Below are 115343 nucleotides of genomic sequence, written 5' to 3' on the forward strand. Positions count from 1 at the left end.
AGTCCTGAAGGAACGTTGAAGACGACGACGTTGATAGGCCGGGTGTGTAAGCGCAGCGATGCGTTGAGCTAACCGGTACTAATGAACCGTGAGGCTTAACCTTACAACGCCGAAGATGTTTTGGCGGTTGAGAGAAACAGACAATATTCAGTTTGATACAGATTAGCGGAAACGAAAGATTTTACGCTGAGGCAAGGCGGCAAGTGAAGCGACGGAAGGAGCATACAAAAGTATGTGACTGACGTTCGCAAGCGCGGCCAACGCAGCATCAGTGGAAAAGATTCGTTTTAAGAGCACAAAGAATTTGCCTGGCGGCCGTAGCGCGGTGGTCCCACCTGACCCCATGCCGAACTCAGAAGTGAAACGCCGTAGCGCCGATGGTAGTGTGGGGTCTCCCCATGCGAGAGTAGGGAACTGCCAGGCATCAAACAAGTGAAAAGCCCATTCTGACGGATGGGCTTTTTGCGTTTCTGGCGCTGGCCTACAACATCCAACGCGATCTGATCTATCGATATACTAAATTCAACAACGGGTACGGTTTTCCCAGATCGTCCACTTCTGAACGGCCCGTTACTGTAAACCCCATTTTTTTATAGAATCCCACTGCCTGCGCATTCTGTTCGTTAACATTGGTTGTGAGCTCCGGGGCCAGTGTAAGTGCATGTTCAATCAATAATTTTCCAATTCCACATCCGCGAACGTCTGGATCCACAAACAGCGCATCCATATGTTCACCGGTCAGCAGCATAAAGGCCACAGGGACATCCTTTTCATCGACGGCCACCCATAACGGCGCTTCTGGCAGAAATGATTTCACCAGTTCCTCAAGCTCGGCTCGATACGCTTTTGACAGAAAATCATGCGTGGTATCGACTGAACGACACCAGATTTTGACCAACTTATCCCCATCATCATGTCGCGATCGGCGAATGTTAATAACCATACTTTCTCCTTTTCTTCATGCTTATAGTCTAACGCACTTACCGACGTGAAACTTTCTCACCTTCAACATGCAGGCTCGACATTTTGCCGATTTCTCGGTATCTTCGGCTATCTGGATGTCTAAACGTATAAACGTATGTTGTGAGGTTATCAGGTTATGCCGATTCGCGTGCAGGACGAGCTACCCGCCGTCAATTTCTTGCGTGAGGAAAACGTCTTTGTGATGACGTCTTCCCGCGCGTCAGGTCAGGAAATTCGTCCGCTGAAGGTACTTATCCTCAACCTGATGCCGAAGAAAATCGAAACTGAAAATCAGTTCCTGCGCCTGCTTTCCAATTCGCCGCTGCAGGTGGATATCCAGTTGCTCAGGATCGACGCGCGTGAGTCGCGCAACACGCCAGCAGAGCATCTGAATAACTTTTATTGCAACTTTGAAGATATCTGCGATCACAACTTCGATGGACTGATTGTCACTGGCGCACCGCTGGGGCTGGTTGAGTTTAACGATGTCGCTTACTGGCCGCAGATCAAACAGGTTCTGGAATGGGCGAAAGATCATGTGACCTCGACACTGTTTGTCTGTTGGGCGGTACAGGCTGCGCTTAACATCCTTTACGGTATTCCCAAGCAAACTCGCGCCGATAAACTGTCTGGCGTCTATGAACATCATATCTTGCATCCCCATGCCTTGCTGACGCGCGGTTTTGATGATTCCTTCCTTGCGCCGCACTCGCGCTATGCTGACTTTCCGGCGGCGCTGATTCGTGACTATACCGATCTCGAGATCCTTGCAGAAACAGAGGATGGAGACGCCTATCTTTTTGCCAGCAAAGATAAACGCATTGCCTTTGTGACCGGCCATCCGGAATACGATGCGCACACGCTTGCCAGCGAATATTTTCGTGATGTCGAAGCCGGGCTGAATCCGGACGTACCGTATAATTACTTCCCTAAAAACGATCCGCAAAACAAACCGCGCGCCACCTGGCGAAGCCATGGAAATTTACTGTTTACCAACTGGCTCAACTATTACGTCTATCAGATTACCCCGTACGATCTGCGTCACATGAATCCAACACTGGATTAATCTTCTGCCGCTGACGATCCTAAAGCGTTTCAGCAGCTTGCATCAGGCACCTTCGGGTGCCTTTTTTATTTCCGAAATTCACTTCATCTTGTAATTAAACTTTATTATTAATGTTATCAATAAGTTAATTGATAATTAAATTAAAAATGGAAATTGTTTTTGATTTTGAAATTTAATTGAGTAGTCTTAGTTGTGCTGAACGAAAAGCGCACAACGATCCTTCGTTCGCATTGGGGATGTAATGTGATCCATGACGAGGAGCTTAAGAATGAATCAACAGGCGACGACCACCGATGAACTGACCTTCACCAAGCCGTATGGCGAGCCGGAGAAGCAAATCCTCACCGAAGAAGCAGTGGCTTTTCTGACTGAACTGGTGACGCGTTTCACGCCCAAACGCAACAAGCTGCTCGCGGCGCGCATCCAGCAACAGCAGGATATTGACAACGGTAATCTGCCGGATTTTATTTCGGAAACAACTTCCATTCGTGAGGGTAACTGGACGATTCGCGGCATCCCGGCGGATTTACAGGATCGACGCGTTGAGATCACCGGACCGGTTGAGCGCAAGATGGTTATTAATGCCCTGAATGCCAACGTGAAGGTGTTTATGGCCGATTTTGAGGATTCACTGGCGCCGGAATGGAGCAAAGTGATCGACGGACATATTAACCTGCGCGACGCGGTCAATGGCACCATCAGCTACACCAACGAAGCCGGTAAAATTTACCAACTCAAGCCCGATCCGGCGTTACTCATCTGCCGCGTTCGCGGTCTGCATTTGCCGGAAAAACACGTTACCTGGCGCGGCGAGGCGATCCCGGGCAGCCTGTTCGACTTTGCGCTCTATTTCTTCCACAACTATCAGGCGCTGCTGGCCAAAGGCAGCGGCCCCTACTTTTATTTGCCGAAAACGCAGGCCTGGCAAGAAGCGGCATGGTGGAGTGAAGTCTTTAGCTACGCAGAAGATCGCTTCAATCTGCCACGCGGCACCATTAAAGCGACTCTGCTCATAGAAACGCTGCCTGCTGTTTTTCAAATGGATGAAATCCTCCACGCGCTGCGTGATCACATTGTTGGTCTGAATTGTGGCCGCTGGGATTATATCTTCAGCTATATCAAAACGTTGAAAAATCATCCGGATCGCGTCCTGCCGGACCGCCAGGTGGTGACAATGGATAAACCCTTCCTCAGCGCCTACTCACGCCTGCTGATAAAAACTTGCCACAAGCGCGGCGCGTTCGCGATGGGCGGCATGGCGGCGTTTATTCCGAGCAAAGATGCCGAGCGTAATAATCAGGTGCTCGAAAAGGTAAAAGCGGATAAAGCGCTGGAGGCGAAAAACGGCCACGACGGCACCTGGATTGCACATCCGGGGCTGGCGGATACCGCAATGGCAGTGTTTAACGAGGTGCTGGGTGAAAACAAAAACCAGCTTTTCGTCACCCGTGAGGAGGATGCGCCAATCACTGCCGAACAGCTTCTGGCGCCGTGTGAAGGAGAGCGTACTGAAGAAGGGATGCGCGCCAACATTCGCGTGGCAGTGCAGTATATCGAGGCGTGGATCTCCGGTAACGGCTGCGTACCGATTTACGGCCTGATGGAAGATGCGGCGACGGCGGAAATTTCCCGCACCTCCATCTGGCAGTGGATCCACCACGAAAAAACCCTCAGCAACGGCAAGCCGGTAACCAAAGCGCTGTTCCGCCAGATGCTGGCCGAAGAGATGCGGGTGATCCAGGACGAGCTGGGCGAGCACCGTTACAGCAGCGGGCGTTTTGACGACGCTGCGCGCCTGATGGAGCAAATCACCACATCAGATGAGTTAATCGATTTCCTGACCCTGCCGGGATACCGCTTCCTGGCGTAATTCACCACATAACAATATGGAGCATCTGCACATGAAAACCCGTACCCAACAAATTGAAGAATTACAAAAAGAATGGACACAACCGCGCTGGGAAGGCATTCGTCGCCCTTATAGCGCGGAGGAAGTGGTGAAATTACGCGGCTCGGTCAATCCGGAATGCACGCTGGCACAGCTTGGCGCGGCGAAAATGTGGCGCTTGCTGCATGGTGAGGCGAAAAAAGGTTACATCAACAGCCTTGGCGCGCTGACCGGTGGCCAGGCGCTGCAGCAGGCGAAAGCCGGTATTGAGGCGGTCTATCTGTCAGGTTGGCAGGTGGCGGCGGATGCTAACCTGGCCTCCAGCATGTACCCGGATCAATCGCTGTATCCGGCGAACTCGGTACCGGCGGTGGTGGATCGGATCAACAATACGTTTCGTCGTGCGGATCAGATCCAGTGGTCCAGCGGGATTGAACCAAACGATCCGCGCTATGTGGACTACTTCCTGCCGATCGTGGCGGATGCGGAAGCCGGTTTTGGCGGTGTGTTAAACGCGTTTGAGCTGATGAAATCGATGATTGAAGCCGGTGCAGCGGCCGTTCACTTTGAAGATCAGCTGGCTTCCGTCAAGAAATGCGGTCACATGGGCGGCAAGGTGCTGGTGCCAACGCAGGAAGCGATCCAGAAACTGGTTGCCGCGCGTCTGGCGGCGGATGTGATGGGCGTGCCTACGCTGCTGATTGCCCGTACTGACGCCGACGCGGCGGATCTGATTACCTCCGACTGCGATCCGTACGATAGCGAATTTATTACCGGCGAGCGCACCAGCGAAGGGTTTTTCCGCACCCGCGCTGGGATCGAGCAGGCAATCAGTCGTGGTCTGGCCTACGCCCCGTATGCCGATCTGGTATGGTGTGAAACCTCCACGCCGGATCTGGCGCTGGCGAAACGCTTTGCCGAGGCCATCCACGCCAAATATCCAGGCAAACTGCTGGCCTACAACTGCTCGCCGTCATTTAACTGGCAGAAGAATCTGGATGATACGACCATCGCCAGCTTCCAGCAGCAACTGTCGGATATGGGCTACAAATATCAGTTCATCACTTTAGCCGGGATCCACAGCATGTGGTTCAACATGTTCGATCTGGCACATGCTTATGCGCAGGGCGAAGGCATGAAGCACTACGTGGAGAAAGTGCAGCAGCCGGAATTCGCCGCCGGTAAAGAGGGCTATACCTTTGTTTCTCATCAGCAGGAAGTGGGTACCGGTTATTTCGATAAAGTCACCACCATCATTCAGGGCGGCGCGTCATCGGTTACCGCATTAACCGGGTCGACAGAAGAGTCGCAGTTCTGATGGCCTGATGTCCGGTGGCGCGCGCTTACCGGGTCTACGATAACCTGTAGGCCGGATAAGCGAATGCGCCATCTGGCATGATCATGTGCAGGATGAGGAGAAGCGATGACGCGTGGCCTGGAATTACTGATTGCACAAACCATTCTGCAAGGCTTTGACGCCCAGTATGGTCGGTTTCTGGAAGTGACTTCCGGGGCGCAGCAGCGCTTCGAACAGGCTGACTGGCACGCGGCTCAGCAGGCCATGAAACAGCGTATCCATCTTTACGATCACCATGTTGGTCTGGTAGTGGAACAGTTGCGCTGCATCACCGACGGCAAAAGTACCGATGCGGATTTTTTGCTGCGGGTAAAAGAACACTACACCCGGCTGTTACCAGACTATCCACGCTTCGAGATAGCGGAGAGCTTTTTTAACTCCGTCTACTGCCGGTTATTCGATCACCGTTCGCTGACCCCCGAGCGGCTGTTTATCTTCAGCTCCCAGCCGGAGCGGCGCTTTCGTACCATTCCTCGCCCGCTGGCGAAAGATTTCTTTCCCGATCGCGGCTGGGAACCGCTATTAACGCGCGTGCTCAGCGATCTCCCTCTGCGTCTGCCGTGGCAAAATAAAAGCCGTGATATTCGCTATATCACCCTGCATCTGACGGAAACCTTTGGCGCGGATGTGTTATCCCGTAGCCATTTGCAGGTGGCGAACGAACTGTTTTATCGCAACAAGGCGGCCTGGCTGGTGGGTAAGCTGGTCATGCCCGAGGGCACTTTGCCGTTCCTGCTGCCGATTCATCGCACTGATGAAGGCGAGCTGTTTGTCGACGCCTGCCTGACCACTACGGCGGAAGCCAGCATCGTGTTTGGCTTCGCCCGCTCCTATTTTATGGTGTACGCGCCGCTGCCCGCCGCGCTGGTGGAGTGGTTACGCGAGATCCTGCCGGGGAAAACCACCGCCGAACTGTATATGGCGATCGGCTGCCAGAAGCATGCCAAGACCGAAATTTATCGCGAGTATTTACTGTACTTGCGCAGTTGCGACGAACAGTTTATTGAAGCGCCGGGCATCCGTGGGATGGTGATGCTGGTGTTTACCCTGCCGGGATTCGACCGGGTCTTCAAAATCATCAAAGATAAATTTGCCCCGCAAAAAGAGATGTCTGCCGCCCATGTTCGCGCCTGCTATCAACTGGTGAAAGAGCACGATCGCGTCGGGCGTATGGCAGATACCCAGGAGTTTGAAAACTTCGTGCTGGAGAAACGGCAAATCGACCCGGCGTTATTGTCGCTATTGCGTGAAGAAGCGCCGGAGAAAATCACCGACCTTGGCGATCACATTATCATTCGTCATTTGTATATTGAACGGCGAATGGTACCGCTGAATATCTGGCTTGAGCAGGTTGATGGCCAGCAGTTGCGTGACGCCATTGAGGAGTACGGCAACGCCATTCGCCAGCTTGCGGCCGCCAATATTTTTCCCGGCGACATGCTGTTTAAAAACTTTGGCGTTACCCGTCATGGCCGCGTGGTGTTTTACGACTACGATGAGATTTGCTACATGACAGAGGTCAATTTCCGCGATATCCCGCAAGCGCGGTATCCGGAAGATGAGTTGAGCGCCGAACCCTGGTACAGCGTATCGCCGGGCGATGTGTTTCCGGAAGAATTTCGCCACTGGCTGTGCGCCGATCCGCGCATCGGACCGTTGTTTGAAGAGATGCATGCCGACCTGTTTCGCGCCGACTACTGGCGGGCGTTACAGACGCGTATACGGGAAGGGCATGTAGAGGATGTCTATGCTTACCGGCGTAAGCAGCGGTTTTGCGTGCGGTACGCCGGTTCTGCGGAGCCGGCGTAGGCCGGAAAGGGCGCGTCGCCACCCGGTAAACCGGGCTTAACGAATTCCACCGTATGCCAGCGTCACTTCCTTCGCCGCCTTGATCACCATCGCGCCAAACTCAGTCACGCGGTCATCGGTGATGCGCGAAATCGGGCCGGAAATCGAAATGGCGGCGAACGGCTCGCGATGCTCATCATAAATGCACGATGCCACGCAGCGCAGGCCCAGCGCGTGTTCTTCATCATCAAACGAATAGCCGCGCTTACGGGTCTGGGCGAGATCGTCCATCAGATGGACAGGCGACACCAGCGTAGCATGGGTATAGGCATGCAGTCCTTTACGGTGCAGCAGACTGGTGACCTGCTCCTCGCTGAGTTGGGAAAGGAACGCTTTGCCCGCGCCGGAGGCGTGCATCGGCAGCTTGCCGCCGATAGGCGCTGACATGCGCATCAGTTGAGTACACTGCACCTGGTCGATAATAATCGCCTGATGGTCGCTTTGATCCAGCACCGCCAGATTCACCGTCTCGCCGGAATCTTCCATCAGACGTCGCAGGATTGGGTGGACAATCGCCAGCAGATTGCGGCTTTGCAGAAAGCTGCTGCCGACAATGAACGCATGCGCGCCGACCGCCCAGTGACCGAGATCGCCAACCTGACGGACGAAACCCTGCTGCTGCATGGTGGTCAGCAGGCGGTGGGTCGTGGAATTGGGTAAACCTGCCTGCTGCGCCAGCTCGGTCAATGCCACGCTGCCGTTGGACTCCGCGATCCATTCCAGCAGCTTCAGGCCACGGGTGAGCGACTGAACCTGTCCGGCGGCGGGGGCTGTCGTCGCGGCGGGTTTTCTACCGCGTTTCGCGGGAACGGTGGCAACCATGGCTGACTCCTTTTTCTGTATCGTGGAAATCATTTTCGTTTTATTCAATTATAATGCAAGCAGACTTAAACTGATCGGATGAGTGAAGCTGAACATGTCTCATGTTGTCTGTTGTTCTCTTTTCCACCTCTTCCGTTTGTGCCAGTATGACCTGTTGAGATTTTTTTGGTCTGGTTGAGCGTTGTCGGGAGCAAGTGTGAGCAGCAAAGTTGAACAACTGCGTGCGCAGTTAAATGAACGTATTCTGGTACTGGACGGCGGTATGGGCACGATGATCCAGAGCTACCGTCTGAGCGAAGCCGATTTTCGCGGTGACCGTTTTGCCAACTGGCCTTGCGACCTGAAAGGGAATAACGATCTGCTGGTGCTCAGCAAACCGGACGTTATCCGAGCTATCCATGACGCTTATTTTGACGCAGGCGCGGATATCATCGAAACCAACACGTTTAACTCCACGACCATCGCGATGGCGGATTATCAGATGGAGTCGCTGTCGGCGGAAATTAACTTTGCTGCCGCGAAGCTGGCGCGAGCCTGCGCCGATGAGTGGACGGCGCGCACGCCGGAAAAACCGCGCTATGTGGCAGGCGTCCTCGGCCCCACTAACCGCACGGCCTCCATCTCGCCCGATGTGAACGACCCGGCGTTCCGTAATATCTCTTTCGATCAACTGGTGGCGGCCTACCGTGAATCCACGCGGGCGCTGGTGGAAGGCGGTGCAGACCTCATTCTGATCGAAACGGTTTTCGATACGCTGAATGCGAAAGCGGCGATATTCGCCGTGAAAGAAGAATTTGAGGCGCTGGGCGTGGAATTGCCGATTATGATTTCCGGCACTATCACCGACGCCTCCGGACGCACGCTTTCCGGCCAGACAACCGAAGCGTTTTACAACTCGTTGCGCCACGCCGAAGCGCTCACTTTTGGCCTGAACTGCGCACTGGGACCGGATGAGCTGCGCCAGTACGTGCAGGAACTGTCGCGTATCGCCGAATGCTACGTCACTGCCCACCCGAACGCCGGACTGCCTAACGCCTTCGGCGAGTACGATCTTGATGCCGATACCATGGCGAAGCAAATCCGCGAATGGGCGCAAGCGGGCTTCCTGAATATCGTCGGCGGCTGCTGTGGTACCACGCCGGAACATATTGCCGCCATGAGCCGCGCGGTAGAAGGCTTACCGCCGCGTAAACTGCCGGACATTGCTATCGCCTGCCGGCTGTCGGGGCTTGAACCGCTTAATATTGGCGACGACAGTCTGTTTGTGAACGTCGGCGAGCGCACCAACGTTACGGGTTCAGCGAAGTTCAAGCGCCTGATCAAAGAAGAAAAATACAGCGAGGCGCTGGATGTCGCCCGTCAGCAGGTGGAGAGCGGCGCGCAGATCATCGATATCAACATGGACGAGGGGATGCTCGACGCCGAGGCGGCGATGGTACGTTTTCTCAACCTGATCGCCGGCGAGCCAGACATCGCCCGCGTGCCGATCATGATCGACTCCTCTAAATGGGAGGTGATCGAAAAAGGGCTGAAGTGCATTCAGGGTAAAGGCATCGTCAACTCCATCTCGATGAAAGAGGGGGTTGAAACCTTCATCCATCATGCGAAGCTGCTGCGCCGCTACGGTGCGGCGGTGGTAGTCATGGCGTTTGATGAGCAGGGCCAGGCGGATACCCGCGCGCGTAAAATCGAGATTTGTCGCCGCGCGTACAAAATTTTGACCGAAGAGGTGGGCTTCCCGCCGGAAGACATTATCTTCGACCCGAACATTTTCGCTGTCGCCACCGGAATCGAGGAGCACAACAACTACGCGCAGGATTTTATTGGCGCGTGTGAAGACATTAAACGCGAATTGCCGCACGCGCTGATCTCCGGCGGCGTTTCTAACGTCTCGTTCTCGTTTCGCGGCAACGACCCGGTACGCGAGGCGATTCATGCGGTATTCCTCTACTACGCCATTCGCAACGGTATGGATATGGGGATCGTCAACGCCGGACAACTGGCGATTTACGACGATTTGCCGACGGAACTGCGCGATGCGGTAGAGGATGTGATCCTCAACCGTCGCGATGATGGCACTGAACGACTGCTGGAACTGGCGGAAAAATATCGCGGCAGCAAGGCTGATGATTCCGCCAACGCCCAGCAGGCGGAGTGGCGAAGCTGGGATGTGAAAAAGCGCCTCGAATACTCGCTGGTGAAAGGCATCACCGAATTTATCGAACAGGATACCGAAGAAGCCCGTCAGCAGGCTGCCCGCCCGATTGAAGTGATTGAAGGACCGCTGATGGACGGCATGAACGTGGTCGGCGATCTGTTTGGCGAAGGGAAGATGTTTCTGCCGCAGGTGGTCAAATCCGCCCGCGTGATGAAGCAGGCGGTGGCGTATCTGGAGCCGTTTATTGAAGCCAGTAAAGAGCAGGGCTCGAGCAATGGCAAGATGGTCATCGCCACGGTGAAAGGCGACGTTCATGACATTGGCAAAAACATTGTCGGCGTCGTTTTACAGTGTAATAACTACGAAATTGTCGATCTCGGCGTGATGGTTCCGGCGGAGAAAATCCTCAAAACCGCGAAAGAGGTGAATGCCGATCTGATCGGCCTTTCCGGCCTGATCACCCCGTCGCTGGATGAAATGGTGAATGTGGCGAAAGAGATGGAGCGTCAGGGCTTTACCATTCCGCTGTTGATTGGCGGCGCGACCACCTCAAAAGCGCACACGGCGGTGAAGATCGAGCAGAACTACAGCGGCCCGACGGTTTACGTGCAGAATGCCTCGCGCACGGTGGGCGTGGTGGCAGCGCTCCTGTCGGACACTCAACGCGATGAGTTTGTCGCCCGTACCCGTAAAGAGTACGAAACCGTACGTATTCAGCACGGGCGTAAAAAACCGCGCACGCCGCCTGTCTCGCTGGCTGCCGCGCGGGATAACGATCTGGCTTTCGACTGGGCCAGCTACACGCCGCCGGTGGCGCACCGTCTGGGCGTACAGGAAGTAGAGGCGAGCATCGAAACGCTGCGTAATTACATCGACTGGACGCCATTCTTCATGACCTGGTCGCTGGCCGGGAAATATCCGCGCATTCTTGAAGATGAAGTGGTGGGCGAGGAGGCAAAACGCCTGTTTAAAGACGCCAACGACATGCTGGATAAACTCAGCGCTGAGAAAACGCTCAACCCGCGCGGTGTGGTCGGCCTGTTCCCGGCGAACCGTATCGGTGACGATATCGAGATCTACCGCGATGAAACCCGCACCCATGTGCTTGCGGTCAGCCATCATCTGCGACAGCAAACCGAAAAAGTGGGTTTTGCCAACTACTGCCTGGCCGATTTCGTCGCGCCGAAGCTGTCCGGCAAAGCCGACTATATTGGCGCCTTCGCGGTGACCGGCGGGCTTGAAGAGGACGCGCTGGCGGACGCGTTCGAGGCCCAGCACGATGACTACAACAAAATCATGGTAAAAGCGATTGCCGACCGCCTGGCGGAAGCGTTCGCCGAGTACCTGCATGAACGTGTGCGCAAGGTGCACTGGGGCTATGCGGCAAATGAAAACCTCAGCAATGAGGATCTCATCCGCGAAAATTACCAGGGGATCCGTCCGGCGCCGGGGTATCCTGCCTGCCCGGAACATACCGAGAAGGGCACCATCTGGCAGTTGCTGGACGTTGAACAGCATACCGGCATGAAGCTCACCGAGTCCTTTGCCATGTGGCCTGGCGCGTCGGTATCAGGCTGGTACTTCAGCCATCCGGACAGCAAGTACTTCGCGGTGGCGCAGATTCAGCGCGATCAGGTGGAAGATTACGCGTTCCGCAAAGGAATGAGCGTAACGGAAGTGGAGCGCTGGCTGGCGCCTAATCTGGGCTATGATGCGGACTGACCCGTCAGACTGAAGTCACGTTTCCTTACAACTCCCGGGGCGCTCATTGAGCGCCCTGTCTCTTTCTTACAATTAAACCCTTATACTCAAGGCAGGCGCTGCGCAAAATTTATCGCTAATGAGCCTCAGGAAAACATATAAATATAAGGAGTACCTGATTCCGTGTTAACGCTGTTACACCTGCTTTCTGCTGTCGCCCTGCTGGTGTGGGGCACCCATATTGTGCGTACCGGCGTGATGCGCGTATTTGGCGCGCGCTTGCGTACCGTCCTCAGCCGTAGTGTAGAAAAGAAACCACTCGCCTTCTGTGCGGGGATTGGCGTCACTGCGCTGGTGCAAAGCAGTAATGCCACGACGATGCTGGTCACCTCATTTGTCGCTCAGGATCTGGTCGCCCTGACGCCTGCGCTGGTGATTGTGCTCGGCGCGGATGTGGGGACCGCGCTAATGGCGCGTATTCTGACCTTCGATTTATCGTGGTTGTCGCCACTGCTGATTTTTATCGGCGTGATCTTCTTCCTCGGGCGCAAACAGTCCCGCGCCGGGCAACTGGGACGTGTTGGTATTGGTCTGGGACTGATTCTGTTGGCGCTGGAGCTGATTGTCCAGGCGGTCACGCCGATCACCCAGGCTAACGGCGTGCAGGTGATTTTCGCCTCGCTGACCGGCGACATCATGCTTGATGCGCTGATCGGCGCGATGTTTGCCATCATCAGTTACTCCAGCCTCGCGGCGGTGCTGCTGACCGCGACCTTGACGGCGGCGGGCATTATCTCGTTCCCGGTGGCGCTGTGTCTGGTGATTGGCGCTAACCTCGGCTCCGGTCTGCTGGCGATGCTCAACAACAGCGCCGCCAATGCCGCTGCCCGTCGCGTGGCGCTGGGTAGCCTGCTGTTCAAGCTGGTGGGCAGCCTGATTATTCTGCCGTTCGTGCATCCGCTGGCGGACCTGATGGATGAATTGCCGCTGCCGAAGTCCGAACTGGTGATCTACTTCCACGTCTTTTACAACCTGGTGCGTTGTCTGGCGATGATCCCGTTCGCTGAACCGATGGCGCGGCTTTGCCAGCGATTGATCCGTGACCAGCCGGAGCTGGAGGCGCACCTGAAACCGAAGCATCTGGACGTTAGCGCGCTGGATACCCCGACGCTGGCGCTGGCCAATGCCGCTCGGGAAGCGTTGCGGATCGGCGACGCGATGGAACAGATGATGGTTGGACTGAAAAAGGTGATGCACGGCGAGCCGCGTGAAGAGAAAGAGCTGCGCAAAATAGCGGATGACATCAACGTGCTGTATACCGCTATCAAGCTCTATCTGGCGCGGATGCCGAAAGAAGAGCTGGCGGAAGAGGAGTCTACGCGCTGGGCGGAGATCATCGAAATGTCGCTTAACCTTGAGCAGGCATCGGATATCGTCGAGCGCATGGGCAGTGAAATTGCCGATAAATCGCTGGCGGCACGTCGCGCATTTTCTGTCGAAGGGTTAAAAGAGCTGGATGCGCTGCACGATCAACTGCTCAGTAACCTACAGCTGGCGATGTCGGTATTCTTCTCTGGCGACGTCACCAGCGCCCGACGACTGCGCCGCAGCAAGCACCGTTTTCGTATACTGAACCGCCGCTATTCCCACGCGCACGTCGACCGTCTGCATCAGCAGAACGTGCAAAGCATCGAAACCAGTTCTCTGCATTTGGGGCTGCTGGGTGACATGCAGCGTCTGAACTCGCTGTTCTGCTCCGTTGCCTACAGCGTGCTTGAGCAGCCGGACCAGGACGACGAGAGGGATGAATATTAATCAAACTGACTGCCGGACGGGCGCAGCGCCATCCGGCATCAAGGGCTAAACCGATTAAAAGCGGTGTCCCGCCTCCAGCGCTACTGCGTCCTCACCGGCTTTAAACACGTAGGTGGTGTTCGGGCCGCCGAGCACCGCCTGACCGTTACTCACCTTAATCCAGTTACCTTCCGGCAGGCCGATGACCGTCAGTTCCGGCGCAACCACCAGTAGTTCGCGAATACGCTGCTCGCGGGTTTCGCCCTTATGCCCCTCCGGCAGCGCGTTGGTGAAGTGCGGGTTAATCTGGAGTGGGAACAGGCCCAGCGCGTCAAAGCCCTGCGGATCGACAATCGGCATATCGTTGGTGGTGCGAATGGTCGGGCAGGCGAGATTGGAACCTGCGCTCCAGCCGATATACAGCGCGCCGCGTTTCACCACGTCAACAATCGGGGCCAGCAGCCCGCGCTCACGGCTCTCTTTCAGCAACTGGAAGGTATTGCCGCCGCCGACAATCACCACCTCGGCGTTGGCAATAGCGGCAACCGGATCGGCTACCGTATGGATACCCGTTACGTTAACGCCCATCGGCGCGAAGATGGCTGCCGTTTTCTCCGTGTACTCGTCCCAGGTTTGCGTCACGCCTGCGAACGGAATAAACACTGCCGAACGGCGTCCATTTAATTGCTCAGCAATCAGCGGCAACGCGTGCTCCATCCAGCCCTTACCCGGCAGCGTCGAGTTACTCAATAAAAGCAGTTCCATCATTTCTCCCTGTAATCACAAAATTAACCGGAGCATATGCTAACACTGCACATTTATCCGCTTACTGACGTGGCTCACGGAGTGAAAAGGACCATGCTGTATTTTGGCCTGAATCGCGGCTAGTGCTTCACCCACACAAGTTGATCGACCCGGAAGCCCAGACTGCGCGCGGTGGCGAGATAATCCTGCTTCACCGCGTCCGGGATAGTGGGCGTGCGCGACAGGATCCACAGATAGCTGCGGTCCGGGCCGCTGACCAGCGCGTGCTGGTAATTATCATCCAGTTTGATCACGTTATAGCCGCCATAGAACGGCCCGAAGAACGAGACTTTCAGCGCGGCCGTGGTTGGCTCACCCGTGAAATAGGCTTTCCCTTCGCTCTCATTCCACGTATTTTTCACCGGGTCGTAACCGCGGTTAAGCACACTAATACCGCCGTCGCTGCGCTTGCCGTAGGTGGCGGTCACCTGCTCAAGCCCCCGCTCAAAGCGGTTTTCCAGGCGGGCGACTTCGTACCATTTGCCCAGATAGCGACTGGCGTCAAAATTCGTAATGGGCTGAACGCCTTTCGGCGGCGTGGGGGATTTACAGGCAACCAGCGTCAACGCAATCGCGACACCGGTTACGACAGGCCATAGCTTCATGAGAACTCCTTTCATCTACGCAGTTGGAAGTAAAGTGTAGTGCAAACGGTTCGCGCTTCATTCAAACCGGCGTGATTGGTAGAAGATTGGGAGTAATCTTTATCCACTGTTATGCGCCTGTTACATAAGAGTATGCCCAGCAGCTAAAATATCATTACGCCTTATGATTCACAGTCAGGAGAAGAGCATGAACGTGCAACCCGTTATTGGTATCAGCGGCTGTTTAACCGGATCGAACGTTCGTTTTGACGGCGGCCACAAGCGTATGGGCTTTGTCATGGATGAACTGGCGCAGTGGGTCACGTTCAAACCGATATGCCCGGAGATGGCGATTGGCCTGCCCGTTCCGCGCCCGGCGCTGCGCCTGGTGCAGACGGCGGCAGGGGACATCCGGATGCGCTTTAGCCATGCGCCGCATGAGGATGTGACGGACAACATGGCGACGTTTACCGACAGCCATCTCTCGCATCTGGGCGATCTGGCCGGCTTTATCGTCTGTGCAAAATCACCCAGTTGTGGCATGGAGCGGGTACGGCTGTACGATGAAAAAGGCAATCGCGGGCGTAAAGAGGGCGTCGGTCTGTTCACCGGCGCCTTAATGGCGAGCTATCCCTGGCTGCCCGTTGAAGAAGATGGCCGTCTGCACGATCCGGTGCTGCGGGAAAATTTCGTTGAGCGGGTATTTGCCCTGCACGAACTCAACGCGTTGCGTGAAACGGGCCTGACGCGACGTGCGCTACTGGACTTCCACAGTCGCTACAAACTCCAGTTGCTGGCGCACCATCAGGCGGGGTATCGCGAGATCGGGCCGTTTGTCGCCTCATTACATGAATGGGACGATCTGGAGGCGTTTTTCGTGGTGTACCGCGAAAAGCTGATGACGATCCTGAAAAAACCGGCCTCGCGGAAAAACCACACCAATGTGCTGATGCATATCCAGGGGTACTTCCGTAACCAACTCAATAGCCGCCAGCGTGGGGAGCTGCGCGACGTCATTCTTAACTATCGCGCCGGTGTGTTGCCGATCCTCGCCCCGTTAACGCTGCTGAAGCACTATCTGGCCGAATACCCGGATCGCTACCTGCTGACGCAAAACTATTTTGATCCCTACCCGCAGGATCTTGCCCTGCGTCTGACGGTAAACTGAGTGAGTGGTGCGCGTGATGGCGGGGCGTAGCAACGTGGTTCTTTTTTATCGCCCCAAAGGTAAGGTATATTTCGCTTTTAATACACACCGGCATCCAGGCTGTATCAAGGCGGCAAGGGAGTAACACCCTGGAGAATGCAGTGTCTACAGGAGAAACTATGCTGCCCGACTCATCCATCCGACTCAATAAATACATCAGCGAAAGCGGGATCTGCTCGCGTCGTGAAGCCGACCGCTTTATCGAACAAGGAAATGTCTTCATTAACGGAAAGCGCGCCACCATCGGCGATCAGGTGATGCCGGGCGACGTGGTGAAGGTCAACGGTCGGCTGATTGAGCCGCGTGAAGCGGAAGATTTGGTGTTTATCGCCCTGAACAAGCCGGTGGGGATCGTCAGCACCACTGAAGACAGCGAGCGTGACAATATCGTTGATTTCGTTAACCACAGTAAACGCGTGTTCCCGATTGGCCGACTGGATAAAGACTCGCAGGGATTGATTTTCCTGACCAACCACGGCGATCTGGTGAACAAAATCCTGCGTGCCGGAAACGATCATGAAAAAGAGTACCTGGTGACGGTCGATAAGCCGATCACCGACGAGTTTATTCGTGGTATGGGCGCGGGCGTGCCGATCCTTGGTACGGTCACCAAAAAGTGTAAGGTAAAAAAAGAAGCGCCATTTGTGTTCCGCATTACCCTGATTCAGGGGCTGAACCGCCAGATCCGCCGGATGTGCGAATACTTCGGTTACGAAGTCACGAAGCTTGAACGTACGCGCATCATGAACGTGGGCCTTGCCGGGCTGCCGCTCGGCGAATGGCGCGACCTGACGGATGACGAACTGATTACGTTGTTTAAGCTGATCGAAAACTCATCGTCTGAAGCGAAACCGAAGGCAAAATCGAAGCCGAAAACCGCGGGGATAAAGCGCCCGGTGGTGAAGATCGAAAAACCGAAAGAAAAAGAGAAAGCGCGCCCGGCGGCAAACGGTAAGCGTTTCACCTCGCCGGGGCGTAAAAAGAAAGGTCGTTAACGTCGGCCGCGCGTTGGCGTATTCGCCGACCAGGAGAACGACGCCGCTGAATCCGGTTTGTAAGCCTGCTTTTTCTTCAACTGGCGGGCTTTTTTAGCTTCTGCTTCGCGCAGGGCCATCAGTTTATCGATGTACTCCTTCTTCACGCTGTTGGTTTCGCTGTTCGTCAGCGGACGACCATGTGCAATGCGCGCGCGATCCAGCAGCGTTTTCAGCTCGCGCTGCTCGCGTTCCGTCATCTCTTTTTGGGTAATGCGGGGGAGTGCCATGCGGGTGTCCTCAATCGGATAGTGCAACCAGTGTACGGCAAAGAGACGATGCTTTGTAGGCCAGATAAAGCGAAGCCGCCAACTGGCCTGTATAACCCAATGGCGCGTAGCTTATCAGGCCTCTGTTTCCGTTAATTATTGATGCTTGTTTTTCCCAATAGGCTTACCGGACCAGTAACCGGCCAGCAGTGAGCCGGAAAGGTTGTGCCAGACCGAGAACAGCGCGCCGGGCAGGGCGGCGAGCGGGCCAAAGTAGATTTTCCCCAGCGCCGCGGCGAGGCCGGAGTTTTGCATGCCCACTTCAATCGCCAGCGTCCGGCAGGTGGATTCATCAAACCCGAACAGGCGTCCGCCCCAGTAGCCGCCGAGCAAACCGAGGGTGTTATGCAGGATCACCGCTATAATCACCACAAAGCCGACCGAGGCAATATGCGAGGCGGAACCGGCCACCACGGCGCTAATGATCGCCAGAATGCAGACCATCGAAAACGCGGGCAAATAGGGCTCTACCGCTTTTACCACGCGGGGAAACAGATGGTGCACCACCAGACCCAGAGCGATCGGGATCACCACTATCTGCAAAATGCTGAGCAGCATGCCCATCACATCCACCTGAATGTGCGCATCAACGTACAGCCGCGTCAGCAACGGCGTCGCCACCACCCCGACCAGCGTCGAGACGGACGAGATGGTGACGGAGAGCGCCACATCACCCTTCGCCAGATAAATCATCACGTTTGAGGCCGTTCCGCTGGCGACGCTGCCCACCAGCACCATACCTGCGGACAGTTCCGGCGGCATCCTGAACGCCAGCGCCAGCACCCAGGCCGCGAGCGGCATCAGCAGATAATGCAGGAAAATCCCGGCAGCCACCGGCGCAGGCCGGGAAAGCACGCGTTTGAAATCGTCAACTTTAAGGTGAACGCCCATGCCGAACATAATCAGCATCAGTAGGGTGGCGATCCACGGACCGACCGGCGTAAAAGTGGTGGGGGTGTAATACGCAATAACAGAGAGCAGCAGCGCCCATAATGGGAACAACCGCGTGAGAGTGGCCAGCATGTTTCATTCCTTGCGATAAGTGTGTTGTGTCGTTATAAACAGGCCGGGATCGAGCCTGGCCATGCTTATTGTTTATCGCGGAAGCGTTTAATATTCAAACAATTTATGTTTGTCGGAAGCATTGTGCGGACGGTAATGAAATAAAAAGGCCCGATGACGCTTGCGCGCATCGGGCCTTCCGGTATAAAAATTCAATCACTCAAACAAATTATGGTGCAGCTTCTGCACAACCTGTTCAGCTTCTGCGCCCGGCACCAGGAAGCACAGGTTATGGCTGGATGCCCCGTAGCAGATCATACGGATGTTAAACGGTTCCAGCACGCCAAACACCTCTTTGCCGACGCCGCAGGCTTTCGACAGATCGTTGCCAATCAGGGCCACCAGCGCCAGACCTTCTTCGACTTCCACCCGACACAGCGCGGACAGTTCCATCAACAGTGATTGCGTCAGCAGCGTATCGCCGGTCGAGGTTGAACCGGTAGTGTCGAGGGTCAGCGCCACGCTGACTTCCGACGTGGTAATCAGATCGACCGAGATATTATGACGCGCGAGAATACCGAACACTTCGGCCAGGAAGCCACGCGAATGCAGCATATTCAGGCTGTGCAGGGTGAGCAGCGTCTGCTTGCGGCGCAGCGCCAACGCGCGGAACAGTGGCGGGTTTTGGGTTTTGTTGCACACCAGCGTACCGCCCGCTCTTGGGTCTTTGCTCGATCCGACAAAAACCGGGATGTCACTGCGTACCGCCGGCAGTAGGGTCGCGGGATGGAGAACTTTTGCGCCAAAGGTGGCCATTTCCGCGGCTTCTTCGAAGGCGATTTCGTCAATGCGTTTTGCCGCCGGCACGACGCGGGGATCGGTGGTGTAAATGCCCGGAACGTCCGTCCAGATATCCACTCGCGTCGCGTTCAGCGCTTCGGCCAGCAGCGCTGCCGTGTAGTCACTACCGCCGCGACCCAGCGTCGTGGTGCGGCCTTTGCTTTCGCTGCCAATAAAGCCCTGGGTGATGATCAGCCCTTCGCTCAGGCGCGGCGCCAGCTGCAACGATGCCAGTTCCGCCAGCGCGGCAACGTCCGGCTCGGCACGACCAAAGCGATCGTTCGTCCGCATGATTTTCCGTACGTCGAACCACTGCGCCTGCACGTTGCGTTCGCGCAGGATCTCAACAAACAGCAGGGTCGACATCAGTTCGCCGTGGCTGACCAGCTCGTCTGTCAGCGCTGCCGAGGTGGCTAATGAGGCGGCTTCCGCCAGCGTGGTGATATTTTCCAGCAGGCGTTCGATCTCTTCACGGATCACGTTCGGGTAACGCAGGCGTTCAAGAATATCGAACTGAATTTGCCGAATGGCGTCGAGTTTTTCAAAACGCGCAGGCGGTTCCAGTCCCTCCGCCAGCGCAACCAACAGATTGGTGATACCCGCCGAAGCGGAAAGCACCACCACGCGCACGTTGGTGTCGGAAAGCACCACGTCGGCGCTACGGTTCATGGCATCAAAATCGGCTACGCTGGTACCGCCAAATTTGGAGACGACTAGCTCTGTCATAACAACCTCGTGTCAGGGAATGAGAAAGCGACCATGGCACAAGGGCAAAACAGAAACCGGTGCAGGCGCAAATGCAAATTTAACTCGCGTATTTATAAATAAAATGAGTGGCCTGGACTGTCAACGCCGGGATTATGCGGATTTTTTATGCTGCGTTTAGGCTCAGTAAAGGTGCTAATAACGTCTATACTTTTGGCTTCTTTTCATTTCGTTTGACCATGGCCAGGGCAACGGCATTAAAACAATCACACTTTTCGGTGACTGGCGTTACAATCGATCCCAGTCACAATTCTCAAATCAGAAGAGTATTGCTCATGAAAAACATCAACCCGACGCAGACTTCTGCCTGGCAGGCACTCCAGAAACACTTTAACGAGATGAAGGACGTTACCATCGCGGATCTGTTCGCGAAGGATAGCGATCGCTTCAGCAAATTCTCCGCAACGTTTGACGATCTGATGCTGGTGGATTTCTCCAAAAACCGCATCACGGAAGAAACGCTGAGCAAACTGCAGGATCTGGCGAAAGAGACCGATCTGGCGGGCGCCATCAAGTCCATGTTCTCCGGCGAGAAAATCAACCGTACTGAAGACCGCGCCGTGTTGCACGTGGCGCTGCGTAACCGTAGCAATACCCCCATTATCGTTGACGGCAAAGATGTGATGCCGGAAGTCAACGCGGTACTCGAGAAGATGAAAACCTTCTCTGAAGCGATCATTTCCGGTCGCTGGAAGGGTTACACCGGCAAAGCGATTACCGACGTGGTGAATATCGGTATTGGCGGCTCCGACCTTGGTCCGTTCATGGTTACCGAAGCGTTGCGTCCGTACAAAAATCACCTGAACATGCACTTCGTTTCCAACGTCGATGGCACCCACATCGCTGAAGTGCTGAAGACAGTGAATCCGGAAACCACTCTGTTCCTGGTCGCCTCCAAAACCTTCACCACTCAGGAGACCATGACCAACGCCCACAGCGCGCGCGACTGGTTCCTGAATACCGCCGGTGACGAAAAGCACGTGGCGAAGCACTTCGCGGCGCTGTCCACCAACGCGAAAGCGGTCGGCGAGTTCGGTATTGATACCGCCAACATGTTTGAATTCTGGGACTGGGTGGGCGGCCGTTACTCTCTGTGGTCAGCGATTGGTCTGTCGATTATCCTCTCTGTGGGCTACGACAATTTTGTTGAGTTGCTCTCCGGCGCGCATGCAATGGACAAGCACTTCTCCACCACCGCGCCAGAGAAAAACCTGCCGGTGCTGCTGGCGCTGATCGGTATCTGGTACAACAACTTCTTTGGCGCAGAAACCGAAGCGATTCTGCCGTACGACCAGTATATGCACCGCTTTGCGGCCTACTTCCAACAGGGCAACATGGAATCCAACGGCAAATACGTTGACCGTAACGGCAATCCGGTGGATTACCAGACGGGTCCCATCATCTGGGGCGAGCCGGGCACTAACGGCCAGCACGCGTTCTACCAGTTGATCCACCAGGGGACTAAGATGGTGCCTTGCGACTTTATCGCCCCGGCGATTACGCACAACCCGCTGTCCGACCACCATCCGAAGCTGCTGTCTAACTTCTTCGCCCAGACCGAAGCGCTGGCGTTTGGTAAATCCCGCGAGGTGGTTGAGCAGGAATACCGCGACCAGGGTAAAGATCCGGCGACGCTTGAGCACGTTGTGCCGTTCAAAGTGTTCGAAGGCAACCGCCCGACCAACTCCATCCTGCTGCGCGAAATCACGCCGTTTAGCCTGGGCGCGCTGATCGCGCTGTATGAGCATAAAATCTTCACTCAGGGCGTGATTCTTAACATCTTCACTTTTGACCAGTGGGGCGTAGAGCTGGGCAAACAGCTGGCTAACCGTATTCTGCCGGAGCTGAATGATGATAAAGAGATCAGCAGCCATGACAGTTCAACCAACGGGTTAATCAACCGCTATAAAGCCTGGCGCTAATCGGCTTTGAAACGCAGCCGTAGCGGCTGCGTTCATGCTGTCATTCCAATGAATTTATCGAACTCATTTTAAGCCGATATTCATATCGGCTTTTTTATAAGATAATTCTGTTTGTCCGTGCTGATGCGCAAATAATGATATTGAGCTTAATCCTAAAATAATGAATACCCCTAAAATCACCCTGAGTTATTTTAGGAAAATACGGAGGGTAAAGGCATACGTATGAAATTTCAACACATTGATTATAAAGCGTAATCATATTTACATTAAAATCAATTGCTCACCAAAAGTCCAATTATCCTAAAACGACTTCGCTATTTAGACCCGCCGCAATCCGCATGCTTTAGTTGTGTATACTCGATCCCGCCCGAAACACTTTTGGGTAAATCTCCATTCATTCAATGAAGGGAAATTGTTATGAAAAAAGTTCTGTATGGCATTTTTGCCATATCTGCGCTTGCGGCGAGCTCTGTCTACGCAGCCCCCGTTCAGGTGGGTGAAGCGGCAGGTTCGGCGGCGACGTCGGTGTCAGCGGGCAGTTCCTCCGCGACCAGCGCCAGCACCGTAAGCTCAGCGGTGGGTGTCGCTCTGGCGGCAACCGGCGGCGGTGACGGTTCTAATACCGGGACCACCACCACCACGACCACCAGTACCCAGTAACACCGGTACGTTTAACCATAACCACACTTCGGTGTGGTTATTTTAGATTTCCGAAAGCCTGTGGGCCTGAAGGCCAGGGTTACGCACCCCTGGCAACCATGCGGAGAAGAGTCGTGAAGCGACCTGGAATCATCTTTATTTGCCTGCTGTTACAGGCATGCTCAGCCACCACCAAAGAACTGGGCAACTCACTGTGGGACAGCATGTTCGGTACGCCTGGCGTCCAACTGACGGACGACGATATCCAGAATATGCCCTATGCCAGTCAGTATATGCAGCTTAACGGCGGACCGCAGCTGTTCGTGGTGCTCGCCTTCGCGGAGAACGGGCAGCAGAAATGGGTGACCCAGGATCAGGCGACTCTCGTGACCCAGCATGGTCGGTTGGTGAAAACGCTGCTCGGCGGCGACAACCTTATTGAGGTCAATAACCTCGCTGAAGACCCGCTAAGAAAGCCCAACCAGATCGTCGACGGCGCCACCTGGATCCGCACGATGGGCTGGACCGAATTCAGGCAGGTTCGCTACGCCACCGCGCGCTCGGTCTTTACGTGGGACGGCAGCGATACGGTGAAGGTAGGCAGTGATGAAACGCCGGTACGTGTGCTGGACGAGGCGGTGACCACCGACCAGGCACGCTGGCATAACCGCTACTGGGTAGACAGCGAAGGGCAGATTCGCCAGTCAGAGCAGTATCTGGGGGCGGACTTCTTCCCGGTGAAAACCACGCTGATCAAGGCGGCAAAATCATGATGAGACGAACGCTTACCGCACTGCTCTTGAGCCTGAGCGCGTCATCGGTTATTGCCGCGGGCACCGTCAAGGTCTTTATGGCAGGGGGCGAGGAAGCCAAAACGCTGACCGGCGCGGAACACCTGATCGATCTGGTCGGCCAGCCGAGGCTGGCGAACAGCTGGTGGCCGGGGGCGGTCATTAGCGAAGAACAGGCTACCGCCACGGCACTGCGTCAACAGCAGGCACTGGTCGCGCGACTGGCGGCGCTGAGCGCGGAAGAGAGCGGTGACGATGCCGCCGCTATCAACACCCTGCGCCAGCAAATTCAGGCGCTGAAGATCACCGGCAGGCAACATATCACGCTCGACCCGGACGTGGTGCGCGTTAGCGAACGCGGTAATCCGCCGCTCCAGGGAAACTACACGCTGTGGGTAGGCGCGCAGCCCACGGAGGTCACTCTGTTCGGCCTGCTGAGCCGTCCCGGAAAACAACCGTTTATGCCCGGACGCGATGTCACCCATTATCTTGACGGACAAAACTTGCTCAGTGGCGCGGATCGCAGCTACGCGTGGGTTGTTTATCCTGATGGACGCAGTCAGAAAGTGCCGGTCGCTTACTGGAATAAACGTCACGTTGAACCGATGCCGGGCAGTATCATTTTTGTAGGGCTTGACGATTCTGTCTGGAGCAGCGAACCGGACGCGCTGAACGCCGACATTCTCCATACCCTGACGCAGCGGATACCCGAATAATGAAAAAAACACATCTGCTCAGCTTACTGGCGCTGGGCATCAGCGCGGCCTGCAACGCCGAAACGTACCCGGCGCCCATTGGCCCCTCTCAGTCTGACTTTGGCGGCGTAGGATTATTACAAACCCCGACCGCGCGCATGGCGCGTGAGGGTGAGCTGAGTCTCAACTATCGTGATAACGATCAGTACCGTTACTACTCGGCTTCCGTACAGCCTTTCCCCTGGCTGGAAACCACACTGCGTTATACCGACGTGCGAACCCGACAATACAGTAGCGTAGAGTCTTTTTCCGGCGATCAAACCTATAAAGATAAAGCCTTTGATCTGAAGCTGCGACTTTGGGAAGAAAGCTACTGGATGCCGCAGGTGGCGGTGGGCGCGCGGGATATCGGGGGGACCGGCCTGTTTGACGCCGAATACATCGTGGCGAGCAAGGCCTGGGGTCCGTTTGATTTTTCACTTGGGCTCGGCTGGGGTTATCTGGGGACCAGCGGCAACGTCACAAACCCGCTGTGTTCCTACAGCGACAAATATTGTTACCGCGATAATAGTTATAAGCAGGCGGGATCCATTGACGGTAGCCAGATGTTCCACGGCCCGGCCTCGCTGTTTGGCGGCGTTGAATACCAGACACCCTGGCAGCCGCTACGTCTGAAGCTGGAATATGAAGGGAATAATTACCAGCAGGACTTCGCGGGCAAGCTGGAACAGAAAAGCAAGTTTAACGTCGGCGCCATTTATCGCGTCACCGATTGGGCCGACGTTAACCTCAGCTATGAGCGCGGCAACACCTTTATGTTTGGCGTCACGCTGCGTACAAACTTCAACGATTTGCGTCCCTCTTACAGCGATAACGCCCGACCGAAATACCAACCGCAGCCCCAGGACGCGATCCTGCAACACTCGGTGGTAGCGAACCAGCTTACGCTGCTGAAATACAATGCCGGACTGGCGGATCCGAAGATTCAGGTGAAGGGGGATACCTTGTATGTCACCGGCGAGCAGGTGAAATACCGCGACTCGCGTGAAGGGATCGAACGTGCGAACCGGATCGTGATGAACGATCTGCCAGAGGGGATCCGCACGATCCGCGTAACCGAAAACCGGCTTAACCTGCCGCAGGTGACCACCGAGACGGACGTCTCCAGCCTGAAACGTCATCTTGAAGGGGAACCGCTGGGACACGAAACGCCGCTGGCGCAAAAACGCCTTGAGCCTGTGGTTCCCGAAAGTACCGAGCAGGGCTGGTATATCGACAAGTCGCGCTTTGCTTTCCACATCGATCCGGTGCTGAACCAGTCCGTGGGCGGGCCGGAAAACTTCTACATGTACCAGTTGGGCGTCATGGCGACGGCCGATCTATGGGTCACCGACCATCTGTTGACCACCGGTAGCCTGTTTGGCAACCTTGCCAACAACTATGACAAGTTTAACTACACTAATCCGCCAAATGACTCGAAGCTGCCGCGTGTGCGTACCCGGGTGCGTGAATATGTGCAGAACGACGCTTACGTCAATAACCTACAGGCCAATTACTTCCAGTATTTCGGCAACGGCTTCTACGGCCAGGTCTATGGTGGTTATCTGGAAACCATGTACGGCGGCGCGGGGGCAGAGGTTCTTTACCGTCCGGTAGACAGCAACTGGGCCTTTGGTCTCGACGCGAATTACGTGAAACAGCGTGACTGGCGCAGCGCGAAAGAGATGATGAAATTCACCGACTACAGCGTTAAGACCGGGCATTTGACCGCCTACTGGACGCCGTCATTTGCGCAGGATGTGCTGGTGAAAGCGAGTGTCGGTCAGTATCTGGCGGGCGATAAGGGCGGAACGCTGGATATTTCCAAACGCTTCGACAGCGGCGTGGTGGTGGGCGGTTACGCCACCATCACAAACGTGTCGCCGGACGAATACGGCGAAGGGGACTTCACCAAAGGGGTGTATGTCTCGATTCCGCTGGATCTCTTCTCCGCCGGCCCGACCCGCAGCCGGGCGGCGGTTGGCTGGACGCCGCTGACGCGTGACGGTGGCCAGCAACTGGGACGTAAATTCCAGCTGTACGACATGACCAGCGACCGGAGCGTGAATTTCCGTTAATGCTGTTAGCCGGGCGGCACAGCGCTTGCCCGGCTAACGTTTTTGTCGCTCCGCTAACCGCAGCGCTATCGGATGAATAAGCAAACATAAACAAAAAATATAGATCACCGTCACATTTTTGCGTTATACAGGAACCTCGCCACTGAGAAAGAGGTGCCGTTATGACGTCATTATCTCGTCCACGCGCGGAGTTTATCTCCACCGTGCTTCAGACTGTTCTGAACCTGGGCCTGCTGAGTCTGGGGCTGATCCTCGTTGTCTTCCTCGGAAAAGAGACGCTGCATCTCGCGGATGTCTTGTTTGCGCCTGAGCAAACCAGCAAATATGAGCTGGTGGAAGGGCTGGTGGTCTATTTTCTCTATTTCGAATTTATCGCTCTGATTGTTAAGTACTTTCAGTCCGGCTTTCACTTTCCACTACGTTATTTTGTGTATATCGGGATCACTGCGATAGTGCGGCTGATCATCGTCGATCATACCTCTCCACTGGATGTGCTGATCTACTCGGCGGCGATCCTGCTGTTGGTGATCACGCTATGGTTATGTAATTCGAAACGGCTTAAGCGGGAATGACGCTTCAGGCAGTGTTTAAAATGTGATCTATATAGATTTAATTTAAAACTATATAGTTTTAAATGCTTTTCCATGAAACCTGAGGGCGGTGAGGGATCTCACCAGAGGTGGATGTCGTCATTCACATTTCATGGAGAGTGCATATGTTTAGCGAAACAGGCTATGAAGAGACCGTGATGGGCCTGATTGTTAATGCCGGGCAGTGTAAAAGCTGCGCATTTAAGGCGTTACAGGAGGCCCGAAAAGGCAATTTTTCTGAATCAGCGAAGCAAATGGCCGCGTCTGAACAAGCCGCGAAAGAAGCCCACGCCTTACAAACCCGACTAATTGAATATGATGAAGGAGAAGGGAAAGTACCGGTTCATTTAATTATGGTCCATGCACAGGACCATTTAATGACGGCCATGCTCGCCCGGGAACTTATTCAGGAAATGATCGCGCTGAATTTCCCCGCTCCGCGTTAATCCTCTTTTCGACAGGGATACGGTATGTTTCAATCCTCAATACTGGGGCGGATTACTGACGCCTCGCAGAAGATGGCCGCCGAGGTTCATTTACGGAGCTTACGCGATAGTTTTATTATTGCGGTTCCCTTCCTCGTGCTGGCGGGTTTATTTATTATGCTCAATTATGTCATTCTTGATACCAATGGCCTATTGAGCAACTTTTTATCTGCCGAAGCCTTATTACGTCTGCGTAATATTGGTGAGCGAATTCTTAATGGCACGATGAATATATTATCGCTGATGCTGGTAATATTAGTGGCGTATCACGTCGCCAGTAAGAAAAAACACCCGACGCCGGTTATACCCGCGATGGTCGCGCTGGCGGTATTCTATGTATTGATGCCGCTCGAAACAACGCAAACCCTGGCAGATGGTCAGAAGATTACACTGTCGGGTATCGTGCCTTACGCTTGTACCAATGCCGGGGGCGTCTTTCTGGCGATACTCACGGCGATACTCTCAACCAATCTCTTCTTGTGGGTGTCAAAATGTCAGGCGCTACAGATTCGCCTTGGTGACGACGTCCCACCAATGGTGGTGCAATCCTTTCAGGCCATGTTTTCGATAATGCTGACGATAGCCAGTTTCGCGCTGGCGGCGTTTGCGGTAAGCACGCTGGCGCACACAGAAGTTCAGGCCCTGATACAGCGGCTTATACAGGCGCCATTAGTGCATTTAACCACCAATCTTCCTGGCTTTCTGGTGCTGACGACGCTTACCAATATCCTGTTTGCATTAGGGATTCATCCCGGCGGTATTATCAATCCTGTCCTGGAGCCGCCGTTACTGGTGGCGATGCAGGAAAATATGGCGGCTTTTGCCAGCGGGCAAGTTCCGCCGCATATCATCGTGCTACCGTTTCGCGATCTTTACGGTCATATGGGCGGGACAGGGAGCACGCTGGCGCTGCTGCTGGCCGTATTTATTCGTAGTAAATTATCCAGCCATCGTAAATTTTCCCGAACGGTCATTGCGCCGGGCCTCTTCAATATCAACGAACCGGTAATATTTGGTTTCCCGGTGCTTTATAATCCGTTAATGATGATTCCATTCATCGTTTACCCACAAATTAATTTTATTATCGCTTATTTTTCGACGTCCTGGGGATGGGTGTCGAAAATAGTCGCGTATGTCCCGTGGTCTGTTCCGCCATTTATTTCCGGATGGCTGGGTTCCGGTGGTGATTACCGCAATGTGATTTTGCAGGCGGTTTTGCTGGCGCTGGGGGTGATTATCTATATGCCATTTTTGAAAGCCTACGAAAGCGCCATGATCAAGAACCGCAATGAAAAGGTCATCGACGAAATCGTTGCGGAGCAAAACGCTGAGACCCATGGCGATGACGCAGAAGGTATTCATCTGCTGGACGGTAAAACCATTATTCTGGCCTGCAATGAAGGCATGTCCACCTCATTGATGGCATCGAAAATGCGTAAATATACCGAGAGCCAGAGTTGCACGCTGACTGTTTATGCGGTTAACGCCGGAAAACTGGCGCAAGAGTATGAAAAGGCGCAGCTGATTTTGCTCGGGCCGCAGCTCGCTTATCTTCAGGAAACGATCGCGCAGGAGATTAACCATCACTGCCCTGTTGTCCCGATAGATCCTCAGCATTTTAGCAAACTCGACGGACCCGCTGCGGTTCACGCGGCCTTATCTTTTTTTATTAAGGAATAATCATGATTAATTGTGCTTATATCGGTTTTGGTAAAAGCGCCACCCGTTATCATTTGCCGTATGTTCTGTATCGCAAAGATAAATTCAACGTTAAGCGTATTTATGATATTCAGCGTAAGCCGGAAATTGAAGCCAGCGAACGCTATCAGCACATTACTTTCACGTCGAATCCTGACGATATTCTGAACGACAGCGAAATCCAACTGGTGGTGATCTGTACCCACCCTGACAGCCATTACCAATACGCAAAATTATGCCTTGAAAAAGGTAAAAACGTGCTGGTGGAGAAACCGTTTACCACCACGCTGGAGGAAGCCAAAACGCTGTTTGCGCTGGCGCGCGAAAAAGGACTTACCGTCACACCCTTTCAGAACAGACGGTTCGATAGCTGCTTTCTGACCATGAAACAGGCTATTGAGAGCGGCAAACTGGGCGATATTGTCGACATCGAAAGCCACTTCGACTATTTTCGCCCCGATGCCGAAACCTGTCCGGGCAGCGATTTCACCGGCGCGTTTTATGGCCTGGGCGTGCACACCGTTGATCAAATCCTCTCGCTATTGGGTCGTCCGCAGCAGGTTGGATACCATCTCCGCAAGCTGAGAAATCCGCATAATCCTGACGATACCTTTGAAGTACATCTCTATTACGGCACCACCACCGCGATTGTTAAAACCAGTCATCTGGTCAAAATAGCCGGGCCGCGGTTTATCGTTCATGGTACCCGGGGGACGTTTATTCGCTATGGTATCGATCAACAAGAGACCAGCCTGAAAGCCGGTATTATGCCAGGAGACGCCGCATTTGGCGTGGATCAAGAAATGGCTGTGCTGGAATATGTGAATGCTGACGGGGATTCCGTCCGCGAGACGTTTGCGGCGGTTCCGGGTGATTATGGTCGCGTTTACGATTCGCTGTATGCGACCCTGACCTGCGGAGAGGCGAATTACATCAATGAAAGCGAGGCGCTGACCAACCTCGAAATCCTTGAAACGGCATTTCGCCAACCGTCTCCTGCCATTGTCACCCTCGGCGGGGAGGTTGCATGATGAAACGGATCCTCAACTGTCGGGCCAGCGACTTTTCTCTTCCCGTCATGGGCGATGAGTTGCGCGAAGCCATTATGGTCAGCGAAGGGCGAGTCATTATGGCCGAGATCGCCGTACAGTCACCGCCGTTGTTTGCAGAAGTGACCAACGCGGAACTGATTAGCGCCTTCGGCGCAGATTTGCTGTTGCTGAAGGGCGTTAACTGCCTGCAACCTGAGATCAACGGCGGCGACGGCCGGTTTGGCAACGATCCTGTCACCCAGGTGAAACGGTTAACCGGGCGCTTAACTGGCGTCAGTTTTGAAATCAGCGGAGAAGGCGATGCCTCAACGCCCAATGCTTTTTCGCCCGCGCATTTCCATGCGATGGCACATGCAGATTTCTTCTGCCTCACCGGCTATGACAAACCCGGCGTCACGCCTGAACGTCTGCGCCAGGCGATTAGCCAGCTCCGTGCGCAAACAGATAAACTGATTCTGGTCGCGAAATTCTTGACGACAGGGCTGGGGCAGCCGGAAGAGTATGCCAGCTATATCCGGGCTGGCGCGCATGGCGTAATCTTTCCGGCGCCTGCGGGCTGTCGCGGCGCGTCGGAAGTCCGTGTAGCGGAAATTGTGCAGGCGGTGCACGACTGCGGCGGTCTTGCCGTCACCACCCTGAGCAGTAGTCAGGAAGGGGCGGATTGTGCTACGGTGCGCGAAATTGGCCTTGCCAGTAAGCGTTGCGGCAGCGACATGCATAATTTTGGCGACGCCGGCGTGGCGGGTATGGCCGATCCGCAGGCGCTCAATGCCTTATCGATTGCGATTCGTGGGCGACGACATACCTGGGTGCGGATGGCGGCCTCACTATCCCGATAACAAGAACCGGCCCCGTAAGGGGCCGTTTGCGGAGGAACTATGCCGAAATATATGGACATATACCACAAGGTGCGACATCGCATTGTGGCGGGCATTTATGCTCCGGACAAAAAACTTCCCGAAGGCGCGAAACTGGCGGCTGAATTTGCCTGTAGCGAATTAACGGTGGCGAAGGCGCTGGATCTGCTGGTCAGAGAAGGTCTGGTGTTACGTAAACGCGGGCTGGGGTCTTTTGTAAAGCGTCAGGTTTCTGCCGCCAGCAATTCTCATCTCATAGGCACCGCGCAGCGGTGTGCCAGCTACGGTAAAACGTTGTCGACACGCGTCCAGCAGTATGCCGCTGTGCCTGCGAAGCAGGACATTGCGCAAAAATTGCAAATCCCGGAAGGCGAACTGGTCCATGAGATTCAGCGGGTGCGTATTATTGACGCGATCCCATCGATTGTTGAGTACACCTGGATGCCGGTGGCGCTTTTCCCTCATCTCAACCTCCGTCATATTCAGCACTCCATTTACGCTTACATTACCCGTGAACTGGGGCAGATTATTCACAGTGCGCATATGACGGTAACCGGGCGGAACGCCAGTGACCAGGAGCGGCAGTGGCTGGACTTAAGCGAGCCGACTATCCTGATTCAGGTGGAACAAACGGCCTTTCTCGACAATGGTCGCCTTTTCGAGTACTCCTGCGCGCGTCATCTCTGGCATACCTTTAATTTCGAAACCGACTTTGTACGTGTCTAGCGTTTCGCTAAACAGCAAAAGGCGGCCCGCAGGCCGCCGTTGAAGGTAAGAGCAATCACTGTGCGGGGGCTTCGCGGGATTTTTTCTCCGCAGGTGCCCACAGATCTTCCAGTTCTTCCAGCGTCTTGCCTTTGGTCTCCGGCACGAACTTCCACATAAACAGCGCTGCCAGCACGCCCATACAACCGTAAATCCAGTAGGAGAAACCGTTGTGGAAATGTGCGACCAGCCACGAATTTTTGTCCATCATTGGGAAAGTCCAGGAGACAAAATAGTTTGCCAGCCACTGAGCGGCGACGGCGATAGCCAGCGCTTTGCCACGAATCGCGTTCGGGAAGATTTCCGCCAACAGAACCCAGCATACCGGCCCCCACGACATGGCAAACGCGGCGACGTAGAACAGCATCGACAGCAGGGCGACGATTCCCGGCGCCTGGGTGTAAAACGCGGTGCCGAGGCTAAACATCCCGATAGCCATACCGAGCGCGCCGATGATTTGCAGCGGCTTACGGCCAAATTTATCTACCGTCATAATGGCCAGCACGGTAAAGCTCAGGTTGATCACGCCAACGATAATGGTTTGTAACAGCGCCACGTCGGTGCTGGCGCCCAGCGTCTTAAACACTTCCGGCGCGTAATAAAGGACCACGTTGATGCCGACAAACTGTTGGAACACTGAGAGCATAACGCCAATCACAATGACTCCCACACCAAACATCAGCAGGCGTCCGCCGGTTTTGCGGCCGTGCTCCAGCGACTGGTGAATCTCCTGTACGGCCTGCGTGGCGAGCGAGGATCCCATAATTTTGCGCAGAATGCCTTCGGCCTGTTCCTGTTTGCCGTGCGCCATCAGCCAGCGCGGGCTTTCCGGAACGGTATACAGCAGCAGTAAAAAGAGCAGGGCAGGAATACATTCCGAGGCGAACATATAACGCCAGCCGTTGATATTCAGCCAGGTCGCGTCGCCGGATTTGGCAATAAAATAGTTGACGCAGTACACCAGGAGTTGGCCGAAAATAATCGCGAACTGGTTAAACGAAACCAGTTTCCCGCGGATTGGCGCTGGCGCCATTTCAGCGATATACATTGGCGACAGCATGGATGCTAACCCGACGCCAATACCGCCAATGATACGATAAATAACAAATTCAGGAACGTATCCGGCCAGATAAACGGGGACGGTATTATCCGGATTGATGGTGGTAAAGCCTAATTCCGGCCAGGCGGAACCGACACCGGAAATAAAGAACAACAGTGCGGCAATTTTAAGCGAATCGCGACGACCGAAGCGGTTGCTGCAATAGCCGCCGATCGCGCCGCCAATGATGCAGCCGATCAAGGCGCTGGCGACACAGAAGCCGAGCAACGAGTTGGCGGCGGATTCACTGAGATGTTGTGGGGCAACAAAGACGGTATTCAATGACTCAACGGTACCGGATATTACCGCAGTATCGTAGCCAAATAATAACCCTCCTAATGTTGCGACTAAGGTAATCGAAAAAATATATCGGGAATTATATGGGGTGTTCATTCAGACCTGCCTTGCGGATACAGTTCTTTTTATCAGTGTCGATGATGGTGGGTTTAACAGGCAGGTAAAACAATTATCATTTTTTACATTGCGGTTACGTAATGTCTTTTCTGTGATCTTAATTCTGTTTGTTGCGCCGGGTGATAAAAGGAAAATAGAAAAGCAGTGACCGTGAGCACGAAAGATAATAATCATAACGGCATTATCAAATAACATAAAAAAAGGCGCTCCGGGGAGCGCCGAATTACAGTCACAAGTTGGATAAATACACGTTGAGGGTGCAGTGGCATTGCCCGTTTCCGGGCGGGTACAGCGTAAAACTTATCCTTTCACACCGCCTGCCGTCAGGCCGTTAACCAGCCAGCGCTGGGCCAGCAGGAACACCAGGGTGATCGGAATGGCAGAAAGCACAGCCGCCGCGGCAAAATCGCCCCACAGATAGTTTTGTGGGTTGAGATATTGCTGCATACCCACGGCCAGGGTATAGCTGTTGACATCACGCAGTAACAGAGAAGCAACCGGCACTTCGGTGATGGCGGCGATAAACGACAGGATAAACACCACCGCCAGAATCGGTACCGACAGCGGCAACAACACCAGGCGGAAAGCCTGCCACGGCGTGGCGCCATCCAGCGCTGCCGCTTCTTCCAGCGAGCCGTCGATGGTTTCGAAATAGCCTTTAATGGTCCAGACGTGCAGCGCGATACCGCCAAGATAGGCGAAGATCACCCCGCCGTGCGTGTTCAGGCCGATAAACGGAATGTACTGACCGAGACGGTCAAACAAGGCATACAATGCCACCAGCGACAGGACCGCCGGGAACATCTGGAAAATCAACATCCCTTTAAGCAGCGTGGCTTTACCCGGAAAGCGCATGCGGGCAAAGGCGTAAGCGCAAGTGGTCGAGAGCGCCACGATTCCGATGGCGGTGATCCCGGCAATCTTCACCGAGTTCCACAGCCACAACAGTACCGGGAAGGGTGGCGGCGTGACCCGGCCATCAGCATGCTCGACGCTGAAGCCCAGCGCCAGCCGCCAGTGCTCCCAGGAGATTTTTTCCGGGATCAGACTGCCGGTGGCAAAGTTCCCTTCACGTAGTGAGATCGCGATAACCATCAGCAGGGGGAACATGATCGCCGCGATAAAAATCAGCAGCCCTAAGTGCGTCACGAGGAGGCGCAGCTTTTGAGATTTGGGTTGAACCATAGCCATGATCGATGCCCTCCTTAGTCAAATTTCATTCGTGTGGCTTTCAGGTTAACGATAGCCAGCGCGCCCACCAGCAGGAAGATCAGCGTGGCGATTGCCGCCGCCAGACCAAAGTCCTGCCCGCCGCCGCCTTCAAAGGCGATGCGGTAGGTATAGCTGACGAGCAGGTCGGTATACCCGGCTGGCGTGGTGGTGCCGAGACGATCCGGGCCACCGTTGGTCAGCAGTTGAATCAGCACGAAGTTGTTAAAGTTAAAGGCGAAGCTGGCGATCATTAGCGGCGTCAACGGTTTAATCAGCAGCGGCAGCGTAATTTTGAAGAAGTTCTGGAACGGGCCTGCGCCGTCCATCGCCGACGCTTCGTACAGGTCGTCCGGGATGGCCTTCAGCAGCCCCATGCACAGGATCATCATGTACGGATAACCCAGCCAGGTATTCACGATGATAATCATCGAGCGGGCGGTCAGCGGGTCGCTGAACCAGGCCGGTTTGATACCGAACAGCGCGCTCAGCATCATGTTGATTTCACCAAAACTCTGGTTAAACAGCCCTTTGAAAATCAGAATCGAGATAAACGATGGAACGGCATACGGCAGAATCAGCAGTACACGATAAATCGCTTTGCCTTTCAGCGACTCCCACTGCACGAGGCAGGCCAGCACCATACCGACTGCGACGGTAAGGATGACGGTCAGCACCGAGAACACGACGGTCCAGACGAAGATGGCGAAGAACGGCTTCTGAATGCCTTCGTCGGTGAAGACGCGGGTGAAGTTATCCCAGCCGATAGTGACCGTGTAGCCCGGACTCAGTTTTTCATCGCCCCAGTTGCCATCGGCGTTAATGGACTGATAAAAACCGATGTTGTTGTTCGGACGGTACTGTACGCCGTTCTGGTTATTGGTGAGCGTGCCGTCGTCGGCCAGCGTGTACAGCGGTCTGGTGCCGGAGAACTGGCGCAGCGAGCTCATGATGACTTTGCTTTCATCCGGCAGCACGGCGGTGATCTGGTTCAGCGCCTGGCGATTCTGGGTAATGACGCGTAGGTTGGCGCGCTCGCCGGAAGGCAGGGCGTCCGCTGCTTTTAACTCGAGTTTCTGCTCGCCGCCAAATGTGAAGGCGTCAGAAACGTAATATTTACCGGTTTCCCCGTCGGTCAGCGCCAACTGCCAGTCGTCGCCCGCCGGGTATAATCCAAAGTTATAGGCTTTACCCGCCTGATAAGAGCGGTCCAGCAGAACCTGTTGCGCGCGCTCTTGCGCCAGTTGGTTGGTGCTGCTGTAGTTAGTAAACGCAATGGCAATAGTGCAGATCAGCGGAAACAGGACGAACAGCCCCATCCCGGCGAGACCCGGATAAACATAGCGCCAGGCGTATGCTTTACGGTTAGCGAAAATGTACAGGCCAACAGAGCTTAAAATCAGCGTCATGATGGCGAACAGATACTCCCCTTGTGCGTACATTAAAACTACAAGGTAACCCACCAGCAGGCCAAGCAGACCGATCGCCGACCACTTCAGCGCGTCGCTTTGCCACCAATGTTTCTTTTTAATGACATCCATGGGGATCTTCCTCAACAACATTGAAATCCTGCAGGTCAGTGTGTCTGATGGCGCTGCGCTTATCCGGCCTGCAGCGTTATGCAGACCGGATAAAGCGCGGATGCCGCCATCCGGCACCTTACCTGTACATTACTTGGTGATACGGCCCTGCGCGTCCTTCAGCGCGGCGTCAACAGTCTGGCGACCGCTGGCGGCGTTGATTACCGCTGTGCGTACCGCATACCAGAAGGCGGACATTTGCGGAATGTTCGGCATGATTTCGCCTTTCTGGGCGTTATCCATGGTGGCGGCAATACGTGGGTCTTTGGCTAACTGATCCTGATAGGATTTCAGCGCCACGGCGCCCAACGGTTTGTCCTTGTTCACATCCGCCAGGCCTTCGTCGGTCAGCAGGTAGTTTTCAAGGAACTCTTTCGCCAGCTCTTTGTTCGGGCTGGCGGCGTTAATACCGGCGCTCAGCACGCCCACGAACGGTTTTGACGGCTTGCCTTTGAAGGTCGGCAGCAGGGTAACGCCGTAGTTCACTTTGCTCTTGTCGATGTTTGACCACGCCCACGGACCGTTAATGGTCATTGCCGTTTCGCCTTTGTTAAAGGCCGCTTCGGCGATGGAGTAATCGGTATCCGCGTTCATGTGTTTGTTCTTGATGAGGTCAACCAGGAAGGTCAGACCGGCCTTCGCGCCCGCGCTGTCCACGCCGACATCTTTCACGTCGTACTTGCCGTTTTCAAACTTGAACGCGTAACCGCCATCAGCGGCGATCAGCGGCCAGGTGAAGTACGGCTCCTGCAGGTTGAACATCAGCGCGCTCTTACCTTTCGCTTTCAGGTCTTTATCCAGCGCCGGAATTTCTTCCCAGGTCTTCGGTGGGTTTGGTACCAGGTCTTTGTTATAAATCAGAGACAGCGCTTCGACCGCGATAGGGTAGGCGATCAGCTTGCCGTTATAACGCACCGCATCCCAGGTAAACGGATACAGTTTGTCCTGGAACGCTTTGTCCGGGGTGATCTCAGCCAGCAGGCCAGACTGCGCGTAGCCGCCAAAGCGGTCATGCGCCCAGAAGATAATGTCCGGGCCGTCACCGGTGGCCGCGACCTGCGGGAATTTTTCTTCCAGCTTGTCCGGATGCTCAACGGTCACTTTAATGCCGGTGTCTTTCTCGAATTTTTTGCCCACTTCGGCCAGGCCGTTATAGCCCTTGTCGCCGTTAATCCAGATAACCAGCTTGCCTTCTTCAATTTTGGCGAGCGCAGGTGCGGAAATCATCATTGCTGCGAGGGCGGACAATGCGAAAACGCGTGCGCCAGTCTTAATCTTCATATCTGCCATCCTTTTGGTGATGTGCTCGTGGTACGACTTCAGTGGTTCAACGTGCCCCAGTCTCCTTAATTGACATCCTCTTTCCATCATCCTTCCCCCTACGCCCCACCTCCGCTTTATGTGATCTGTGTTACATAAATGTGAGTAATGCGTACTGGCGCACATAAAAACAGTCCCATTTTTGCAAGCGACATCACGAAATTCCCTGCTGCTGCCTGGCGTCGGTCTCAGTGCTCCTTCTCTCATCCTCCCGACTCCTCCCCCATAAAAAAGCCGGGGGGTGGAGGATTTACGCAATCAATGAATCACGCATAGTCAGGCCATCATGAATGTTGCTGTCGATGACAGGTTGTAACGAAGGGAGAAGGGCATGGCGAGCGTACAGCTGCGAAATGTAACGAAAGCCTGGGGTGACGTGGTGGTATCGAAAGATATCAACCTCGACATTCACGAAGGGGAATTCGTGGTGTTTGTCGGACCGTCAGGCTGCGGAAAATCCACACTGCTGCGTATGATTGCCGGGCTGGAAACCATCACCAGCGGGGATCTTTTCATCGGTGACACCCGAATGAACGATATCCCGCCCGCAGAACGCGGCGTTGGCATGGTCTTTCAGTCTTATGCGCTCTATCCCCATTTAACCGTTGCGGAAAATATGTCGTTTGGCCTCAAGCTGGCGGGCGCCAAAAAAGAGGTGATGAACCAGCGCGTCAATCAGGTGGCGGAAGTACTCCAACTGGCGCACCTGCTGGAGCGTAAGCCGAAGGCGCTTTCCGGCGGTCAGCGCCAGCGCGTGGCGATTGGCCGTACGCTGGTGGCGGAACCGCGCGTGTTCCTGCTCGATGAACCGTTGTCCAACCTTGACGCCGCGCTGCGTGTCCAGATGCGTATTGAAATCTCCCGCCTGCATAAACGCCTGGGCCGCACGATGATTTACGTCACCCACGATCAGGTCGAAGCGATGACGCTGGCGGACAAAATTGTGGTGCTCGACGCCGGACGCGTGGCGCAGGTCGGCAAGCCGCTGGAGCTGTACCACTATCCGGCTGACCGCTTTGTCGCGGGCTTTATCGGCTCGCCGAAGATGAACTTCCTGCCGGTAAAAGTCACCGCCACCGCCATCGACCAGGTGCAGGTTGAGCTGCCTAACCGCCAGCACGTCTGGCTGCCTGTCGACAGCGCGAATGTCCAGGTGGGGGCAAACATGTCCTTAGGGATTCGTCCTGAACACCTGTTGCCGAGCGACATCGCCGACGTCACCCTGGAAGGTGAAGTGCAGGTTGTCGAACAACTCGGTCACGAAACGCAAATTCATATCCAGATCCCCGCCATCCGTCAGAACCTGGTTTACCGCCAGAACGACGTGGTGTTGGTAGAAGAGGGCGCCACATTCGCTATCGGCCTGCCGCCAGAGCGTTGCCATCTGTTCCGTGAGGATGGCACCGCATGTCGTCGGTTGCACAAGGAACCGGGCGTTTAAGGCTCCCCATTAAAAAAACAAAACGTAAAACCCGACGTGGCGGCATCAAGCCAACAAAGCGGCAGCCCGACCGGTGACGCGTTTAAAGAAAAGCAATGATCTCAGGAGATAGAATGATGATTACTCTGCGCAAACTCCCCCTGGCGGTTGCCGTAGCAGCAGGCATGATGTCTGTTCAGGCAATGGCCGTGGATTTCCATGGTTATGCTCGTTCCGGTATTGGCTGGACGGGCAGTGGCGGCGAACAACAGTGCTTCCAGGCAACCGGCGCTCAAAGTAAGTACCGTCTCGGTAACGAATGTGAAACCTACGCGGAACTGAAACTGGGTCAGGAAGTGTGGAAAGAGGGCGATAAGAGTTTTTACTTCGATACTAACGTCGCTTACTCCGTCGCGCAGCAGAACGACTGGGAAGCCACCGATCCGGCGTTCCGTGAAGCCAACGTACAGGGTAAAAACCTGATCGACTGGCTGCCGGGCTCCACTATCTGGGCCGGTAAGCGCTTCTATCAGCGTCATGACGTCCACATGATCGACTTCTACTACTGGGATATTTCCGGTCCTGGCGCCGGTATTGAAAACATCGATCTGGGCTTCGGTAAACTGTCTCTGGCCGCGACCCGTTCTCAGGAAGCGGGCGGTTCTTATATTTTCTCCAGCAACGATATCTATCGTGACTATAAAGACACAGCGAACGACGTGTTCGACGTGCGTTTAGCAGGACTGGAAACCAACCCGGACGGCGTACTGGAGCTGGGCGTTGACTATGGTCGCGCTAACAAAACCGACGGCTACAGTTACGCCGACGGCGCAACCAAAGACGGCTGGATGTTCACCGCTGAACACACCCAGAGCATGCTGAAGGGCTACAACAAGTTTGTAGTTCAGTACGCTACCGACGCAATGACGACGCAGGGTAAAGGGGTTCCGCAAGGCTCCTACACCGGCAATAACTACGACGGCGATAATGAGATTGGTTACATTAACAACCAAATCAATAACAACGGTTCGCTGGTACGTATCCTTGACCACGGCGCCATCTCGCTGGGGGATCGCTGGGATCTGATGTACGTCGGTATGTATCAGGATATCGACCGTGACGACAAAAACGGTACGCGCTGGTGGACCGTGGGTGTGCGCCCAATGTTCAAATGGACGCCGATCATGAGCACCCTGATGGAAGTGGGTTACGACAACGTGAAATCTCAGCGTACCGACGACACCAACAACCAGTACAAAATCACCCTGGCGCAACAGTGGCAGGCGGGCGACAGCATCTGGTCTCGTCCGGCTATCCGTGTCTTCGCAACTTACGCGAAGTGGGATGAAAAATGGGGTTATGACAACGGCATCGCCTATAGCGATACCAGCGCCCGTACCTTCAGCCGTGGCGACAACGATGAGTGGTCCTTCGGCGCCCAGATGGAAATCTGGTGGTAATCCGGCATTAACCTGACGTAACGAGGGGCGTAAGCCCCTCTGTTTTCTCGCGGTTTAGCGCGCTATTGCCTGGCCACCGCTGAACCCATGCTTTCTGAGGTGATAACAATGAAAATGAAGAAAAGTCTCGTCGCCCTTTGTTTATCCGCAGGGTTACTCGCCAGCGCGCCGGGCATCAGCCTGGCTGAGGTCAACTATGTGCCGCAAAACACCAGCGCCGCGCCGACTATTCCGACCGCTGCGCTCCAGCAATTAACCTGGACGCCGGCCGATCAATCTAAAACGCAATCTGTCCAGCTTTCAACCGGCGGCCAGCGTCTCGACGTGGCGGGCATTACCGGCCCCGTCGCGGCCTGGAGCGTCCCGGCGAATATCGGCGAATTGAACATTACGCTTTCCAGCGAAGTGAATAAACAAACCAGCGTTTTTGCGCCGAACGTGCTGATTCTTGATCAGAACATGACGCCATCCGCGTTTTTCCCCAGCAGTTATTTCACCTACCAGGCACCGGGCGTAATGAGCGCGGATCGTCTGGAAGGGGTGATGCGTCTGACGCCAGCGCTGGGCCAGCAGAAGCTCTACGTGCTGGTTTTTACCACCGAGAAAGATCTCCAGCAGACCACTACGCTGCTTGATCCGGCCAAAGCCTATGCCAAAGGTGTCGGTAACGCCGTACCGGATATTCCGGACCCCGTAGCCCGTCACACCACCGACGGCCTGCTGACACTGAAAGTGAAAACCAGCAGCAGCTCCAGCGTGCTGGTAGGGCCGCTGTTTGGATCGTCCGGCCCGGGTCCGGTGACGGTCGGTAATACCGCCGCGCCTGCGCCTGCCTATGCCGCACCCGCTGCCGCGCCGACACCTGCGCCGGTTAAGAAAAGCGAGCCGATGCTGAACGACACTGAAAGCTACTTTAACAAGGCGATTAAAGACGCCGTCGCCAAAGGTGACGTGGATAAAGCGCTGAAACTGCTTGATGAAGCTGAACGCCTGGGGTCGACATCTGCTCGTTCCACCTTTATCAGCAGTGTAAAAGGCAAGGGGTAAGGTTCTCCCCACATTGCTGATTTGCAACAACTGGTGCGTCTTGTGGCGCACCTTTTTTTCGCCCTCGTTTTAGCATTCGATGCGAATTGTTACGTTTCTGTTGCGTAACAGATCACTTAACTGCGTTTCTTCCTTCTGTAATCGCTTTTCTGCGATACAATGACTTTCAGTTATGAAACGGAGAGTCAGCATGTCACACCCCGCGTTAACGCAACTGCGTGCGCTGCGCTATTTTGAAGCGATCCCTGCGCTGGATGCAGAACAGCTCGACTGGCTGTTACTGGAAGATTCCATGACAAAACGTTTTGAGCAGCAGGGAAAACGGGTCACGGTGACGCTGATAAGAGAAGGCTTTGTCGGGCAACAAGAGGTAGCGGACGAACTGGCGTTGCTGCCGCAAGAGTCCCGCTACTGGCTGCGTGAAATCCTGTTATGCGCCGATGACGAACCCTGGCTTGCCGGACGCACAGTGGTGCCTGAATCCACCCTCAGCGGCCCGGAAATAGCCCTACAAAAATTGGGCAAAATCCCGTTAGGGCGCTATCTTTTTACATCATCGACATTAACCCGAGATTTTATTGAGATTGGTTGTGATGCCGGGCTTTGGGGGCGGCGTTCGCGCCTGCGGCTGAGCGGTAAGCCGCTGTTGCTGACCGAGCTGTTTTTACCGGCATCACCGTTGTACTAAGAGGAAAATAAAATGGAGTGGAGTCTGACGCAGAACAAGCTTCTGGCGTTTCATCGCTTAATGCGGACGGATAAGCCCATTGGCGCCTTACTGCTGCTCTGGCCGACGCTATGGGCGTTATGGGTCGCGACCCCTGGCGTGCCTCCATTGTGGATTCTGGCGGTCTTCGTTGCAGGCGTCTGGCTGATGCGCGCCGCCGGGTGCGTGGTAAACGACTATGCCGATCGCAAATTTGACGGCCACGTGAAGCGCACGGCGAACCGTCCGTTACCCAGCGGCGCAGTGACTGAAAAAGAGGCGCGGACGCTGTTTGTCGTGCTGGTGATGCTCGCCTTCCTGCTGGTGTTGACGCTCAACACGATGACTATTTTACTTTCCGTTGCCGCGCTGGCGCTGGCCTGGGTGTACCCGTTTATGAAGCGCTACACCCATTTGCCGCAGGTGGTGTTGGGCGCGGCGTTTGGCTGGTCGATTCCGATGGCCTTTGCCGCAGTGAGCGAATCGGTGCCGCTGAGCTGCTGGTTAATGTTCCTGGCTAACATACTTTGGGCGGTGGCCTACGACACACAGTATGCGATGGTTGACCGTGACGATGACCTGAAGATCGGTATTAAGTCGACCGCTATTCTGTTTGGTAAAAACGACAAGCTGATCATCGGTATTTTGCAGGTCGCGGTGCTGGTATTGATGGCGCTGATTGGCTGGCTGAACGGACTGGGGATAGGATTTTACGGGGCGATTGTGGTCGCTGGCGCGCTGTTCGCGTATCAGCAGAAGCTGATTGCTAACCGCGAACGTGAAGCCTGCTTCAAAGCGTTTATGAACAATAACTATGTCGGACTGGCGCTGTTTATCGGGCTGGCGATGAGCTACTGGCATTTATAAACAATAAACCGGTCATTCGACCGGTTTTTTTATACGTTACTCGCTTTGCGTCGCGCTCTCGATAGTGAGGCGCACATCCGAGGTAATCAACTCCGCCAGCATCTGGTACACCTTCATGGTTTCGCCAGGTTCTGCATCGCCGGTATCGCTGATATAGCCTTCGTCACGTAAAGTAAGCACTAACGAACTGAACACAGCCTTGTCGAAAAACTCCGGCGCGTTGATGCCGTGCAGAACCGACAAACGCTGCGCCACGGTCCGGCTCTCTTTTTCCAGCGTACCGCGGTTGATTGATGGGTTCGCGCTCAGAAGCCAGAAGGTAATGGCGTAACGTTGCAACGTTTCGCGTGCGCCTGCCGCCAGCAGTTGCAGCGTGCGGGAACGCGCAGGATGAATATGCAGCTCGTCGTTTTGTACGGTAATCAGCCCCTGACGCTGCATTTCTGTCGCCAGCGCGTCAATGACTCCAGCCAGTTCATCGCGCTCCCAGCGCAGGAACAGCTCGGCTTTCAGCATTGGGTAAAGGACATCCACGTGCTGCAGCAACGCGTCGCGGGAGATACGGCGGTGCTGGGTAATGATCGCCGCCATCAGCGACGGCAGAACCAGCATATGGGCAATGTTGTTGCGATAATAGGTCATCAGTACCGCCTGCTCGCGCGGCAGAATGATGATATCGCCAATGGTATCCTTTTCGACTTCAAACTTATTCATCTGCAACGCGTGATCGATCAGTTCACTGGCGCTGGCCGACGGGACCGTTGAGTCAGAGGAGTACGGCACATTGCGCATCAGATCCAGATAACAGTTGAGCTGCTCGGTCAACTGCTCGCGAGTGAGCGAACGCTGACGTGACGCCAACAGCGCGGTGCAGCACAGGTTCATGGCGTTCGCCGCCCCTGCGTTGTTAATGCGCACCATCAGTTCAGAAGCAATACCGTTAACCGTCGGCGTCAGCCAGGCCGGACGCACCGCTTCAATAGGGTCGATAGACTCGCGCCAGTCGGGAACGTGGTGGTTGAGGTACGTCATCAGCGGCATCGGTTCGCCGAAGTTAACGTAGCCCTGACCGAGATTACGCAGTTTGCTCAGGCCACGCAGCATCTGCGGCAGGCTCTCTTTCTCTTTCGTCGCCCCGCGCAGCTCTTTGGCGTAAGTGCCCACTTCCATAACGTGCTCGTAGCCGATGTAAATCGGGACTAACGTAATCGGACGGGTACCGCCGCGCAGCATCGCCTGGATGGTCATCGACAGGGTGCCGGTTTTCGGATCCAGTAAACGGCCAGTACGGGAACGCCCGCCTTCGACAAAGTATTCAACGGAATAGCCGCGGCTGAACAGTTCGCCGAGATACTCGCGGAACACCGTCGAATAGAGCTTATTGCCTTTAAAAGTGCGGCGGATAAAGAACGCGCCCAGGCGACGGAAAATCGGTCCCGCAGGCCAGAAGTTCAGGTTGATACCGGCAGCGATATGCGGCGGCACCAGCCCCTGATGGTAAAGAACATACGAGAGCAGCAGATAGTCCATATGGCTGCGGTGGCACGGCACATAGACGATTTCGTGCCCGTCGTGGGCCAACTGGCGCACGCGCTCGGCGTTATGGACGTTGATCCCCTGATACAGCCGGTTCCAGGTAAAGCCCAGAATGCGGTCGGTCAGGCGAATCATCTCGTAAGAAAAGTTCGCAGCGATCTCTTCCATCAGCGCAATGGCGTTTTGCTGCGCTTTTTCGTGGGAGATCTTCTTGCTACGCGCCTCGTCTTCTACCGCGCGGGCAATGGCTTTCGAGGCCAACAGTTTGTTAAACAGATCCTGTCGCGCCGGCAGACGCGGACCGACCGCCGCCAGACGCTGACGGGCGAAGTGCATACGCGCCACGCGCGCCAGTTTCTGCGCGATGGTTTTGTCGGTGCCGTGTTCGTCGGCCATGCGGCGCAGCGACACGGACGGCGAGAAACGCACAAAGCTGTCGCGCCCCAGCCAGGAGACGGCAAAGAATTTCTGAATGCCGTTAAGCATACGTAGCGGCGGATTCACTTCGCCTTTTTCACGTCCAGGCGAGCGGCCAAACATCACCGAGACCGGCACCATTTGCACATCCAGGTCTGGATTACTGCGATGCAGATCGAGATAGTTATGGAACAGCTTGATAGATTCTTCTTTCGGCGTGTAATACGTAAAGACACGCGGTCCGCCATGAATAAAGACATAGCGCGGCAGCAGCGTGCCGTCGATCTCCAGCGGCTCTAACGGGTCGGGAAGATCGTGCGCCAGACACTGCGCGCGCAGTGTGAGTAAGTCCGCTTTGGAGTTATACGGCAAAACGTACATAATTGGGCGAGAGGTATCGAGTCCCAGTTCCGGGGCAGGATCCGCCGGAATAGACTTGCTTTTTACCAGTACGCTTAATGGTAAATTCAGTAATTTATAGTAAATTCGTGGCCAGCCGGACATAAACGATGTAAAGCCTCTGGTTAATAATGCAAATGCGCTGCAAGGATATCAGAAAGTCATGTGAATTTCTGTTGTATACGGTCATACTTCGCGCCGCGTTGCCCGCACTCAGATTATACGCGCTAACAAAGCATTGTCATTGACGCCAATAATGCAAAAAGGTTCTTTTAATGGCTAACAATACCACTGGATTCACCCGAATTATTAAAGCAGCCGGTTACTCCTGGAAGGGGTTTCGCGCAGCATGGGTCAACGAGGCGGCGTTCCGTCAGGAAAGCATTGCGGTGCTGGCAGGCGTGGCCATCGCCTGTTGGCTGGATGTCGATGCTATTACCCGCGTTCTGCTGATTGGCTCGGTGCTGCTGGTCATGATTGTTGAAATTTTAAACAGTGCAATTGAAGCCGTCGTCGACCGTATTGGATCCGAATATCACGAGCTGTCAGGACGGGCGAAGGACATGGGATCGGCGGCAGTGCTGCTTTCCATTATTGTCGCGCTGATCACCTGGGGCATTCTGCTGTGGGCCCATTTTCGCTAACAACATACGCGCTCCGTTCCATAACCGCATAAAACTGCGGATCATTGTGCAGTTTGTGGTTCCAAAATCACCTTTAGCTGTATATACTCACAGCATAACTGTATATACACCCAGGGGGCGGAATGAAAGCGTTAACGGCCAGGCAGCAAGAGGTGTTTGATCTTATTCGGGATCACATCAGCCAGACAGGTATGCCGCCGACGCGTGCGGAAATCGCGCAGCGTTTGGGGTTCCGTTCCCCAAACGCCGCTGAAGAACACCTGAAAGCGCTGGCGCGCAAAGGGGTGATTGAAATCGTTTCCGGCGCGTCCCGCGGCATTCGACTGCTGCAGGAAGAAGAGGATGGCTTACCGCTGGTCGGTCGCGTTGCGGCAGGCGAGCCGCTGCTGGCGCAGCAGCACATTGAAGGCCATTACCAGGTCGATCCGTCACTGTTTAAACCGAATGCCGACTTCCTGCTGCGCGTCAGTGGTATGTCGATGAAAGACATCGGCATTATGGACGGCGATCTGCTGGCGGTACACAAAACGCAGGATGTACGTAACGGTCAGGTGGTCGTGGCGCGCATTGATGACGAAGTAACGGTAAAACGCCTGAAAAAACAGGGCAACAAAGTCGAGCTTCTGCCAGAAAACAGCGAATTTACACCGATCGTCGTGGATCTGCGTGAACAAAGCTTCACGATTGAAGGGCTGGCCGTCGGCGTCATCCGCAACGGTGAATGGCTGTAATTTCATTTAGCCGGATATAAGAGCGTACGCGCTGTTATCCGGCGCCAGGCCTGGCAGCGCTGTGCTTATCAGGCCTGTATAATTTTAAATCTACGATAACTGCTCCTCAGGCTTCTTCTCATGCCGTTCTTTGCATCTGCTGATAAAGCGCTCTGGCGTCTTGCCTTACCCATGATTTTCTCCAACATCACTGTGCCGCTGCTTGGACTGGTGGATACCGCGGTGATAGGCCACCTTGACAGTCCTGTTTACCTCGGCGGGGTGGCGGTTGGGGCGACGGCTACCAGTTTTCTGTTCATGCTGCTGCTCTTTTTACGAATGAGCACTACCGGGCTTACGGCGCAGGCGTTTGGAGCGAAGAACCCACAGGCGCTGGCGCGCGCGTTAGTACAGCCATTGTTGCTGGCGCTGGGCGCTGGCCTGCTCATTGCGCTCTGCCGAACGCCGCTGATCGATCTGGCGCTGCATATCGTCGGCGGTAGCGAAGCGGTGCTGGCGCAGGCAAGACGCTTCCTGGAAATCCGCTGGCTTAGCGCGCCTGCCTCGCTGGCCAATCTGGTCCTGCTGGGCTGGCTGCTCGGTGTGCAGTATGCGCGGGCGCCGGTGATTCTGCTGATTGTCGGTAACATCCTCAACATTATCCTCGACCTGTGGCTAGTGATGGGTCTGCATATGAACGTGCAGGGCGCTGCGCTGGCCACGGTGATAGCTGAATACGCCACGCTATTGCTGGGAATGCTGATGGTGCGCAAGGTGCTGCATCTGCGCGGCGTCTCGATGGCGATGTTAAAGCAGGCCTGGCGCGGGAATATTCGTCGCCTGCTGGCGCTTAATCGCGACATTATGCTGCGTTCGCTGCTGCTCCAGCTCTGCTTTGGCGCCATTACTGTTCTTGGCGCAAGGCTCGGCGGCGACATCATTGCCGTGAACGCAGTGCTCATGACGCTGCTTACTTTTACCGCCTATGCGTTGGACGGCTTTGCCTACGCTGTTGAGGCGCATTCCGGCCAGGCGTATGGCGCGCGGGACGGCAGTCAATTGCTGGAGGTCTGGCGGGCGGCGTGTCGTCAGTCAGGCATCGTAGCACTGCTGTTTTCTTTGACCTACCTGTTGGTGGGGGAGCAGATAATCGCGCTGCTGACCTCACTGCCGCAGTTGCAACAGTTAGCCGATCGTTATCTGTTCTGGCAGGTGATCCTGCCGTTGGTCGGCGTCTGGTGCTACTTGCTGGATGGCATGTTTATTGGCGCGACCCGCGCTGCGGAAATGCGTAACAGTATGGCGGTGGCGGCGACGGGTTTTGCGTTAACGCTGCTGGCGCTACCGGCATTGGGGAATCACGGTTTGTGGTTGGCGCTGGCGGTTTTCCTGGCGCTGCGCGGACTTTCGTTAGCATGGATTTGGCGGCGGCACTGGCGTAACGGTACCTGGTTTTCGGCAACGTGACGGTTAAATATTCTGAATACTCAACCGAACCCAGAATCCCTGACTACACTTAATATCACGTCCAGCAAGAAACGTAGCAACGTTGGATGACGTAGACTCGCTATTCACAGCCTAACGAAGAGGACTTTATGATGAATAAAGACGAAGCCGGTGGTAACTGGAAACAATTCAAAGGTAAGGTGAAAGAGCAATGGGGCAAATTAACCGACGATGACATGACGGTTATCGAAGGTAAGCGCGATCAGCTGGTAGGTAAAATCCAGGAACGTTATGGCTACCAGAAAGATCAGGCGGAAAAAGAGGTAGGTGACTGGGAAACCCGCAACGACTACCGCTGGTAAACCCTCCTGCCCAAAAGTACAAGGACGTACTGCCCTTTATTTGCTTACAGTGAGCGGCGCGCCTTGCCGCTCGCGCCATTAACGGGGTTTTTTCTTGACCTGAATAGAATGGTCATGTTGGCAATCGCCGGGATGACGACAGGCTTCAACCTCCACGCACGCTGAACATAACCCATGCGCTTCAATCACGTTATGACGCAGGGCAAAACCCATTTTTGCCGCCAGCGTATGCATAATATCTTCCACCCCTTCCGCACACTCTTCCTTCACCGCGCCGCAGCGATCGCAGATAAACATGGCTGAGGTATGCGTCGGCTGATCGAAAAGATAACAAAGTACGTAGCTGTTTGTGGATTCCACCTTATGCACGAACCCTTGCTCTAGCAGAAAATCCAGCGCCCGGTAAACCGTCGGCGGTTTGGCCTGTGGCTCTGATTCCCGCAGCAGATCGAGCAGATCGTAAGCGCTAATCGCCCCGTCCTGCAGGCTCATCAGGCGTAACACTTCGAGGCGCTGCGGGGTCAGTCGCACATTGCGTTGCGCGCACAATTTTTCAGCTTGCGCCAGCAGCTCTTGCGTTGTGGTCTTTTCCATTGGGCACCTCGGTTAGCGTGGGGCGATAAACCCTCACTTTATCATGTTCTGCAGGAAACGCCGAGATCCTGCCAGTGACGATATATCGTCTGCGAATCTTTCCGCGCTTAATAAAGTCTTCTATACATATTGAGGCATATCACAAAAAGAGAACGCTTCAGCCCCATTCTGCATGAAGCGAATAGCACCATTTTTATTCATTTTTTCACAGCAATAGTTCTCCTCTGCTGCGTTGATACTGGCAGAGGCGTTATTTCACCTGCTAATAAAAATGGGTTTACTGTGAATAAAAATTTTAACTTTTCGGTGGTGGCGATCGCGGTTTCGTTTTGGGTATCACACCAGGCGAACGCGGCAAATACCTGGGCGGAAGCGCGTAACGATGCAATGGGCGGGACGGGCGTGGCTTCGGCACATTATGGCAGTGGGGTTCTCATCAACCCGGCTTTGCTGGCGAAGGCTAAACCTGAGGACAGCATTACCGTCATCCTTCCTGCGGTTGGGGCGCAAATTACCGACGAGGATAACTTGCAGGATGAGATTGATGAAATCAGCGACAAAATCGACTACTACGATGACGTCGTCGATAACCTGACGCCAGCCGAGGTTCTGCTGAACCCTCGCGGCGTGTTAAACCAGTTTCAGGGGGCGGCGCGCGATCTTGCCGATGAGCTGGAGTACCTTAAAGGGAAGACGGCGCATGCTAACGCCGGGGCCGGACTGGCGGTCAGTATTCCCAACGAGGTGTTATCCGTTGCGTTTGTGGCGAAAGGCTATGCGCATGGCCGTGTAAGCGCGTCAATCGATCAAGGCGATATTGATTATCTGCGCAGAATCGAGGGTAGCGATGCCTATGCGTTAGTTGAAGCGGGCAGGGCGGCGCTGCAGGGCTCTGATGAAATCACCAAACACCTTAACTCCACGGCATCCGGCCGGGCGGCGATCGTCTCCGATTACGGTATCGCGGTGGCGCGTCAGTTTGCCTTAGGCGACGTGCCGCTTTCTATTGGCGTCACGCCGAAACTGCAAAAAACCTGGCTCTATAATTACACGACCTCGATTTATAACTACGACAGCAGCGACTGGAACAGCAGCCGATACCGCAACGATGACACCGGCTTTAACGTCGATGCCGGGATTGCGGCGGACTTTGGCGAAAACTGGACGCTGGGCGTCAGCGGGCAAAACCTTATCTCGCGCGATATCGACACCAAATCGATTTACATTACCAACGGCCTGACCGGCGAAACGCGTAATTATCAGGATACCTATCAGATTCGCCCGCTGGTCACCGCGGGTGTTGCCTGGCATAACGACGTAGTGACGCTGACAGCGGATGGCGATCTAACCGAAACGAAAGGTTTTAAGAGCGAAGATGATTCCCAGTATGTAGGCGTCGGCGCAGAGGTTCGTCCGCTGAACTGGCTGGCCGTTCGGGCAGGCTACCGTGCTGATGTGAAGGCGAACGACAGCAATGTCTTTACCGGCGGCGTTGGGTTTTCTCCGTTCAACCGCGTTCATGTGGATCTGATGGGTCTGTATGGTGAAGACGAAACCTGGGGGGCAGGCGCGCAGCTCAGCATGACGTTCTGAGGCAGCACCGGAGACGTTACGTCTCCGGTTTACCTTTGTGCTATAGTAGCGCCCCTTGTTCACCAGACGCTCAAAAAATCGCCATGTCATCAGAATTACACGCTGCCTTTCCCGCTCACCGTTTCTCCATCGCACCGATGCTCGACTGGACGGACAGACATTGCCGCTATTTCTTGCGCCTGCTGTCTCGCCAGACGTTGCTCTATACCGAGATGGTCACAACAGGCGCCATTATTCATGGCAAAGGCGATTACCTGGCGTACAGCGATGAGGAGCATCCGGTGGCACTGCAACTGGGGGGAAGCGATCCGGCTCAGCTTGCGCAGTGTGCAAAACTTGCGGAGGCTCGCGGCTATGACGAGATCAACCTTAACGTCGGCTGTCCATCGGATCGCGTGCAGAACGGTATGTTTGGCGCATGCCTGATGGGGAACGCGCAGCTGGTAGCCGATTGCGTGAAGGCGATGCGTGACGTGGTGTCGATACCGGTGACGGTAAAAACGCGCATCGGTATTGATGACCAGGACAGCTATGAATTTCTCTGTGACTTCATGAATACCGTTTCAGGCAACGGTGAATGCGACATGTTCATCATTCATGCCCGAAAAGCCTGGCTTTCCGGATTAAGCCCGAAAGAGAACCGCGAAATTCCGCCGCTGGATTACCCACGGGTTTATCAGCTCAAACGGGATTTTCCGCATCTCACCCTGTCGATTAACGGCGGTATTACGTCACTGGAACAGGCGAAAGCGCACCTTGCCCATATGGATGGCGTTATGGTCGGGCGCGAAGCGTACCAGAATCCGGGAATTCTGACCTCGGTTGACCGGGAGATTTTCGGCGTTGACACGGCGGATGCCGATCCGGTGGCCGTGGTACGGGCGATGTATCCGTATATTGAGCGGGAACTGCGCCAGGGGACCTATTTAGGCCATATCACCCGCCATATGCTCGGCCTGTTCCAGGGCATTCCGGGCGCGCGTCAGTGGCGTCGTTACCTGAGCGAAAATGCCCATAAAGCCGGTGCGGATATCAACGTGCTTGAGCATGCGCTAAAACTGGTTGCTGATAAGCGTTAAAATTTCACCATTAGTTAGTCAATTTCACCACGCCCTGCGCACTGCCGCGGGGCGTTTTGTTTATATATCAACGAATTAATGTTGGCACGCATTTTGTAAAGCATTGAGCAGAATTTCATTATGGGAGAGCGTCATGCTGGAACTACTTTTTGTGCTTGGCTTTTTTATCATGCTGATGGTCACTGGCGTTTCGCTGTTGGGCATCCTGGCTGCGCTGGTGGTGGCAACCGCGGTGATGTTCCTGGGCGGAATGTTTGCTTTGATGATCAAACTGTTGCCGTGGCTGCTGTTGGCGGTTGCTGTGGTATGGGTTATCAAGGCGATCAAATCGCCGAAAGTGCCGCAATATCGTCGCAATAACCGCTGGCGTTACTAGGGTATTGTGGGGTTCGTCACAACCTGCAATTTTGCCTTTAGAACCAAATAGGAATTGATAATCAAATCTGTCACTATTGCGCATCTAACGGATTCATCGTGCTGTACCCTACATACAGCCGAACTAAAAAAAGAAAGGGCTTCCCAGGTGGAAGCCCTAATTCTTTCAGCGGCTCCCGGCTTACGGAATCAGCAAGCTGGACCCTTGCGTGGCCCTGCTTTCCAGCATTTCATGCGCGCGTTGCGCATCCTGAAGGGCAAACTTCTGGCTATCCGCCACATCGACTTTGATCACGCCGCTGGCGATTAGCGAGAACAGTTCATTGCTGGCTTCAGTCAGCTCATCGCGATTGGTGACGTAGCCCTGCAGAGAAGGGCGCGTGACGTACAGGGACCCCTTCTGATTCAGGATCCCCAGGTTCACGCCGGTCACCGGGCCGGACGCGTTACCGAAGCTGACCATCAGGCCGCGACGCTGCAGACAGTCCAGCGAGGACTCCCAGGTGTCTTTCCCCACCGAGTCGTACACTACGCAGACCTTTTTCCCGCCGGTGATCTCTTTGACCCGCTCTACGAGATTTTCTTCGCGATAGTTAATCACCTGCCACGCGCCTGCATCCCGCGCCCGCTGCGCTTTTTGCGCGCTGCTCACGGTACCGATAAGTTTTGCGCCCAGCGCTTTCGCCCACTGGCAGGCAATCAAACCCACGCCGCCTGCCGCCGCATGGAACAGGAACGGTTCATCGGGTTTGATTTCATAGGTTTTACGCAACAGGTAAAAGACAGTCAGCCCTTTCAAGAACGAGGCAGCGGCCTGCTCGAAAGAGATCGCGTCGGGTAAAATCGCCGCCTTATCGGCCACGACGTTATGCACTGAACTGTAGGCGCCGAGCGCAGATTGCGCATACACGACGCGATCGCCCGCTTTGATGTGCGTTACGCCGCTGCCCACTTTGCTCACTACGCCCGCTGCTTCGGTACCCAGCCCGCTGGGCAGCGCTGGCGGCGGATAAAGCCCGCTGCGGATGTAGGTATCGATGTAGTTAATGCCAATCGCTTTGTTTTCGACCTGGATTTCGTTCTCCGCCGGATCTGCCGGGGTGAACGCCACGGCCTGAAGCACTTCAGGGCCACCATGCTTGTGAAATTCAATACGTGTTGCCATGCTTCCTCCAAAAGAAATGTGGTAATCTTTCGACCCAATCATTATTTCGGTAACTCCATTCACTATGGCAGGAAATAAACCCTTCAACAAACAACAGACTGATGTCCGGGAGCGCGACCCGCAGGTTGCCGGGCTGAAAGTGCCGCCGCACTCGATTGAAGCGGAACAGTCGGTGTTGGGCGGTTTAATGCTGGATAACGAGCGCTGGGACGACGTTGCCGAACGTGTGGTAGCGGATGATTTCTACACCCGTCCGCACCGTCACATCTTTACTGAAATGGGTCGCCTGCAGGAAGGCGGTAGCCCTATCGACCTGATAACGCTCGCGGAATCGCTGGAGCGCCAGGGACAGCTGGACAGCGTTGGCGGATTCGCCTATCTGGCGGAACTGTCAAAAAATACGCCAAGCGCGGCGAATATCAGCGCTTATGCCGACATTGTCCGCGAACGGGCCGTTGTCCGTGAAATGATTTCGGTGGCAAATGAAATCGCCGAAGCCGGGTTTGATCCGCAGGGGCGCACCAGCGAAGACCTGCTCGATCTCGCCGAATCCCGCGTGTTCAAAATCGCCGAAAGCCGCGCCAATAAAGACGAAGGTCCGAAAAATATTGCCGATGTGCTCGACGCTACCGTCGCGCGTATCGAACAGCTATTCCAGCAGCCGCACGATGGTGTGACCGGCGTGAACACCGGCTATGACGACCTCAATAAAAAGACCGCCGGTTTACAGCCCTCCGATCTGATTATCGTCGCCGCGCGTCCGTCGATGGGGAAAACGACCTTTGCGATGAACCTCGTTGAAAACGCGGCGATGTTGCAGGACAAGCCGGTGCTTATCTTCAGTCTGGAAATGCCCTCGGAACAGATCATGATGCGTTCTCTGGCGTCGCTGTCCCGCGTCGATCAAACCCGCATCCGTACCGGTCAGCTCGACGACGAGGATTGGGCGCGTATTTCCGGTACGATGGGCATTCTGCTGGAAAAACGCAATATCTATATTGATGATTCATCCGGCCTGACGCCGACGGAAGTGCGCTCCCGCGCGCGCCGTATTGCCCGCGAACATGGCGGCATCGGGCTTATTATGATCGACTATCTTCAACTGATGCGCGTACCGTCGCTTTCCGACAACCGTACCCTGGAGATCGCCGAAATCTCCCGCTCGCTGAAAGCGCTGGCGAAAGAACTGCATGTGCCGGTAGTGGCGCTGTCGCAGCTTAACCGCTCCCTGGAACAACGTGCCGACAAGCGTCCGGTCAACTCCGACCTGCGTGAGTCCGGCTCTATCGAGCAGGACGCCGACCTGATTATGTTTATCTACCGTGATGAGGTTTATCACGAGAACAGTGACCTGAAAGGCATCGCGGAAATCATTATTGGTAAGCAGCGTAACGGCCCCATCGGCACGGTGCGTCTGACATTCAACGGGCAATGGTCGCGCTTTGATAATTATGCCGGGCCACAATACGACGACGAATAAATAATTTGGCTATTTTATTTGCGATTTTGGGATTGGGCAGTGCTCGCCATCCTCACGTACTTCAGTACGCTCCGGTGGCTGCGCGCTGGCCGCACCCAAACTCGCTGCAACAATAACGCCAAATTTGAGACATATAATTTAAGGAACTCAAATGCAAGCGGCAACCGTCATGATTAATCGCCGCGCTCTGCGACACAATCTGCAACGTCTGCGTCAACTGGCGCCTGCCAGCAAGCTGGTTGCGGTGGTGAAAGCGAACGCCTACGGACACGGCCTGTTAGAGACCGCGCGAACGCTCCCCGATGCTGACGCTTTTGGCGTCGCGCGACTCGAAGAGGCGTTGCGCCTGCGCGCGGGAGGGATCACCCAGCCTATCCTGCTGCTGGAAGGCTTTTTTGAGGCGTCTGATCTACCCACTATCTCCGTACAGCATCTGCATACGGCGGTACATAACGAAGAACAACTGGCTGCGCTGGAAGCGGCGGAACTGGATGCGCCAGTAAGCGTGTGGATGAAGCTCGACACCGGTATGCACCGTCTGGGCGTGCTGCCGGAGCAGGCAGACGCGTTTTATCAGCGTCTGTCCCGATGCAAAAATGTGCGTCAGCCGGTCAATATCGTCAGCCATTTCGCCCGTGCCGATGAACCGGAATGTGGTGCGACGGAAAAGCAGCTCGCGATTTTCAACACCTTCTGCGCGGGAAAGCCTGGGCAGCGCTCCATTGCCGCGTCCGGCGGGATCCTGCTATGGCCACAGTCGCATTTTGACTGGGTGCGTCCGGGGATCATCCTTTATGGCGTTTCGCCGTTGGAAAACCAGTCTACCGGCGCGGACTTCGGCTGCCAGCCGGTGATGTCCCTGACTTCCAGCCTGATAGCGGTGCGCGAGCACAAAGCCGGGGAACCGGTAGGCTACGGAGGAACGTGGCGAAGCGAGCGAGACACGCGGCTTGGCGTTGTCGCGATGGGCTATGGCGACGGCTATCCGCGCGCGGCGCCGACCGGCACCCCGGTGCTGGTGAACGGTCGTGAAGTGCCGATTGTGGGACGCGTGGCGATGGACATGATCTGCGTAGATCTCGGCCCGCAGGCGCAGGACAATGCAGGCGATCCGGTGATTCTTTGGGGCGAAGGGCTGCCCGTCGAACGCATCGCTGAAATAACGAAAGTAAGTGCTTACGAACTTATCACGCGCCTGACATCACGGGTGGCGATGAAGTATATCGATTAAGCGTACGGCTCTCCGGCTTGGGTTGATCTCACTGCAGGCCGGAGTCGTTGTCGCCATCCGGCAAAGCGCGGCATATTCTCTGCAACATCCTCTCGATCTTCACGGTTATCCGGTTTATTGTGTCTTAACCCCTGCCTGTAAACCTGGAGAACCATCGCGTGTTTCAAAAAGTTGACGCCTATGCTGGCGACCCGATTCTTTCGCTCATGGAGCGGTTTAAAGACGACCCGCGCAGCGACAAAGTGAACCTGAGTATCGGCCTGTATTACAACGAAGACGGGATCATTCCACAGCTCAACGCGGTAGCCGAAGCGGAAGCACGCCTGAATGCGCAACCGCATGGCGCCTCGCTTTATCTGCCAATGGAAGGTCTGAACAGCTATCGCCACGCCATTGCGCCACTGCTGTTTGGCGTCGATCATCCGGTTCTCCAGCAGCAGCGTGTCGCCACGATCCAGACGCTGGGCGGCTCCGGGGCGCTGAAGGTTGGCGCGGATTTTCTCAAGCGCTATTTCCCGGATTCCGGCGTGTGGGTCAGCGACCCGACCTGGGAAAATCATATCGCCATATTTGAAGGGGCTGGATTCGAAGTAAGTACTTACCCCTGGTATGACGACGCCACTAACGGCGTGCGTTTTGACGACCTGTTGGCTACCCTGAAAACGCTGCCCGCACGTAGCATCGTGCTGTTGCATCCTTGCTGTCATAACCCCACCGGGGCGGATTTAAGCCATGCCCAGTGGGACGAAGTCACCGAAATCCTGAAAGCGCGCGATCTGATCCCGTTCCTCGACATCGCCTACCAGGGGTTTGGCGCAGGGATGGACGATGACGCCTGGGCGATTCGCGCTATTGCCAGCGCCGGATTGCCCGCGCTGGTCAGCAACTCTTTTTCTAAAATTTTCTCCCTCTACGGCGAGCGCGTCGGCGGCCTTTCCGTGATCTGCGACGATGCAGAATCCGCCGGGCGCGTACTGGGACAGCTTAAAGCCACCGTACGGCGTAACTACTCCAGCCCGCCAAACTTTGGCGCGCAACTGGTTGCGACAGTGCTGGGCGATGAGACGCTGAAAGCGAACTGGCTGGCGGAAGTGGAAACGATGCGCACCCGGATTCTGGCGATGCGTCAGGAACTGGTGAACGTGCTGACGGCGACCATTCCAGGGCGAAACTTTGACTATCTGCTAAAACAGCGCGGCATGTTCAGCTATACCGGCCTGAGCGCCGCCCAGGTGGATCGCCTGCGCGACGAGTTCGGCGTTTACCTTATCGCCAGCGGACGTATGTGCGTCGCCGGGCTAAACACCGGCAACGTTCAGCGCGTGGCAAAAGCCTTTGCCGCTGTTATGTAACATTTTTACGCCAGCAGGCCGGATGGCACGTTGTTCATCCGGCTTATGGGCTTACTTTCTTCAGCTGTGATCATTCTCTTTTTCTATGACAAAACCGTAGAAATTTCTTCCCTTCATTTGTCGTCGGGGTTAAGGTCAGAGCGTTTTGAATAGTCGTACTAAAAATCATAACTAAATGACTTTGAAGGGAAAAATATGCGTAAGATCACACTGGCCTTCAGCGCCCTCTGTCTGCTTTTCACGTTAAATCACTCCGCCAGCGCGCTGGCATCCCCGCCGTCTCCGCTTAATCCGGGCACTAACGTTGCAAAACTCGCTGAACAAGCGCCGGTCCACTGGGTGTCGGTCGCACAGATCGAAAACAGCCTCACCGGGCGTCCGCCGATGGCGGTCGGGTTTGATATCGACGATACCGTATTATTTTCCAGCCCGGGCTTCTGGCGCGGAAAGAAAATGTACTCGCCGGACAGCGAAGCGTATCTGACGAATCCTGCATTCTGGGAAAAGATGAATAACGGCTGGGATGAGTTCAGCATTCCCAAAGAGGTGGCGCGTCAGCTGATCGCCTTGCATGTGCGTCGTGGCGACGACATTTACTTTGTCACCGGACGAAGCCAGACCAAAACCGAAACGGTATCGAAAACGCTGGCCGATGACTTTCATATTCCGGCGGCAAATATGAATCCGGTGATCTTCGCGGGCGATAAGCCGGGACAGAACACCAAAACCCAGTGGCTACAGGCGAAAAATATTCGCATCTTCTACGGCGATTCGGATAACGATATCAGCGCTGCGCGCGATATGGGTATTCGCGGCATCCGCATTTTGCGCGCGTCCAACTCGACCTATAAACCCTTGCCGCAGGCAGGAGCGTATGGCGAAGAGGTGATCGTCAATTCGGAATATTAAGAAACGCCCGGCGATTCGCTGTTTTTTTAAACAAAAATGAGCGCGTAGCTTTTACCTTTCGCTGACTTGCTGCAAACTGAATAAAGACGTTTCAACAAGGAGCAGCCTATGTGGTATCAGCAAACCCTGACTTTACACGCGAAGCCGCGCGGGTTTCATCTCGTCACGGATGAGATCCTCGGGCTTCTGGCGGATATGCCGCGCGTAGAGACCGGGCTGCTGCACCTTTTGCTGCAACATACCTCCGCTTCTCTGACGCTTAACGAGAATTGTGATCCCACCGTTCGGCACGATATGGAACGCTTCTTTCTGCAAGCCGTTCCCGATCATGGCAACTACGAACATGACTACGAAGGGCCAGACGATATGCCAGCGCATATCAAATCGTCCCTGCTTGGCGTATCGCTACTGCTGCCGGTTCATAAAGGGCGAATAAAGCTGGGTACCTGGCAGGGCATCTGGCTCGGTGAGCATCGCATCCACGGCGGTTCGCGCCAGATAATCGCGACACTACAAGGGGAATAAAGATGACTAACTCAGAGTTACTGCAATACTGCATGGCAAAACCTGGCGCAGAACAGAGCGTGCACAGCGACTGGAAAGCCACCCAGATTAAAGTTGAAGATGTGCTGTTTGCCATGGTGAAAGAGGTGGAAGAACGCCCGGCGGTATCTCTGAAAACCAGCCCCGAACTGGCGGAATTATTGCGCCAGCAGCACAGCGATGTGCGCCCGAGCCGGCATCTCAACAAAGCGCACTGGAGCACCGTATACCTTGACGGTTCGCTGCCGGACTCGCAGATTTACTATCTGGTGGATGCGTCGTATCAGCAGGCGGTGAACACGCTGCCGGAAGAAAAACGTAAGCTGCTGGTACAGTCATAAATAAAAACGCCGTTCTTCTGACAATGAACGGCGTTTTTCGTTTTACAACATCGGCTTGAGGAAGCGGGCGGTGTGGGACGCTTGACATTCCGCCACCGTTTCCGGCGTACCGGAGACGAGGATTTCCCCGCCGCCGCTCCCGCCTTCAGGACCGAGATCAACAATCCAGTCCGCGGTTTTGATCACGTCGAGGTTATGCTCAATCACCACAATGGTGTTGCCCTGATCGCGTAACTGGTGCAGTACGTCCAGCAGTTGCTGGATATCGGCAAAGTGCAGACCGGTGGTCGGCTCATCCAGAATATACAGCGTCTGGCCAGTGCCGCGCTTCGACAGTTCGCGCGCCAGCTTCACGCGCTGGGCCTCGCCGCCGGAGAGGGTGGTCGCCGACTGGCCGAGACGGATGTAGGTCAACCCCACGTCCATCAGGGTTTGCAGCTTACGCGCCAGCGCCGGTACGGCATCAAAGAACTCGCGCGCTTCTTCAATGGTCATGTCCAACACTTCATGGATGGTTTTGCCCTTGTACTTTATCTCCAGCGTCTCGCGGTTATAGCGCTTGCCTTTGCACTGGTCGCACGGGACATAAATATCCGGCAGAAAGTGCATCTCAACCTTAATGACGCCGTCGCCCTGACAGGCTTCGCAGCGCCCGCCGCGAACGTTGAAGCTAAAACGTCCCGGCGTATAGCCGCGCGAACGCGCTTCCGGCACACCAGCAAACAGTTCGCGAACCGGCGTAAACACGCCAGTATAGGTCGCCGGGTTAGAACGCGGCGTGCGTCCGATCGGGCTTTGGTCGATGTCGATTACTTTGTCGAAATGCTCCAGCCCCTGAACGTCGCGATAGGGCGCAGGTTCGGCGATCGTCGCGCCGTTCAGCGCACGCTGGGCGATCGGGAACAGGGTATCGTTGATCAGGGTCGACTTACCGGAGCCGGACACCCCGGTAATGCAGGTGAACAGGCCCACCGGCAACGTCAACGTCACGTCTTTCAGGTTGTTACCGCGCGCGCCGGTCAGCTTCAGCACTTTTTCCGGATTCGCCGGAACGCGCTGTTTCGGCACGTCGATTTTCCGTTTTCCGCTCATGTACTGCCCGGTCAGCGATTCCGGCACCGCCATAATCGCTTCCAGCGGACCTTCGGCAACCACTTCACCGCCGTGGACGCCCGCGCCCGGACCGATGTCGATCACGTGGTCGGCGGCGCGAATCGCGTCTTCGTCGTGCTCCACCACAATGACGGTATTCCCGAGATTACGCAGATGAATCAGTGTGCCCAGCAGACGCTCGTTATCGCGCTGATGAAGACCGATGGATGGCTCATCTAGGACATACATGACGCCGACCAGCCCCGCGCCAATCTGGCTTGCCAGACGGATGCGCTGCGCTTCGCCGCCGGAAAGCGTTTCGGCTGAGCGGGAAAGCGTGAGGTAGTTCAGACCGACGTTCACCAGGAATTTGAGGCGATCGCCAATCTCTTTCAGCACTTTCTCGGCGATTTTCGCTCGCTGGCCGGACAGTTTGAGATTATTAAAGAAGTCCATCGCATGACCGATGCTCATATCGGAAATGGTCGGCAGCGGCGTATTTTCAACAAAGACGTGGCGCGCTTCGCGACGCAGACGCGTCCCTTCGCAGCTGGCGCACGGACGGTTGCTGATAAACTTGGCTAACTCTTCGCGTACCGCGCTGGATTCCGTCTCTTTATAACGCCGCTCCATATTGTGCAGCACGCCTTCGAACGGATGGCGACGCACCGAGGTGTCGCCGCGATCGTTCATGTATTTAAATTCAATGTTCTCTTTGCCGGAACCGTACAGCACCACTTTGTGCACGCTGGCGTCGAGACTTCCCCACGGCGCGTCTACGTCGAACTTGTAGTGCTCCGCCAGCGATTTCAACATCTGAAAGTAGTAGAAGTTACGGCGATCCCAGCCGCGGATTGCGCCGCCAGCCAGCGACAGGTCCGGATTCTGGATCACGCGGTCCGGGTCGAAATATTGCTGTACGCCGAGGCCGTCACAGGTCGGACACGCGCCCGCCGGGTTGTTGAACGAAAACAGGCGCGGCTCCAGCTCGCGCATGCTGTAGCCGCAGACCGGGCAGGCGAAGTTCGCCGAGAAAAGCAGCTCTTCCGCTTTCGGATCGTCCATATCGGCAACCACTGCCGTACCGCCGGAAAGTTCCAGCGCGGTTTCAAACGACTCCGCCAGACGGGTGCTGAGATCGTCACGCACTTTGAAGCGATCAATCACCACCTCAATGGTGTGTTTCTTTTGCAGTTCCAGCTTCGGCGGATCGGAGAGATCGCACACTTCACCGTCGATACGGGCACGGATATACCCCTGACTTGCCAGGTTTTCCAGCGTTTTGGTGTGCTCGCCTTTACGCTCTTTAATCACCGGCGCCAGTAGCATCAGGCGCTTGCCTTCCGGCTGTGAGAGCACGTTGTCGACCATCTGACTCACCGTCTGCGCCGCCAGCGGCACGTCGTGATCCGGACAGCGCGGTTCGCCGACGCGGGCGAACAGCAGACGCAGGTAGTCGTGGATCTCAGTAATGGTGCCGACCGTGGAACGCGGGTTATGTGACGTCGATTTTTGTTCAATTGAGATAGCCGGAGACAGCCCCTCAATGTGATCGACATCCGGCTTTTCCATTAGCGACAGAAACTGACGCGCATAGGCGGAAAGGGATTCTACGTAACGACGCTGCCCTTCGGCATACAGCGTGTCGAAAGCAAGCGAGGATTTGCCAGACCCCGAAAGCCCGGTCACGACAATCAGTTTGTCGCGAGGGATAACGAGGTTGATGTTTTTGAGATTATGGGTGCGGGCGCCCCGAACTTCGATCTTATCCATTCACCTTTCCCGGATTAAACGCTTTTTGCCCGGCTGCATGCATGGTGCGACCGGCGATCACAAACGGTTAATTATGACACAATATAACCTGAATGGATATACAGTATTGGAATGCAAAACGCAGTGTAGTGTGTAACAATGTCCGGCTAAGGTTGTTTCGCGGAATCAGCGTCACAACGTGGTAAAACCGCCATTGGTAATGCTACAATCGCGCGTTTACACTTATTAAGAAACGTTTTTCAGGAGACTCGATCATGGCCAGCAGAGGCGTAAATAAGGTTATTCTCGTGGGTAATCTGGGCCAGGACCCGGAAGTACGCTACATGCCGAATGGTGGCGCAGTTGCCAACATTACGCTGGCTACTTCCGAATCCTGGCGTGATAAGCAGACCGGTGAAATGAAAGAGCAGACTGAATGGCACCGTGTTGTGCTGTTCGGTAAGTTGGCGGAAGTGGCCAGCGAATATCTGCGTAAAGGCTCTCAGGTATACATCGAAGGTCAACTGCGTACCCGTAAATGGACCGATCAGTCCGGTCAGGACAAATACACCACGGAAGTTGTGGTTAACGTGGGCGGCACCATGCAGATGCTGGGTGGCCGTCAGGGCGGCGGCGCGCCGGCAGGCGGTCAGCAGCAGCAGGGCGGTTGGGGACAGCCGCAGCAGCCTCAGGGCGGCAACCAGTTCAGCGGCGGCGCGCAGTCTCGTCCGCAGCAGCAGTCTGCACCGGCACCGTCTAACGAACCGCCAATGGACTTTGACGACGATATTCCGTTCTAAGTGCGCCATCAGGCATTCCAGTGTAAAGGCCTCCGAAAATGGAGGCCTTTACGTTACTCTGATTACGCCGTCCGGCGGAATTTGCGGGTCAGCGGTTTCTCGATTTCAACAATCAGGAACAGCGCGACGCCAATGGCCAACGTGATACCCCAGTAGCGCAGCGGCAGTGCTTCGGTACCAAACATCATTTGCAGGAAAGGCACATAGATAATGGCCAGCTGTAGCAGAAGCAGAATGCCGCTCACCAGCCAGATGCCTTTGTTCATCAGCAACCCACGCCCCAGCGAGAAACCGTCCGATACGCGGCAGTTCAGCATATAGACCCACTGCGCCGTGACCAGCGTCTGCAGCAGTACGGTTCGAATAAACTCCGGGCTATGGCCGCGCGGCTGAAGCCAGGCTTCCAGCATAAAGGCGCTGGCGGCAATCAGCGTGCCGACAAAACCGACGCGCCAGATAGCAAAACCATCCATCACGTTTTCGTGGGGCCGGCGTGGCGGGCGGCGCATAATATTGCGCTCTCCGGCTTCGAACGCCAGGCCGAACGACAGCGTAGCGGACGTCGCCATGTTCATCCACAGAATCAGTACCGGCGTCAGGGGCATCAGGTTTCCGGCCAGCAGCGCGACAATAATCAACAATCCCTGCGCGAGGTTGGTTGGCATAATAAACAGGATCGTTTTCTTCAGATTGTCGTAGACGCGGCGCCCCTCCTGCACCGCGCTGGCAATGGTGGCGAAATTGTCGTCCGTCAGCACCATGTCAGCGGCCTCTTTGGTCACTTCGGTGCCTTTGATTCCCATCGCGATGCCAACGTCAGCCTGCTTAAGGGCTGGGGCATCGTTCACGCCATCGCCCGTCATGCCAACAATTTCGCCTTTATTTTGCAGCGCTTTCACCAGGCGCAGCTTATGTTCCGGACTGGTGCGGGCAAAAATATCGTACGTCACAGCGGCTTCAGCGAGCGCGGTGTCGTCCATCTGCTCCAGCTCATAGCCAGTCACCGCGTGGGCGCTGTTATGAATCCCGAGCATACCGCCAATGCTCATGGCCGTTTGCGGATGATCGCCGGTGATCATCTTGACGCGGATCCCAGCCTGCTGGCAGGCGCCGATCGCATCAATCGCTTCCGGGCGCGGTGGATCCATCATTCCGGCAATGCCGAGGAAGATCAGCCCATCGCTCAGGCAGTCATGCGTTAGCGTACCGGCATCGGCACGCGTGGGTTTCCAGGCGGCGGCGACCATGCGCAGCCCCTCTTTGGCATAGCGGGCGATTTCTGCTTCCCAGTGTGCCTGAGTAAAAGCTTCTGTTCCGGTGGCGGTTTGCTGCTGCTGACAGAGTTTAAACAGAACGTCCGGCGCGCCGGTTACCAGCACGCGCTCGTCCTGGCCGATACGGAAATGGGTCGCCATATATTTGTACTGCGAGTCGAACGGAATCTTGCTGCGCAGTTCTGTATCGATGGCGGGCAGGTTCGCTTTTGCGGCCAACACTTTTAGCGCGCCCTCGGTTGGCCCGCCGGTAATGCCCCAGTGCCCCTGCTCGTTCCGCATCAGTTGGCTGTCATTACACAGATCGATCGTGCGCAGGTAGGTTTCCAGCACACTCCCCGGACGCATTTCCGCTGTCGTGGCGTCGTTCTCAACGAGGATCTCGCCCGTGGGTTCGTAGCTGTTACCCTGCACGCGATAGTTTTTATCTGCCGTAATGATGGCTTTCACCGTCATCTCGTTCATCGTTAGGGTGCCCGTTTTATCGGAACAAATTACCGACATGGCGCCCAGCGTTTCGACCGTTGGCAGCTTACGGATAATGGCGCGTTTGCGAGCCATCGTCTGGATGCCGAGCGACAGGATGATAGAAATAATGGCGGGCAGGCCTTCCGGAACCGCCGCGACAGCAAGGCTAATGAGCGACAGCAGCAGTTCGCCCATTGGCATATCGCGCAGCAGCAGGCTGAAAATAAACAGCCCAACCATCATGGCAAGAATCAGAGAGAAGATCGCTTTGCCGAGCTTATCCATCTGTACCAGCAGCGGCGTACGATGCTTCTCGATGGCGGTCATCATCTGGTTGATGTGGCCCAGCTCTGTGGCTTCGCCGGTGGCAATGACCACGCCAAGTCCGGCGCCTGCGCTGAGGGTGGTGCCGGAAAACAGCAGGTTTTTACGATCGCCGAGCGGCAGCTCCCCTTCCAGCGCTTCCGCCGTCTTATCGACCACGGTGGATTCGCCGGTCAGGATGGCTTCTTCCACCCGCAGATTATGCGCTTCCATGACACGCAGGTCGGCGGGGATACGATCCCCCGCGCGTAACACCACAATATCGCCGACGACCAGTTCGGTGGTCGGCGCCGTTTCATGCTGACCGTTGCGAATCACCACGGCGGCGCTGGAAAGCATATTGCGAATGCCTTTTAGCGATTTCTCGGCGTTGTTTTCCTGAACGTGCCCAATTAGGGCGTTGATGACCGCCACGCCAAGAATGACGGCGGTATCGACCCAATGACCCATAATGGCCGTCAGGGCCGCAGCGGCTATCAGCACGTAAATTAATACATCATGAAAATGGGTCAGAAAGCGCAGCCAGGCGGGTTTACCGGCTTTTTCCGGCAGGGCGTTAGCGCCGTCTCTGGCGAGACGGGCGCTGGCTTCGTTTTGAGTCAGCCCACTTGACTGGCTCCGCAGGTTTTTTAAGACCTCATCCACAGAAAGCTGGTACGGTTTTTTTCCAGCGCATGGCGCAGAATGGAGACGATTGCTGTTCGGCATTCTGGTCAATGTAAAATTCCTCGAAGTATAAAAATTATAATATTTAAAAAGCCAGAGCATGCTATTGGAATAATGCGTTCCGGTTTTTGATATTAATCAATAGCGTTTCGCTAAATATTATTTTATCGTTGCCATTGGTAGCGAATTATTCATGTCGCTCAGTGTCTTAATGGCTTTTGTAAATTTTAGAAAGGAGGGTGTATGTTTGGCATTTATAATGGCAAGAGATTGATTGTACTGATTATTTTTGCGATAGTAGTTGCGGTTGTCAGCGGTATTTCAACCTATGCTTTCGTAAAATATCTGGGTTAAAAGGAATAAAAATAGTCTTCCTTACATAACTTTTAAAACCTGAATAATAATGACATTAGGCAGATTCTTATGCAGTTTTAATAATTATCCTATACGCGGTCTGGTAATTAATCAGACCACGTGTCGTTAACGGAAAATACACAGTGGTTTTCCAAAAACAGGTTCAGGAGGTATTTCAGTATGAATATTACATATTTGCTATAAAACACGAGGTTGCATTACGTGGGCGGCGTCTCCTTGCGCCACCGTTTTTCCCGCTTGCCTGAATGTCCATCAATACTACCTGCTCATTGAGTCGAGGCGGGTTGTGGGTTCATCCCACAGAACAATCGACGTAACCTGCCATCTCGTTGGTGTCAAAGGCCAACCGCACTTTGCGCGCCCGCCCGGACGTTAACCCGTCGTGGTGCTCAGGCGCATAAGGTGCGCAATGAACAGGAGTAGACTTAGCCAATCGTTTCGACAGTTAATTTTTCCTGGCGCCCATTAATATGAGAATAGTTCTCACTTCAAATTTGTGGACGATTTTTTTTCACACCGGGAGGTTGTGCTTTTTTTCCCTTTTTTGAGTAAGTGTTAGGAAAACAATTATTTCGTGAATAATGAGTTAAAGAGAAAGTAAAAATATTTGGGAATGCTTCTTATTATTATAAAAAGTCTTCAAAAACACCATGGCTATTTATTTCGGTTGATAAAAATCAAATACCCAAAATGAATTACCCCTGATGATACGCTTTTTGAGGGGATGAAATGCAAGATCACGAAATAAGAGAGGATACGCCCTCTCTGAATGTCTCCCGGCGGGGCATGTTAAAAGCGAGCGCAGCGTTAGTCACGCTGCCTTTTATTTTGTCGGAACAGGCAAAAGCCGCAGAGACCGGACACGCCGACGCGTCGGTAGATACCCCGGCAGAGCGTGTAGTACCTACCTGTAGCACCTTCGACTGTGGCGGAAAGTGCGATATCCGCGCCCACGTTAGCGATGGCGTGGTGACGCAAATCACCACCCGTCCCGATAATGAATTAGATCCGGATATGCCCATTATGCGCGCCTGCGTGCGCGGACGGGGTTATCGTAAATTTGTTTATCATCCCGACCGTCTGAAATACCCAATGAAACGCGTGGGAAAACGCGGTGAAGGAAAGTTTGAACGTATTTCCTGGGCGGAAGCCGTCACACTTATTGCGGATAATTTACAACGTATTACCGAAAAATATGGCTCGGCTTCTCGCTTTGTTCATAATAACACCGCGACCAGCGGCGGAACTTTTTCCGGCGATAAAATGATTCGTCGCTTGTTAAATCAAACCGGCGGCTATCTGGAATATTACCATTCGGTGAGTCTTGGCAATACGGTTGCCGCCACCCCCTATACCTACGGCGTCGCCGCCAGCGGCAACTCGCTGGATACGCTGGAAAATACACCGCTGGTAATACTGTGGGGGCATAACCCGACAGAAACCATTTTTGGTCATACCAACCACTATTTCCAGCGGATGAAGCAGAACGGCACACGTTTTATTGTCGTGGATCCGCGTTATTCCGACACCGTTTCATCGCTGGCCGATCAATGGGTTCCCCTGCTTCCAACCACCGATAACGCGCTGATGGACGCGATGATGTACGTCATCATCAGCGAAAACCTGCATGATAAAGCGTTTATTGAACGCTATACGCTCGGCTTTGATGAAGCGTCCATGCCGGAAGGCGTTCCGGCGAACGAGTCGCTGGTCGCTTACCTGATGGGCGATAAAGACGGCGTACCTAAAACGCCGGAGTGGGCGGAAAAAATCACCCATGTGCCTGCGCAGACCATCCGCCAGCTGGCGCGCGACTATGCCACCACCAAACCGGCGGCGCTGATTCAGGGCTGGGGCCCACAGCGTCATATCTGCGGCGAACGTACCGCGCGCGGTTCCACTCTGCTGGCGACCATTACCGGCAACGTTGGCGTTAAAGGTGGCTGGGCGGCGGGCTACGGCGGTTGCGGCAATCGCCTGTTCACCACCGGTCCGGAAATGCCGGAAAACCCGGTGAAAGAGAAAATCTCGATCATGAACTGGGTGCAGGCGGCGGACGATGCCAGCAAGGTGACCCCGGAACAAGGGCTGAAGGATGCAGAGCAGCTTAAGAGCAACATCCGCATTCTCTTTTCGCTGGCGGGCAACTATCTGGTGAACCAGAACCCGGACGTTAATCAGGCGGCAAAGATCCTCGCCGACGAGTCGAAAATCGAGTTCATCGTGGTCAGCGATTTGTATATGACGCCGAGCGCGAAATATGCCGACGTTCTGCTGCCGGAAACCAGCTTTATGGAGCGCTGGAACATTGGCGAAACCTGGGGAACGGCAAACTACCTGGTGCTGTCGGAAAAACTGGTGGAACCCGACTTTGAGCGTCGCTCCGACTATGACTGGATCCGCGAAGTGGCGGCGAAGCTCGGCGTGGAACCCGCGTTCAGCGAGGGCCGCAGTGAGAAAGAGTGGATTGAGCACATCTGGGAACAGACGCGGCTGTCAATGCCGGAACAGCAGTTGCCGGACTTTGCTGAATTACAGGTGAAGCGTCGCCATCTGTTCAAGAGCAAGCCGTATGTGGCTTTTGAGGACAACATTCGCGATCCGCAAAACCATCCGTTCCCAACGCCGTCGGGTAAAATTGAGATCTTCTCGAAGCGTCTCTACGACATGCAGCATCCGGAAATTCCGGCGCTTTCGCACTACGTGCCCGCACACGAAGGGCCACAGGACGCGCTAACGAAATCCTTCCCGTTACAGATGATCACCTGGAAAGGCAAAAACCGCGCGAACTCTACCCAGTACGCGAACCCGTGGCTGCAGGAAGTGCAGGAACAGAAGCTGTGGATTAACCCGGTCGATGCACAAAAACGCGGCATTGCCCACGGCGACACCGTGCGCATCCACAACAACCGTGGTATTTGCCAGGTGCCCGCTGAGGTCACGCCGCGCATTATTCCCGGCGTGGTGGCGATGCAGGCCGGCGCGTGGTGGCAACCTGACGCAGAGGGCGTCGATCATGGCGGTTGTCCGAACGTGCTGAGCTCAACGCGTATTACGCCTCTTGCAAAAGGGAATTCACATCAAACCATGCTGGTGGAGGTCGTTAAAGCATGAGTCAATTTAAAGAGTATCCGCCCGTTAGCGACAAACAGCTTGGTTTCTTCATCGATACGTCGCGCTGCTCCGGCTGTAAGGCGTGTCAGGTGGCATGCAAAGATCGCCATAATCTGGAAGTGGGACGCCGTTTTCGTCGGGTGTATGAAGTCAATGGCGGAGGGTTTATCGCCACCGGACAGGGCGGCGTGGCGAACAACGTTTACGCGTACACGATGTCGATCTCGTGCAACCACTGTGACGACCCGATTTGCACTAAGAACTGCCCGACCACGGCGATGCACAAACGTCCAGGCGACGGCATTGTGCGGGTCAATACCGATAAATGCGTCGGCTGCGGCTATTGCGCCTGGTCATGTCCCTACGGCGCGCCGCAGATGGACACCGAGGCCGGACAGATGTCGAAATGCGATATGTGCATCGACCTGCTGGTAAAAGGCGAGCAGCCGGTGTGCGTGGCGACCTGTCCTCTGGAGGCGATTAAGTTCGGTCCGATTGACGAACTGCGCGCTAAATACGGCGATGTTTGCGATGTGCAGGGGCTGCCAGACTCCTCCATTACCCATCCGAATTTAGTGATCAAACCGCACCAGGGCGCAGAGAAGGGAGGTAAACGCCATGCATGAGTTACCGTTGCTGATTTTCACCCTGCTGGTGCAGGGCTCCGTAGGGCTGACGCTGTTTATTGCCCTGGCGACGGGCGAGAAGCGGTCGCTGCTGCCGGCGATGCTGGTTTCCTGCGTGATGGGCGGACTGGGGCTGATCGCCTCGACGCTGCACCTCGGTTACCCGCTGAATGCGTTTAATGCGCTGCGCCATGTGGAAAGTTCATGGCTGAGCCGGGAGATCGTCTTTGCCAGCCTCTATCTGGCGATTCTGGGCCTGGCAACGCTGCTGGTGATGTTGAAAAAACAGCCTTCACGCCTCCTGCTGGCGCTGGCGACCCTGGCCGGACTGGTGGATATCTACTGCATGGGCGCAATTTATGTCCATTCGTCGGTCGTGACCTGGCAGCATATCAATACCTGGGTCATGTTCTTTGGCGCGGCGGGCATTCTGGGTGCGGCGATCGGCAACGGCCTGCTGCCGGGTATCACACGGCTTCTGCGTATGGCCGCTGTGCTGGTGGTGGCGATCACCGCCATTCGTCTGCTGGTGCAGCCGGACTATGTCAACTTTCTGGCATCCGCAAGCCTGAACGAGGTGGTCACGCTGCCGCATCAGCCGCTGGTCGCGTTTCACCAACTGACAGGGCTAAGAAACGTTGCCTGGGGACTTTCCGTACTGGGTTCCTTGCTGTTCGCCATTGGCGCATGGCGCTCGTGTCGCACGGCGATGCTGCTGGGCGGGCTGGGGCTGGTTGTGGCTGAGGCGCTGCTGCGCTTTATGTTCTTCAGCATTCTTTAATGGCCCTTTTTACCCTGATGAAAACGCCCACACCGCCGGGTGTGGGCGCCTCCTGCGTACGTAAGCGTTTTCCTCAACATACCTGTGACGCCTGCCGTCAGGCCTGTCCGGCGCAGGCCATTTCGTTTTCTGCCTCTACGGTTACGCTGGACAACGATCGCTGCATTCGATGCGGTCATTGTACGTTTGTTTGTCCTGTCGATGCGCTGCAAGATCTGCCAACCGCCCGGCGTTCTTACCGTCAGCAAACGCTGGTGGCGCCGTTTACCGCCCAGGCGGCGAGTGTAGAAGAACTGCTGATGTGGCATCTTCAGTATCAGATTCGCGGACTGGAAATCGACATCGATGCATATCCCACGTGGGCGCTTGCCGTGGCGGCGTTAAATATTCGCCTTAGGGCGCTGGGGGAACCACTCTGGCAAGTGATTCCGCCGTCCGCGAAGCGCGTGAACGTGGCGCGCCGTCATTTACTGCACGTCAGCGAAGAGAAGGTGCAGACCGCGAGCGTGAACCCGTCGCCGCGTTTGCGCCGAAGCCGTATGCCGCACATGCAGGACTATGCGCTACAGCTTGATATCGCCAGTTGCGTACTCTGCGGAGCGTGTGAACGGGTTTGTCAGGAGAAGGCGATTCAGATTGGCGAACGGGCGTTACGCGCAGAGATGTCACGTTGTACGGGGTGCAATAACTGCGCGGTAGTTTGCCCGACAAAAGCGATTACGACCAGGCACAGCGTGGGCGAGAGTCAGCCAGAGCACTATCCGTTTACGCGTAAGGTCTGCCGGGACTGTCGCCGGGTGTTCGCCACGTTTGGCGCAGACGACACACAGTGTCCCATTTGCCAGCGGCATGAACACGGAATGCGGGGGCGGTAATGGACTGACCAGGCCCCCGTCGGGATTGCAAACGCGGGGCCGGGAATCAGGTCAATACCATCGGCCATTCGGGCGGGGTGTGGCTCATCACTTCGACCATAACGGATTCGATGTTTTTCCAGATGGCGGAGATATCCATCAGGGTGATGCCGAGCAGCCCGGTGGCAAACCAGCAGGCGGCGATAACGCCCAGACCGCTGCTGATAACAGCCAGGCCAATATAGTCGGATTTACGAAAACGGATATTCAGCGTACTGGCTAAAAACATCAGCACGGCACTCAGCAGTGGCCAGCGGAGAAGCACCACGCCAGTGGTTAGGGTTGCCATGAAACATTTCCTCTGAAAAGCAGGGTGCCCGGACAGCGCGGCGTTTTCACGGGCGTGTAACACTCTGGCTATCGACAGGCATTCACATTAACACGAATGAAACGTTGTTTCTGTTTCATAATTTTTGTGAACTATATCACGTTAATGAGCTTATTTTCCAGCCAGGGCGAGGATTTTTTGTTTGATTTTTAACCATGCTTTGCGTGTGGGTAAAGGTGTTCAGAGGAAGTAAAAGCATCGGGGCGTCTTGTCGGAATAGACCGTTAATAACGCGCGATTAAGCCGACCTTTTTTGGTTTGTCCAAAATAATACCGGGAAATTGAACGCCACTGCTTAATAGAAATGATGGCTTGCCAGGAATGATCCACGAAATGATATTAATAACCGCTGATATTATCAGACTTTTACTAATAAAAGTCAGTTGCTAATATTGTAGGATTCATGCAACGTAACACCCCTGTGTGATTTATACCTGTCATGCTTCAGATTGCCCGTGCGTTGGCGGCAATGGCAATTATCCAGGTATGGCATCCGGCCTCGATAATAACAGGCGTATAATATGCAGGGATATAGGGCTGAAATGAATCATCAGGCGCGACGGAAGATGCTGAGGTTTCTCGGGATAATCATGGTGGTGTTGCTTCCCATGATGTTAGCGCTATGGTTTGCCCAATTGCGAGCCGTATCCCAGACCAGTCATCAATTGCGTATATTCGCACAACTGACATTAGATAAAACTGAACTGGTTATTTTACAGGCTGACTTAGCGCGCGACGCCGCCGAACAGTATCAGGGACAAGCCTGTACCCCTGCACATCGGCAAAGAATGTTAAATATTATTCGTGGGCGTCTTTATATCAATGAGTTAATTTATGCGCAGGGTAATCGCTTTTTATGTTCAACGGTCATGGCGCCGACCACACCCTTTATTATGCCGGACGCTGAGTATAAACGAAAACCTGATGTCGCGATTTATTACTTCCGTGACACGCCCTTTTTTACAGGCTACAAAATGGCGTATATGCAGCGTGGCAATTACGTTGCAGTGATCAATCCCTTATCCTTCAGCGAAGTGATGACAGACGATCCGGCGCTTGCCTGGGGCGTTTTCGACACGGTTACCGACACGTTCTTTTCCGTCAGCGAAAAAGCGTGGGTTGCGGAGCTATTGCCGCTGGTGCGCCGCGGTCAGTCCGTGTTTCAGCAGGATGGCCGTTTTTACACGCTCGTTCATTCCGATAAACGCCCCATCGCGGTGATTGTTTCGACAACGACCGGTCGATTTTATCAAAATCTGTACCAGCAACTGCTTTTCACCCTTCCGCTTGCCGTGCTTTGCAGCATACTGCTGTTGCTGCTCTGGTCGCGGGCGCGTCGGCAATACAGGTCGCCGCCGCGGATGCTGCAGCGGGCGCTTAAACAGCGCCAATTGTGCGTACACTATCAGCCGATTATGGACATCAAAAATGAGAAATGCGTGGGCGCGGAAGCGTTGCTGCGTTGGCCTGGATACAACGGACAGGTCATGAGTCCCGCCGAATTTATCCCCCTGGCGGAAAAAGAGGGGATGATCGCGCAGATCACCGATTATGTGGTGGAGGACGTTTTCCGGGAGATGGGGGCGTTTCTGGCGGCAAACCCGTCGCTGTATATTTCGATCAATCTCTCCGCGTCAGACTTCCATTCTTCCCGACTGATTGCCCTGATCGCCAACAAAGCGCGTCAGTACGGTGTGCTTGCGCAACAGATCAAAGTGGAAGTCACTGAGCGGGGCTTTATCGACGTGCCGAAAACCACGCCGGTTATTCAGGCGTTTCGTCAGGCGGGCTACGAAGTGGCGATCGATGACTTTGGCACCGGCTATTCCAACCTGCATAACCTGTATTCCCTGAAGGTGGATATCCTGAAGATCGATAAATCGTTTATCGACACACTCACCACGAACAGCACCAGCCACCTGATCGCGGAGCATATTATCGAGATGGCCCAAAGCCTGCGGCTGAAAACCATCGCGGAAGGCGTGGAAACGGCGGATCAGGTCAACTGGTTGCTTAAGCGCGGCGTACAGTATTGTCAGGGGTGGCACTTCGCGAAAGCGCTGCCGCCGCAGGCGTTCATCGACTGGCTACAGCAGCCGCCCGCACGTCTGATGTCGCGCGGGCAGTAAACTTACAGACGATGGCGGTAGTCGCTGGGGGTACGATCAAACTCCCGGCGAAAAACGCGGGAAAAGGTCTGTTGTGATACGTAGCCTAAATCCATAGCGATATCGAAGATGGGTCGCTCGGTATTACGCAACTCCACGGCGGCTAACAGCAGTCGGCGCTGGCGGATATAGTCGCCGAGCGTCTGGCGCATCACGGTGCGGAACATCCTTTGTAAATACCATTTTGAATAGCCTGATTTTTTCGCGACCACATCAATGTTCAGCGGTTGGTCGATATGTTCATCAATCCATTCAACAAGGGTCTGAATAATTTGCTGATGGGACATAGCGTTGCCTCTTTTTCAGGGTTCGATTCGTCTTTTGTCTGCGGGCGAGTATAATTCCTCAAGTTAACTTGAGGTAAAGCGATTTATGGAAAAGAAATTACCCCGCATAAAAGCCTTGCTGACGCCGGGCGAAGTGGCGAAACGCAGCGGTGTGGCGGTATCCGCGCTGCACTTCTATGAAAGTAAAGGGTTGATTAGCAGTACTCGTAACAGCGGCAATCAGCGGCGGTATAAGCGCGATGTGTTGCGTTATGTGGCGATCATTAAGATTGCCCAACGGATCGGCATTCCGCTGGCGACCATCAGCGAGGCGCTTGGGGTACTGCCGGAAGGCCATACGTTGAGTGCGAAGGAGTGGAAGCAGCTCTCTTCGCAATGGCGGGATGAACTGGACCGTCGCATTCATACGCTGGTGGCGCTGCGCGATGAGCTGGACGGTTGTATCGGCTGCGGCTGCTTATCGCGTAAGGATTGCCCGTTGCGGAACCCTGGCGACCGACTTGGTGAACAGGGGACCGGCGCGCGGCTGCTGGAGGATGATTAACGTTTTTCGCCGGCCCGGACCGCTAAGCGCATCCGGGCGACAGGATTACTGATTCTCAATCAACAGCGCTTCCAGCAAATCAAGGTCATGCAGCAGCTTTTGCAGAGTCTCATTGCTGATCTCACGCGTGGCGCGCAGGTGGTACAACTCCGCGCGTTCAGAACGCAGCGCGGCAAGGCGGAAACGACGCTCGAGGTTCTCTTCCTGTAGCGAACTTTCGACATCGTTGCGTCCGTCAGCGCGGCGACGCAGGTTACCGATGACCCGCGAACTCACTTCGGTCAGCAGTTGGTTGTCGATGTTCTCCTCGGTATCCGCCGCCAGACGCTCTTCCATTTTCTGAATCGCTACTATCGCCACTTCTGCCGTTGCCGCGCGCGCGATGCGTTCCTCTTTCAGTTGCTGCGAATGGTCAGCCACTTCCAGATGTTGCAGCAGTATCGGCAGCATTATCACGCCAACGAACAGCGAGAACAGGATCACCCCGGCGGCGAGGAACACCAGTTCGTAACGCGCCGGGAAAACGTTGCCATCCGGCAGCAGCAGAGGAATGGAGAGCACACCCGCCAGCGTGATTGCCCCGCGCACCCCCGCGAAAGAGGCGATAAGAATTTCACGCGTGGTCCACGATCCAAACTCCATCGGTTTCTTTTTCAAAAAACGCATGCTGAATTTTTTCATCGTCCACAGCCAGCCGAAGCGCACCAGCATCAGCGCGACGTAAATCAGCACGATGTCGGTAAACAGCATCCAGATTTCGACGTTTGGATCGGCTTCCGCCGCCACCAGCGACGACTCGAGAATACCAGGCAGTTGCAGGCCCAACAGTAAAAAGACCATGCCGTTAAACACAAACTCCAGCATCGCCCAGGTACTGTTGGCGCGCAGACGCATAGCCAGCGGCGCGCGGCGCATGACGCCGGAACGGGTGATGGTCATCCCGGCGGCGACTGCCGCCAGAATTCCCGACACGCCGATGTGTTCGGCAATCAGGTAAGAGGCGAACGGCAGCAGGAACAGCAGCACGATCTGTGTCGCGGGTTCATCGCCGCCCCAGCGGCTAAGAAAACGCAGCGAACGCCCGTACAGCCAACTGACCACAAAGCCCGCGAGGATACCGCCAATCGCCACCTTAAGAAATTCCACGGTTGCGCCGCCAACGGTAAAGATCATTGTGCCCATCGCCACCGCGACGGCAAACTTCAGCGACACCAGACCAGAAGCGTCATTCATTAACGCTTCGCCCTGTAAAATGCCCATGATCTTCTTCGGAATACGTCCTTCACCGACGATGCCGGAAAGCGCCACCGCATCGGTTGGCGACAGCACCGCCGCCAGCGCAAAAGCGGGTATCAACGGGATGCCCGGCACCAGCCAGTAAATCAGAAAACCGATGCCGACAACGGTGACAATCACCAGCGCCAGCGCCAGACCGAAGATCTCTCGCCCGTGTTCAAGGAATTCGCGCGTCGGCGTCTTCCAGCCGTCGGCGAACAGCAGCGGCGGAATAAACAGAACTAAAAACAGTTCGGGATCAAATTCCACATGCAGACCAAATGTGGGCCATGCCAGCAGCGCGCCGATGGCAATCTGCATGAGGGGTAAGGGGAGCTGGAAGGGCAATACGCGCGTAAATACCCCGGACAGCGAGACCACAAGGGTCATGATGAGTATTGTGAAAAAAATTTCCATGCGTTCCCTGTTTGCGATGTTTTTTATGTGCCTGAGAGGCTTCGTGCCTCGATTTTACCTTTTTCAGAGTATCGCAAAAGACAACGAAATGTGCGGTGAAAATAAAAACGGGCGGCCAAAGCCACCCGTTTTCGGAATCACTTCGCGATCAAATCGCCCAGCCGCCCGCGTAGAACGTCACCAGCGCGATGGCGATCACCACCGTACCCACGTTCAGCTTGCGCCATTCGCCGGAAACCAGACGACCAATCACCAGCGTGGCAAAGCCGATCATGATGCCGGTAACGATATTACAGGTCAGCACGATGAACACCGCTGTGACCAGACCCGCCATCGCGTCGACGAAGTCGGCGAAATCAATTTTCGCCACGTTGCTCAGCATTAACAGGCCCACGTACATTAGCGCAGGCGCCGTCGCGTATACCGGCACCAGATAGGACAGCGGAGAGAGGAACAGGATCAGCAGGAACAGAACGCCGACGGTGATCGCTGTCAGGCCGGTTTTACCGCCCGCTGCCGTCCCTGCCGCGGATTCGATATACACCGCTGCCGGCGCTGCGCCCACCAGACCGGAGAACACGCTGCTCAGGGAATCTGTGGTCAGCGCTTTGCCGCCGTCGATGATCTGGCCGTCTTTGTCGAGCAGATTCGCCTGCCCCGCCACGGCGCGGATGGTGCCGGTTGCGTCAAACACTGCGGTCATAACCAGCGCCAGCACGCTTGGCAGCACCACCGGATTCAGCGCGCCCATGATATCCAGGCTGCCAATCAGCGATTTGCCGTTTTCATCGCTCAGCGACGGCATCGCGAAAATGCCGGAGAATTTCACCGCCGGATCACAGATCAGCCCGACAATCGAAATACCAATGATGGTCAACAAAATGCCGCCCGGCACTTTCAGCTTTTCAAGGCCGAGGATTACCGCCAGTCCGACCAGCGACATGATCACCGGGAACGTTGCGAAGTCACCCAGCGCCACCGGCAGGCCATCCAGTGGGTTTTTGATTACCAGGCCTACGCCATTTGCCGCAATTAGCAGCAAAAACAGGCCGATACCAATACCGGTACCATGCGCGACGCCCTGCGGCAGGTTGCGCAAAATCCAGCTACGAATGCCGGTCGCAGAGATAATGGTAAACAGAATCCCCATCAGGAATACCGCGCCCAGCGCCACCGGCACGCTGATCTGCTGACCGAGCACCAGGCTGAACGCGGTAAACGCGGTCAGTGAAATGGCGCAACCGATCGCCAGCGGCAGATTCGCCCACAGCCCCATAACGATGGAGCCTAACCCCGCCACCAGACAGGTCGCGACAAATACCGCGGCTGGCGGAAAGCCAGCTTTGCCCAGCATGCCCGGCACCACGATAACCGAGTACACCATCGCCAGAAACGTTGTTAACCCGGCAACCACTTCCTGACGGACAGTGCTTCCACGTTGTGAAATTTTAAACCAGGCGTCAAGTGAACCGCCGGTACGCGCTGAAGGCGTAGACATAGAAAACATCCCCTGAGAGTTTATTTGTCGTCTTTATGCGTGGTGGACAATCCACTGCCAGCGAAACGTCAATTCCCTGTGCTCTGTCGCGACAAAAGGGGAGTCGCAAAAAGCAAACGTTTAGCTCCGCGCATAAAAAAACGGGTAGTAAAAAAAAGCAAACGATTATCCAGCGATCATATGGCGATTTTCAACTGAACTTTGTCGCTTTTTATGCATTTCTTGCGTTAACGACGAAGAAATCATCAACTGATGCGCAAACGTTACCGTCGATGCGCAATCTGGCAACATAATTTGCCGTGTCGTTTCGCCCATGCGCGGGGCACAGGAGACATTTTCGTCCTCACCCGCCGGGGATCTCAAAGGGGCCGCCCTGTTGAATCGCTCGCTGCCAGGCCGGACGCATTTCCACCCGTTTTTTCCATGCCTCGATGTGGGAGAGATTATCGATGCCGCCGCGCGCCAGTAGAGCAAACAGCGGGAAACTCATCTGAATGTCGGCCATGCTGAACGGTTCTCCGGCAAACCAGAGATGTTCGGCAAGGTGAGCGTCAATGAAACGCGCGTGGGTTTCCAGTTGTGGATTGAGATACGCTTTCTGCACGCCTTTTCCCAACGCACCGCCCAGCGTGCGCAAGCCAAAGGGAACCGGCGGCTTGCCAAGACTGACAAAGACCAGTTTCATCAGCAGTAACGGCATGAGCGAACCTTCCGCATAGTGCAGCCAGAATCGGTACTGCCGCTTCTGTTCCGCGTCGGCGGGTTTAAATTTGCCTTCGCTGTCGTAGGTTTCCTGCAAATATTCAAGGATTGCACCCGATTCCGCAATGACGACGCCGTTATCCTCCACCACGGGCGACTTGCCGAGCGGATGCACTTTTTTCAACGCCGGCGGGGCAAGCAGGGTCTTTTCACGCTGGTAACGGACAATCTGGTAGGGCAGCGATAGTTCTTCCAGCGCCCAGAGAATGCGCTGGGAACGAGACTGGTTTAAATGATGTACCGTTAGCATGTGAGGCTCCTGTGAATTTATCTTCTTAACTATAGAAAATTGTGGAAGATGACGAAAAAAATTCGGCTAAAAAATCACCACGTCGGCTGGCAAACAGGCGGCCTCGGCATACACTTACAGTATCAACACAAACCGGAACCTCCACCACGTGCTCGAATGAGGGGTGTTGACGTCGGGGGAAACCCTCCCGTGAACTCAGCGGGATAGAGAGAAAGACAAAGACCGGAAAACAACTAAAGCGCCCTTGTGGCGCTTTAGTTTTTTGCCGGGTTGATGGTTTGCGATGCCCCTGCCCAGAATCCTTCGCAACATGAAAGCCACGCTTTGGCGCTATGGGAAAGGTAGACCCCTTCGCGCCAAATCATCCCGAGCTGCCAGCGCAGTTCGCTTTCCAGCGGGATCCAGCGCAGCGTGTTTTTATCCAGCCGTTCACAGATGGGCTCCGGCAGAATAGCAATGCCGACGCCTGCCTGTACCATCGCCGCAAGAAAATCCCACTGTCCGCTGCGTACCGCAATGCGCGGCTTGACGTCGCGTTCGCTAAAAAGCTGCATCAACTGACGGCTCAGGGCGAAATCTTCGTTGTAAATCAGCAGCGGGTGCTCCGCCAGCGTTTCGGGGGAAACGGACTCACAGGTTGTCCACTGACCGGCACGGGGCGCCAGGACGCAAAGCGGATGGTTAAACAGCGGCAGGGTCGCCAGACCGCTTTCTGCTTCTATCGGCAGCGCGGTCATCGCCACGTCCAGTTCGCCATTCATCACCGCCTGTTGCACCGTCAGGCCGCCAAACTCCGCGACCTTCAGCTCGACGCCCGGATAGCGCTGGCGAAACAGACTGATAGGACCCGCCATCAACATGCCGACCATGGGCGGAATGCCTAACCGTAGCAGGCCTTTGTTGAGATGGTTGATGTCTCCCAGCTCCGCTTCCAGTTGGCGAAACTCCGCCAGAATCGCCAGCCCGCGCTCAAACACCACCCGTCCGGTGTCCGTGAGCAAAAGCTTGCGCCCGTCGCGGATCAGCAGCGTGCAGTTAAGCTCGTCTTCAAGATTTTTTAACATCTTGCTGATGGTGGGTTGCGTGACATACAACTTCTCCGCCGCGCGGGTGAAACTCTGCTGGCGCACCACCTCGACAAAATAACGCAGCGTTCTGATGTCCATGACTATTCCTTACGACTATGCCCGCAATGATTTTAATTCATTTCTTTCATCGACGGGCGCTCTCTATACTGGCGCTCCGAATTATTTTTCAGGATATCCCTTCATGGCTGTGGCGATACGCCGCATTACGCCTGTTGTCGTACAGCGACTTCAGGTTCCGGTTCAGGTTCTGCTGTACGCCGGTCTGTTTATCGTTGCGCAAAACCTTGTCTCCTGGCTGCATTTGCCGCTTCCGGCCAATCTGGTGGGCATGGTGCTAATGCTGGCGCTGATTGTGTGTCGGATCCTGCCGTTGCGCTGGGTGCGGGCGGGGGCCCGCTGGCTGCTGGCGGAAATGCTGCTGTTCTTTGTGCCCGCGGTGGTGGCGGTGGTGAACTATGCGCAACTGCTGTTGATCGACGGCTGGCGTATCTTTGCCGTGATTGCGCTCAGCACCCTGATGGTACTCGGTGCGACCGCGTGGGTGGTGGACAAGGTGTATCGCTATGAGTTGCGCAGGTTAAATCGTGAGTAATTTTCAGCTTAGCGCGCTCTGTCTGGTCATCACACTGGTCATCTATTTTCTCAACAAGCGCCTGTATCGCCGCTTTCGCCGACTGCCGCTGATGCCGTTGGTGCTCACCCCGGCGCTGCTGGTGTTGATGCTGGTGTTTGGGCATATCTCCTGGCAAAGCTATATTGGCGAGTCGCACTGGTTATTGTGGCTGCTTGGTCCGGCGACCATCGCCTTTGCAGTGCCGGTCTACGACAATTTTGCCATCATCAAACGTCACTGGATGTCGCTTAGCGCAGGCGTGGTGACGGCAACGGTGGTGGCGGTCACCAGTTCGGTCTGGCTGGCGCGGCTGTTTACGCTCTCCGATGAAATCCAGCGCAGCCTGGCCGTTCGCTCGGTGACCACCCCGTTTGCGCTGGCGGCGGCGGAGCCTATCGGCGGACAGCCGGATCTGGTGGCGCTGTTCGTGGTGGTGACCGGCGTGTTTGGCATGGCGGTTGGCGATGCGCTGTTTCTGCGGCTGTCGATACGCGAAGGTATGGCGAAAGGCGCCGGATTCGGCGCGGCGTCTCACGGCGCAGGAACGGCGCGCTCCTACGAACTGGGGCAGCAGGAGGGCGTCGTCGCCAGCCTGGTGATGATGCTCTCCGGCGTCGTGATGGTGCTCATTGCGCCGCTGGTCGCGAAGCTGATGTTCTGACCAGCGGCGGTTGGGTTATGTCAGACGCGACGCCAGCGCAAATTCGTTAAAGTGGACCGGACGCTGCTGCTGCATGGAGAGGTTTCCGGCGATGCCGGTGAGGATCGACATCGCCCCGGCGCGGTGGTCGGCGGCGCGCTGAAGCGGGTCGTGTTTCACCTCGCCAAACAGATCGGCGAGCATCGCGTTGTCGCCGCCGCCGTGTCCGCCTTCGCCCAGCGTGAAGTCAGCTTTCCACGGCGCGGCAAACATTGGGAAGACGGTGATATCGCAGGTCTCGAGGCTGCCTTCGTTGGCGCGTTCGCCGCCAGCGTTAACGTACGATTTCTCGACGATCTTCATCTCCAGACGGCCTTTGCTGCCGTTAAAGACCACGTTCAGCCCTTCCCAGGGCAGATAAGTGTTCAGTGAATACGTCAGCTGTACGTCATTCTGATATTTCACCAGCACCGACATCGTATCTTCAATGGTAATGCCGTCGCTGAACACGCTCTGGTCGCGGAAGTAGCTATCCTCATGTTCCGCATCCAGATAGAGCGCTTTCAACTGCGGATTCTCTGCCATTTGCAGGGCAAACGGGTCGTCTTTCGCCTGCGGGTAGCCGTGGGCGCGGGGATAAAACTGCGTGACGCCGCGTCGTTCGGCGTTCTCTCTGCCATAAAAACGCAGGCCGCCTTCAGCGTAAACGCGCGCTGGCGTGCTGGCCAACCAGAAGTTCATCAGGTCGAAATGGTGGGTCGATTTATGCACCAGCAGACCGCCGCTATTGCGCTTTTCGCGGTGCCAGCGACGAAAATAGTCTGCGCCATGCTCGGTGTTCAGCAGCCATTCGAAGTGGACGGAGTAAACCTCGCCGATCGTGCCGTTCATCAGCAGTTCGCGCACTTTGCTGTGGTGTGGGGCATAGCGATAGTTGAAGGCGACGCGCACCTGGCGGCCTGTTTCTTCAATGGCATCCAGAATACGCAGGGCGCGCTTTTCGTCGATAGTCATCGGTTTTTCGGTGATCACGTCGCAGCCCGCATGCAGCGCCCGGACGATGTAATCATCGTGGGTGCGGTCCATGGTGGTAACGATGATAATGTCCGGGCGCGTTTCACGGATCATCTCCTCAAACTGCTGCGCTTTCCAGGTCGATACCGGCGCAGCGCCCTCTTTTTCCAGTAATGTGTTGGCGTAGTTCATCCGGGTCTGGTTGGTATCGCAGAAGGCAACCAGCCGGGCGTTCTCTTTCCATTGCCCGCCAATTGCCGAAATATACAGTCCAGCGCGACCGCCGGTTCCCACCAGGGCATATTTCTTCATCGCATTCCCTTCTCTTAAAATGAATTAACGTGTTGATGTAATAAAAACAGCGTTTCACTCTTGTTTGGGTACTGTAGCGCTATCGCGGGAGATGGGTAGAACGCAGGAAGAAAAATGTGATCCCCGGCCATAAAGACCGGGGAGTGGGGGAGTGGGGGAGTGATTAATGGGCGCGGCCTTGTTCGACGCCGTATCCTGTCTGGGAACGGATAAACTGGGCGCGGAACTGCTCGCGTTCGCGGTTTCCTTCCGCTGAGTTATCGGTGGCCGAGAAGAACCAGATGCCGAGGAACGCCACGGTAATGGAGAACAGCGCCGGGTATTCGTAGGGGAAGATCGCCTTTTCGTGACCGAGGATCTGTACCCAAATCGTCGGGCCAAGCACCATCAACACCACTGCCGTCAGTAACCCTAACCAGCCGCCCATCATCGCGCCACGGGTGGTCAGCTTCGACCAGTACATGGAAAGCAGGATGATCGGGAAGTTACAGCTTGCCGCGATGGCAAACGCCAGGCCGACCATGAAGGCAATGTTCTGGTTTTCAAACAGTACGCCAAGAATAATGGCGATGACGCCCAGCACCAGTACGGTGATTTTCGACACCCGCAGTTCTTCGCGCTCGGTGGCGCCTTTACGAAACACGTTGGCGTAGAGATCGTGCGAAACCGCCGACGCGCCCGCCAGCGTCAGTCCGGCCACCACCGCGAGAATAGTGGCGAAAGCGACCGCGGAGATAAAGCCGAGGAACAGATTGCCGCCGACCGCGTTAGCCAGATGCACCGCCGCCATATTGTTGCCGCCAATCAGTGCGCCCGCCGCGTCTTTGTACGCCGGATTTGCCCCGACCAGCATGATCGCGCCAAAGCCGATAATAAAGGTCAGAATGTAGAAGTAACCCATAAAGCCGGTGGCGTAGAACACGCTTTTACGCGCTTCGCGCGCGTCTGACACCGTGAAGAAGCGCATCAGGATATGCGGCAGACCGGCGGTCCCGAACATCAGACCAAGGCCCAGCGACAGCGCGGAGATCGGATCTTTCACCAGCCCCCCAGGACTCATGATGGCGGTGCCTTTCGGATGAACCGCCATTGCTTCGGTAAACAGGTTATTGAAGCTGAAACCGACGTGCTTCATCACCATAAAGGCCATGAAGCTGGCGCCGAACAGCAGCAGCACCGCTTTGATGATCTGCACCCACGTCGTCGCCAGCATACCGCCGAATAGCACGTACATCATCATCAGCACGCCGACCAGCACCACCGCAATGTGGTAATTCAGACCAAATAACAGTTCGATGAGTTTGCCCGCGCCGACCATCTGGGCGATCAGATACAGCGCCACCACCACCAGCGAACCGCAGGCGGAAAGAATGCGGATCGGGCCTTGCTTGAGACGGTAGGAGGCCACATCGGCAAAGGTATAACGTCCCAGATTACGCAGGCGCTCGGCGATCAGAAACAGAATGATCGGCCAGCCCACCAGGAAGCCCAGCGAGTAAATCAGGCCGTCGTAGCCGGAAGTGAACACCAGCGCGGAGATGCCCAGAAAAGAGGCGGCAGACATGTAGTCGCCCGCAATCGCCAGTCCGTTCTGAAAACCAGTAATATTGCCGCCCGCCGTGTAGTAGTCGTTGCGCGAACGCACGCGTTTAGAGGCCCAGTAGGTAATTCCGAGCGTAAATACGACAAAAATCAAAAACATAATGATGGCCTGCCAGTTGGTTGGCTGGCGCTCTACTGTACCGCTAAGGGCATCCGCCGCGTTGGCCGCGAAGGGTAGTGTGGCGGCAAGCGCCGTCAGGACTCTCTTCATGATGCGTTAACCTCGTGCAGTACTGCATTATTAAGACGGTCGAATTCGCCGTTCGCCCGCCAGATATAAATGCCGGTCAGAATAAAGGAGATCAGAATGACCCCGACGCCAATGGGGATACCCCGGGTGACGCTGGTTCCCGCGTGGAGCGGCGTACCCAGCCAGCCAGGCGCGAAAGCAATCAGTAAAATAAAGCCGATATAAATCACCAACATGATGACCGACAGAAGGGTGGCAAACCGTTGCCTTTTTTCGACTAACTCCCTGAAACGCGCACTGTCTTCTATCCGCTGATAAATAGTGTCATTCATCACAGAGCTCTCCAGAGGCCCCCTGCGTCTTTCGCGCCACAGGTGCGTTGGCCGCACTTACCCACCCCAGTCGCCTGGTTCACTCTGCGACTGGGGATGTGTTCGTTTGCCGCCTTCCTGCAACACGAAATCCTTTGGGGGGTTTTATATTTTCCCTCCCGATGAAGAGAGGGGTAAGGTCAGAAATGTCGGCCGGATAAAACGCTTCGCAGCGCCATCCGGCCTGTTCTCATTATGAAGGCATCGCGATAGCCTGCTTCTCTTCGAGCAGTTTCTCTACCACGCCAGGATCGGCAAGGGTCGAGGTATCGCCCAGATTGCTGGTATCGCCTGCCGCGATCTTGCGCAAAATACGGCGCATAATTTTGCCGGAACGGGTCTTCGGCAGGGAATCGGTCCAGTGCAGCACGTCCGGCGTCGCCAGCGGACCAATCTCTTTTCGTACCCAGTTGCGCACTTCCGCGTACAGTTCCGGAGAAGGCTCTTCGCCGTGGTTCAGAGTCACGTAGGCATAAATCGCCTGGCCTTTAATGCTGTGCGGAATACCCACCACCGCCGCTTCGGCGATTTTGGGATGCGCCACCAGCGCGGACTCAATCTCCGCGGTGCCCAGACGGTGACCGGACACGTTCAGCACGTCGTCCACGCGACCGGTGATCCAGTAATAGCCATCTTCGTCACGACGCGCGCCGTCGCCGCTGAAGTACATATTTTTAAAGGTCGAAAAGTAGGTCTGCTCGAAACGCTCATGATCGCCGAACAGCGTGCGCGCCTGACCCGGCCAGGAGTCGGTGATCACCAGGTTGCCCTCGGTCGCCCCTTCCTGCGGATTGCCTTCGTTATCCACCAGCGCAGGCTGCACGCCAAAGAACGGACGGGTGGCGGAACCGGCTTTCAGCTCTGTCGCCCCCGGCAGCGGGGTGATCATGAAACCGCCGGTTTCGGTCTGCCACCAGGTATCGACCACCGGGCATTTCTCATTGCCGATCTTTTTCCAGTACCACTCCCACGCTTCCGGGTTGATCGGCTCGCCAACGGAGCCGAGAATGCGCAGGGAGGAACGGTCGGTGCCCTCGATCGCTTTGTCGCCTTCCGCCATCAGCGCACGGATCGCGGTTGGTGCAGTATACAAAATCGTGACCTGATGCTTATCGACCACCTGCGCCATACGCGCTGGCGTCGGCCAGTTGGGCACCCCTTCGAACATCAGCGTCGTGGCGCCGCAGGCCAGCGGGCCGTACAGCAGGTAGCTGTGTCCGGTGACCCAACCCACATCGGCGGTGCACCAGTAGATGTCGCCCGGATGGTAGTCGAACACATATTTAAAGGTGCTCGCGGCATACACCAGATACCCGCCGGTGGTATGCAGCACGCCTTTCGGCTTGCCGGTAGAGCCGGAGGTATAAAGAATAAACAGCGGATCTTCCGCATTCATTTCAACAGGCTGATGCTCAGCACTGGCATTTTCAATGACGTCGCTCCACCACAAATCGCGGTTTTCCGTCCAGTCGATAGTGCCGCCGGTGCGCTTGAGCACAATCACGTGTTCGATGCTTGTTACGTTCGGATTTTTCAGCGCGTCGTCGACGTTTTTCTTCAACGGAATGCTGCGCCCGGCGCGCACCCCTTCATCGGCGGTGATCACCAGCTTCGAGCTGGAGTCGATAATGCGTCCGGCGACCGCCTCCGGCGAAAAACCGCCGAAGATCACCGAATGCACCGCGCCGATGCGTGCGCAAGCCAGCATCGCGACGGCGGCTTCCGGCACCATCGGCATATAAATCGCCACCACGTCGCCTTTCTTAATGCCTAACGCCTGCAGGGCATTGGCAAAGCGGCAGACGTCACGATGCAGTTCGCGGTAGCTAATGTGTTTACTCTGCGATGCGTCGTCGCCTTCCCAGATGATGGCGGTGCGATCGCCATTTTCCGCCAGATGGCGGTCAAGGCAGTTCGCCGCCAGGTTGAGCGTGCCGTCTTCGTACCATTTAATCGAGACGTTGCCCGGCGCGAAAGAGGTGTTCTTTACGCGTGTATACGGTTTGATCCAGTCGAGAATTTTGCCCTGCTCGCCCCAAAAGGTATCCGGCTCGTTAATTGATTGTTGATATTTTGCCTCATACTGCTCCGGGTTTATCAGGCAACGGTCCGCAATATTGGCGGGAATGGCGTGTTTATGTATTTGGCTCATGGCTTTTGTTCTCCTTGTAAGATGTTAATAATATGTCTCATAAACGTTAAATGTAGGGGTTTAGTCAGTTTTGTTTAGTATTTGCGCGGCAGATCACGCAATAACGGAACTGTGCAAATAATCGGCAATACGTTTTTTGAAGAAGGCCAAAAAAAGTTGGGGAATTCTTTTCGCAACAGACGGTTATGTTAATTTTTTATGAAGGTGTTTCGACGAGGAAAAGCACAAAGGGAGTAGCGATAAAACGGGGTGACTAACTCTAAAGTGGTATTTTACATACACTTACAATTGATTAAAGACAACATTTTCCGTGTGGTTTTTTGTTACATCTAGATTAGGGCAATGTCATGACGGTTATGTGCGGTTATCGTCATGGAAAGAATAAAAAAGAACCGTCATTAAGAGCAATGGCGCAATCTGGATGAGACCTCTATGACAAGGATTACACATCGTGCACGCCGTTTTTTCAGCCTGATAGTACCGCTTTTTTTCATTTCTGCTGTTTACGCTGAGCAAACTGCCGCACCCGCAAAAACCGTTACCGTTGAAGCGAAAAATGACGTCTTCGCGCCTCAACATCCCGATCAATACCTCTCCTGGAAAGCCACGTCGGAACAGTCCACGCGGGAAGACGCGCTGGCGGAAGATCCGCGGCTGGTGATCCTGTGGGCAGGTTATCCCTTCTCTCGTGACTACAACAAACCGCGCGGGCACGCGTATGCGGTAACCGACGTGCGGGAAACCCTGCGTACGGGCGCGCCGAAAAACGCCGAAGACGGTCCGCTGCCGATGGCCTGCTGGAGCTGCAAAAGCCCGGACGTGGCGCGTTTGATCCAAAAAGAGGGGGAAGATGGCTACTTCCACGGCAAATGGGCGCGTGGGGGACCGGAGATCGTCAATAACTTAGGCTGCGCCGACTGCCATAACACCGCATCCGCCGATTTCGCGAAAGGCAAGCCGGAACTGACCCTGTCGCGCCCCTATGCGGAACGCGCAATGGAAACCATCGGCAAGCCGTTCGATAAGGCCAGCCGCTTTGACCAGCAGTCAATGGTCTGCGGTCAGTGCCATGTGGAGTACTATTTCGACGGTAAAAACAAAGCCGTTAAGTTCCCGTGGGATGAGGGAATGAAGGTCGAGAACATGGAGAAATACTACGACGCCATCGCGTTCTCTGACTGGACCAACTCGCTGTCGAAAACGCCCATGTTAAAAGCGCAGCACCCGGAATATGAGACCTGGAGCGCGGGTATTCACGGTAAAAACAACGTGACCTGTATTGACTGTCACATGCCAAAAGTGCAGAACGCGGAAGGTAAACTCTACACCGACCACAAGATTGGCAATCCATTCGACAACTTCGCCCAGACCTGCGCGAATTGCCATACCCAGGACAAGGCTGCGCTGCAAAACGTGGTCGCCGAGCGTAAAAAGTCGATCAACGAGCTGAAAATCAACGTCGAGGATCAACTGGTTCATGCCCACTTCGAAGCGAAGGCGGCCTGGGATGCCGGCGCGACGGAAGCGGAAATGAAGCCGATTCTGGAAGACATTCGCCATGCGCAATGGCGCTGGGATCTGTCGATCGCCTCTCACGGCATTCATATGCATGCGCCGGAAGAAGGGCTGCGGATGCTGGGCGGCGCGATGGATAAAGCCGCTGATGCCCGTACCAAACTGGCGCGTCTGCTGGCGACCAAAGGCATCACCCACGAGATCGCCCTGCCGGATATCTCCACCAAAGAGAAAGCCCAGGCGGCGATTGGTCTGAACATGCAGCAGATTAACGCTGAAAAACAGGACTTCATCAAAACGGTGATTCCGCAGTGGGAAGACCAGGCGCGTAAAAACGGCCTGTTAAGCCAATAACCCCTTCCGCCCCACACACAGGGGCGGATTACTCAACGGAGTGAATATGAGCGTATTACGTTCGTTATTAACTGCTGGGGTGCTGGCGTCAGGTCTGTTATGGAGCCTGAGTGGGGCAACCGCCACGCCAACGCCGCAGGAGTCTGATCGCTGGGAGGTCACGCCACAGCGTAGCCCGGACGCCGCCTGCCTGGACTGTCATAAGCCGGACACCGACGGGATGCACGGCAAGCATGCGTCCGCCACCAATCCGAATAATAAACTGCCGGTCACCTGTACTAACTGCCACGGCCAGCCGTCGCCGCAGCACCGTGAAGGGGTGAAGGATGTGATGCGCTTTAACGAGCCGATGTACAACGTCGAGCAGCAAAACAGCGTCTGTATGTCCTGTCACCTGCCCGAGCAACTGCAAAAAGCTTTCTGGCCGCACGATGTTCACGTCACAAAAGTGGCCTGCGCCAGCTGTCACTCACTGCATCCGAAGCAAGACGCAATGCAGACGTTAAGCGATAAAGGGCGGATTAAAATCTGCGTCGATTGCCACAGCGATCAGCGCAACAATCCGAACTTTAATCCGGCGTCGGTTCCCTTGCTTAAGGAGCATCCATGAGCTGCTCCCGTCGCCAGTTTATCACCCGCGTCGGCGCGCTGGTGGCGGTTAGCGGCACAGCAGGACGCGTGGTAGCGAAAACGTTGAATATCAACGGCGTGCGTTACGGCATGGTGCATGATGAATCGTTATGTATCGGCTGTACCGCCTGTATGGATGCCTGTCGGGAAGTGAACAACGTGCCGGAAGGCGTCTCGCGGCTGACGATTATTCGCAGCGAACCGCAGGGGACGTTTCCGGACGTGAAGTATCGCTTTTTCCGTCATTCATGCCAGCATTGCGATCATGCGCCGTGCGTGGACGTCTGTCCGACCGGCGCGTCCTATCGCGACGCCGCCAACGGTATTGTGGACGTTAACCCGGATCTCTGTGTCGGTTGCCAGTACTGTATCGCCGCTTGTCCATACCGGGTGCGCTTTATCCATCCGGTGACGAAAACGGCGGATAAATGCGATTTCTGCCGTAAGACCAACCTGAAAGCGGGCAAGCTGCCAGCCTGCGTTGAGGCCTGCCCGACGAAGGCGCTGACCTTTGGTAATCTTGACGATCCCAACAGCGATATTTCGCGGCTGTTACAGCAGAAACCCACCTACCGTTACAAGCTGGCGCTGGGCACGAAACCGAAGGTCTACCGCGTTCCCTTTAAATTTGGGGAGGTGAGCCAATGACAAACGCATCTGCTTTCCACTTTGAATCGCTGGTGTGGGACTGGCCCATCGCCATCTATCTGTTTTTGATCGGTATCTCCGCCGGGCTGGTCACGCTGGCGATTCTGCTGCGTCGTTTCCATCCGGAGGCGGGCGGCGCTGACAGTACGCTGCTGCGTACAACGCTGGTGGTCGGGCCGGGGGCGATAATTCTCGGCCTGCTGATTCTGATCTTCCATCTGACGCGTCCGTGGACCTTCTGGAAACTGATGTTTCACTACAGCTTTACGTCAGTGATGTCGATGGGGGTCATGCTGTTCCAGTTGTACATGGTGGTGCTGGTACTGTGGCTGGCGAAAATCTTTGAAAAAGAGCTGATTGCTCTGCAACAGCGTTGGCTGCCGCGTCTGAGTGTGCTGCCAAAAGCGCTGTCGCTCATCACGCCGTTTCATCGCCCGCTTGAAACGCTGATGCTGGTGTTGGCGGTACTGCTTGGCGCCTACACCGGATTTTTGCTTTCCGCGCTCAAGTCCTACCCGTTCCTGAATAACCCGGTCCTGCCGGTGTTGTTCCTGTTCTCGGGGATCTCTTCCGGCGCGGCGGTGGCGCTCATTGCAATGGCCTTGCGCCAGCGCAGCAACCCACACAGTACGGAAGCGCACTTTGTTCACCGAATGGAAACACCGGTGGTGTGGCTGGAAATCTTCCTGCTGGCGGCCTTTTTTGTTGGCCTGGCGTTGGGCGATGACGGCAAAATGCGCGCGCTTTCCGCCGCGTTAGGCGGTGGATTCTGGACCTGGTGGTTCTGGATCGGCGTCGCGGGGCTGGGGCTGATTGTGCCGATGCTGTTGAAGCCGTGGGCGAATCGTGGATCCACCTTCCACGGTGTGCTGGCGGCCTGCGGCGCCAGCCTGACCGGCGTTCTGCTGTTACGTTTCTTTATTCTGTATGCGGGGCAACTGACGGTTGCATAACCTGGACGTGTTCCTACCTGAAGCCGGTTTTTTGGCGCTGTTGTTAAGCCTTGGGGTCAACGTGTTGACCCCGCTTGCCGTGCTGACCGGGATTCAGCGGCGCTGGCTGGGCGTTATGCGCCTGGCGAGCGTCGGCGTCTGGACGCAGTTCGCGCTTTTGCTGGCGGCGTTTACGCTGTTGATAAACGCCTTTCTGAGCAGCGACTTTTCGGTCATCTACGTGGCGCAGCACAGCCACAGCTTGCTGTCGTGGGGGCTAAAGCTGGCGGCGGTATGGGGCGGACATGAAGGTTCCTTACTGCTATGGGTGCTGTTTCTTTCTGCCTGGAGCGCGCTGTTTGCCTGGCGCTACCGTCAACAATCGGATGCGCTGTTTCCGCTGACGCTCAGCCTTCTTTCTCTGATCATCGCGTTGCTGCTGCTGTTTGTGGTGGTGTGGTCTGATCCGTTTGCACGCATTTTCCCTCCCGCGATAGAAGGGCGCGATCTCAACCCGATGCTGCAGCATCTGGGGTTGATCCTGCATCCGCCGCTACTGTATCTGGGCTATGGCGGGCTGATGGTGGCTACGGGCGTGGCGCTCGCCTCGCTGCTTCACGGCGATTTTACTGCCGCGGCCGCCCGGGTGTGCTGGCGCTGGGCGCTGCCCGGCTGGTGCGCGCTGACCCTCGGCATCATCCTCGGCTCCTGGTGGGCGTACTGCGAGTTGGGGTGGGGCGGATGGTGGTTCTGGGACCCGGTGGAAAACGCCTCTCTGTTGCCCTGGCTGTCCGCCAGCGCGCTGCTGCACAGTCTGTCGCTTTCGCGCAGACAGGGGATTTTTCGCCACTGGTCACTGCTGCTGGCGATCGTCACCCTGATTCTTTCACTGCTGGGCACGCTGATTGTGCGCTCCGGCATTCTGGTCTCTGTGCATGCTTTTGCGCTGGATAACGTGCGCGCGGCGCCGCTGTTTGCGCTGTTCGCCGTGCTGAGTCTCGCTTCGCTTGCGCTGTACGCCTGGCGGGCGCGTGATGGTCAACCGACAGTGCGTGCGGGGAACGGGTCGCGCGAAACGTTGATACTCGCGACGCTACTGCTTTTTTGCGCGGTACTGCTGATCGTGCTGGTGGGGACGCTTTACCCGATGATTTACGGTCTGCTTGGCTGGGGACGTCTTTCCGTAGGCGCGCCTTATTTCAATCGCGCTACGCTGCCGTTCGGCCTGCTGATGCTGGTCGTCATCGTTGTGGCGACGATAAGAAACCGTAAATCTGCCTGGCGACGACAGCTTCCGGCGCTGATTGCCCATACAGGCGTGCTGATCGCGGCGCTGGGGATTGTGGTGTCCAGCGTCAGTCGTCAGGAGATTAGCCTGAATTTACGTCCGGGGCAGCAGGTGGCGCTGGCAGGATACACCTTCCGCTTCGACCGGCTCGAGCTTGAAGCAAAGGGCAATTACACTACCGAGAAAGCGCAGATTGCGCTGTGGCAGGGGGAGAATCGTATTGGCAATTTGACACCGGAGCGGCGGTTTTATACCGCGCGCCGCCAGCAGATGATGGAGCCGGACATTCGCTGGAACCTTATACACGACTGGTATGCGGTAATGGGCGAGAAAACCGGTCCGGAACGTTACGCCATGCGGTTGTACGTTCAAAGCGGCGTGCGCTGGATCTGGGGCGGTGGGCTGCTGATGATTGTCGGCGCGCTACTGAGCGGCTGGCGCGGGAGGAGGGAAGATGCGTAATACGGCGCCATTTCACAGGCTGTTCATCCTGGTTACGCTACTTTTTTTCACGCTTACCGTCCATGCTCAGGTCGTCGATACCTGGACCTTCGCTAACCCGCAGCAGCAGGAGAAAGCGCTTTCTGTCGCCAGCCGGTTACGTTGTCCCCAGTGCCAGAACCAGAACTTACTGGAATCCAACGCGCCGGTGGCGGTCAGTATGCGCCATCAGGTCTACACAATGGTGGCGGAGGGGAAAAGCGAAGCGGAAATTACTGTCTGGATGACCGAACGCTACGGCGACTTTGTTCGCTACAATCCGCCGCTGAACGGACAAACTTTGCTGCTTTGGGCGCTGCCGTGTCTGTTACTGCTGGTGGTGGGGGGGATCCTGTGGCGCGCGGTAAAGCCCAAAAGGACAAACGATGATGCAGCCTGACTCCCACCGTTCTCTGCCCGTAAAACGTCTGGCGGCGGCCGTCATGCTGATGGTGATTATCTGCTTTAGCGGTTATCTGCTGTCGCCGAAATGGCAGGCGGTACGCAGCGAACAGCAGCGTCTGGCAGATCCGCTGCATGCGTTTACCGACGCGCAAACCCCACAAGCGCAACTGCGAACGTTGCAGACCCAGATTCGCGCGAATCCCCAGGACAGCGAAAAGTGGGCGTTACTCGGCGAGTATTACCTCTGGCGTAACGACTACGCTAACGCGCAGCGGGCGTATCGTCAGGCGCTGCAACTGCGCGGGGAGAACGCCGAGCTTTACGCCGCGCTGGCGACGGTGCTTTACTATCAGGCGGGACAGCATATGACGCCGCTGGCCCGCGAGATGATTGATAAAGCATTAGCGCTGGACGCCAGTGAGGTGACCGCGCTGATGCTCCTGGCCTCGGATGCGTTTATGCAGGCTGATTACCGCGAGGCGATTATCCAGTGGCAAAAAGCCCTCGATCTCAATTCACCGCGGGTAAACCGCGTACAGGTGATTGACGCAATAAATATGGCGAAGTTGTTGCAGAATCGTCAGAAATGATTTTGTTTTTTTGTGATTTATGTCGTTTTTGCTGTTTAAAAAACAGGCAAATGAACATCGTACGCAAAATAATTCCTGAAAGTTATAATTCAAAAACGCACATTTAAAAATCTTTCCATAACAAATAGTTATTCATAATAAACGCCATAAACTCGCGTTATTATGCATTATTTCAGCTAAATGCGCTGTTCTGAAAGGGTTGCGCAAGATGCCTTGCAAATGGTACTGATTATGCGCGTTAAAAAACTCTATAACCCAACGCAACACAATTCATACCCTTTCAGTATGTATCCATTCCCGCTTTGACGAGGGGACTGGCGCTCCATTGAGGAAGTCCGCTGTTATGAAAAGTTTTAAACTCAGCCTGGCCTGGCAGATTTTGATTGCCATGGTGCTGGGCATTCTACTGGGGAGTTACCTGCACTATCACAGCGACAGCCGTGAATGGCTGATTGCTAACCTGCTGTCACCGGCAGGGGATATCTTTATCCATCTGATCAAAATGATCGTCGTCCCTATCGTGATTTCGACGCTGATTGTCGGTATTGCCGGGGTGGGTGATGCCAAACAGCTTGGGCGTATCGGCGCCAAAACCATTATCTATTTCGAAGTGATCACGACCATCGCCATCATTCTGGGTATCACGCTGGCGAATGTGTTTCAACCCGGTTCCGGCATTGATATGTCGCAACTGGCGACCGTGGATATTTCGAAATACCAGAACACGACGGCGGAGGTGCAGAGCCATGCGCATGGCCTGATGGGCACCATACTCTCGCTGGTGCCAACCAACATCGTGGCATCGATGGCGAAAGGCGATATGCTGCCGATCATCTTCTTCTCGGTACTGTTTGGCCTGGGGCTTTCTTCGCTGCCTGCCACACACCGTGAACCGCTGGTGACGGTGTTCCGCTCCATCTCCGAAACCATGTTTAAAGTCACCCATATGGTCATGCGTTATGCGCCGGTCGGGGTGTTCGCACTGATTGCCGTGACCGTCGCTAACTTCGGTTTTGCCTCCCTGTGGCCGCTGGCGAAACTGGTGCTGCTGGTTCACTTCGCGATTCTGTTCTTCGCGCTGGTGGTGTTGGGGATTGTCGCGCGCCTGTGTGGACTGAGCGTCTGGATCCTGATTCGCATTCTGAAAGACGAGCTGATCCTGGCTTACTCCACCGCCAGCTCCGAGAGCGTGCTGCCGCGTATCATCGAAAAGATGGAAGCCTACGGCGCGCCAGCGTCTATTACCAGCTTCGTCGTGCCAACGGGGTACTCCTTTAACCTTGACGGTTCCACCCTGTACCAGAGTATTGCCGCCATCTTTATTGCGCAGCTGTACGGGATCGACCTGTCATTGTGGCAGGAGATCGTACTGGTGCTGACGCTGATGGTTACGTCGAAAGGGATTGCCGGCGTGCCGGGCGTGTCGTTTGTGGTGCTACTGGCTACATTAGGCAGCGTGGGCATTCCGCTGGAAGGTCTGGCGTTCATCGCTGGTGTCGACCGTATCCTCGACATGGCGCGTACCGCGCTGAACGTGGTGGGGAATGCGCTGGCGGTGCTGGTCATTTCCAAGTGGGAACACAAGTTTGACCGCAAGAAAGCGCTGGCTTACGAGCGCGAGGTGCTGGGCAAATTTGATAAAACCGCCCAGTAACGGTTAACAGGTTGCCGGATAAGCATCGCGTTATCCGGCAACCTGCATCACCCGTTCGTTAACTTCTCAAACTCCTCGCAGCCGGTATCGAATCCTTCGGTGCAGCTCAGATTCAACCAGTGCAGCGCCTTCTGTTTGTTCTTCTCAATAAAGCCCTGTTCACCGTTCAGAAACATCATTCCCGCCCAGTATTCGGAATAGCCGGTACGGGAAATGGCGGAACTGCGTTTGAAATACCAGGTCGCTTTGTCATCGTCTGCCGGAATGCCGACGCCGTTGGCGTAAATCAGTCCAAGCAGCATCTGCGCATCAACCGCCACGTCGCTCTCGAGATTTTGCGAGGCGTTTTGCAGCAGGGAAATCGCTTTCGGGTAGTCGGGCTTCCCGGCCTGGGTGTTCAACAGAATCCGCGCGAGGGTGATCTCGCCCGCTTTACTGCCCGCTTGCGCCGCCCTTTCGGCCAGCGTTTTCGCTTCACGGTAATCGAGGCTGACCGGGTTGGTGATTTTAATTTGCGCCAGTAGCGCACAGGCGTCGGCATCGCCATTACTGGCGGATTTCTGCGCCCAGTATTCGGCTTTGCTTAAGTCGCCAAAGCTAAACCAACTGTCAGCGAGGTAATACTGTGCGCGTCTGTCTCCTGCCTCTGCGGCCTGCAAATACTGGCTTCCCGGTTCCGGAGCGGCAGCATGGGCAAAGAATGTCATGAATAACATCAATGCAAGAAGTGGTTTCATTTTGCGTTTTAGTTAGGGTACGGAAAAGACAGTATAAAGAGATCGTCTGGATAAAAAAACAGCCTCCACGGAGGAGGCTGCTGTCGTTAAACATGCCAGGTAAGGCATGTCAGAATCAACCCATTGCGCTTTCGCGCAGACGGGTTTTCAGCTTGTTGTACTCGTCAATCACATACTGCTCGGCGGCGCGCTGGTCGGCGATCGGCTCAACGCGTACGGCGCAGTATTTGTACTCCGGCGTTTTGGTAATCGGGCTTAAGTTCTCGGTGACCAGCTCGTTACAGGCGCCAATCCACCACTGGTAGGTCATGTAAATCGCCCCTTTATTCGGGCGTTCGCTGACCTGCGCGCGGGTGATGATTTTGCCTTTACGCGAATGAACCCAGACCAGCGCTTCATCTTCAATGCCCAGACGCGCGGCGTCGGCGGCGTTGATTTGCGCATAGCCCGGCTCGTCCGCCAGCGCAGCCAGCGCCGCGCAGTTACCGGTCATTGAGCGGCAGGAGTAGTGGCCAACTTCACGAACCGTCGACAGCACCATCGGGTACTCTTCGGTCAGCTTGTCGATCGGCGCAACCCAGTCGCAGGTAAAGAACTGCGCGAGACCGTTCGGGGTATCAAATTTCTCTTTAAAGAGATACGAGGTGCCCTGATCGGCGTCGGACGTGTCGCGACACGGCCACTGGATATAGCCCAGTTCGCCCATTTTCTCGTACGTGGCGCCGTAGAAATCCGGGCACAGATGACGCAACTCGTCCCAGATCTCCTGGGTGTTGTTATAGTGCATCGGGTAGCCCATCCGGGTGGCGATTTCACTGATAATTTGCCAGTCCGTTTTCAGATCCCACTTCGGTTCGACCGCTTTAAAGAAGCGCTGGAAACCACGGTCAGCGGCGGTAAAGACCCCTTCATGCTCGCCCCACGACGTAGACGGTAAAATCACATCCGCCGCCGACGCGGTTTTGGTCATAAAGATGTCCTGCACGATAACCAGTTCCAGGTCCTCAAACGCTTTACGCACGGCTGACAACTCGGCATCAGTCTGTAGCGGATCTTCGCCCATGATGTACGCCGCGCGCACTTCGCCATGCGCCGCCCGGTGCGGCAGCTCGCTGATGCGATAGCCGGTATGTTCCGGCAGGCTGTCGACACCCCAGGCTTTGGCGAACTTCTCACGGTTTTCCGGGAACTTCACGTACTGATAGCCCGGATAGGTGTCCGGCAGCGCGCCCATGTCGCAGGCGCCCTGTACGTTGTTCTGGCCACGCACCGGGTTGACGCCGACGCTCGGCTTACCGAGGTTACCGGTCAGCATCGCGAGGCTGGTCAGCGAACGAACGGTTTCCACGCCCTGATAGAACTGGGTGACGCCCATGCCCCACAGGATCGATGCGCTTTTCGCCCCGGCATACATCCGCGCCGCCTGACGAATGTCGTGGGCGCTGACGCCGGTGATATCCTCAACAGATTCCGGCGTATAACCGTCGACAATCTTACGGTACTCTTCAAAGCCTTCCGTACGCGAAGCGACAAACGCCTGGTCGTACAGGTTTTCTTCAATAATGACGTGGCCCATGGCGTTCAACAGCGCGATATTCGAGCCGTTTTTCAACGCGATGTGCATATCGGCAATGCGCGCGGTTTCAATTTTGCGCGGATCGCAGACGATGATTTTCGCGCCGTTACGTTTCGCGTTAATCACGTGATTCGCCACGATGGGGTGGGAATCCGCCGGGTTATACCCGAAGATAAACACGAGATCGGTGTTATCAATTTCGTTAATTGCGTTACTCATTGCGCCGTTACCGACCGACTGGTGCAGACCTGCAACCGATGGGCCGTGTCAGACGCGAGCGCAGCAGTCAACGTTATTGGTACCAATAACGGCGCGCGCAAATTTTTGCATGATGTAGTTGGTTTCATTCCCGGTGCCACGCGACGAACCGGTCGTCTGAATGGCGTCGGGTCCGTATTTCGCCTTGATGGCGCTCAGGCGTTCAGCGACATAATTCAGCGCTTCATCCCAGGAAACGGATTCCAGTTTGCCGCCGCGCTGGCGACGAATCATAGGGGTTTTCAGGCGCGGGGTCAGGATCTGGGTATCGTTAATAAAATCCCAGCCGTAGTAGCCCTTCAGACACAGGGTCCCCTGGTTGGTTTTCCCCTGCGCTGCCTCAGCCCGGACGATTTTGCCGTTATCGACCACCAGGTTGATTTTGCAACCTGATGCGCAATACGGGCAAACCGTGACGACTTTTTTCATCGGTCTCGCTCCAGTTAATCAAATCGCGCATACACGCTTGTCGCCCTGAGTATGCATCTTTTATGCCACATTTTAATTGGGGACTTTCCCTGATATTACGGGCAAATTTTGGACAAAACCCTGACGAAAAACAGGCTGTCGACAGTTTTGACGTGACGAAGGCGGCGATGGGCGCTCATTCTGCCCGGCAGGCTGGATTTGAGATTCCTCCGCTACTCGCGAGAATGACCGATGATTACCGTAGAGCCACTCCACCGTTGAGGCTAACGCTATGAAACGCTACTCCACGCTCTTTTTATTCAGCTTACTGTCGCTGAGCACCGTTTCGGCGTATGCCGATGTGATTGATGACGCTATTGGCAATATTCAGCAGGCGATCAACGACGCCTATAATCCCGGCAGCAGCCGTAATGACGATGATGACGATCGTTACGATCGCAGCCGTCAAACCGACAGTCGACAGTACGACGATCGCCGCCGACAGCTCGAGGACAGGCGCCGCCGTTTAGACGAACGCCAGCGCCAGCTGGATGACGACCGACGTCGATTAGAAGAGGACGAACGCAGGCTGGAAGAAGATTACGAACGGTGGTAAGGGCAGTCTGTTGCCCTCTCCCGCAGAGGAGGGAAAACGCTTAGTCCAGCACCAGTACCATCCCGTCATACCCCGCTTCGATGCCGTCCGGCAGCGGGTTATCCATCATCCACACGTCAAACTGATGGCTGATATGCGTCAGGATCACCCGTGGGCAGCCAATCACCTCATTCAGCGCAATCACGGTGTTTAAATCGCAATGGTTGCGCGGCGCGTCCGGTCGCGGTTCATGGCTACAGTCGATCACTATCGCCTGCGGGCGGTTGTTGAGCAAAAATTTCAGCGTCTTATCCGGCAGCCCGGCGGTATCCGAAAGCCACGCCACCCGGCTGTGGGCAGACTCCAACAGATAGCCAAAGGTCAGCTTTGAGTGATTCAGCGGCAGCGGCGTCACCTGCAATCCCTGCAAATCAAACACCACAAACGGCTCGACGGTATGGCTGAAGTCGAGAATGCCGGGATGCTTAAACAGATCGTCGCAGCCCTGTTCGTCAGGCGGCCCGTACACCGGGATCGTCGCGCCCACGCCCCAGCGCAGCGGAAACAGCCCCTGCACGTGATCCATATGATAATGGGTGAGTAAAAATTGCTCAAAAGATCCGGCAGGCCAGCGATCCGCAAGATCGTGCAAGCCCGCGTCCAGCAATGTTACCGCATGATTAAATTTAATCACGCCGCTACACGGGCGACGACGATACGCTTCATGCTGGCGCGCCCGGCAGCAGGCCGCGCAGTCGCAGCCATACGCTGGAACGCCTTGTGCGCCGCCGGTTCCGGTTAAGGTGAGGGTCAGGCTCATCGGTTGCCACACAGCGCTTTGGTGAAGCGAAAATGGCTCTGGGTGTAACCTTCGCGCAGGTAAAAGCGGTGGGCGTCAAGACGCTTCACGTTGGTGGAAAGCTCGGTCATCTCCGCCCCCGCGCGTCTGGCTTCGTCCTCTGCCCAGGCCAGCAGTTGGTTGCCGATTTTCAGGCCGCGCGCCTGGGGCATTACCACCAGTTCCTGAATCTCGCCGATCCAGTTGGCGTGATGGAGATGAAATTGCATATGCAGACCAATCATGCCCACCACCTCGCCGTCGAGCAGCGCAAGCTGATAGCGCAGATTGCTATCCCGCAGGTTCGCCGCAAATCCGGCGCTGAACGCCTGATGATCGAACTCGGCTTGCTTTAGTTCGCAAATGAGGGCATAGACGGCGTGGGTGTCGTCCGCCGTGGCGCGACGCAGTTCACAGGCAGGCATGGCTTTTCTCCTTTCGTCCGATCAGCATTAACAGCGTATCGACTGACTGTAGCAGACTGCCGTCATTGTTCAGCGTATGGCAGTCAAACGGCGCGTAGCGGGCGGCGCGTTCGAGACGGGCGGCAATCTCCGCTTCGCTTTCGCGTCCGCGCGCCTGTAACCGCTGGCGCAGAATGGCGGGGGAGACCTGCAAACAGACCGGCATCAGCGCTGTGCCGTAACGCGCCTGCGCCTGGGGAAGATGGGCGCGGGAGCCATTAACCACCACGTCGAATCCGCCGTTCAGCCACAGGTCGATCTCCACCCCGACGCCGTAGTATAAACCATTGGCGTGCCAGCTCAGCGCCAGCAGGTTATGTCCCGCACGGGTGAAAAATTCCTGTTCGCTCAGGGCGATATGGTTTTCATTTCCGGCGTTGGCCGCGCGGGTAATGTAGCGGTGCGCGACCAGGAGTTGCGCATGTTCCTGCTGGCGCAGCGCCGCCAGCAAACTGTCTTTACCGGAGCCGGACGGCCCCATCAGCCAGATCAGTTTTCCCATAGTCAGAACACCCTTTTTCCTTGACGCCAGACGTGATCGATATGCACGTGGTCGCCTTTGCGGTGCGCCAGTACCAGGTCGGCGCGTTTGCCCTCGGCGATAACGCCGCGATCGTTCAGATTCAGCGCCCGCGCCGGGTTGCGGGTCACCAGACGAATGGCCTGCGGCAGGGTAAAGCGGTTGGCATCGTCATCGGCGACGCGAAAGGCGGCGTCGAGCAGGCTGGCGGGGTAATAATCGGACGAAAGAATATCCAGCAGCCCCAGCTCGGCAAGCGCATGCGCGGCGACGTTACCGGAGTGTGAACCGCCGCGCACGATGTTCGGCGCGCCCATCAGCACATTCATGCCATGCTCGCGCGACGCTTGCGCCGCGGCGAAGGTGGTGGGAAATTCGGCGATCACGCTGCCAAGCTGATGTGACTCGCGCACGTGGTCGGGCGTCGCGTCGTCATGGCTTGCCAGCGCGATGTTGCGCTCGCGGCAAAGCCGGGCGATAGCGCTGCGGTTAGGTTGCGACCAGCGGGCGGCGAGCGCCAACTGTTCTTCTTCATAGCGGGCCATCTGCTCGTCGGTGAGGGAATATTTGCCCTGATAATATTCGCGATACTTCTCGCGGTTGGCGAACTGGCGCTGGCCCGGCGAGTGATCCATCAGGGAAACCAGCGTGACCGGCTCGCGGCCGACCAGCTTTTCAAACAACGGCAGGGTGGTGTGATGCGGCAGCTCGCAGCGCAGATGCAGGCGATGCTCGGCGCGGTTGACGCCGCGCTTTTGCGTCTCTTCCACCGCGTTAATCATCTTTTCCAGATTTTCCAGCCTGTCGCCGCCGTCACGCACGTCGCCAATCGCCACCGCGTCCAGAACGGTGGTGATACCGCTGGCGACCATCAGCGCGTCGTGGCTGCTCATCGCTGAATGGGCGGGCCAGTCCACCTTTGGGCGTGGGGTGAAGAATTTGTCCAGATTATCGGTATGCAGTTCAATTAGCCCCGGCAGCAGCCAGCCGCCTTCGCCGTCCAGCGCCTCCGGCAGACGGCTTTGGGTTTCGGCAAAAGCGTGGATCATCCCGTTGTGCATTTCCAGCGATCCCTGTACTACCTCGTCTTCCAGCACCAGCTTTACATTGTTGATAATCATGGTGTTGTTCCCATAAGATGCAAACGATCCGCCACCCGGTCGCGCACGGATTCATCGTGAAAAATGCCGACAATCGCCGCGCCGCGCGCTTTCGCTTCGGTAATCAATGCCACCACGGCGGCGCTGTTTTTGGCATCCAGCGAGGCGGTTGGCTCGTCGAGGAGCAGGATGGGATAATCGACAATAAAGCCGCGGGCGATGTTGACCCGCTGCTGCTCGCCGCCGGAAAAGGTCGAGGGGGCGAGATGCCACAGGCGCTCGGGTACGTTGAGGCGGGTCAGAAGACTCGCGGCTTTGGCGGCGCATGCTTCTCGCGGCGCGCCGAGGTCCAGCAGCGGCTGCATTACCACGTCCAGCGCGCACACGCGGGGGATCACCCGCAGAAACTGGCTGACCCAGCCGATGGTAGAACGACGTACTTCCAGTACCTTGCGCGCTGGCGCCTGCACCAGATCCACCCACTCGTCGCCGTGACGAATCCGGATCTGCCCTTCGTCGGGCAGATAGTTAGCGTACAGCGAGCGCAGCAGCGTCGATTTTCCGCTGCCGGAGTGACCGTGCAGCACCACGCATTCGCCGCGCGCTACCGTCAGCGAGGCGTTTTGCAGTACCGGCAGACGCACGCCGTTTTGCTGGTGGAGAACAAAGGTTTTACTGACGTTTTCAACGCGAATCATGTTGGCCTCTTAATTCTGTAATACCGACGACACCAGCAACTGCGTGTACGGATGATGCGGATCGTCGAGCACGCGGTCGGTTAATCCACTTTCCACCACCTGGCCCTGCTTCATCACCAGCAGACGGTCCGCCAGCAGGCGCGCAACGCCCAAATCGTGGGTGACAATCACCACCGCCAGATCCAGCTCCACCACCAGCCCGCGCAGCAGGTCCAGCAGTTTGGCCTGCACCGAAACGTCCAGCCCGCCGGTCGGTTCATCCATAAACACCAGCTTTGGATGGGTGACCAGATTGCGGGCGATTTGCAAACGCTGCTGCATTCCGCCGGAGAAGGTGGTCGGCAGGTCATCAATGCGCGAGGCCGGAATTTCCACTTCTTCGAGCCATTTTTGCGCGGTAGCGCGGATTTCGCCGTAGTGGCGCGCGCCGGTCGCCATCAGCCGTTCGCCGATGTTGCCTCCCGCTGAGACCTGGCGTCGCAGGCCGTCCAGCGGATGCTGATGCACCACGCCCCATTCGGTGCGCAGCAGGCGGCGACGGTCGGCCTCGCTCATCGAATACAGCGAACGGTTCTGATACTGGATCTCGCCGGACTGCGGCGTCAGGCGCGAAGAGATTGACTTCAGCAGGGTGGTTTTACCGGAACCGGACTCCCCGACAATGCCCAGCACTTCGCCCGGCCACAGGTCAAACGAGACATCGCTGAAGCCTTTGCCCGGCGCGTAAAGGTGGGTCAGGTGATTCACTGAAAGCAGCGGCTGCGTCATTGGCGTTGGGCCTCACTCTGTTGGCGGCAGTAGTCGGTGTCGGAGCAGACAAACATCCGTTTGCCGCTGTCGTCGAGCACCACTTCGTCGAGATAGCTATGGGTTGACCCGCAAATGGCGCACGGCTCATTCCAGGTCTGGACGCTGAACGGATGATCGTCGAAATCGAGACTCTCCACGCGGGTGTACGGCGGTACGGCGTAGATGCGCTTTTCGCGCCCGGCGCCAAACAGTTGCAGAGCGGGCATCCTGTCCATTTTCGGGTTATCGAATTTGGGGATCGGCGACGGGTCCATCACGTAGCGCCCGTTCACCTTCACCGGATAGGCGTAGGTGGTGGCGATGTGGCCGAAGCGGGCGATATCTTCGTACAGTTTCACCTGCATTACGCCGTACTCTTCCAGCGCATGCATGGTGCGGGTTTCGGTTTCGCGCGGTTCGATAAAGCGCAGCGGCTCTGGGATCGGCACCTGGAAGATCAGGATCTGATCTTCGGTCAGCGGCGTTTCCGGGATCCGATGGCGGGTCTGGATCAGCGTCGCGTCTTCCGTACGTTCGGTGGTGTTTACGCCGGTGACGCGCTTAAAAAAGTTGCGGATCGACACCGCGTTGGTGGTGTCGTCGGCGCCCTGGTCGATCACTTTCAGCACGTCCGGTTCGCCGATCACGCTGGCGGTGATCTGAATGCCGCCGGTGCCCCAGCCGTAGGGCATCGGCATTTCGCGGCCGCCGAACGGCACCTGATAGCCAGGGATCGCCACCGCCTTCAGGATAGCGCGGCGGATCATGCGTTTGGTCTGTTCATCAAGGTACGCAAAGTTGTAGCCGGAGAGGTTAGTCGTCACGGTCGGCCTCCTGTTGCAGGCGTTTAAGCAGTTCCAGCTCGGCCTGGAAATCGACGTAATGAGGGAGCTTGAGGTGCGAAACAAAACCCGCCGCCTCGACGTTATCCGCATGCGCCAGCACGAACTCCTCGTCCTGCGCCGGTCCTGTGACCGTTTCATCGTAGTCTGGTGCCTGTAGCGCGCGATCCACCAGCGCCATCGCCATGGCTTTGCGTTCGCTCATGCCGAACACCAGCCCGTAGCCGCGGGTGAAGTGAGGCGCATCATTGTCCGGGGCGACGAAGCCGTTGACCATCTCGCATTCGGTCACCAGCAGTTCGCCAACGTTTACCGCGAATCCCAGCTCTTCCGGCACCGTTTCCAGCTCAACGTAGCCGCTGCGGATCTCCGCCGCGAACGGGTGGTTGCGGCCATAACCGCGCTGGGTGGAATAGGCCAGCGCCAGCAGGTAGCCTTCGTCGCCGCGCATGAGCTGTTGCAGGCGTGAGGCGCGCGAGCAGGGGTAGACCGGCGGTGTGCGGGTGATATCGTCCGGCTGTGCGCCGGTATCCTCTTCGCGCTTTGCCAGCCCCTGCTTCGCCAGCAGGGAAAAGACGTGCGGCGCGGGTTCCGTTGGGTGATCGGCGGTGCGCAGAGGCGGCGTTTCGCCGTTCGCCAGCAGGGTGAAATCGAGCAGGCGATGGGTGTAGTCGTAAGTCGGGCCTAAAAGCTGCCCGCCGGGAATGTCTTTATAGACGGCGGAAATACGCCGCTCCAGGCGCATCTCCGCGCTGTTCAGCGGTTCGCTCACCGCCAGCTTCGCCAGCGTGGTGCGGTAGGCGCGCAGCAGGAAGATGGCTTCGACGTTATCTCCGCAGGCCTGTTTCAGCGCCAGCGCCGCCAGTTCGCGGTCGGCGATACCGCCTTCGGTCATCACCCGGTCAACCGCCAGGTTCATCTGCTGTTCAATCTGCGCCACGCTCAGTTCGCCGATGGCGGCATCGCCCCGACGGCGGTTCTCCTGGAGCGCATGGGCGTTGGCTATCGCCTTCTCGCCCCCTTTAACGGCGACGTACATCAGCACACCTCCACGTGGGTAGTGCGAGGGATGGCCAGCAGGCGCTCGCCGCAGGTAAGTATCAGATCGACGCCCAGCGGGAAGGGATGCGGGCGTTCGGTCAGTTCGTGGATCAGACAGTCCGGTAACTGCGGCGCGATCATCCGTTCTTCGGCGATCCCCGCCCCGGTCAGGCGCAGCATCCGCCCGCCGCTGAGGCTGGTGACCTGGACGATCAGCGTGGCGCTGGTTTCCGGCGCCACGGCGGAACCCGCAGAAAGGGCGTTAAGCTGCTCGCGGCTGATGCGCTCGTCGGTGACGGCAAACGCTGCCAGCTGCGGCTGCTCGACCAATGGCGCCTGAGTATGAAAACGCAGGTTCTGGCTGGCGATGTCGTTGTTCACCGCAGGTGACAGCCATACCGGCGTGTCGCCATCGACCAGGGTCAGCAGGACGCTGGTGGTGGCAAGGTTCAACGGTTGCCAGCCGTGCTTAAGCTGATGCAGGGCGACAATCACGCCCGGTTCGCTCATTGCTTTCAGCAGGCGGCGAAAGCTCTGCTGCGCGTCCTGAACGGGCAGGGTAAAGGCGGTTTGTAGTTCCGTGGATCGTGTCATTCGTTATCTCCGCGTACCAGCGTAAAGAAGTCGACCCGGCTGGCGTTCACTTCAGCGCGGCGGGCAGCGATTTGCGCCTCGCGTTCGGCCTCCAGCGGGGCGATTAAGGTTTCCATGAGCGTCTGAAAATGGGCCAGCTCCTGTAACAGCGCGTCGACGACGGCGCACCGTTCGGCGTGCTGTTTATTGCGTCCCAGCAGGTAGCTGTAGCCGAGCGTGCCGCTGTTCAGGCGCACCACCGCGCGGGTGAGCGTGGTATCGCCGGCAAAGAAACGGTTGCCGGTGCCGCCCATGCGCGCCTGGATCTGCATCAGACCGGTTTCCGGCGCGCGGATAAGCGTGTATTCCGGCGCCAGCTTCAGCGCCTGCATCAGTGCGTTCAGCGTTTCGGCGTTGCTCCAGGACAACGCGCGCATCCAGCGCTGGCGGGTGGCGGTATCGATATGCATTCAGTGCTCCATAGTGAATTCGATCATGTCGGCGCGGGTCAGGCTGACGGAGTATTCCGCTGCCTGCTCCTCACCTTCACGATGGTTCAGGGTGCGCACGCAGAGCAGCGGCGCCATGTTCGGGATTTCCAGTACCTTGCTCTCTTTCGCCTGCGCGCGGCGGGCGCTGATGCGCGTCTGGGTACGCATCAGCGTCAGCCCGGACTGTTCGCGCAGATAGTCATGCAGCGAGCCGTTACTGAAGCCCTGTAACAGCGGCCAGAGGCTGAGGTCGGAAAAGTAGTGATCGATCAGGCACAGGGCGATACCGTTGACCCGGCGTAGCGTTCGCAGGTGAATGACGTTGTCGCCTTCCTGCACGCTGAGGGCATCAGCAACGTGGCGGGAAGCCGGTCGCAGTACCGCCAGCAGCTTTTCGCTGGTGGGATGGCTGCCCTGATCCAACAGATTCTGGCTAAAGCGCGCCTGGGCGTTCAGCGGGTAGTCGAACGGGCGCATCAGTACCAGCACGCCGACACCCTGACGACGCTGCACCCAGCCGCGTTCAACTAACTGATCGATGGCCCGGCGCAGGGTATGGCGGTTCACCTCATAACGGGCGGCAAGCTGATGCTCCGCCGGAAGATAGTCGCCGCAGCGGTAATGTTGACGAAGCTCCTGCTCAAGTCTCGCGGCAATCTCCTGATAACGCGTCGGGTAACTGGTCGGATGTGTAGACAAGTGCATAGCCATCAATGCCTCGCGAATCAGATAAAGTGCTTACGTAAACGCTGGGAGAGGAAATCCAGCAGGCTGACGGTGATGATGATGAGCACCATCAACGCGCAGGTTTGCTGGAACTGGAAACCGCGTATCGCCTCCCACAAGGTGACGCCGATGCCGCCTGCGCCCACCATGCCGACCACCGTGGCGGAGCGGACGTTGGACTCAAAGCGGTACAGCGAATAGGAGATGAGCAGCGGCATGACCTGCGGCAGTACGCCGTAGAGAATTTCTTCGAGCTTATTGGCGCCGGTGGCGCGGATACCTTCTACCGGGCCGGGTTCGATAGCTTCGACCGCTTCGGAAAGCAGTTTCGACAGCACGCCGGTGGTGTGGATAAACAGCGCCATCACGCCCGCAAACGGGCCGAGACCGACGGCGACCACGAACAGCATCGCAAACACCATTTCGTTGATGGCGCGGCAGGCGTCCATCAGACGGCGCATGGGCTGGTAAATCCACCACGGTACGAGGTTGTCGGCGCACATCAGACCAAAAGGAATGGACAGGATGACCGCCAGCGCGGTGCCCCAGACGGCGATTTGCAGGGTGACGGCCATTTCGCCGAGGTAATCCCGCCACTGGCTGAAGTCCGGCGGGAAGAAGTCGGCGGCGAAAGTCGCCATGTTTCCGGAGTCCTGAATCAGCGTCAGCGGGGCCATTTCGGCGCCTTTCCACGACACGACCAGTACAGCCAGCAGGATGGCCCAGCTCAAGAGCGAGAACCAGCTTCGCTTCGGCGGGGGGACGGTAATGGTTTGCATAGTTGCTCCCTAAGTGACGACGATTTGACGCGGGTATAGGCCGGATAAGCGCTGCGTCATCCGGCCTACAGCCAGGGGTTATTGCACCGCTTTGTTCACGCTGGTCATGGCGCCGAGCGCGGCAGTCAGACGGTCGAGATCGTCCAGTTGCCCTTTAATCGCCGAGGTTTTGCTGGCTTTCTCTTCGTCGCTCAGTCCTTTGTTGTCCTTCACGCCCTGCATCTCTTTAAACAGGGCGAGCTGGCGAATCGGCACCAGTTGCAGGTCGCTGGAGGCACGGAACGGCGCCCAGCCCAGACGTTCCAGCACGCTTTTTTCTTCCGGCGTTTTGCCGTAATTCATAAAGAAGTCGTACACCTTGTCCTTGGTGGTTTCAGAAAGATTTTTCCGCCAGACGATGGGATCACCCGGGATCAGCGGCGACTTCCAGATCACCTTCAGCTCTTTGAGCTTGTCCGGCGCGGAGGTTTTCAGCTTGTCGAGGTTTTCGGTGTTGTTGGTGGCGACGTCGACCTGCTTGTTCGCTACCGCCAGTGCGTTGGTTTCATGACCGGCGTTAACGGTGCGTTTGAAGTCGCTGGCGGAGATATTGTTTTTTGCGAAGACGTAATACCCGGGAACCAGATAGCCAGAGGTGGAGTTAGGATCGCCGTTGCCGAAAGTGAGATCTTTGCGCTGGGCGATCAGATCGTCGAGAGTGTTGATCGGACTGTCCTTGTTGACGATCAGTACGCTCCAGTAGCCGGGCGATCCGTCAGCGGCGACAGTCTGGGCGAAGACCTGGCCGTTGGCGCGATCTACTGCTTCCATCGCGGAAAGATTGCCGTACCAGGCGAGATCCACTTTGTTAAAGCGCATCCCCTGGATGATCCCGGCGTAGTCCGGGGCGAAGAAGGCATTGACCTTGACCCCCAGTTTCTTTTCCATATCCTTCAGGAACGGGTCCCACTGCGGTTTCAGGTTTTGCTGTGACTCGGTCGAAATAATGCCAAAGTTCAGCGCTTTTTCCTGTTCTTCGGCATGTGCCGGGGTGAGCAGGGTGCTGACGCTGAACATGCTGGTAAACGCCAACGCGGCAACCGTTTTGTAATTCATATTATCCTCGCATTGTTCCAGGCTATTTCACTTGCCTGGTCTTTTTGAATTAAGCAGCCTGCGCGTTCTGTTCGACGCGGTTCATGCTGCGGTACAGATGGTCAAAGCGATCGTTATCGAAGTGTTGGCTGCTGCCGTCGTAGAACACATGCCCCTGACGCAGCGCCACAATGCGTTCGCAGTAGCGCAGGGCGTAATCCACCTGATGCAGCGTGACGACGACGGTGATGCCGTCGGTCTGGTTGATGTCGCGCAGGGTATCCATCACGATGCGTGCGGATTCCGGGTCCAGCGAGGCAATCGGCTCGTCGGCCAGAATCACTTTCGCCCGCTGCATCAGGGCGCGGGCGATGGCCACGCGCTGCTGCTGGCCGCCGGAAAGTGTAGAAACGCGCTGGTGCGCGAAGTGCGCCATGCCGACGCGGGTCAGCGCCTGTAACGCGCGCTGCTTCTGTTCCTGGGTGAACCAGCTAAAGCAGGTGCGCCAGAACGGCGTGCTGCCGAGCGCGCCAATCAGGACGTTCTCAAGCACTGTCAGGCGATTGACCAGGTTGAACTGCTGGAAGATATAGCCGGTATGGGCGCGGCTTTTGCGGATATCGCGCGCCAGACGGCCTTCGCGCTGGACGGTGCGACCAAGCAGCTCGACGTGGCTGCCCGGCGCTTTGTCACCGGTGATCAGCCCGCTTAAGTGACGTAAAAGGGTGGATTTGCCGGAACCCGACGGCCCAAGCAGAGCCACCATCTCACCGGAAACGATGTTCAGATCGACGGCGTGCAGCGCCTGCTGCTGATTGAACGTTTTGGAGAGTTTTTCGACGCGAATAATCGTTTGCATGATGCGGCCTCTCTGAAAAAAGTGGCCCCATCGTGGCGGATTAATGTGACGTTTGGGTTAAGTTGTGATGACCTGATGATGAAGAATTGAGTGGAATCAGATGACAGGGCGGGAGGCAGGGCCTCCCGCGAGGTTAACCGTTTGCCTGCTGCTTAACGACGTTGATCATCCACGGGACGCCGTAACGATCGCTGACCTTGCCAAAACCGTGCGCCCAAAAGGTTTCCTGCCAGTCCATTTCAATTTTTCCTTCGGCAGCGAGGCGGTCGAACCAGCGTTTTCCTTCGTTGACATCCTGCGTGTCAAGAACCAGCGTAAAGCCGGAATAGTGCGCCGTGCCTGACGGTAGGGCATCACTCATCATAATGTCGCTCCCCGCAATACGCACATTGGCATGGGCGATGGCGGTATCGGGGAAGGTCATTGCGGACGGGCAGCCGTCCTGACTGTCCTGCGCCGACGGGGGCATTTCGCCGAAGCTGATTTTATAGAGCAGTTCTGCGCCGAGCGTTTGCTGATAAAACGCAATGGCGTCGGCACAGTTGCCAGCAAAAGAGAGATAGGGACTTAACGACATGATCTGGACCTCTGATAAGGGAAGCCCATTAAGTGTAGTTACCCCCGGCCCGGTAAGCGAAGCGCCACCGGGCAATATCAGGCAGGCAGGATAACAATCAGTTCTTTTTCACAAACTCCGATTTCAGCTTCATCGGGCCGAAACCGTCGATTTTGCAGTCAATGTTGTGATCGCCTTCCACCAGACGGATGTTTTTCACTTTGGTGCCGATCTTCAGCATCGAAGAACTGCCTTTCACCTTCAGATCTTTAATCACGGTCACGCTGTCGCCGTCGGCCAGCAGGTTGCCGTTAGCGTCTTTCACAATCAGCTCATCGCTGTCCTGCGCCGGTTCGGCATCGTTCCATTCGTGGGCGCATTCCGGGCAGATATACATGCCGTTGTCTTCGTAGGTGTATTCGGAGTTGCATTGTGGGCAGTTAGGTAATGACATGGTGAGTTCCTCAAAAGTCAGCAGGGGCAAACGCGTCCCAAAAGCATGGCAGATTGCCGAAAAAGGCGGCAATTATACACAAAATCCCCAACGTTGTCGGGACTACTCGCGTTTTAAGAAAGGGGGCTGGAAGAAAGCGAGGTGAAAAGCGCGAAGAGAAGCGGGCGCAGTCGTTAGACGTCGCCCTCCCGCGCAGAGCGGGAGGGCGACTGAAGGTTAGTGATTCATAGATTCAGCGGTTTTTTCTTCCGCATTGACCGGAGGCTGAACGTTGCCGAAGCGTTTGGCGTACAGCGCAGTGATGATCGGCACCAGGATGGCGGTGACAATCACGCTGGCGGCAACCAGCGCCGTCGCGGAAGCCGCGACGGGCTCAAACGCCGGGTTGATCTGGGCGATAATGACCGGGTTCGCCACCGCAGCGCCCGCCGCAGAAGACGCCGCTACGCCCGCTGTACCGTTACCGCCGCCGATCACGCGGTCGGCAATAATCAACGGAATACCGGTGATAATGATGACCGCCACGCCCAGCATGATGCCCAGCAGACCTGTATCAACAATCACGCTCAGGTTAATGGTGTTACCCAGCGCAAAGCCGAAGAACGGAATCAGTACTGGCGTTGCCTTGCTGAAGAACGCACGCAGATCGTGGTCGAGGTTGCCGAGGGCAAAGCCGATCAGGAACGGTAATACGGCGCCGATAAAGTGATGCGGCTCGAAAGAAGCGAGGCCAGCGGAACCAAGAATGACCATGGTCATCAACGGACCGGACTCCAGTGACATCAGCACGAACGCGCCGGACTCTTCTTTGGTGCCGTACTGGTTCATCAGGCTGGCGTACAGGCCGCCGTTGGTCATGTCCATTGCGGAAACAATCGCCAGAACAGACAGACCCGCGAAGAAACCGGTTTGAATGCCGGTGTCCGGAATAAACGAGGCGGCGATCATCGCCACCACCCACGCAACGGCAATTTTCGTGATTACCAACGTACCGGATTTACGTAATACCGTACCGGTTGCGCGCAGATCGATAGAAGCGCCAATACAAAAGAACCATACCGCCAGAATGGGCACCGTGCCGCTTATCATTCCTTTAGTAAATGAACCGAAATACGCGCCCGTGTCTGGCGCCAGGGTATTTAAAACGGCGCCGAGCAGTAATGGAATCAACATCATCCCACCAGGGATGCGTTCTATGGTGGCTTTAATTTTCATAAACGTCCTCACTTCTTACCCGCGAAACAAACGGACAAGGTGGCAAAAGGTATTGAATTCAGTTTGTTATATCGAAGCGAAGCGCAGAAAATACTGCGTTCCCTTTACGTTGTACGTAGCGATTGCGCCTGCTGGCGGCCTCTTTCGCTCCCCGGTGGTGTTGCCTCGTCTCTTATCTTGCATTCATTGGAATATTGATTCAATGAAAACGAAACAGTGTTTTAGTTATCTTTGTCACATAATTAATGTAAACATTCGGCGGCTTTTGGATTATTTAAAATAAACGTAAACAAGGTGTAAAAAAGCCAGGGGAATTTACATAGCAGATTAATAGTGTCGCCGGGAAATGTTTGGTCGTGACGATGAATGTCATCGCAACGAAAGCAAAAAAGAATCGCAACGTTGCCACGTCAAAAAAGAGAGTGAGGATCACCTTATTTACGTTCTTTGACGAAACACAAACATATATGTGAAGTTGATCACAAATTTAAACACTGGTAGGGTAAAGAGGTCATTAACCGCCCACTTCAGGCGTCAACAGGTTCGGTTGTACAGTCCTTAACCGGTCAGTGTAAGTAAACCTGCTACGCTTGGTAAAGGAATTGCGCCTGCGTGATTCCAACGCTCGACGGTGACGTTCGCGCAGCTTGCGCCAATGAAGCGGTATGCAGCGAGACAGGGCTTAGTCTATGAGGACAGCTATGCTGAAAAGGAAAAAAGTAAAACCGATAACGCTTCGCGACGTAACCATTATTGATGACGGTAAACTGCGTAAAGCGATCACCGCGGCCTCGCTCGGCAACGCGATGGAATGGTTTGATTTTGGTGTTTATGGCTTCGTTGCCTACGCGTTAGGTAAAGTATTCTTCCCGGGGGCTGACCCCAGCGTGCAAATGATTGCCGCGCTCGCGACTTTCTCTGTTCCCTTCCTGATTCGTCCACTTGGCGGTTTGTTCTTCGGTATGCTCGGCGATAAATATGGGCGTCAGAAGATCCTGGCTATCACCATCGTCATTATGTCGATCAGTACGTTCTGTATCGGCCTGATACCGTCCTACGCTTCTATTGGTATCTGGGCGCCTATCCTGCTGCTGCTGTGCAAGATGGCGCAGGGCTTCTCGGTCGGCGGCGAATACACCGGCGCGTCGATCTTTGTCGCGGAATATTCCCCGGACCGTAAACGCGGCTTTATGGGCAGTTGGCTGGACTTTGGCTCGATTGCCGGATTCGTGCTGGGCGCAGGTGTCGTGGTGCTGATCTCCACGGTGGTGGGGGAAGCAAACTTCCTTGATTGGGGCTGGCGTATTCCGTTCTTTATCGCGCTGCCGCTGGGGATTATCGGGCTTTACCTGCGCCATGCGCTGGAAGAGACCCCGGCGTTCCAGCAGCACGTCGAAAAACTGGAGCAGGGCGACCGCGAAGGCTTGCAGGAAGGTCCAAAAGTTTCGTTTAAAGAGATTGCGACCAAACACTGGCGCAGCCTGCTGGCGTGTATCGGTCTGGTGATTGCCACCAACGTAACCTATTACATGCTGCTGACCTATATGCCGAGTTACCTGTCGCATAACCTGCACTATTCGGAAGATCACGGTGTGCTGATTATTATCGCCATTATGATCGGGATGCTGTTTGTGCAGCCGGTGATGGGGCTGCTGAGTGACCGTTTTGGTCGCCGCCCGTTTGTGATTCTGGGCAGTATCGCGCTGTTTGCGCTGGCGATTCCGGCATTTATCCTGATTAACAGTAACGTGATCGGGCTGATTTTTGCGGGTCTGCTGATGCTGGCGGTGATCCTGAACTGCTTCACCGGCGTGATGGCCTCCTCGCTCCCGGCGATGTTCCCGACGCACATTCGCTACAGCGCGCTGGCGGCGGCATTTAATATCTCGGTGCTGATTGCCGGTCTGACGCCAACGCTGGCCGCCTGGCTGGTGGAAAGCTCCCGGGACCTGATGATGCCGGCCTATTACCTGATGGTGATTGCGGTGATTGGTTTCATTACCGGTATGACCATGAAAGAAACCGCCAACCGTCCGCTGAAAGGGGCGACGCCTGCCGCGTCTGACATTCAGGAAGCGAAAGAAATCCTCGGCGAGCACTACGATAACATCGAGCAGAAAATCGAAGATATCGATCAGGAAATTGCTGAACTCCAGGAGAAACGGACTCGTCTGGTTCAGCAGCATCCACGTATCGACGAGTAAACGGCGTCTTAAGGTTTGCTTAATCTCTGACGGGCATACTCTCCTTCATAATCTGGAGGAGAGTATGATGAAAAAGCGTCTTTATGAACGTGTCGCCACTGTCTTTAGCGTGCTGATTGTCAGCAGTTTTTTGTACGTCTGGGTCACCACTTATTAGATCTTCTCCAGCCTCACCGACGCGCGGGTTCCCGTCGCATCCACCCGGTTTTGCAAATAAAATTCGCCGCGATGCAACTGCGTGATGCGGCTGACGATACTCAGCCCCAGCCCGACGCCGCCGAAACGGCTGTCCATACGCACGAACGCTTTACTTAGCTCGCCGCATTGACTTTCATCGATCCCCGGCCCTTCATCTTCAACCGCCATGACGGCCTGTTTATCCGTGTTCAGCGTGATCGCGATCGTCGTCCCTTTGGGACTGTAACGATGGGCGTTTTCCACCAGGTTACGCAACAGCATGCGCAGCAGCGTGGCGTCGCCTTTTACCGTCACGTCGTCGCGCCTCTCGGGCAGCAGCAGGGCCTGATCGCGCTGTTCCAGCATGGTGCTAAGCTCATCCCAGGACGGCAGGATGACGTCTTCCAGCAGCCGGACCTGCTGATAATTACCCGACGAGAACGACTGTCCGACGCGGGCTAACTGTAACAGCTGCGAGACGCTGTCCATCATCTGATCCAGCCGCGCAACGAGCGGGGCGACGTCTATATTATGCGCTTTTGACAGCAGTTCGAGATGCAGACGTACCCCAGCCAGCGGCGTTCGCAGTTCGTGCGCCACGTCGGCGGTAAACAGGCGCTCGTTCTCAAGCGTCGCGGTCAGCCGGTTCACCAGTTGGTTCAGCGCGGAAACCACCGCTTCAATTTCCAGCGTTGAACTGCGAAGGTCGATCGGCGTCAGGTTATCCGCGGTGCGGCTCTCCAGCTCTTTTTGCAGGCTGACGAGCGGCCGGGTGATACGCCGCACCGCCTGGTAACAGATCAGCAGCGTCAGGCTGACCATCAACACGCCGGGGACGATCAGGCTGGCGACCGCTTCGCGAATTTCATGCATGATGTGGCGGTCATTATTGCGGTTATCCCGTAGCGCCTGCTCAAACAGCTCAATCTGCTCAGTGCTTTCATGCCAGAGCCAGAAGGCGCTGATCAACTGGAAAACCAGCAGGATAACGCCGATGGTCAACATCAGGCGCTGGCGCAGGGTCATGGGCCGGCGCAGAAAACGCGTCAGGTTCACTTAGCCTTCCTCGGTCGCGGTCGCCACCAGCATGTAGCCAAAGCCACGCACGGTGCGAATGCGCGACTTACCGACCTTGTCGCGCAGGTTGTGGATATGGACTTCCAGC

Annotated in this window: 102 protein-coding genes, 2 rRNA genes and 1 pseudogene (1 of these 105 running past the window's edge); 58 read left to right on the top strand and 47 right to left on the bottom strand. The window is 55.8% G+C overall.

The window, feature by feature from the left end; translation table 11 throughout:
- Together OOJ60_RS17365 and rrf are read left to right on the top strand one after the other, a co-directional pair.
- A 23S ribosomal RNA gene (locus tag OOJ60_RS17365) occupies nucleotides 1-103 on the top strand; the annotation flags it as partial.
- Nucleotides 104-307: 204 nt separating this feature from the next.
- A 5S ribosomal RNA gene (rrf, locus tag OOJ60_RS17370) occupies nucleotides 308-423 on the top strand.
- Between the two features lie 82 nt (nucleotides 424-505).
- Here rrf and OOJ60_RS17375 read toward each other — a convergent pair.
- Complete coding sequence (locus OOJ60_RS17375) at nucleotides 506-943, bottom strand: acetyltransferase (protein WP_205612933.1); 438 nt, start codon at nucleotides 941-943, stop codon at nucleotides 506-508.
- Between the two features lie 156 nt (nucleotides 944-1099).
- Here OOJ60_RS17375 and metA point away from each other — a divergent pair, with 156 nt between their 5' ends.
- The 4 genes from metA to aceK all read left to right on the top strand — a co-directional run bounded on the left by metA (nucleotide 1100) and on the right by aceK (nucleotide 7083).
- Nucleotides 1100-2029 carry a homoserine O-acetyltransferase MetA gene (gene metA / locus OOJ60_RS17380; RefSeq protein ID WP_042291319.1) on the top strand — a complete coding sequence of 310 codons (930 nt, stop codon included), beginning with the start codon at nucleotides 1100-1102 and terminating at the stop codon, nucleotides 2027-2029.
- Nucleotides 2030-2297: 268 nt separating this feature from the next.
- Nucleotides 2298-3899, top strand: a complete 1602-nt coding sequence (gene aceB / locus OOJ60_RS17385) for a malate synthase A (protein ID WP_205612934.1) — start codon at nucleotides 2298-2300, stop codon at nucleotides 3897-3899.
- A gap of 31 nt (nucleotides 3900-3930) precedes the next feature.
- Nucleotides 3931-5235, top strand: coding sequence for an isocitrate lyase (gene aceA / locus OOJ60_RS17390; protein ID WP_060570439.1), 1305 nt, complete (start codon nucleotides 3931-3933; stop codon nucleotides 5233-5235).
- Nucleotides 5236-5340: 105 nt separating this feature from the next.
- Nucleotides 5341-7083 (top strand): bifunctional isocitrate dehydrogenase kinase/phosphatase, encoded by a 1743-nt coding sequence (gene aceK / locus OOJ60_RS17395; RefSeq protein WP_205612935.1) that lies wholly within the window; start codon nucleotides 5341-5343, stop codon nucleotides 7081-7083.
- Nucleotides 7084-7119: 36 nt separating this feature from the next.
- On the opposite strand, the gene iclR is transcribed toward aceK, so the two are convergent.
- Entirely contained in the window at nucleotides 7120-7944 is an 825-nt protein-coding gene (gene iclR, locus OOJ60_RS17400) for a glyoxylate bypass operon transcriptional repressor IclR (RefSeq protein ID WP_205612936.1), read from the bottom strand.
- Nucleotides 7945-8140: 196 nt separating this feature from the next.
- Here iclR and metH point away from each other — a divergent pair, with 196 nt between their 5' ends.
- Complete coding sequence (gene metH, locus OOJ60_RS17405; RefSeq protein WP_042291308.1) at nucleotides 8141-11824, top strand: methionine synthase; 3684 nt, start codon at nucleotides 8141-8143, stop codon at nucleotides 11822-11824.
- A 162-nt stretch (nucleotides 11825-11986) separates the two neighbouring features.
- Nucleotides 11987-13618, top strand: coding sequence for a Na/Pi cotransporter family protein (locus OOJ60_RS17410; RefSeq protein ID WP_060570436.1), 1632 nt, complete (start codon nucleotides 11987-11989; stop codon nucleotides 13616-13618).
- 54 nt (nucleotides 13619-13672) lie between these two features.
- Here the strand turns inward: OOJ60_RS17410 and pepE are convergent, their stop codons facing one another.
- Together pepE and OOJ60_RS17420 are read right to left on the bottom strand one after the other, a co-directional pair.
- Nucleotides 13673-14362, bottom strand: a complete 690-nt coding sequence (gene pepE, locus OOJ60_RS17415) for a dipeptidase PepE (RefSeq protein ID WP_060570435.1) — start codon at nucleotides 14360-14362, stop codon at nucleotides 13673-13675.
- Between the two features lie 119 nt (nucleotides 14363-14481).
- Nucleotides 14482-15006: a lipocalin family protein gene (locus tag OOJ60_RS17420; protein ID WP_060570433.1), complete on the bottom strand. Its 525-nt coding sequence runs from the start codon at nucleotides 15004-15006 to the stop codon at nucleotides 14482-14484.
- A gap of 187 nt (nucleotides 15007-15193) precedes the next feature.
- Here OOJ60_RS17420 and OOJ60_RS17425 point away from each other — a divergent pair, with 187 nt between their 5' ends.
- Both OOJ60_RS17425 and rluF read left to right on the top strand, forming a co-directional pair.
- Complete coding sequence (locus OOJ60_RS17425; protein ID WP_200036013.1) at nucleotides 15194-16153, top strand: YbgA family protein; 960 nt, start codon at nucleotides 15194-15196, stop codon at nucleotides 16151-16153.
- Nucleotides 16154-16311: 158 nt separating this feature from the next.
- Nucleotides 16312-17187, top strand: a complete 876-nt coding sequence (gene rluF, locus OOJ60_RS17430) for a 23S rRNA pseudouridine(2604) synthase RluF (RefSeq protein WP_042291291.1) — start codon at nucleotides 16312-16314, stop codon at nucleotides 17185-17187.
- Here rluF and OOJ60_RS17435 read toward each other — a convergent pair.
- The 3 genes from OOJ60_RS17435 to lysC form a co-directional block, all read right to left on the bottom strand.
- The gene (locus OOJ60_RS17435) at nucleotides 17184-17456 is read right to left on the bottom strand and encodes a DUF3811 domain-containing protein (RefSeq protein WP_042291290.1); all 273 of its coding nucleotides are present in this window, start codon (nucleotides 17454-17456) and stop codon (nucleotides 17184-17186) included. The genes rluF and OOJ60_RS17435 overlap by 4 nt on opposite strands.
- A gap of 135 nt (nucleotides 17457-17591) precedes the next feature.
- Nucleotides 17592-18518 carry a ketopantoate/pantoate/pantothenate transporter PanS gene (panS, locus tag OOJ60_RS17440; protein ID WP_205612937.1) on the bottom strand — a complete coding sequence of 309 codons (927 nt, stop codon included), beginning with the start codon at nucleotides 18516-18518 and terminating at the stop codon, nucleotides 17592-17594.
- Nucleotides 18519-18713: 195 nt separating this feature from the next.
- On the bottom strand, nucleotides 18714-20063 hold the full coding sequence (gene lysC, locus OOJ60_RS17445; protein ID WP_060570429.1) for a lysine-sensitive aspartokinase 3: 1350 nt from the start codon (nucleotides 20061-20063) through the stop codon (nucleotides 18714-18716).
- 314 nt (nucleotides 20064-20377) lie between these two features.
- Here lysC and pgi point away from each other — a divergent pair, with 314 nt between their 5' ends.
- The 11 genes from pgi to OOJ60_RS17500 all read left to right on the top strand — a co-directional run bounded on the left by pgi (nucleotide 20378) and on the right by OOJ60_RS17500 (nucleotide 31674).
- Nucleotides 20378-22024 carry a glucose-6-phosphate isomerase gene (gene pgi, locus OOJ60_RS17450; protein ID WP_181822191.1) on the top strand — a complete coding sequence of 549 codons (1647 nt, stop codon included), beginning with the start codon at nucleotides 20378-20380 and terminating at the stop codon, nucleotides 22022-22024.
- A gap of 417 nt (nucleotides 22025-22441) precedes the next feature.
- A complete protein-coding gene (yjbE, locus tag OOJ60_RS17455; protein ID WP_042291277.1) occupies nucleotides 22442-22684 on the top strand; it encodes an exopolysaccharide production protein YjbE in 243 nt (80 codons plus the stop codon).
- 113 nt (nucleotides 22685-22797) lie between these two features.
- A complete protein-coding gene (locus OOJ60_RS17460) occupies nucleotides 22798-23436 on the top strand; it encodes a YjbF family lipoprotein (protein ID WP_042291275.1) in 639 nt (212 codons plus the stop codon).
- The gene (locus OOJ60_RS17465) at nucleotides 23433-24170 is read left to right on the top strand and encodes a capsule biosynthesis GfcC family protein (RefSeq protein ID WP_042291268.1); all 738 of its coding nucleotides are present in this window, start codon (nucleotides 23433-23435) and stop codon (nucleotides 24168-24170) included. Before OOJ60_RS17460 ends, OOJ60_RS17465 begins: the two co-directional genes overlap by 4 nt.
- A complete protein-coding gene (locus tag OOJ60_RS17470; protein WP_205612938.1) occupies nucleotides 24170-26266 on the top strand; it encodes a YjbH domain-containing protein in 2097 nt (698 codons plus the stop codon). Before OOJ60_RS17465 ends, OOJ60_RS17470 begins: the two co-directional genes overlap by 1 nt.
- 161 nt (nucleotides 26267-26427) lie before the next feature.
- A complete protein-coding gene (gene psiE, locus OOJ60_RS17475) occupies nucleotides 26428-26838 on the top strand; it encodes a phosphate-starvation-inducible protein PsiE (protein ID WP_042291264.1) in 411 nt (136 codons plus the stop codon).
- Nucleotides 26839-26981: 143 nt separating this feature from the next.
- Nucleotides 26982-27302, top strand: coding sequence for a PTS lactose/cellobiose transporter subunit IIA (locus OOJ60_RS17480; protein WP_060570427.1), 321 nt, complete (start codon nucleotides 26982-26984; stop codon nucleotides 27300-27302).
- A gap of 24 nt (nucleotides 27303-27326) precedes the next feature.
- Complete coding sequence (locus OOJ60_RS17485) at nucleotides 27327-29021, top strand: PTS transporter subunit EIIC (RefSeq protein WP_205612939.1); 1695 nt, start codon at nucleotides 27327-27329, stop codon at nucleotides 29019-29021.
- The gene (locus OOJ60_RS17490; protein WP_205612984.1) at nucleotides 29021-30070 is read left to right on the top strand and encodes an oxidoreductase; all 1050 of its coding nucleotides are present in this window, start codon (nucleotides 29021-29023) and stop codon (nucleotides 30068-30070) included. The genes OOJ60_RS17485 and OOJ60_RS17490 overlap by 1 nt, the downstream gene beginning before the upstream one ends.
- Complete coding sequence (locus OOJ60_RS17495; RefSeq protein ID WP_205612940.1) at nucleotides 30067-30930, top strand: DUF7916 family protein; 864 nt, start codon at nucleotides 30067-30069, stop codon at nucleotides 30928-30930. The genes OOJ60_RS17490 and OOJ60_RS17495 overlap by 4 nt, the downstream gene beginning before the upstream one ends.
- A gap of 39 nt (nucleotides 30931-30969) precedes the next feature.
- A complete protein-coding gene (locus tag OOJ60_RS17500; protein WP_042291256.1) occupies nucleotides 30970-31674 on the top strand; it encodes a GntR family transcriptional regulator in 705 nt (234 codons plus the stop codon).
- Nucleotides 31675-31729: 55 nt separating this feature from the next.
- Here OOJ60_RS17500 and xylE read toward each other — a convergent pair whose 3' ends face one another.
- The 4 genes from xylE to malE all read right to left on the bottom strand — a co-directional run bounded on the left by xylE (nucleotide 31730) and on the right by malE (nucleotide 37296).
- Nucleotides 31730-33205, bottom strand: a complete 1476-nt coding sequence (gene xylE / locus OOJ60_RS17505; RefSeq protein WP_205612941.1) for a D-xylose transporter XylE — start codon at nucleotides 33203-33205, stop codon at nucleotides 31730-31732.
- Between the two features lie 321 nt (nucleotides 33206-33526).
- Nucleotides 33527-34417 (bottom strand): maltose ABC transporter permease MalG, encoded by an 891-nt coding sequence (gene malG, locus OOJ60_RS17510; RefSeq protein ID WP_042291250.1) that lies wholly within the window; start codon nucleotides 34415-34417, stop codon nucleotides 33527-33529.
- Between the two features lie 14 nt (nucleotides 34418-34431).
- Nucleotides 34432-35976 carry a maltose ABC transporter permease MalF gene (malF, locus tag OOJ60_RS17515; RefSeq protein ID WP_042291248.1) on the bottom strand — a complete coding sequence of 515 codons (1545 nt, stop codon included), beginning with the start codon at nucleotides 35974-35976 and terminating at the stop codon, nucleotides 34432-34434.
- A 129-nt stretch (nucleotides 35977-36105) separates the two neighbouring features.
- Nucleotides 36106-37296 carry a maltose/maltodextrin ABC transporter substrate-binding protein MalE gene (gene malE, locus OOJ60_RS17520; protein ID WP_205612942.1) on the bottom strand — a complete coding sequence of 397 codons (1191 nt, stop codon included), beginning with the start codon at nucleotides 37294-37296 and terminating at the stop codon, nucleotides 36106-36108.
- A gap of 370 nt (nucleotides 37297-37666) precedes the next feature.
- Here malE and malK point away from each other — a divergent pair, with 370 nt between their 5' ends.
- From malK to ubiA, 5 genes are all read left to right on the top strand, one after another.
- A complete protein-coding gene (gene malK, locus OOJ60_RS17525) occupies nucleotides 37667-38776 on the top strand; it encodes a maltose/maltodextrin ABC transporter ATP-binding protein MalK (protein WP_042291242.1) in 1110 nt (369 codons plus the stop codon).
- Nucleotides 38777-38889: 113 nt separating this feature from the next.
- Nucleotides 38890-40215 carry a maltoporin gene (locus OOJ60_RS17530; protein WP_042291240.1) on the top strand — a complete coding sequence of 442 codons (1326 nt, stop codon included), beginning with the start codon at nucleotides 38890-38892 and terminating at the stop codon, nucleotides 40213-40215.
- 108 nt (nucleotides 40216-40323) lie between these two features.
- On the top strand, nucleotides 40324-41262 hold the full coding sequence (gene malM / locus OOJ60_RS17535; protein ID WP_042291237.1) for a maltose operon protein MalM: 939 nt from the start codon (nucleotides 40324-40326) through the stop codon (nucleotides 41260-41262).
- A gap of 190 nt (nucleotides 41263-41452) precedes the next feature.
- Complete coding sequence (gene ubiC, locus OOJ60_RS17540) at nucleotides 41453-41950, top strand: chorismate lyase (protein WP_042291236.1); 498 nt, start codon at nucleotides 41453-41455, stop codon at nucleotides 41948-41950.
- Nucleotides 41951-41962: 12 nt separating this feature from the next.
- Nucleotides 41963-42835, top strand: a complete 873-nt coding sequence (ubiA, locus tag OOJ60_RS17545; protein WP_060570417.1) for a 4-hydroxybenzoate octaprenyltransferase — start codon at nucleotides 41963-41965, stop codon at nucleotides 42833-42835.
- Between the two features lie 36 nt (nucleotides 42836-42871).
- Here ubiA and plsB read toward each other — a convergent pair whose 3' ends face one another.
- Nucleotides 42872-45292, bottom strand: coding sequence for a glycerol-3-phosphate 1-O-acyltransferase PlsB (plsB, locus tag OOJ60_RS17550; protein WP_042291230.1), 2421 nt, complete (start codon nucleotides 45290-45292; stop codon nucleotides 42872-42874).
- 170 nt (nucleotides 45293-45462) lie between these two features.
- Here plsB and OOJ60_RS17555 point away from each other — a divergent pair, with 170 nt between their 5' ends.
- The 4 genes from OOJ60_RS17555 (at nucleotide 45463) to OOJ60_RS17570 (ending at nucleotide 48349) form a co-directional block, all read left to right on the top strand.
- The gene (locus tag OOJ60_RS17555; protein WP_060570414.1) at nucleotides 45463-45831 is read left to right on the top strand and encodes a diacylglycerol kinase; all 369 of its coding nucleotides are present in this window, start codon (nucleotides 45463-45465) and stop codon (nucleotides 45829-45831) included.
- Between the two features lie 122 nt (nucleotides 45832-45953).
- The gene (gene lexA, locus OOJ60_RS17560; protein WP_042291226.1) at nucleotides 45954-46562 is read left to right on the top strand and encodes a transcriptional repressor LexA; all 609 of its coding nucleotides are present in this window, start codon (nucleotides 45954-45956) and stop codon (nucleotides 46560-46562) included.
- Between the two features lie 120 nt (nucleotides 46563-46682).
- Complete coding sequence (gene dinF / locus OOJ60_RS17565; RefSeq protein ID WP_199957613.1) at nucleotides 46683-48008, top strand: MATE family efflux transporter DinF; 1326 nt, start codon at nucleotides 46683-46685, stop codon at nucleotides 48006-48008.
- A 131-nt stretch (nucleotides 48009-48139) separates the two neighbouring features.
- Complete coding sequence (locus OOJ60_RS17570) at nucleotides 48140-48349, top strand: CsbD family protein (RefSeq protein ID WP_042291340.1); 210 nt, start codon at nucleotides 48140-48142, stop codon at nucleotides 48347-48349.
- A 78-nt stretch (nucleotides 48350-48427) separates the two neighbouring features.
- Here the strand turns inward: OOJ60_RS17570 and zur are convergent, their stop codons facing one another.
- A complete protein-coding gene (zur, locus tag OOJ60_RS17575; protein ID WP_042291221.1) occupies nucleotides 48428-48943 on the bottom strand; it encodes a zinc uptake transcriptional repressor Zur in 516 nt (171 codons plus the stop codon).
- Nucleotides 48944-49225: 282 nt separating this feature from the next.
- On the opposite strand from zur, the gene OOJ60_RS17580 reads away from it, so the two are divergent.
- From OOJ60_RS17580 to pspG, 3 genes are all read left to right on the top strand, one after another.
- Nucleotides 49226-50536: a conjugal transfer protein TraF gene (locus OOJ60_RS17580; protein ID WP_042291219.1), complete on the top strand. Its 1311-nt coding sequence runs from the start codon at nucleotides 49226-49228 to the stop codon at nucleotides 50534-50536.
- Between the two features lie 83 nt (nucleotides 50537-50619).
- Entirely contained in the window at nucleotides 50620-51615 is a 996-nt protein-coding gene (gene dusA, locus OOJ60_RS17585; RefSeq protein WP_205612943.1) for a tRNA dihydrouridine(20/20a) synthase DusA, read from the top strand.
- A 133-nt stretch (nucleotides 51616-51748) separates the two neighbouring features.
- Entirely contained in the window at nucleotides 51749-51991 is a 243-nt protein-coding gene (pspG, locus tag OOJ60_RS17590; RefSeq protein ID WP_042291214.1) for an envelope stress response protein PspG, read from the top strand.
- Between the two features lie 180 nt (nucleotides 51992-52171).
- On the opposite strand, the gene OOJ60_RS17595 is transcribed toward pspG, so the two are convergent.
- The gene (locus tag OOJ60_RS17595; protein WP_060570451.1) at nucleotides 52172-53155 is read right to left on the bottom strand and encodes a quinone oxidoreductase; all 984 of its coding nucleotides are present in this window, start codon (nucleotides 53153-53155) and stop codon (nucleotides 52172-52174) included.
- A gap of 64 nt (nucleotides 53156-53219) precedes the next feature.
- Between OOJ60_RS17595 and dnaB the strand changes: the two genes are divergently transcribed.
- The 6 genes from dnaB (at nucleotide 53220) to OOJ60_RS17625 (ending at nucleotide 59011) form a co-directional block, all read left to right on the top strand.
- Nucleotides 53220-54635, top strand: coding sequence for a replicative DNA helicase (dnaB, locus tag OOJ60_RS17600; protein ID WP_042291212.1), 1416 nt, complete (start codon nucleotides 53220-53222; stop codon nucleotides 54633-54635).
- A gap of 151 nt (nucleotides 54636-54786) precedes the next feature.
- Nucleotides 54787-55866 (top strand): alanine racemase, encoded by a 1080-nt coding sequence (alr, locus tag OOJ60_RS17605; RefSeq protein WP_205612944.1) that lies wholly within the window; start codon nucleotides 54787-54789, stop codon nucleotides 55864-55866.
- Nucleotides 55867-56024: 158 nt separating this feature from the next.
- On the top strand, nucleotides 56025-57218 hold the full coding sequence (tyrB, locus tag OOJ60_RS17610; RefSeq protein ID WP_060570404.1) for an aromatic amino acid transaminase: 1194 nt from the start codon (nucleotides 56025-56027) through the stop codon (nucleotides 57216-57218).
- A gap of 195 nt (nucleotides 57219-57413) precedes the next feature.
- The gene (aphA, locus tag OOJ60_RS17615) at nucleotides 57414-58127 is read left to right on the top strand and encodes an acid phosphatase AphA (protein WP_060570402.1); all 714 of its coding nucleotides are present in this window, start codon (nucleotides 57414-57416) and stop codon (nucleotides 58125-58127) included.
- 108 nt (nucleotides 58128-58235) lie between these two features.
- Nucleotides 58236-58652 (top strand): secondary thiamine-phosphate synthase enzyme YjbQ, encoded by a 417-nt coding sequence (locus OOJ60_RS17620; RefSeq protein WP_060570401.1) that lies wholly within the window; start codon nucleotides 58236-58238, stop codon nucleotides 58650-58652.
- A gap of 2 nt (nucleotides 58653-58654) precedes the next feature.
- Complete coding sequence (locus OOJ60_RS17625; RefSeq protein WP_042291198.1) at nucleotides 58655-59011, top strand: MmcQ/YjbR family DNA-binding protein; 357 nt, start codon at nucleotides 58655-58657, stop codon at nucleotides 59009-59011.
- Between the two features lie 42 nt (nucleotides 59012-59053).
- Here OOJ60_RS17625 and uvrA read toward each other — a convergent pair whose 3' ends face one another.
- Nucleotides 59054-61876 (bottom strand): excinuclease ABC subunit UvrA, encoded by a 2823-nt coding sequence (gene uvrA / locus OOJ60_RS17630; RefSeq protein ID WP_205612945.1) that lies wholly within the window; start codon nucleotides 61874-61876, stop codon nucleotides 59054-59056.
- Nucleotides 61877-62130: 254 nt separating this feature from the next.
- On the opposite strand from uvrA, the gene ssb1 reads away from it, so the two are divergent.
- Nucleotides 62131-62655 (top strand): single-stranded DNA-binding protein SSB1, encoded by a 525-nt coding sequence (gene ssb1 / locus OOJ60_RS17635; RefSeq protein ID WP_042291190.1) that lies wholly within the window; start codon nucleotides 62131-62133, stop codon nucleotides 62653-62655.
- 62 nt (nucleotides 62656-62717) lie between these two features.
- Here ssb1 and OOJ60_RS17640 read toward each other — a convergent pair whose 3' ends face one another.
- Entirely contained in the window at nucleotides 62718-65429 is a 2712-nt protein-coding gene (locus tag OOJ60_RS17640) for a cation-transporting P-type ATPase (RefSeq protein WP_205612985.1), read from the bottom strand.
- A 1062-nt stretch (nucleotides 65430-66491) separates the two neighbouring features.
- Here OOJ60_RS17640 and OOJ60_RS17645 point away from each other — a divergent pair.
- From OOJ60_RS17645 to OOJ60_RS17660, 4 genes are read left to right on the top strand one after another with little or no spacing between them, the layout of a single operon-like run.
- A complete protein-coding gene (locus tag OOJ60_RS17645; protein WP_205612946.1) occupies nucleotides 66492-68876 on the top strand; it encodes a DMSO/selenate family reductase complex A subunit in 2385 nt (794 codons plus the stop codon).
- The gene (locus OOJ60_RS17650; protein ID WP_199957611.1) at nucleotides 68873-69502 is read left to right on the top strand and encodes a DMSO/selenate family reductase complex B subunit; all 630 of its coding nucleotides are present in this window, start codon (nucleotides 68873-68875) and stop codon (nucleotides 69500-69502) included. Before OOJ60_RS17645 ends, OOJ60_RS17650 begins: the two co-directional genes overlap by 4 nt.
- On the top strand, nucleotides 69495-70283 hold the full coding sequence (locus tag OOJ60_RS17655; protein WP_060570397.1) for a dimethyl sulfoxide reductase anchor subunit family protein: 789 nt from the start codon (nucleotides 69495-69497) through the stop codon (nucleotides 70281-70283). The genes OOJ60_RS17650 and OOJ60_RS17655 overlap by 8 nt, the downstream gene beginning before the upstream one ends.
- On the top strand, nucleotides 70283-71158 hold the full coding sequence (locus OOJ60_RS17660; RefSeq protein WP_205612947.1) for a 4Fe-4S binding protein: 876 nt from the start codon (nucleotides 70283-70285) through the stop codon (nucleotides 71156-71158). Before OOJ60_RS17655 ends, OOJ60_RS17660 begins: the two co-directional genes overlap by 1 nt.
- A gap of 46 nt (nucleotides 71159-71204) precedes the next feature.
- Here OOJ60_RS17660 and OOJ60_RS17665 read toward each other — a convergent pair whose 3' ends face one another.
- Entirely contained in the window at nucleotides 71205-71486 is a 282-nt protein-coding gene (locus OOJ60_RS17665) for a YjcB family protein (RefSeq protein ID WP_042291177.1), read from the bottom strand.
- Nucleotides 71487-72067: 581 nt separating this feature from the next.
- On the opposite strand from OOJ60_RS17665, the gene OOJ60_RS17670 reads away from it, so the two are divergent.
- Nucleotides 72068-73654, top strand: coding sequence for an EAL domain-containing protein (locus OOJ60_RS17670; RefSeq protein WP_205612986.1), 1587 nt, complete (start codon nucleotides 72068-72070; stop codon nucleotides 73652-73654).
- Between the two features lie 2 nt (nucleotides 73655-73656).
- Here OOJ60_RS17670 and soxS read toward each other — a convergent pair whose 3' ends face one another.
- Nucleotides 73657-73980: a superoxide response transcriptional regulator SoxS gene (gene soxS / locus OOJ60_RS17675; protein WP_042291172.1), complete on the bottom strand. Its 324-nt coding sequence runs from the start codon at nucleotides 73978-73980 to the stop codon at nucleotides 73657-73659.
- An 85-nt stretch (nucleotides 73981-74065) separates the two neighbouring features.
- Here soxS and soxR point away from each other — a divergent pair, with 85 nt between their 5' ends.
- Complete coding sequence (gene soxR / locus OOJ60_RS17680; RefSeq protein WP_042291170.1) at nucleotides 74066-74524, top strand: redox-sensitive transcriptional activator SoxR; 459 nt, start codon at nucleotides 74066-74068, stop codon at nucleotides 74522-74524.
- Nucleotides 74525-74569: 45 nt separating this feature from the next.
- Here the strand turns inward: soxR and OOJ60_RS17685 are convergent, their stop codons facing one another.
- The 4 genes from OOJ60_RS17685 to OOJ60_RS17700 all read right to left on the bottom strand — a co-directional run bounded on the left by OOJ60_RS17685 (nucleotide 74570) and on the right by OOJ60_RS17700 (nucleotide 79892).
- Nucleotides 74570-76216: a Na+/H+ antiporter gene (locus OOJ60_RS17685; RefSeq protein WP_042291168.1), complete on the bottom strand. Its 1647-nt coding sequence runs from the start codon at nucleotides 76214-76216 to the stop codon at nucleotides 74570-74572.
- 148 nt (nucleotides 76217-76364) lie between these two features.
- The gene (gene ghxP / locus OOJ60_RS17690) at nucleotides 76365-77714 is read right to left on the bottom strand and encodes a guanine/hypoxanthine transporter GhxP (RefSeq protein ID WP_042291165.1); all 1350 of its coding nucleotides are present in this window, start codon (nucleotides 77712-77714) and stop codon (nucleotides 76365-76367) included.
- Between the two features lie 343 nt (nucleotides 77715-78057).
- A complete protein-coding gene (locus tag OOJ60_RS17695; RefSeq protein WP_060570394.1) occupies nucleotides 78058-78726 on the bottom strand; it encodes a glutathione S-transferase family protein in 669 nt (222 codons plus the stop codon).
- A gap of 254 nt (nucleotides 78727-78980) precedes the next feature.
- Complete coding sequence (locus tag OOJ60_RS17700; RefSeq protein WP_205612948.1) at nucleotides 78981-79892, bottom strand: LysR family transcriptional regulator; 912 nt, start codon at nucleotides 79890-79892, stop codon at nucleotides 78981-78983.
- A 103-nt stretch (nucleotides 79893-79995) separates the two neighbouring features.
- Between OOJ60_RS17700 and OOJ60_RS17705 the strand changes: the two genes are divergently transcribed.
- Both OOJ60_RS17705 and OOJ60_RS17710 read left to right on the top strand, forming a co-directional pair.
- Nucleotides 79996-80406: a CidA/LrgA family protein gene (locus OOJ60_RS17705; protein ID WP_060570393.1), complete on the top strand. Its 411-nt coding sequence runs from the start codon at nucleotides 79996-79998 to the stop codon at nucleotides 80404-80406.
- On the top strand, nucleotides 80399-81088 hold the full coding sequence (locus OOJ60_RS17710; RefSeq protein ID WP_042291151.1) for an LrgB family protein: 690 nt from the start codon (nucleotides 80399-80401) through the stop codon (nucleotides 81086-81088). Before OOJ60_RS17705 ends, OOJ60_RS17710 begins: the two co-directional genes overlap by 8 nt.
- Nucleotides 81089-81103: 15 nt before the next feature.
- Here the strand turns inward: OOJ60_RS17710 and OOJ60_RS17715 are convergent, their stop codons facing one another.
- The 4 genes from OOJ60_RS17715 to acs all read right to left on the bottom strand — a co-directional run bounded on the left by OOJ60_RS17715 (nucleotide 81104) and on the right by acs (nucleotide 86708).
- Nucleotides 81104-82393, bottom strand: a complete 1290-nt coding sequence (locus tag OOJ60_RS17715) for a Gfo/Idh/MocA family protein (RefSeq protein WP_181822177.1) — start codon at nucleotides 82391-82393, stop codon at nucleotides 81104-81106.
- Nucleotides 82394-82556: 163 nt separating this feature from the next.
- Nucleotides 82557-84206 carry a cation/acetate symporter ActP gene (gene actP, locus OOJ60_RS17720; protein ID WP_042291146.1) on the bottom strand — a complete coding sequence of 550 codons (1650 nt, stop codon included), beginning with the start codon at nucleotides 84204-84206 and terminating at the stop codon, nucleotides 82557-82559.
- On the bottom strand, nucleotides 84203-84517 hold the full coding sequence (locus OOJ60_RS17725; protein WP_042291143.1) for a DUF485 domain-containing protein: 315 nt from the start codon (nucleotides 84515-84517) through the stop codon (nucleotides 84203-84205). The genes actP and OOJ60_RS17725 overlap by 4 nt, the downstream gene beginning before the upstream one ends.
- 232 nt (nucleotides 84518-84749) lie before the next feature.
- On the bottom strand, nucleotides 84750-86708 hold the full coding sequence (acs, locus tag OOJ60_RS17730) for an acetate--CoA ligase (RefSeq protein WP_060570391.1): 1959 nt from the start codon (nucleotides 86706-86708) through the stop codon (nucleotides 84750-84752).
- A 432-nt stretch (nucleotides 86709-87140) separates the two neighbouring features.
- Between acs and nrfA the strand changes: the two genes are divergently transcribed.
- The 7 genes and pseudogenes from nrfA (at nucleotide 87141) to gltP (ending at nucleotide 95204) form a co-directional block, all read left to right on the top strand.
- The gene (gene nrfA / locus OOJ60_RS17735) at nucleotides 87141-88577 is read left to right on the top strand and encodes an ammonia-forming nitrite reductase cytochrome c552 subunit (protein WP_042291139.1); all 1437 of its coding nucleotides are present in this window, start codon (nucleotides 87141-87143) and stop codon (nucleotides 88575-88577) included.
- Between the two features lie 46 nt (nucleotides 88578-88623).
- Complete coding sequence (gene nrfB / locus OOJ60_RS17740; RefSeq protein ID WP_042291137.1) at nucleotides 88624-89187, top strand: cytochrome c nitrite reductase pentaheme subunit; 564 nt, start codon at nucleotides 88624-88626, stop codon at nucleotides 89185-89187.
- The gene (gene nrfC, locus OOJ60_RS17745; protein WP_042291135.1) at nucleotides 89184-89855 is read left to right on the top strand and encodes a cytochrome c nitrite reductase Fe-S protein; all 672 of its coding nucleotides are present in this window, start codon (nucleotides 89184-89186) and stop codon (nucleotides 89853-89855) included. The genes nrfB and nrfC overlap by 4 nt, the downstream gene beginning before the upstream one ends.
- Nucleotides 89852-90808 (top strand): cytochrome c nitrite reductase subunit NrfD, encoded by a 957-nt coding sequence (nrfD, locus tag OOJ60_RS17750; protein WP_205612949.1) that lies wholly within the window; start codon nucleotides 89852-89854, stop codon nucleotides 90806-90808. Before nrfC ends, nrfD begins: the two co-directional genes overlap by 4 nt.
- Nucleotides 90801-92955 (top strand): annotated as a pseudogene (nrfF, locus tag OOJ60_RS17755) (heme lyase NrfEFG subunit NrfF). The gene nrfD and the pseudogene nrfF overlap by 8 nt, the downstream one beginning before the upstream one ends.
- Nucleotides 92942-93550 (top strand): heme lyase NrfEFG subunit NrfG, encoded by a 609-nt coding sequence (gene nrfG, locus OOJ60_RS17760; protein WP_205612950.1) that lies wholly within the window; start codon nucleotides 92942-92944, stop codon nucleotides 93548-93550. Before nrfF ends, nrfG begins: the two are co-directional and overlap by 14 nt.
- 343 nt (nucleotides 93551-93893) lie before the next feature.
- Nucleotides 93894-95204, top strand: a complete 1311-nt coding sequence (gene gltP, locus OOJ60_RS17765; RefSeq protein ID WP_042291121.1) for a glutamate/aspartate:proton symporter GltP — start codon at nucleotides 93894-93896, stop codon at nucleotides 95202-95204.
- Nucleotides 95205-95251: 47 nt separating this feature from the next.
- Here the strand turns inward: gltP and yjcO are convergent, their stop codons facing one another.
- Entirely contained in the window at nucleotides 95252-95941 is a 690-nt protein-coding gene (gene yjcO / locus OOJ60_RS17770; RefSeq protein WP_042291118.1) for a Sel1 family TPR-like repeat protein YjcO, read from the bottom strand.
- 115 nt (nucleotides 95942-96056) lie between these two features.
- Nucleotides 96057-98204 (bottom strand): formate dehydrogenase subunit alpha, encoded by a 2148-nt coding sequence (gene fdhF / locus OOJ60_RS17775; RefSeq protein WP_084589031.1) that lies wholly within the window; start codon nucleotides 98202-98204, stop codon nucleotides 96057-96059.
- Nucleotides 98205-98475: 271 nt separating this feature from the next.
- Between fdhF and yjdP the strand changes: the two genes are divergently transcribed.
- The gene (yjdP, locus tag OOJ60_RS17780; protein WP_205612951.1) at nucleotides 98476-98799 is read left to right on the top strand and encodes a DDRRRQL repeat protein YjdP; all 324 of its coding nucleotides are present in this window, start codon (nucleotides 98476-98478) and stop codon (nucleotides 98797-98799) included.
- A gap of 40 nt (nucleotides 98800-98839) precedes the next feature.
- Here yjdP and phnP read toward each other — a convergent pair whose 3' ends face one another.
- From phnP to kdgT, 17 genes are all read right to left on the bottom strand, one after another.
- A complete protein-coding gene (gene phnP / locus OOJ60_RS17785) occupies nucleotides 98840-99598 on the bottom strand; it encodes a phosphonate metabolism protein PhnP (RefSeq protein WP_205612952.1) in 759 nt (252 codons plus the stop codon).
- The gene (phnO, locus tag OOJ60_RS17790; protein WP_205612953.1) at nucleotides 99595-100041 is read right to left on the bottom strand and encodes an aminoalkylphosphonate N-acetyltransferase; all 447 of its coding nucleotides are present in this window, start codon (nucleotides 100039-100041) and stop codon (nucleotides 99595-99597) included. Before phnO ends, phnP begins: the two co-directional genes overlap by 4 nt.
- Nucleotides 100028-100582, bottom strand: a complete 555-nt coding sequence (gene phnN / locus OOJ60_RS17795; RefSeq protein WP_042291088.1) for a ribose 1,5-bisphosphokinase — start codon at nucleotides 100580-100582, stop codon at nucleotides 100028-100030. Before phnN ends, phnO begins: the two co-directional genes overlap by 14 nt.
- A gap of 2 nt (nucleotides 100583-100584) precedes the next feature.
- Nucleotides 100585-101721, bottom strand: coding sequence for an alpha-D-ribose 1-methylphosphonate 5-triphosphate diphosphatase (gene phnM, locus OOJ60_RS17800; RefSeq protein WP_181822169.1), 1137 nt, complete (start codon nucleotides 101719-101721; stop codon nucleotides 100585-100587).
- Nucleotides 101718-102398, bottom strand: coding sequence for a phosphonate C-P lyase system protein PhnL (gene phnL, locus OOJ60_RS17805; protein ID WP_042291083.1), 681 nt, complete (start codon nucleotides 102396-102398; stop codon nucleotides 101718-101720). Before phnL ends, phnM begins: the two co-directional genes overlap by 4 nt.
- A 9-nt stretch (nucleotides 102399-102407) precedes the next feature.
- Entirely contained in the window at nucleotides 102408-103166 is a 759-nt protein-coding gene (gene phnK, locus OOJ60_RS17810) for a phosphonate C-P lyase system protein PhnK (protein ID WP_205612954.1), read from the bottom strand.
- Nucleotides 103163-103954, bottom strand: coding sequence for an alpha-D-ribose 1-methylphosphonate 5-phosphate C-P-lyase PhnJ (phnJ, locus tag OOJ60_RS17815; protein ID WP_060570450.1), 792 nt, complete (start codon nucleotides 103952-103954; stop codon nucleotides 103163-103165). The genes phnK and phnJ overlap by 4 nt, the downstream gene beginning before the upstream one ends.
- Nucleotides 103955-104000: 46 nt before the next feature.
- Entirely contained in the window at nucleotides 104001-105068 is a 1068-nt protein-coding gene (locus tag OOJ60_RS17820; RefSeq protein ID WP_205612955.1) for a carbon-phosphorus lyase complex subunit PhnI, read from the bottom strand.
- On the bottom strand, nucleotides 105068-105664 hold the full coding sequence (gene phnH / locus OOJ60_RS17825) for a phosphonate C-P lyase system protein PhnH (RefSeq protein WP_042291077.1): 597 nt from the start codon (nucleotides 105662-105664) through the stop codon (nucleotides 105068-105070). The genes OOJ60_RS17820 and phnH overlap by 1 nt, the downstream gene beginning before the upstream one ends.
- Entirely contained in the window at nucleotides 105661-106113 is a 453-nt protein-coding gene (phnG, locus tag OOJ60_RS17830) for a phosphonate C-P lyase system protein PhnG (RefSeq protein WP_200036052.1), read from the bottom strand. The genes phnH and phnG overlap by 4 nt, the downstream gene beginning before the upstream one ends.
- Nucleotides 106114-106839 (bottom strand): phosphonate metabolism transcriptional regulator PhnF, encoded by a 726-nt coding sequence (gene phnF / locus OOJ60_RS17835; protein WP_200036053.1) that lies wholly within the window; start codon nucleotides 106837-106839, stop codon nucleotides 106114-106116.
- A gap of 20 nt (nucleotides 106840-106859) precedes the next feature.
- Nucleotides 106860-107639, bottom strand: coding sequence for a phosphonate ABC transporter, permease protein PhnE (phnE, locus tag OOJ60_RS17840; protein WP_042291069.1), 780 nt, complete (start codon nucleotides 107637-107639; stop codon nucleotides 106860-106862).
- 78 nt (nucleotides 107640-107717) lie between these two features.
- Nucleotides 107718-108734: a phosphonate ABC transporter substrate-binding protein gene (phnD, locus tag OOJ60_RS17845; RefSeq protein WP_060570379.1), complete on the bottom strand. Its 1017-nt coding sequence runs from the start codon at nucleotides 108732-108734 to the stop codon at nucleotides 107718-107720.
- 49 nt (nucleotides 108735-108783) lie between these two features.
- The gene (phnC, locus tag OOJ60_RS17850) at nucleotides 108784-109572 is read right to left on the bottom strand and encodes a phosphonate ABC transporter ATP-binding protein (protein ID WP_042291065.1); all 789 of its coding nucleotides are present in this window, start codon (nucleotides 109570-109572) and stop codon (nucleotides 108784-108786) included.
- Nucleotides 109573-109705: 133 nt separating this feature from the next.
- Nucleotides 109706-110149: a VOC family metalloprotein YjdN gene (yjdN, locus tag OOJ60_RS17855; protein ID WP_181822167.1), complete on the bottom strand. Its 444-nt coding sequence runs from the start codon at nucleotides 110147-110149 to the stop codon at nucleotides 109706-109708.
- Between the two features lie 97 nt (nucleotides 110150-110246).
- Nucleotides 110247-110582 (bottom strand): zinc ribbon domain-containing protein YjdM, encoded by a 336-nt coding sequence (locus OOJ60_RS17860; RefSeq protein WP_042291061.1) that lies wholly within the window; start codon nucleotides 110580-110582, stop codon nucleotides 110247-110249.
- A gap of 216 nt (nucleotides 110583-110798) precedes the next feature.
- Nucleotides 110799-111797, bottom strand: coding sequence for a 2-keto-3-deoxygluconate transporter (gene kdgT, locus OOJ60_RS17865; protein ID WP_042291058.1), 999 nt, complete (start codon nucleotides 111795-111797; stop codon nucleotides 110799-110801).
- A 701-nt stretch (nucleotides 111798-112498) separates the two neighbouring features.
- Between kdgT and proP the strand changes: the two genes are divergently transcribed.
- A complete protein-coding gene (gene proP, locus OOJ60_RS17870) occupies nucleotides 112499-114001 on the top strand; it encodes a glycine betaine/L-proline transporter ProP (protein ID WP_042291054.1) in 1503 nt (500 codons plus the stop codon).
- A 64-nt stretch (nucleotides 114002-114065) separates the two neighbouring features.
- On the top strand, nucleotides 114066-114158 hold the full coding sequence (pmrR, locus tag OOJ60_RS17875; protein WP_060570378.1) for an LpxT activity modulator PmrR: 93 nt from the start codon (nucleotides 114066-114068) through the stop codon (nucleotides 114156-114158).
- On the opposite strand, the gene pmrB is transcribed toward pmrR, so the two are convergent.
- Together pmrB and basR are read right to left on the bottom strand one after the other, a co-directional pair.
- Nucleotides 114155-115234, bottom strand: a complete 1080-nt coding sequence (pmrB, locus tag OOJ60_RS17880) for a two-component system sensor histidine kinase PmrB (protein WP_181822166.1) — start codon at nucleotides 115232-115234, stop codon at nucleotides 114155-114157. The genes pmrR and pmrB overlap by 4 nt on opposite strands.
- A protein-coding gene (basR, locus tag OOJ60_RS17885) for a two-component system response regulator BasR (protein WP_042291047.1) crosses the window boundary here: on the bottom strand, nucleotides 115235-115343 show its 3' portion. Its footprint extends 566 nt past the window's final position; only the last 109 of its 675 coding nucleotides appear in the window; its start codon lies off the right edge, out of view; the stop codon is at nucleotides 115235-115237.

This window comes from Citrobacter sp. R4, assembly GCF_026719175.1.
Lineage (GTDB): Bacteria > Pseudomonadota > Gammaproteobacteria > Enterobacterales > Enterobacteriaceae > Citrobacter_A > Citrobacter_A sedlakii.

Bases quoted from the DNA above. Each gene is read 5' to 3' on its own strand.
- lysC (WP_060570429.1), bottom strand. From the start codon at position 20,063: ATGACAGAGCTAGTCGTCTCCAAATTTGGCGGTACCAGCGTAGCCGAT.
- phnD (WP_060570379.1), bottom strand. From the start codon at position 108,734: ATGAATTACAAAACGGTTGCCGCGTTGGCGTTTACCAGCATGTTCAGC.
- nrfA (WP_042291139.1), top strand. From the start codon at position 87,141: ATGACAAGGATTACACATCGTGCACGCCGTTTTTTCAGCCTGATAGTA.
- phnO (WP_205612953.1), bottom strand. From the start codon at position 100,041: ATGCCTGCCTGTGAACTGCGTCGCGCCACGGCGGACGACACCCACGCC.
- malF (WP_042291248.1), bottom strand. From the start codon at position 35,976: ATGGATGTCATTAAAAAGAAACATTGGTGGCAAAGCGACGCGCTGAAG.
- malM (WP_042291237.1), top strand. From the start codon at position 40,324: ATGAAAATGAAGAAAAGTCTCGTCGCCCTTTGTTTATCCGCAGGGTTA.
- OOJ60_RS17420 (WP_060570433.1), bottom strand. From the start codon at position 15,006: ATGAAGCTATGGCCTGTCGTAACCGGTGTCGCGATTGCGTTGACGCTG.
- phnJ (WP_060570450.1), bottom strand. From the start codon at position 103,954: ATGATCCGCCGCGCTATCCTGAAGGCGGTGGCGATCCCTGGCTATCAG.
- OOJ60_RS17645 (WP_205612946.1), top strand. From the start codon at position 66,492: ATGCAAGATCACGAAATAAGAGAGGATACGCCCTCTCTGAATGTCTCC.
- lexA (WP_042291226.1), top strand. From the start codon at position 45,954: ATGAAAGCGTTAACGGCCAGGCAGCAAGAGGTGTTTGATCTTATTCGG.
- phnF (WP_200036053.1), bottom strand. From the start codon at position 106,839: ATGCACTTGTCTACACATCCGACCAGTTACCCGACGCGTTATCAGGAG.
- ssb1 (WP_042291190.1), top strand. From the start codon at position 62,131: ATGGCCAGCAGAGGCGTAAATAAGGTTATTCTCGTGGGTAATCTGGGC.
- OOJ60_RS17650 (WP_199957611.1), top strand. From the start codon at position 68,873: ATGAGTCAATTTAAAGAGTATCCGCCCGTTAGCGACAAACAGCTTGGT.
- rluF (WP_042291291.1), top strand. From the start codon at position 16,312: ATGCTGCCCGACTCATCCATCCGACTCAATAAATACATCAGCGAAAGC.
- aphA (WP_060570402.1), top strand. From the start codon at position 57,414: ATGCGTAAGATCACACTGGCCTTCAGCGCCCTCTGTCTGCTTTTCACG.
- OOJ60_RS17685 (WP_042291168.1), bottom strand. From the start codon at position 76,216: ATGGAAATTTTTTTCACAATACTCATCATGACCCTTGTGGTCTCGCTG.
- malG (WP_042291250.1), bottom strand. From the start codon at position 34,417: ATGGCTATGGTTCAACCCAAATCTCAAAAGCTGCGCCTCCTCGTGACG.
- OOJ60_RS17860 (WP_042291061.1), bottom strand. From the start codon at position 110,582: ATGTCATTACCTAACTGCCCACAATGCAACTCCGAATACACCTACGAA.
- dnaB (WP_042291212.1), top strand. From the start codon at position 53,220: ATGGCAGGAAATAAACCCTTCAACAAACAACAGACTGATGTCCGGGAG.
- phnH (WP_042291077.1), bottom strand. From the start codon at position 105,664: ATGACACGATCCACGGAACTACAAACCGCCTTTACCCTGCCCGTTCAG.
- pmrR (WP_060570378.1), top strand. From the start codon at position 114,066: ATGATGAAAAAGCGTCTTTATGAACGTGTCGCCACTGTCTTTAGCGTG.
- malK (WP_042291242.1), top strand. From the start codon at position 37,667: ATGGCGAGCGTACAGCTGCGAAATGTAACGAAAGCCTGGGGTGACGTG.
- iclR (WP_205612936.1), bottom strand. From the start codon at position 7,944: ATGGTTGCCACCGTTCCCGCGAAACGCGGTAGAAAACCCGCCGCGACG.
- alr (WP_205612944.1), top strand. From the start codon at position 54,787: ATGCAAGCGGCAACCGTCATGATTAATCGCCGCGCTCTGCGACACAAT.
- OOJ60_RS17700 (WP_205612948.1), bottom strand. From the start codon at position 79,892: ATGGACATCAGAACGCTGCGTTATTTTGTCGAGGTGGTGCGCCAGCAG.
- xylE (WP_205612941.1), bottom strand. From the start codon at position 33,205: ATGAACACCCCATATAATTCCCGATATATTTTTTCGATTACCTTAGTC.
- acs (WP_060570391.1), bottom strand. From the start codon at position 86,708: ATGAGCCAAATACATAAACACGCCATTCCCGCCAATATTGCGGACCGT.
- OOJ60_RS17485 (WP_205612939.1), top strand. From the start codon at position 27,327: ATGTTTCAATCCTCAATACTGGGGCGGATTACTGACGCCTCGCAGAAG.
- yjdP (WP_205612951.1), top strand. From the start codon at position 98,476: ATGAAACGCTACTCCACGCTCTTTTTATTCAGCTTACTGTCGCTGAGC.
- OOJ60_RS17820 (WP_205612955.1), bottom strand. From the start codon at position 105,068: ATGTACGTCGCCGTTAAAGGGGGCGAGAAGGCGATAGCCAACGCCCAT.
- phnG (WP_200036052.1), bottom strand. From the start codon at position 106,113: ATGCATATCGATACCGCCACCCGCCAGCGCTGGATGCGCGCGTTGTCC.
- soxR (WP_042291170.1), top strand. From the start codon at position 74,066: ATGGAAAAGAAATTACCCCGCATAAAAGCCTTGCTGACGCCGGGCGAA.
- psiE (WP_042291264.1), top strand. From the start codon at position 26,428: ATGACGTCATTATCTCGTCCACGCGCGGAGTTTATCTCCACCGTGCTT.
- OOJ60_RS17655 (WP_060570397.1), top strand. From the start codon at position 69,495: ATGCATGAGTTACCGTTGCTGATTTTCACCCTGCTGGTGCAGGGCTCC.
- uvrA (WP_205612945.1), bottom strand. From the start codon at position 61,876: ATGGATAAGATCGAAGTTCGGGGCGCCCGCACCCATAATCTCAAAAAC.
- OOJ60_RS17725 (WP_042291143.1), bottom strand. From the start codon at position 84,517: ATGAATGACACTATTTATCAGCGGATAGAAGACAGTGCGCGTTTCAGG.
- OOJ60_RS17470 (WP_205612938.1), top strand. From the start codon at position 24,170: ATGAAAAAAACACATCTGCTCAGCTTACTGGCGCTGGGCATCAGCGCG.
- OOJ60_RS17500 (WP_042291256.1), top strand. From the start codon at position 30,970: ATGCCGAAATATATGGACATATACCACAAGGTGCGACATCGCATTGTG.
- phnN (WP_042291088.1), bottom strand. From the start codon at position 100,582: ATGGGAAAACTGATCTGGCTGATGGGGCCGTCCGGCTCCGGTAAAGAC.
- OOJ60_RS17480 (WP_060570427.1), top strand. From the start codon at position 26,982: ATGTTTAGCGAAACAGGCTATGAAGAGACCGTGATGGGCCTGATTGTT.
- ubiC (WP_042291236.1), top strand. From the start codon at position 41,453: ATGTCACACCCCGCGTTAACGCAACTGCGTGCGCTGCGCTATTTTGAA.
- actP (WP_042291146.1), bottom strand. From the start codon at position 84,206: ATGAAGAGAGTCCTGACGGCGCTTGCCGCCACACTACCCTTCGCGGCC.
- pepE (WP_060570435.1), bottom strand. From the start codon at position 14,362: ATGGAACTGCTTTTATTGAGTAACTCGACGCTGCCGGGTAAGGGCTGG.
- aceB (WP_205612934.1), top strand. From the start codon at position 2,298: ATGAATCAACAGGCGACGACCACCGATGAACTGACCTTCACCAAGCCG.
- OOJ60_RS17660 (WP_205612947.1), top strand. From the start codon at position 70,283: ATGGCCCTTTTTACCCTGATGAAAACGCCCACACCGCCGGGTGTGGGC.
- OOJ60_RS17620 (WP_060570401.1), top strand. From the start codon at position 58,236: ATGTGGTATCAGCAAACCCTGACTTTACACGCGAAGCCGCGCGGGTTT.
- OOJ60_RS17570 (WP_042291340.1), top strand. From the start codon at position 48,140: ATGAATAAAGACGAAGCCGGTGGTAACTGGAAACAATTCAAAGGTAAG.
- panS (WP_205612937.1), bottom strand. From the start codon at position 18,518: ATGCTGGCCACTCTCACGCGGTTGTTCCCATTATGGGCGCTGCTGCTC.
- ubiA (WP_060570417.1), top strand. From the start codon at position 41,963: ATGGAGTGGAGTCTGACGCAGAACAAGCTTCTGGCGTTTCATCGCTTA.
- phnL (WP_042291083.1), bottom strand. From the start codon at position 102,398: ATGATTCGCGTTGAAAACGTCAGTAAAACCTTTGTTCTCCACCAGCAA.
- aceK (WP_205612935.1), top strand. From the start codon at position 5,341: ATGACGCGTGGCCTGGAATTACTGATTGCACAAACCATTCTGCAAGGC.
- dinF (WP_199957613.1), top strand. From the start codon at position 46,683: ATGCCGTTCTTTGCATCTGCTGATAAAGCGCTCTGGCGTCTTGCCTTA.
- proP (WP_042291054.1), top strand. From the start codon at position 112,499: ATGCTGAAAAGGAAAAAAGTAAAACCGATAACGCTTCGCGACGTAACC.
- malE (WP_205612942.1), bottom strand. From the start codon at position 37,296: ATGAAGATTAAGACTGGCGCACGCGTTTTCGCATTGTCCGCCCTCGCA.
- nrfD (WP_205612949.1), top strand. From the start codon at position 89,852: ATGACAAACGCATCTGCTTTCCACTTTGAATCGCTGGTGTGGGACTGG.
- phnC (WP_042291065.1), bottom strand. From the start codon at position 109,572: ATGCAAACGATTATTCGCGTCGAAAAACTCTCCAAAACGTTCAATCAG.
- OOJ60_RS17465 (WP_042291268.1), top strand. From the start codon at position 23,433: ATGATGAGACGAACGCTTACCGCACTGCTCTTGAGCCTGAGCGCGTCA.
- plsB (WP_042291230.1), bottom strand. From the start codon at position 45,292: ATGTCCGGCTGGCCACGAATTTACTATAAATTACTGAATTTACCATTA.
- metA (WP_042291319.1), top strand. From the start codon at position 1,100: ATGCCGATTCGCGTGCAGGACGAGCTACCCGCCGTCAATTTCTTGCGT.
- OOJ60_RS17495 (WP_205612940.1), top strand. From the start codon at position 30,067: ATGATGAAACGGATCCTCAACTGTCGGGCCAGCGACTTTTCTCTTCCC.
- pspG (WP_042291214.1), top strand. From the start codon at position 51,749: ATGCTGGAACTACTTTTTGTGCTTGGCTTTTTTATCATGCTGATGGTC.
- OOJ60_RS17695 (WP_060570394.1), bottom strand. From the start codon at position 78,726: ATGCTAACGGTACATCATTTAAACCAGTCTCGTTCCCAGCGCATTCTC.
- OOJ60_RS17715 (WP_181822177.1), bottom strand. From the start codon at position 82,393: ATGAAGAAATATGCCCTGGTGGGAACCGGCGGTCGCGCTGGACTGTAT.
- zur (WP_042291221.1), bottom strand. From the start codon at position 48,943: ATGGAAAAGACCACAACGCAAGAGCTGCTGGCGCAAGCTGAAAAATTG.
- phnP (WP_205612952.1), bottom strand. From the start codon at position 99,598: ATGAGCCTGACCCTCACCTTAACCGGAACCGGCGGCGCACAAGGCGTT.
- OOJ60_RS17555 (WP_060570414.1), top strand. From the start codon at position 45,463: ATGGCTAACAATACCACTGGATTCACCCGAATTATTAAAGCAGCCGGT.
- OOJ60_RS17665 (WP_042291177.1), bottom strand. From the start codon at position 71,486: ATGGCAACCCTAACCACTGGCGTGGTGCTTCTCCGCTGGCCACTGCTG.
- OOJ60_RS17425 (WP_200036013.1), top strand. From the start codon at position 15,194: ATGAACGTGCAACCCGTTATTGGTATCAGCGGCTGTTTAACCGGATCG.
- OOJ60_RS17375 (WP_205612933.1), bottom strand. From the start codon at position 943: ATGGTTATTAACATTCGCCGATCGCGACATGATGATGGGGATAAGTTG.
- kdgT (WP_042291058.1), bottom strand. From the start codon at position 111,797: ATGAAAATTAAAGCCACCATAGAACGCATCCCTGGTGGGATGATGTTG.
- yjcO (WP_042291118.1), bottom strand. From the start codon at position 95,941: ATGAAACCACTTCTTGCATTGATGTTATTCATGACATTCTTTGCCCAT.
- yjdN (WP_181822167.1), bottom strand. From the start codon at position 110,149: ATGTCGTTAAGTCCCTATCTCTCTTTTGCTGGCAACTGTGCCGACGCC.
- gltP (WP_042291121.1), top strand. From the start codon at position 93,894: ATGAAAAGTTTTAAACTCAGCCTGGCCTGGCAGATTTTGATTGCCATG.
- dusA (WP_205612943.1), top strand. From the start codon at position 50,620: ATGTCATCAGAATTACACGCTGCCTTTCCCGCTCACCGTTTCTCCATC.
- OOJ60_RS17625 (WP_042291198.1), top strand. From the start codon at position 58,655: ATGACTAACTCAGAGTTACTGCAATACTGCATGGCAAAACCTGGCGCA.
- OOJ60_RS17640 (WP_205612985.1), bottom strand. From the start codon at position 65,429: ATGCCGAACAGCAATCGTCTCCATTCTGCGCCATGCGCTGGAAAAAAA.
- OOJ60_RS17670 (WP_205612986.1), top strand. From the start codon at position 72,068: ATGAATCATCAGGCGCGACGGAAGATGCTGAGGTTTCTCGGGATAATC.
- nrfG (WP_205612950.1), top strand. From the start codon at position 92,942: ATGATGCAGCCTGACTCCCACCGTTCTCTGCCCGTAAAACGTCTGGCG.
- phnM (WP_181822169.1), bottom strand. From the start codon at position 101,721: ATGATTATCAACAATGTAAAGCTGGTGCTGGAAGACGAGGTAGTACAG.
- OOJ60_RS17530 (WP_042291240.1), top strand. From the start codon at position 38,890: ATGATGATTACTCTGCGCAAACTCCCCCTGGCGGTTGCCGTAGCAGCA.
- yjbE (WP_042291277.1), top strand. From the start codon at position 22,442: ATGAAAAAAGTTCTGTATGGCATTTTTGCCATATCTGCGCTTGCGGCG.
- phnK (WP_205612954.1), bottom strand. From the start codon at position 103,166: ATGACGCAGCCGCTGCTTTCAGTGAATCACCTGACCCACCTTTACGCG.
- soxS (WP_042291172.1), bottom strand. From the start codon at position 73,980: ATGTCCCATCAGCAAATTATTCAGACCCTTGTTGAATGGATTGATGAA.
- OOJ60_RS17705 (WP_060570393.1), top strand. From the start codon at position 79,996: ATGGCTGTGGCGATACGCCGCATTACGCCTGTTGTCGTACAGCGACTT.
- ghxP (WP_042291165.1), bottom strand. From the start codon at position 77,714: ATGTCTACGCCTTCAGCGCGTACCGGCGGTTCACTTGACGCCTGGTTT.
- OOJ60_RS17435 (WP_042291290.1), bottom strand. From the start codon at position 17,456: ATGGCACTCCCCCGCATTACCCAAAAAGAGATGACGGAACGCGAGCAG.
- aceA (WP_060570439.1), top strand. From the start codon at position 3,931: ATGAAAACCCGTACCCAACAAATTGAAGAATTACAAAAAGAATGGACA.
- OOJ60_RS17595 (WP_060570451.1), bottom strand. From the start codon at position 53,155: ATGGCAACACGTATTGAATTTCACAAGCATGGTGGCCCTGAAGTGCTT.
- nrfB (WP_042291137.1), top strand. From the start codon at position 88,624: ATGAGCGTATTACGTTCGTTATTAACTGCTGGGGTGCTGGCGTCAGGT.
- phnE (WP_042291069.1), bottom strand. From the start codon at position 107,639: ATGCAAACCATTACCGTCCCCCCGCCGAAGCGAAGCTGGTTCTCGCTC.
- nrfC (WP_042291135.1), top strand. From the start codon at position 89,184: ATGAGCTGCTCCCGTCGCCAGTTTATCACCCGCGTCGGCGCGCTGGTG.
- pgi (WP_181822191.1), top strand. From the start codon at position 20,378: ATGAAAAACATCAACCCGACGCAGACTTCTGCCTGGCAGGCACTCCAG.